Annotated in this window: 83 protein-coding genes and 1 pseudogene (1 of these 84 running past the window's edge); 70 read left to right on the top strand and 14 right to left on the bottom strand. The window is 49.3% G+C overall.

Going from position 1 to position 95,996, the window contains the following annotated elements; genetic code table 11:
• Positions 1–293: 293 nt before the first annotated feature.
• The 5 genes from CFI03_RS10155 (at position 294) to CFI03_RS10135 (ending at position 4,817) form a co-directional block, all read left to right on the top strand.
• On the top strand, positions 294–653 hold the full coding sequence (locus CFI03_RS10155; RefSeq protein WP_248757291.1) for a hypothetical protein: 360 nt from the start codon (positions 294–296) through the stop codon (positions 651–653).
• 57 nt (positions 654–710) lie between these two features.
• A complete protein-coding gene (locus CFI03_RS10150) occupies positions 711–1,109 on the top strand; it encodes an Imm41 family immunity protein (RefSeq protein ID WP_248757290.1) in 399 nt (132 codons plus the stop codon).
• A 545-nt stretch (positions 1,110–1,654) separates the two neighbouring features.
• Positions 1,655–3,061 (top strand): protoporphyrinogen oxidase, encoded by a 1,407-nt coding sequence (gene hemG, locus CFI03_RS10145; protein ID WP_248757289.1) that lies wholly within the window; start codon positions 1,655–1,657, stop codon positions 3,059–3,061.
• A gap of 180 nt (positions 3,062–3,241) precedes the next feature.
• On the top strand, positions 3,242–4,036 hold the full coding sequence (locus tag CFI03_RS10140; RefSeq protein WP_248757288.1) for a Cof-type HAD-IIB family hydrolase: 795 nt from the start codon (positions 3,242–3,244) through the stop codon (positions 4,034–4,036).
• Between the two features lie 139 nt (positions 4,037–4,175).
• Positions 4,176–4,817: an HAD family hydrolase gene (locus CFI03_RS10135; protein WP_248757287.1), complete on the top strand. Its 642-nt coding sequence runs from the start codon at positions 4,176–4,178 to the stop codon at positions 4,815–4,817.
• A 101-nt stretch (positions 4,818–4,918) separates the two neighbouring features.
• On the opposite strand, the gene CFI03_RS10130 is transcribed toward CFI03_RS10135, so the two are convergent.
• Positions 4,919–5,140, bottom strand: a complete 222-nt coding sequence (locus tag CFI03_RS10130; RefSeq protein ID WP_248757286.1) for a hypothetical protein — start codon at positions 5,138–5,140, stop codon at positions 4,919–4,921.
• A 376-nt stretch (positions 5,141–5,516) separates the two neighbouring features.
• Here CFI03_RS10130 and CFI03_RS10125 point away from each other — a divergent pair, with 376 nt between their 5' ends.
• From CFI03_RS10125 to CFI03_RS10110, 4 genes are all read left to right on the top strand, one after another.
• Positions 5,517–5,981 carry a hypothetical protein gene (locus tag CFI03_RS10125; RefSeq protein WP_248757285.1) on the top strand — a complete coding sequence of 155 codons (465 nt, stop codon included), beginning with the start codon at positions 5,517–5,519 and terminating at the stop codon, positions 5,979–5,981.
• Between the two features lie 47 nt (positions 5,982–6,028).
• The gene (locus tag CFI03_RS10120) at positions 6,029–6,847 is read left to right on the top strand and encodes an AraC family transcriptional regulator (RefSeq protein ID WP_248757284.1); all 819 of its coding nucleotides are present in this window, start codon (positions 6,029–6,031) and stop codon (positions 6,845–6,847) included.
• A gap of 104 nt (positions 6,848–6,951) precedes the next feature.
• Entirely contained in the window at positions 6,952–7,941 is a 990-nt protein-coding gene (locus CFI03_RS10115; RefSeq protein ID WP_248757283.1) for an aldo/keto reductase, read from the top strand.
• Positions 7,942–8,052: 111 nt separating this feature from the next.
• The gene (locus CFI03_RS10110; RefSeq protein ID WP_248757282.1) at positions 8,053–8,328 is read left to right on the top strand and encodes a recombinase family protein; all 276 of its coding nucleotides are present in this window, start codon (positions 8,053–8,055) and stop codon (positions 8,326–8,328) included.
• 121 nt (positions 8,329–8,449) lie between these two features.
• Here the strand turns inward: CFI03_RS10110 and CFI03_RS10105 are convergent, their stop codons facing one another.
• Positions 8,450–9,781, bottom strand: coding sequence for an LLM class flavin-dependent oxidoreductase (locus tag CFI03_RS10105; protein ID WP_127496746.1), 1,332 nt, complete (start codon positions 9,779–9,781; stop codon positions 8,450–8,452).
• A 234-nt stretch (positions 9,782–10,015) separates the two neighbouring features.
• Here CFI03_RS10105 and CFI03_RS10100 point away from each other — a divergent pair, with 234 nt between their 5' ends.
• The 5 genes and pseudogenes from CFI03_RS10100 to CFI03_RS10080 form a co-directional block, all read left to right on the top strand.
• A complete protein-coding gene (locus CFI03_RS10100) occupies positions 10,016–10,801 on the top strand; it encodes a methionine ABC transporter ATP-binding protein (protein WP_248757281.1) in 786 nt (261 codons plus the stop codon).
• Positions 10,798–11,466: a methionine ABC transporter permease gene (locus tag CFI03_RS10095; protein WP_283094475.1), complete on the top strand. Its 669-nt coding sequence runs from the start codon at positions 10,798–10,800 to the stop codon at positions 11,464–11,466. The genes CFI03_RS10100 and CFI03_RS10095 overlap by 4 nt, the downstream gene beginning before the upstream one ends.
• Positions 11,467–11,543: 77 nt before the next feature.
• Positions 11,544–12,434, top strand: coding sequence for a MetQ/NlpA family ABC transporter substrate-binding protein (locus tag CFI03_RS10090; protein WP_248757280.1), 891 nt, complete (start codon positions 11,544–11,546; stop codon positions 12,432–12,434).
• Positions 12,435–12,791: 357 nt separating this feature from the next.
• Positions 12,792–13,337: an OsmC family protein gene (locus tag CFI03_RS10085; protein ID WP_127496742.1), complete on the top strand. Its 546-nt coding sequence runs from the start codon at positions 12,792–12,794 to the stop codon at positions 13,335–13,337.
• Between the two features lie 24 nt (positions 13,338–13,361).
• Positions 13,362–13,647, top strand: a pseudogene (locus CFI03_RS10080) (LLM class flavin-dependent oxidoreductase); the annotation flags it as partial.
• A gap of 338 nt (positions 13,648–13,985) precedes the next feature.
• Here CFI03_RS10080 and CFI03_RS10075 read toward each other — a convergent pair.
• Entirely contained in the window at positions 13,986–14,858 is an 873-nt protein-coding gene (locus tag CFI03_RS10075; RefSeq protein WP_248757279.1) for an AraC family transcriptional regulator, read from the bottom strand.
• A 116-nt stretch (positions 14,859–14,974) separates the two neighbouring features.
• Between CFI03_RS10075 and CFI03_RS10070 the strand changes: the two genes are divergently transcribed.
• Positions 14,975–16,960 (top strand): beta-galactosidase, encoded by a 1,986-nt coding sequence (locus CFI03_RS10070; RefSeq protein WP_248757278.1) that lies wholly within the window; start codon positions 14,975–14,977, stop codon positions 16,958–16,960.
• A 16-nt stretch (positions 16,961–16,976) separates the two neighbouring features.
• On the opposite strand, the gene CFI03_RS10065 is transcribed toward CFI03_RS10070, so the two are convergent.
• Both CFI03_RS10065 and CFI03_RS10060 read right to left on the bottom strand, forming a co-directional pair.
• Positions 16,977–17,684 carry a response regulator gene (locus tag CFI03_RS10065; protein WP_248757304.1) on the bottom strand — a complete coding sequence of 236 codons (708 nt, stop codon included), beginning with the start codon at positions 17,682–17,684 and terminating at the stop codon, positions 16,977–16,979.
• Entirely contained in the window at positions 17,684–19,300 is a 1,617-nt protein-coding gene (locus CFI03_RS10060) for an ATP-binding protein (protein ID WP_248757277.1), read from the bottom strand. Before CFI03_RS10060 ends, CFI03_RS10065 begins: the two co-directional genes overlap by 1 nt.
• 211 nt (positions 19,301–19,511) lie before the next feature.
• Here CFI03_RS10060 and CFI03_RS10055 point away from each other — a divergent pair, with 211 nt between their 5' ends.
• The 6 genes from CFI03_RS10055 (at position 19,512) to CFI03_RS10030 (ending at position 25,040) form a co-directional block, all read left to right on the top strand.
• On the top strand, positions 19,512–20,537 hold the full coding sequence (locus tag CFI03_RS10055; RefSeq protein ID WP_481857666.1) for a tripartite tricarboxylate transporter substrate binding protein: 1,026 nt from the start codon (positions 19,512–19,514) through the stop codon (positions 20,535–20,537).
• Positions 20,538–20,600: 63 nt separating this feature from the next.
• Positions 20,601–21,062, top strand: coding sequence for a tripartite tricarboxylate transporter TctB family protein (locus CFI03_RS10050; RefSeq protein ID WP_248757276.1), 462 nt, complete (start codon positions 20,601–20,603; stop codon positions 21,060–21,062).
• Positions 21,063–21,073: 11 nt separating this feature from the next.
• A complete protein-coding gene (locus CFI03_RS10045; RefSeq protein ID WP_201004179.1) occupies positions 21,074–22,600 on the top strand; it encodes a tripartite tricarboxylate transporter permease in 1,527 nt (508 codons plus the stop codon).
• A 60-nt stretch (positions 22,601–22,660) separates the two neighbouring features.
• Positions 22,661–23,311, top strand: a complete 651-nt coding sequence (locus CFI03_RS10040; RefSeq protein WP_127496799.1) for a TerC family protein — start codon at positions 22,661–22,663, stop codon at positions 23,309–23,311.
• 20 nt (positions 23,312–23,331) lie between these two features.
• On the top strand, positions 23,332–23,577 hold the full coding sequence (locus CFI03_RS10035; protein WP_127496734.1) for an HPr family phosphocarrier protein: 246 nt from the start codon (positions 23,332–23,334) through the stop codon (positions 23,575–23,577).
• 38 nt (positions 23,578–23,615) lie between these two features.
• Complete coding sequence (locus tag CFI03_RS10030; protein ID WP_248757275.1) at positions 23,616–25,040, top strand: NAD-dependent malic enzyme; 1,425 nt, start codon at positions 23,616–23,618, stop codon at positions 25,038–25,040.
• 111 nt (positions 25,041–25,151) lie between these two features.
• Here the strand turns inward: CFI03_RS10030 and CFI03_RS10025 are convergent, their stop codons facing one another.
• Together CFI03_RS10025 and CFI03_RS10020 are read right to left on the bottom strand one after the other, a co-directional pair.
• Positions 25,152–25,607, bottom strand: a complete 456-nt coding sequence (locus CFI03_RS10025; RefSeq protein ID WP_248757274.1) for a hypothetical protein — start codon at positions 25,605–25,607, stop codon at positions 25,152–25,154.
• A 229-nt stretch (positions 25,608–25,836) separates the two neighbouring features.
• The gene (locus CFI03_RS10020; protein WP_248757273.1) at positions 25,837–27,465 is read right to left on the bottom strand and encodes a GMC family oxidoreductase; all 1,629 of its coding nucleotides are present in this window, start codon (positions 27,463–27,465) and stop codon (positions 25,837–25,839) included.
• 182 nt (positions 27,466–27,647) lie between these two features.
• Between CFI03_RS10020 and CFI03_RS10015 the strand changes: the two genes are divergently transcribed.
• The 4 genes from CFI03_RS10015 to CFI03_RS10000 all read left to right on the top strand — a co-directional run bounded on the left by CFI03_RS10015 (position 27,648) and on the right by CFI03_RS10000 (position 33,007).
• Positions 27,648–28,130: a DUF2975 domain-containing protein gene (locus CFI03_RS10015; RefSeq protein ID WP_248757272.1), complete on the top strand. Its 483-nt coding sequence runs from the start codon at positions 27,648–27,650 to the stop codon at positions 28,128–28,130.
• 123 nt (positions 28,131–28,253) lie between these two features.
• Positions 28,254–28,787 (top strand): hypothetical protein, encoded by a 534-nt coding sequence (locus tag CFI03_RS10010; protein ID WP_248757271.1) that lies wholly within the window; start codon positions 28,254–28,256, stop codon positions 28,785–28,787.
• A gap of 163 nt (positions 28,788–28,950) precedes the next feature.
• Entirely contained in the window at positions 28,951–29,829 is an 879-nt protein-coding gene (gene rarD, locus CFI03_RS10005; RefSeq protein ID WP_248757270.1) for an EamA family transporter RarD, read from the top strand.
• A 577-nt stretch (positions 29,830–30,406) separates the two neighbouring features.
• On the top strand, positions 30,407–33,007 hold the full coding sequence (locus CFI03_RS10000; RefSeq protein WP_248757269.1) for a winged helix-turn-helix domain-containing protein: 2,601 nt from the start codon (positions 30,407–30,409) through the stop codon (positions 33,005–33,007).
• Between the two features lie 216 nt (positions 33,008–33,223).
• On the opposite strand, the gene CFI03_RS09995 is transcribed toward CFI03_RS10000, so the two are convergent.
• Complete coding sequence (locus CFI03_RS09995) at positions 33,224–33,433, bottom strand: H-type small acid-soluble spore protein (protein WP_201004197.1); 210 nt, start codon at positions 33,431–33,433, stop codon at positions 33,224–33,226.
• A gap of 223 nt (positions 33,434–33,656) precedes the next feature.
• Between CFI03_RS09995 and CFI03_RS09990 the strand changes: the two genes are divergently transcribed.
• The 18 genes from CFI03_RS09990 (at position 33,657) to CFI03_RS09905 (ending at position 59,944) form a co-directional block, all read left to right on the top strand.
• Positions 33,657–35,360: an amylo-alpha-1,6-glucosidase gene (locus tag CFI03_RS09990; protein ID WP_248757302.1), complete on the top strand. Its 1,704-nt coding sequence runs from the start codon at positions 33,657–33,659 to the stop codon at positions 35,358–35,360.
• 144 nt (positions 35,361–35,504) lie between these two features.
• Positions 35,505–37,250, top strand: a complete 1,746-nt coding sequence (locus tag CFI03_RS09985; protein WP_248757268.1) for a sensor histidine kinase — start codon at positions 35,505–35,507, stop codon at positions 37,248–37,250.
• Positions 37,228–38,475, top strand: coding sequence for a response regulator transcription factor (locus CFI03_RS09980; protein WP_248757267.1), 1,248 nt, complete (start codon positions 37,228–37,230; stop codon positions 38,473–38,475). Before CFI03_RS09985 ends, CFI03_RS09980 begins: the two co-directional genes overlap by 23 nt.
• 89 nt (positions 38,476–38,564) lie before the next feature.
• On the top strand, positions 38,565–39,845 hold the full coding sequence (locus CFI03_RS09975; RefSeq protein ID WP_248757266.1) for an ABC transporter substrate-binding protein: 1,281 nt from the start codon (positions 38,565–38,567) through the stop codon (positions 39,843–39,845).
• A gap of 29 nt (positions 39,846–39,874) precedes the next feature.
• Positions 39,875–40,864 (top strand): carbohydrate ABC transporter permease, encoded by a 990-nt coding sequence (locus tag CFI03_RS09970; protein WP_201004207.1) that lies wholly within the window; start codon positions 39,875–39,877, stop codon positions 40,862–40,864.
• Complete coding sequence (locus CFI03_RS09965; protein WP_127496098.1) at positions 40,861–41,670, top strand: carbohydrate ABC transporter permease; 810 nt, start codon at positions 40,861–40,863, stop codon at positions 41,668–41,670. Before CFI03_RS09970 ends, CFI03_RS09965 begins: the two co-directional genes overlap by 4 nt.
• A 34-nt stretch (positions 41,671–41,704) precedes the next feature.
• On the top strand, positions 41,705–44,836 hold the full coding sequence (lacZ, locus tag CFI03_RS09960) for a beta-galactosidase, LacZ type (RefSeq protein ID WP_248757265.1): 3,132 nt from the start codon (positions 41,705–41,707) through the stop codon (positions 44,834–44,836).
• A gap of 3 nt (positions 44,837–44,839) precedes the next feature.
• Positions 44,840–46,066 (top strand): MFS transporter, encoded by a 1,227-nt coding sequence (locus CFI03_RS09955; protein ID WP_248757264.1) that lies wholly within the window; start codon positions 44,840–44,842, stop codon positions 46,064–46,066.
• A gap of 169 nt (positions 46,067–46,235) precedes the next feature.
• Positions 46,236–48,935 (top strand): S-layer homology domain-containing protein, encoded by a 2,700-nt coding sequence (locus CFI03_RS09950; protein ID WP_248757263.1) that lies wholly within the window; start codon positions 46,236–46,238, stop codon positions 48,933–48,935.
• A gap of 222 nt (positions 48,936–49,157) precedes the next feature.
• On the top strand, positions 49,158–49,874 hold the full coding sequence (locus CFI03_RS09945; RefSeq protein ID WP_248757262.1) for a 3-ketoacyl-ACP reductase: 717 nt from the start codon (positions 49,158–49,160) through the stop codon (positions 49,872–49,874).
• A gap of 117 nt (positions 49,875–49,991) precedes the next feature.
• On the top strand, positions 49,992–50,942 hold the full coding sequence (locus tag CFI03_RS09940; RefSeq protein ID WP_248757261.1) for a LacI family DNA-binding transcriptional regulator: 951 nt from the start codon (positions 49,992–49,994) through the stop codon (positions 50,940–50,942).
• Between the two features lie 77 nt (positions 50,943–51,019).
• On the top strand, positions 51,020–51,646 hold the full coding sequence (locus CFI03_RS09935; protein ID WP_248757260.1) for an HAD family hydrolase: 627 nt from the start codon (positions 51,020–51,022) through the stop codon (positions 51,644–51,646).
• Positions 51,647–51,748: 102 nt separating this feature from the next.
• Positions 51,749–53,224 (top strand): sensor histidine kinase, encoded by a 1,476-nt coding sequence (locus CFI03_RS09930; RefSeq protein WP_248757259.1) that lies wholly within the window; start codon positions 51,749–51,751, stop codon positions 53,222–53,224.
• A complete protein-coding gene (locus CFI03_RS09925) occupies positions 53,221–53,910 on the top strand; it encodes a response regulator transcription factor (RefSeq protein WP_127496090.1) in 690 nt (229 codons plus the stop codon). The genes CFI03_RS09930 and CFI03_RS09925 overlap by 4 nt, the downstream gene beginning before the upstream one ends.
• 153 nt (positions 53,911–54,063) lie before the next feature.
• Positions 54,064–54,900, top strand: a complete 837-nt coding sequence (locus CFI03_RS09920; protein ID WP_248757258.1) for an undecaprenyl-diphosphate phosphatase — start codon at positions 54,064–54,066, stop codon at positions 54,898–54,900.
• A gap of 161 nt (positions 54,901–55,061) precedes the next feature.
• A complete protein-coding gene (locus CFI03_RS09915; RefSeq protein ID WP_248757257.1) occupies positions 55,062–58,154 on the top strand; it encodes an efflux RND transporter permease subunit in 3,093 nt (1,030 codons plus the stop codon).
• A gap of 66 nt (positions 58,155–58,220) precedes the next feature.
• Complete coding sequence (locus tag CFI03_RS09910; RefSeq protein ID WP_349292468.1) at positions 58,221–59,513, top strand: VTT domain-containing protein; 1,293 nt, start codon at positions 58,221–58,223, stop codon at positions 59,511–59,513.
• A gap of 119 nt (positions 59,514–59,632) precedes the next feature.
• On the top strand, positions 59,633–59,944 hold the full coding sequence (locus CFI03_RS09905) for a hypothetical protein (RefSeq protein WP_248757255.1): 312 nt from the start codon (positions 59,633–59,635) through the stop codon (positions 59,942–59,944).
• 443 nt (positions 59,945–60,387) lie between these two features.
• Here the strand turns inward: CFI03_RS09905 and CFI03_RS31315 are convergent, their stop codons facing one another.
• Positions 60,388–60,618: a response regulator gene (locus tag CFI03_RS31315; RefSeq protein ID WP_349292466.1), complete on the bottom strand. Its 231-nt coding sequence runs from the start codon at positions 60,616–60,618 to the stop codon at positions 60,388–60,390.
• Between the two features lie 204 nt (positions 60,619–60,822).
• Here CFI03_RS31315 and CFI03_RS09895 point away from each other — a divergent pair, with 204 nt between their 5' ends.
• The 4 genes from CFI03_RS09895 to desA are packed head-to-tail and all read left to right on the top strand — an operon-like array spanning position 60,823 to position 63,256.
• Positions 60,823–61,152, top strand: a complete 330-nt coding sequence (locus CFI03_RS09895) for a PadR family transcriptional regulator (RefSeq protein ID WP_127496115.1) — start codon at positions 60,823–60,825, stop codon at positions 61,150–61,152.
• Entirely contained in the window at positions 61,149–61,547 is a 399-nt protein-coding gene (locus tag CFI03_RS09890; protein ID WP_127496082.1) for a permease prefix domain 1-containing protein, read from the top strand. The genes CFI03_RS09895 and CFI03_RS09890 overlap by 4 nt, the downstream gene beginning before the upstream one ends.
• Before the next feature lie 13 nt (positions 61,548–61,560).
• Positions 61,561–62,199: a hypothetical protein gene (locus CFI03_RS09885; protein ID WP_248757254.1), complete on the top strand. Its 639-nt coding sequence runs from the start codon at positions 61,561–61,563 to the stop codon at positions 62,197–62,199.
• A gap of 46 nt (positions 62,200–62,245) precedes the next feature.
• Positions 62,246–63,256: a Delta(5) desaturase DesA gene (gene desA, locus CFI03_RS09880; RefSeq protein ID WP_248757253.1), complete on the top strand. Its 1,011-nt coding sequence runs from the start codon at positions 62,246–62,248 to the stop codon at positions 63,254–63,256.
• A gap of 79 nt (positions 63,257–63,335) precedes the next feature.
• On the opposite strand, the gene gdhA is transcribed toward desA, so the two are convergent.
• Complete coding sequence (gene gdhA / locus CFI03_RS09875) at positions 63,336–64,715, bottom strand: NADP-specific glutamate dehydrogenase (RefSeq protein ID WP_127496079.1); 1,380 nt, start codon at positions 64,713–64,715, stop codon at positions 63,336–63,338.
• Between the two features lie 152 nt (positions 64,716–64,867).
• On the opposite strand from gdhA, the gene gltC reads away from it, so the two are divergent.
• The 15 genes from gltC to CFI03_RS09800 all read left to right on the top strand — a co-directional run bounded on the left by gltC (position 64,868) and on the right by CFI03_RS09800 (position 79,981).
• Entirely contained in the window at positions 64,868–65,767 is a 900-nt protein-coding gene (gltC, locus tag CFI03_RS09870) for a glutamate biosynthesis transcriptional regulator GltC (RefSeq protein ID WP_248757252.1), read from the top strand.
• 129 nt (positions 65,768–65,896) lie between these two features.
• Complete coding sequence (locus CFI03_RS09865; RefSeq protein ID WP_248757251.1) at positions 65,897–67,390, top strand: spore germination protein; 1,494 nt, start codon at positions 65,897–65,899, stop codon at positions 67,388–67,390.
• Between the two features lie 14 nt (positions 67,391–67,404).
• The gene (locus CFI03_RS09860; RefSeq protein WP_248757250.1) at positions 67,405–68,496 is read left to right on the top strand and encodes a Ger(x)C family spore germination protein; all 1,092 of its coding nucleotides are present in this window, start codon (positions 67,405–67,407) and stop codon (positions 68,494–68,496) included.
• 7 nt (positions 68,497–68,503) lie between these two features.
• Complete coding sequence (locus tag CFI03_RS09855) at positions 68,504–69,613, top strand: GerAB/ArcD/ProY family transporter (protein WP_248757249.1); 1,110 nt, start codon at positions 68,504–68,506, stop codon at positions 69,611–69,613.
• Positions 69,614–69,695: 82 nt separating this feature from the next.
• Positions 69,696–70,256, top strand: coding sequence for a TetR/AcrR family transcriptional regulator (locus tag CFI03_RS09850; RefSeq protein WP_248757248.1), 561 nt, complete (start codon positions 69,696–69,698; stop codon positions 70,254–70,256).
• A gap of 76 nt (positions 70,257–70,332) precedes the next feature.
• Positions 70,333–71,079 (top strand): 3-oxoacyl-ACP reductase family protein, encoded by a 747-nt coding sequence (locus CFI03_RS09845; protein WP_248757247.1) that lies wholly within the window; start codon positions 70,333–70,335, stop codon positions 71,077–71,079.
• Between the two features lie 83 nt (positions 71,080–71,162).
• Positions 71,163–71,339: a YjfB family protein gene (locus CFI03_RS09840; RefSeq protein ID WP_132305236.1), complete on the top strand. Its 177-nt coding sequence runs from the start codon at positions 71,163–71,165 to the stop codon at positions 71,337–71,339.
• 187 nt (positions 71,340–71,526) lie between these two features.
• On the top strand, positions 71,527–71,895 hold the full coding sequence (locus CFI03_RS09835; protein WP_248757246.1) for a DoxX family protein: 369 nt from the start codon (positions 71,527–71,529) through the stop codon (positions 71,893–71,895).
• A 265-nt stretch (positions 71,896–72,160) separates the two neighbouring features.
• The gene (locus CFI03_RS09830) at positions 72,161–73,117 is read left to right on the top strand and encodes an alpha/beta hydrolase (RefSeq protein ID WP_248757245.1); all 957 of its coding nucleotides are present in this window, start codon (positions 72,161–72,163) and stop codon (positions 73,115–73,117) included.
• Between the two features lie 62 nt (positions 73,118–73,179).
• Positions 73,180–74,178, top strand: coding sequence for a type I glyceraldehyde-3-phosphate dehydrogenase (locus CFI03_RS09825; protein WP_127496072.1), 999 nt, complete (start codon positions 73,180–73,182; stop codon positions 74,176–74,178).
• Between the two features lie 304 nt (positions 74,179–74,482).
• Complete coding sequence (locus tag CFI03_RS09820) at positions 74,483–75,292, top strand: ABC transporter ATP-binding protein (RefSeq protein ID WP_248757244.1); 810 nt, start codon at positions 74,483–74,485, stop codon at positions 75,290–75,292.
• A 26-nt stretch (positions 75,293–75,318) separates the two neighbouring features.
• Positions 75,319–76,137 carry an ABC transporter permease gene (locus CFI03_RS09815; RefSeq protein WP_127496070.1) on the top strand — a complete coding sequence of 273 codons (819 nt, stop codon included), beginning with the start codon at positions 75,319–75,321 and terminating at the stop codon, positions 76,135–76,137.
• A 64-nt stretch (positions 76,138–76,201) separates the two neighbouring features.
• Positions 76,202–77,545, top strand: a complete 1,344-nt coding sequence (locus tag CFI03_RS09810; protein WP_248757243.1) for an LLM class flavin-dependent oxidoreductase — start codon at positions 76,202–76,204, stop codon at positions 77,543–77,545.
• Positions 77,546–77,574: 29 nt separating this feature from the next.
• A complete protein-coding gene (locus tag CFI03_RS09805) occupies positions 77,575–78,594 on the top strand; it encodes an ABC transporter substrate-binding protein (protein ID WP_248757242.1) in 1,020 nt (339 codons plus the stop codon).
• Between the two features lie 40 nt (positions 78,595–78,634).
• Entirely contained in the window at positions 78,635–79,981 is a 1,347-nt protein-coding gene (locus CFI03_RS09800) for an LLM class flavin-dependent oxidoreductase (protein WP_248757241.1), read from the top strand.
• A 246-nt stretch (positions 79,982–80,227) separates the two neighbouring features.
• Here CFI03_RS09800 and CFI03_RS09795 read toward each other — a convergent pair whose 3' ends face one another.
• Positions 80,228–81,139 carry an SDR family oxidoreductase gene (locus CFI03_RS09795; RefSeq protein ID WP_248757240.1) on the bottom strand — a complete coding sequence of 304 codons (912 nt, stop codon included), beginning with the start codon at positions 81,137–81,139 and terminating at the stop codon, positions 80,228–80,230.
• 110 nt (positions 81,140–81,249) lie between these two features.
• Between CFI03_RS09795 and CFI03_RS09790 the strand changes: the two genes are divergently transcribed.
• Complete coding sequence (locus CFI03_RS09790) at positions 81,250–82,209, top strand: helix-turn-helix transcriptional regulator (protein WP_248757239.1); 960 nt, start codon at positions 81,250–81,252, stop codon at positions 82,207–82,209.
• A gap of 44 nt (positions 82,210–82,253) precedes the next feature.
• Here the strand turns inward: CFI03_RS09790 and CFI03_RS09785 are convergent, their stop codons facing one another.
• The 3 genes from CFI03_RS09785 to katG form a co-directional block, all read right to left on the bottom strand.
• Positions 82,254–82,361 carry an RICIN domain-containing protein gene (locus CFI03_RS09785; RefSeq protein WP_248757238.1) on the bottom strand — a complete coding sequence of 36 codons (108 nt, stop codon included), beginning with the start codon at positions 82,359–82,361 and terminating at the stop codon, positions 82,254–82,256.
• Positions 82,348–83,877 (bottom strand): family 43 glycosylhydrolase, encoded by a 1,530-nt coding sequence (locus CFI03_RS09780; protein WP_248757237.1) that lies wholly within the window; start codon positions 83,875–83,877, stop codon positions 82,348–82,350. Before CFI03_RS09780 ends, CFI03_RS09785 begins: the two co-directional genes overlap by 14 nt.
• 233 nt (positions 83,878–84,110) lie before the next feature.
• Positions 84,111–86,297 carry a catalase/peroxidase HPI gene (gene katG / locus CFI03_RS09775; protein WP_283094471.1) on the bottom strand — a complete coding sequence of 729 codons (2,187 nt, stop codon included), beginning with the start codon at positions 86,295–86,297 and terminating at the stop codon, positions 84,111–84,113.
• Positions 86,298–86,650: 353 nt separating this feature from the next.
• Here katG and CFI03_RS09770 point away from each other — a divergent pair, with 353 nt between their 5' ends.
• From CFI03_RS09770 to CFI03_RS09740, 7 genes are all read left to right on the top strand, one after another.
• Positions 86,651–88,942, top strand: coding sequence for a helix-turn-helix domain-containing protein (locus tag CFI03_RS09770; RefSeq protein ID WP_248757236.1), 2,292 nt, complete (start codon positions 86,651–86,653; stop codon positions 88,940–88,942).
• Positions 88,943–89,289: 347 nt separating this feature from the next.
• The gene (locus CFI03_RS09765) at positions 89,290–90,906 is read left to right on the top strand and encodes an extracellular solute-binding protein (RefSeq protein WP_248757235.1); all 1,617 of its coding nucleotides are present in this window, start codon (positions 89,290–89,292) and stop codon (positions 90,904–90,906) included.
• Between the two features lie 92 nt (positions 90,907–90,998).
• Positions 90,999–91,901: an ABC transporter permease gene (locus CFI03_RS09760; protein ID WP_132305242.1), complete on the top strand. Its 903-nt coding sequence runs from the start codon at positions 90,999–91,001 to the stop codon at positions 91,899–91,901.
• 36 nt (positions 91,902–91,937) lie between these two features.
• Positions 91,938–92,813: a carbohydrate ABC transporter permease gene (locus tag CFI03_RS09755; protein ID WP_201004275.1), complete on the top strand. Its 876-nt coding sequence runs from the start codon at positions 91,938–91,940 to the stop codon at positions 92,811–92,813.
• A gap of 45 nt (positions 92,814–92,858) precedes the next feature.
• On the top strand, positions 92,859–93,809 hold the full coding sequence (locus CFI03_RS09750) for a sugar phosphate isomerase/epimerase family protein (RefSeq protein WP_248757234.1): 951 nt from the start codon (positions 92,859–92,861) through the stop codon (positions 93,807–93,809).
• Positions 93,810–94,505, top strand: a complete 696-nt coding sequence (locus CFI03_RS09745; RefSeq protein ID WP_248757233.1) for a hypothetical protein — start codon at positions 93,810–93,812, stop codon at positions 94,503–94,505.
• Positions 94,502–95,996, top strand: partial view of a hypothetical protein gene (locus CFI03_RS09740; protein WP_248757232.1) — the 5' portion only. The gene runs 272 nt beyond the window's last position; only the first 1,495 of its 1,767 coding nucleotides appear in the window; it begins with the start codon at positions 94,502–94,504; its stop codon lies beyond the right edge, outside the window. The genes CFI03_RS09745 and CFI03_RS09740 overlap by 4 nt, the downstream gene beginning before the upstream one ends.

Genomic DNA, 95,996 nt, shown 5'->3' with positions numbered 1-95,996 from the left:
AACGAAGTGTCTACTTTTTAGTTTAAGTCCAACAGATAGCGGAATTAAGTTAAACTTCCACGAATTTCAATTCTGCAGCTTTGTTGATGAACGGGATATAGGGAAACTTGGGGTCTGCGGGTCTTTTTAGGAAGAACTCATAAGGGATTTAGTTAAACTATCGTGACATATAGTTCAATGATCCAGAGCAGTTTGCCGCCGCGGCAGCTGCTCTTTATATCGTTGAGCTATTGGGCAGTTATATGCAACTTCTGGTAACTGGAAGCGTATTTCACTTTTAGTTCAGCGAGGGGATGGTTGTTCTGAAAAAGGTTGGTTATTCAATCATTTTGTTAATTGCAGTACTAATTTTATTTGGGTTATATCGCTTTCAAGAACCTATCCTTACTGAACATGAGGCTACGTCTAAAGCAAGAATGTATCTTGAAACAGTAAACCGAAATTTAGATTTAACTTATGACACAAATATTGTTGAGATGAGTGTATTGAATAAAGATACGTTTTGGAATAAAGTCACTGGTAATAGAACTTGGTATATACATATCGACGGTGTAGCTATCAGTCTAGAAGCAGATTCTGGCGAATTTATTGACATGGTATTCCCTTATGATGGTGTACTCACCAAGGAAGAGCATCCTGACTGGTTTCATTAAACATTTATTGAATTAACGGGAAACATTACTTCGAAATCTGCTCTAAGGTGGGATGATATGGAATGTGATATACAGATCTTGATGGATAACTATCAGCTCAAAGAGGGGACATTTCTCTATGGATTAGTTGAAGAAGCAACTTTCCATGAAGCATATTTTTGGAATTATTATAATGCACAGATTGAAATTAATAAGCAGACAATTAACAAATCATTAGATAGAGAATTAACCAAAATTGTTCACTGGGTACATAAAAGAATTCATGATTTACTACTTTGCCATTTTATCGAAACGAATGTTTACTCAATAGCTAAATTGCCAGAAAGTAAATTAATATATTTTACTGAAAGATTAGACTTTATGATGGAAGGGTACTTTGGCAACTTTGTAATGAGTGAAAAACAATTTGGTGACGATATTAAGAATCCTAACTATCCAGAGTTATACAAAAATTAATATTTACTTACTTTTTGAGTTCGGCATGATTCTTTAGGCTAAATATTAGTGAGTAGCGAGGTCATCGGCAAATGAGGATAGTTGTAACTGGCGGAGCGATAATAAGAGATAGCAAAGGTAGAATTTGAACGCTAGTTTAATAATACAGCAGCATTCTAGGACATTTGTGTCCAAGAATGCCGCTATTTTTTTAAGCTAAAAGGTTTGGGAGAGGACTTATCACTGCGCCGTGCTTCACAATAATTGCAATTGCCTTCCTCCGGGGCACAAGCAAGGTCGTGGCGCGGCGGAAGGGGCTAAACAAAGAAGATACGAAAAACTTGCAGACAGATCTCTCGGAAACTCCGGTGGCAGCGAATACGACGAAGATTGATTCTCTCTTGTGGAAGATGCTTGCGATTCATCCATTAGTCCATAACGATTTCTACCGTAAGGTTAACCCGTTAGCACTCACCCATTAAACTCGGGTTATAGTGACGGCAATCATACCAGAAACCTGCGTGGATATGTTAAACTAATGGGAACTAAACCATGAGGTGTTGAATTTGAAAACAATTATTGTGATTGGTGGCGGCATTACTGGGCTGTCGGCCATGCATGAATTTCGCAAATGGAGGAAGGCAACCGGAGCTGCGGTCAGGCTTTTATTAATTGAAGCGTCTGCACAGTTAGGCGGTAAAATTCAAACCGTCAGGCATCAACAATTCGTGATGGAGACCGGGGCAGATTCTATTGTAGCGCGAAAAATAGACGACATGAGCGTGATTGAAGAACTGGGCTTGAAGGATGACGTGGTCTATAACGCGACTGGTCGCTCCTTCATATACGCTGGTGGACATCTGAAGCCGATTCCGGACGACGCGGTGTTCGGTATTCCGACAAGCATCGAGTCTCTCGCCAAGAGTACGCTCGTCTCGGCAGAAGGCAAAGTTGCGGCGCTAAAAGATTTGTATACGAAAAATGAGACGTTTACGAAGGACGATTCTGTCGGCGCGTTTCTGGAGTATTTTCTCGGGAGCGAACTTGTCGAAAAGCAAATTGCTCCCGTCCTTTCCGGGGTCTATTCAGGGAATTTGAGCGAATTGACAATTGCCTCAACACTACCTTACTTGATCGACTACAAGGAGCAATACGGAAGTATTATTAAAGGGCTAGAGACAAACAAGCAGAAGTTTAGGATTGGTGAGAAAAAGTTTTTCTCGCTAAAAAACGGTCTGGGCTCACTAATTGACGCCTTTCAAGCTGGTCTGACCGAAGAATTGCTGTTAAACACTAAAGTCTGCAGAATTGATAAGGACAATGGCCGGTATCACGTGCACTTAGACAATCAGGACATGATCGAAGCGGATTATGTTGTACTAAGCATTCCGCATACCGCAGCAGAACCGATTCTTGACGATTCGAGCCTTACGGAGCAATTCTCGGGATTGAAAAGCAGCTCGCTCATCAGCATATATGTCGGCTTTGACGTGCCCGATTCAGTGCTCCCCGCCGATGGAACGGGATTTATTACCGCGACAACCGATGAATTGTTCTGCAACGCTTGCACGTGGACAAGTCGCAAATGGGAGCATACGTCCAAATCCGGAAATTTGCTCGTCCGGTTATTTTATAAAAGCAGCCATCCCTCGTACGCTTTAATAAAGGATCTGGATCACGATGGACTGCTAAAGGTGGCGCTTAGCGATATTGAGAAGGGGCTTGGAATTACCGCCGAACCTGTCGTTAACGAGATCACCGACTGGTCCGGGCAAATGCCAATTTATTCGATTACCCATCCGCGAAGCGTCCATGCACTTGAAAGCATCATGGCAGATGTATTCCCAGGCATTATCCTTGCTGGATGCTCTTATTATGGCGCGGGGATCTCGGACTGCATGAAGAACGGGGCCGATTCGGCAAGAAAAATCATTGATTTGTTGAAGGAAAGCTATTCCCCAACCAATAAGTAAGGGCATCAGATAATAGTTGATCAAGCTAACTGGGAACATTAGTTCAATCATAAAAGCTGCAGCAGATCGAAGGATCAGCTGCAGCTTTATTACGTTAACCGACAGGCTAAACAACAATAGTCTAGTATCTTTTCTGGTATTAGCTTATTATTAGTAAAATTAATTTGAGGAGAGATGCAGATGTCGGACATACAGGCAGTTGTATTAGACCTGGACGGAACACTGCTCGGCAGCGACAAATCCATATCGCCTAGAAATTACGAAGCTGTTAAACGGTGTTATGATTCTGGAATCCATATTATCGTTGCCACGGCACGACCGCCTAGAGCGGCCAATCAATTTGTGAAGAAATTTTCTTTTGTAGACTACTTGGTTTATTACAATGGTGCTCAAACAATATGCAAGTCTAAGCAAACTCTACGGCACATTAGTATCCCTATGGAGATTAGCCATCAGATTAACCATTTCATCAAGTTACATGCAGCTCAATCGATAATTAATTACGAGGTCAATGACTCATGCTATACATGTACACCAATTTCTGACTCAGAACTTAGTCATTTCGGTATCCGTTCAAGTGATCCTAAACCTTTGGTTGTTGATAAGGATTTTTTAAGTTCACTTTCCCCAACAAAAATATTGGTTCATGGTTACAGCGCATGGATAGATATTATCGAGCAATTCGGCGACCATGTGAATGTAATCGCAACCGACGGAGGTGTACTGGTTCAAATCATGCACAAATCAGCCTCAAAGGAAGATGCCGTGCAATGGGTGCTTAATGAAATTGGGGTGAAGGCAGAAAATGTAATGGTATTCGGGGATGACTTTAACGATTTAGGTTTATTCCATAACTGTGGATTTCCGGTTGCTATGGAAAACGCAATAATGGAGTTGAAAAATTGTGCAAAACACATTACTGAATCAAATGATAATGATGGTGTTGCTGTTGCTCTCGAGAAATTGGTGCTGTGACAAGCTAATAATGACTGGACTAACGGAAAGTTTTAGTTGATGATTCAAAGAGAATGATTTGAACAGAGAGTTGGCACGCTGGAGGATCATATAAATATTTGGTCACCAAGGTTGCCGCATGACAAAGGAGAACGAAGCAATGAAAAAGTTCATACTCTTCGATCATGATGGTGTTCTGGTTGATACGGAATTCTGGTATTACAAAGCGGGAGCACGCGCTCTAGCTGATATAGGATTTACTTTGGATAAAGACCAATACCTTCGCGATATGACTCAGTCATTGGGCACTTGGTCCCAAGCTAGGGCGGCAGGTATCGATGAACATATCATCAGTAAACAGCGTGAGGTTCGCAACGTCTATTATCAGGAATATCTAAGAACTGAAGCTATAGAGATTGAAGGTGTAGCTGAAACTCTGGCTGAGCTGTCAAAGTACGTTCGCATGGCGATCGTGACAACTTCAAAACGTGCTGATTTTCAACTTATTCATGAAAATCGTCAGATTACACAATTTATGGAATTCGTCCTTATTCGCGAAGACTACGAGCGCACCAAGCCTCACCCGGAGCCTTACTTGACCGGACTAAAGCGTTTCGGAGCTACCAAAGAAGAGACCTTGGTTGTGGAGGATTCAAACAGAGGGTTGAACTCAGCCGTGGCAGCTGGTATCGACTGTGCTATTGTACATAACGACTTCACAAAAACACATGACTTCACAAAAGCCAGTTATCGAATCAGAACTCTGATTGAACTAAAGGATATCATCTTGAGTTGGCAATAACACAAGAGGCTTAAGCTAAGGGAAACTTTAGTTCAAAACACCAAGAAGAAGTATGTGATGGCTGCTTTGCAACATAAGTTCTAAAAACTAAACGAACCTCGTTACTCAATCACCGTGATCCGGCTCGGAATATTGGCCAGATTCGTGCTCACGATCTCTACTCTATAGTCAGCTCGGAGAGCATCCAGCACCTCAGGTACGTTTATTCTGAAGCGCTTTAGCTTACCGTCATCCCGAAGCACGTTAATAATGCTGCCTTCCTTGTTTATGATACGGCCTTGAATCGTTCGCCGTGCCTTTATCAGAAGATCGATTAGCATCACAGCGAGGAGCCCAAGAAATACTAGGCTCACGAGAAAATACGTAAAGCCAATAAAAGTGGGCACCACTTGATGGTCAGTTGTGAATAATCTCACGACTGACAACGATAGCGTTCTATCATCACTGAGAGCCATGTAAGATCAGTATGGAAAAACATCTAATTAACCAACTTTGATTTGTTTAATTTGGATACTAGTATACACGATTGAGGGAAGGAGAGAACAACTTTATGCATTTATACCGCTGCCATCATAATGGCCACGGGACCTTTATGTGCGCACCTGTATTAAGATCGGTTCACTCGGTTAGTCCATTCAACTATCGGAGAACGTTAGTTCAAGAACAAAATGGTAAATTGAAAGTGGTGATAACAGCCTAATGATTGAATTTCTAAAAAATAAAGGAATTAAAGCGTACAACGAAATTGTTGAGATAGCAGAACAACCAAACCTCTTGTTCTCTAATGACAGTGGTCAGTATTATGCGGAAGCTAATTATAATCTTTACACCATTCAGAAGCTAAACAAATTAATTATTGAAAACTCATGGTCGGTGTATTTAAATAAGTACTTTAGGGGAAAGTCATTTGTTTTTTACGTCTGGGGAGATTTTCAAATACCTGCCATAAGGTTATCAGTTGTTTCCTATTATGAGGGGTTAGAGTTACCATTTGGATGTACATTGAACAAGGGTAGTAACATACAGAACGTACTGTTTCAATACAAAGAGGAAGCACAGTTTCATGGTTTTACGATTGCTGAAACGGAAGATTCAAACTTAAATGATGATGAAACAGAAAGAGATCACATACTAACTGTATACTCAAAAATCATAAACTGTTAGATACATTACCGGTGAGCTGTGCCATAGCAAGGGAAGGAGACAACTTTTTGAAGGCTTTTCATTATAATTCGTATCGTTCATCCCGAGATAACCCGGATTTTTATTTATCTTATTGGGGGAAAGAAGACTGTTCTCCTAACCATGCATTCGGTCCTGGCATACGTGACCATTATAAGGTGCATTTTGTACACCGGGGAACCGGAACTGTGCAGGTTGGCGGTTCTACGTTTAAGTTGACTTCAGGCCAAGCTTTTCTGGCTTACCCCGGTAAAGTGATTTCCTATCAGGCTGATGCTATCGATCCATGGAGTTATTCTTGGATCGGCTTTCGCGGCGAACAGGTGGGCGAGGTTCTGGAGCGAACCAAGCTGACATCAGAGGAGCCGGTGTTCCCTATGGATAAGCAGCTCATGCCCAATTTGTACGAACTGCTTTTGGAAGCGGCGAACCATCCCAGGAATCATGACTTGAGATTGACTTCGCTCCTGATTGAGTTTCTTACGGTGTTGATTGATTCGCAGCCTTCATCGGCTGATGGCAGTGTTCAGCCTCGCAAGCAAGATACATACATCCATCGCAGCTTGGATTTTATCCATAGTCATTTCAGCGAGCCGATAACGGTTCAGCAGATGGCCGCCTCGCTTGGGTTGGATCGCAAGTACTTGTCATTCCTCTTTAAGGAGGCAATGGGACTGCCCCCGCAGCAATACTTGCTTAATTACCGGATGGATCGGGCGGGGGATCTGTTGCGTAAAGGTGAATATTCGATAGGCGAGGTTGCCCGTTCGGTAGGTTATCAGGATGCACTGCTGTTCTCCAAAATGTTTAAAAAGCTAAAAGGAGTCCCTCCAAAGCTGTATCGATAGCAGATAAATTCAGACATTATGCCATATTTACCTTCCATGCGGACATAGGCCGTCCCAATCAGGCGTACTATAATGAGCCTATACGTTAAGAGGAGGTTGTAAGAATGTTATATACGGCAAGACAAGAAAGATACGAATCCATGACATATAATCGCTGCGGAAAGAGCGGATTGAAGCTCTCTGCGATCTCGCTTGGACTATGGCACAATTTTGGCGGAATCGATAAGTATGAGAATGGCAGGGCGATGGTTAGAAGGGCATTTGATCTGGGCATTACGCATTTTGACCTGGCGAACAATTACGGGCCGCCTCCCGGATCCGCAGAAGAATCATTCGGCCGTATGTTGAAGGATGATTTGAGTCCCTACCGGGACGAGTTGATTATCTCGACGAAAGCGGGATATTACATGTGGCCTGGACCTTATGGGGAATGGGGCTCCAAGAAAAGCCTCGTATCGAGTCTGGATCAGAGCTTGAAGCGGATGGGGGTTGATTATGTTGATATTTTCTATCATCACCGTCCTGATCCGGATACACCTCTAGAGGAAACGATGGCTGCGCTGGATATGATCGTCCGTCAAGGTAAGGCGCTGTATGTGGGGATCTCCAACTATCGACCGGAACAAACGCGAGAAGCGTCCCGCATCTTGAAGCAATTGGGTACTCCCTGCGTGATCCATCAGCCGAATTACTCCATGATGTCAAGGTGGATAGAGGATGGCCTGCAAGAAGTTCTCGAGGAGGAGGGAATCGGATCGATCGTATTCTCGCCGCTCGAGAAAGGAATTCTTACCGACCGGTATTTGAATGGCATTACTTCTGACTCTCGTGCTGCGGGACCAAGCGTATTCTTACGCCCCGAGGATATTAGCGAGACGCGTCTTGCAAAAGTCAAAGAATTGAACAAATTAGCATTGGAAAGAGGCCAGAAACTGTCCCAGATGGCATTAGCCTGGGTTCTACGCGGCGGCCGGGTCACTTCTGCGTTAATAGGCGCCAGCAAAGTAGAACAGATAGAAGATGCCGTTGGCGCACTCGCGAATGCATCGTTTTCTCAAGACGAGTTGGATCGGATCGAGTACATTTTAAAATAAGCGAAAGACTCTAAAGCAGCGATATTTAATAGGCTGCTTTTTTTATTGGGAATTTCTCGAATATTGCCGATAATAGTAACAAACATAGATTTGAAAAGGAGTATTATCCATATGAAAGCTATGGCTATACTAAGAGATTCTAGCTTTGAAAGCGCCGAAGAACAAAGACTTAGCATTACTTCTTTTGCTCAATCCGAGAATATTAAGGTTGCCTATTGGCATCAGATTTTTGAGGATAATTACGCAGGTATTTATGATAAACTTCCCAAATTAGACGCAGTAATTGTAACTAAGGTATCACGAATTTCAAAAGAGGTAAAAATGCTTGATGAATTTAAGAAGACGCTATATAAAAATGGTGTTAAATTAATATCGATGTTTAGTTAAATTAGAGGAGAATTCCATAAAGCTATAGAGAACTTAGTTCAGAAAAGCAAGACGGTAGCTAATCTACAGATCAGCTGCGTCTTGCTTTAAGTACAGGAGAAACAGCGCCAATAATTAGAGATCAAGTATAACGGTTAGCCGGAAACGGCAGGTCAAGATGCTCCCTCAAGGTAGCGCCGGTGTAATCCAACCGGAACAAGCCTCGCTTCTGCAAAATAGGCACGACTTGCTCGACGAAATCCTCTAATCCGTCAGGTAACGAAGGCGCCATCAGCATAAAGCCATCAGCAGCGCGGTTTCGGAACCAATACTCTAAAGTGTCGGCAATCTTCTCCGGGGTACCAACCAGATGGTCGCTGCTGAACGATCCGGTGAGCAGGGAGTAAACCTCGCGAAGCGTCGGATTTATCCGGGAGATAATCGGCTGATGCTTCAAATAGTCGGTTTTGGTCATCGGGAGGCGATCCAGTCCGGCATCCTTGGCCCGGTCTTCTAGGGTAAAGCCGGTGAAATCGACGAAGCCTTGGAAATAATCGGATAGAAAACCGATACCGGTCTCTTCGGGAATGAGGGACTCTAGCCGGCTTCTCTTCTCTCTCGCTTCTTCTTCCGTTGAACCGATAATAGGAGAGATGCCTTGTAGAATATGAACTTGATCCGGGTTCCGTCCGGCGGCAGCCACTTTGTTCTTGAAGGTATCATAATACGACTTCGCATCATCGAAATCGTACTTGATGGAGAAGATGACTTCGCCTACCCGGGAAGAGAGCTCTTGCCCGGAATCGGAGACACCGGCTTGAACGAGTACGGGGCGTCCTTGGGGGGAACGGCCAATATTCAGAGGACCTTCTACCGAGAAGAACTCTCCCTTGTGCTGGAGCCGATGAAGCTTGTTGCGATCAAAGAAAACTCCGCCCTCCTTGTCGTGAATAAAAGCATTATCCTCCCAGCTATCCCACAGACCTAGCACCACGTCCAGGAACTCACTGGCCCTTCGATAGCGGAATCCATGCTCAAGATGATCCTCGGCACCGAAATTTCTCGCAGTGTTCCCTGATAAATCGCGGGTCGTGACGATATTCCAGCCAGCCCGGCCCTTGCTAATATGATCTACGGACATCAACAGGCGAGCGAGGTTGAACGGCTCGATGTAGGAGGTAGATGCTGTGGCGACAATGCCGATTTGCTCCGTACTGGCCGCCAAAGCGGCGATAAGGGTAATAGGCTCGTAACGGTTAAGAATGTTGGGATGAGAGACTTCGTTGATCGCTAGGCTGTCTGCAAGAAATGCGATATCGAATTTCCCTTTTTCGGCAGTTCTTACAAGCTTCTTGTAGTAGTCGATGTCAATGCTGGCACCGGCGTGTGCTTGCGGTAGTCTCCATGAGGCGACATGCATTCCGGTGCCGACCAGATAAGCCGACAGTTTCATTTGGCGTGTTGCACTACTCATGATATGCCCCCTAAATATAAGTATTTTCATGTGAATAGTATAATTAAAGGTTTCCTTTTTGGGAAGATATTGACACCTTGTGAAAAATGAATTAAATTAGTTGAAGCGTATCGGAATAATAAGAATTTAATAGGGGATCATTAAGTTGACCAGATGTCTGGAAACTAAGTACTCGTCCTTCAAATGAAGGGGGAAGGGCTTAGTTTTTTTTTATTTGTATGAGGAGGTGACGATTTGATTCTCGTGGAGCAACTGAGCAAAACCTATCTGACGACAAAAGGAAGTGTCTCAGCGCTGGACCGCATCGATTTACGGATAGCCACTGGGGAAATCTTCGGCGTTATCGGGGTTAGCGGAGCCGGCAAATCCACGCTGATCCGGTGTATGAACCGACTGGAGGAACCGGATTCGGGGCGTATCTGGATCGGAGGCGACGATATTACGCAATTGAAGGGCCGTAAACTACGCCAGGCACGGCAGAAGATCGGCATGATTTTTCAACATTTTAATCTGCTGGACGGTAAAACCGTGTATCAGAATGTTGCGTTTCCGCTCGTGGTCGCAGGTCATCCGAGGGAACGAATTCGGCAGCGTGTCCGGGAGATTCTTGACTTGGTTAAGCTGTCCGACAAGGAAGGGACATACCCGGCACAACTTAGCGGGGGGCAGAAGCAGAGGGTTGGCATTGCCCGCGCGCTCGCGAATGATCCGGATGTACTTCTAAGCGATGAAGCGACTTCGGCTCTCGATCCGGAAACGACCTATTCCATTCTGGAACTGCTAAAGGACATTAATCGCCAGTTGAAGCTGACGATCGTGCTCATTACTCACGAGTTGGAAGTCCTCCAGCATATATGCGATAGCATGGCCGTTATCGAGAATGGGAGAATCGTGGAGACCGGTCCAGTCGCCAAATTGTTCCTGAATCCGGAGAGCGATACCGCACGGAAATTCGTAAGCGTTCTGGAGCAGTATCGTAATAGAAGAGGGCTGATTGAAGGATTGGGGGAGGGAATTTGAAAAACGATTTATTCGAGCTCCTGTGGAAAGCTCTTCGAGAGACTCTCTATATGGTGGCTTGGTCATCCTTCTTTGCTCTTCTACTGGGAATGGCCCTTGGTATTCTGCTTGTTGTAACAGATAAAGGACATGTCTTACAGTCCGTGCATGTCAATAAGGTGATAAGCTTCCTCATCAACGGCATCCGATCGATTCCGTTTATTATCCTGATCGTGCTGTTGCTTCCCCTAGCGCGCCTAATCGTAGGAACGTCGCTTGGTCCAACCGCGGCTATCGTTGCGTTATCGATCGGTGCTGCTCCTTTCCTGGGACGAATTGTGGAAAATTCGTTAAAGGAAGTAGGCGCGGGGAAGATTGAAGCGGCGATCGCAGTCGGTGCTTCGCCCATTACGATCATCTTACGGGTCCTCATTCCCGAAGCGCTGCCAGCGCTTGTGCGTGGCGTAACGATTGCCATCATCGGAATCACCGAATTAACGGCGGTTGCCGGAGCTATTGGAGCTGGCGGACTAGGAAGTCTAGCGATTCGCTTCGGCTACCAACGATTCCGAGAGGATATTATGTTCGCAACCGTTTTGGTTATCATACTCCTGATTCAAACCATTCAGTGGACCGGCGATGGGATAGCGAAGTCCATTCACAACAGGCGTTATAAGCTCGAATAATCCTGGTTTGCCGGGGAAGAGCGACCTGAGAGTTCAATACTATTACAAATATAAAAATGGAAAGTAGGAGAGAGAAAATGTCTAAGAAAAGAATGGCCGTCCTTGTTGCCTTCCTGTTTGTTGTGAGTCTGATTGCCGCTGCTTGCGGTTCGAATAACAACGGGTCCTCCGGCAATAGTTCTCCGCAAGCCTCCGCGAATCAGATTCCGAGCGACAGTCCGTCTTCGTCCGCCTCCGAGCCGGTTAAAGAAGTCACGTTAAAAGTGGGAGCGGCAGCCGTGCCTCATGCCGAAATATTGGAGTTCATCAAGCCTAAGCTTAAAGAGGAAGGCGTTAATTTGGAGATCGAAATACTCGACGATGAAGGGCAGTTGAATCCGGCCTTGCAGGAAAAGCAGATCGACGCCAATTACTTCCAACACGTTCCTTATCTGGATTCCGTCAAAGACGAGAAGGGCTACGACTTCGTCGTAACGACGAAAGTGCATGTGGAGCCGATCGGCTTCTACTCGAGCAAGCTCAAATCCAAGGACGAAATCAAAGAGGGAGCAACAATCGGCATTCCTAACAATCCGTCCAATGAATATCGTGCTCTCGTTCTCCTGCAGCAGCAGGGTCTGATCAAGCTCAAAGACGGACTGACGACTTACGAGGCAACACCGAAAGATATCATCGACAATCCGAAGAAACTCAAGTTCGTAGAAGCGGATTCCGCTACATTGCCAAGATCTCTTCCGGATCTGGACGGAGCGATTATTAATACAAACTTGGTTCTGGAGGCCAAGATCGATCCGCAGAGCGCATTGTTCAGGGAAGACGCAAATTCGCCGTACGCGAATGTCATCGTTGTAAGAAGCGGTGACGAGAACCGGGATGAGATTAAGAAGTTAAACGCCGCGTTAACAACACCGGAAGTGAAGAAGTTTATTGAAGACAAATACGGAGTAGCGGTTGTTCCTGCGTTCTAAGCAAATAATAGTAATATCGTAAGAATAAAGATGACTGTCGAGACTTTTCTCGACAGTCTGTAACGCAACCTGATAAGGGCTGCGTTTTTTTGTGTCTGTTTCAAGTAGGGTACGGCGTTTGAATCCAAGAAGGATAGGTGAGCTTCTTTGTGATCAATTATAGAAATGTAAAATGAGCGTATTGATCTTTTATATTAGACGTGGCTGTTTGAGTTGTTCTATATTATTTAAAACCAACTATTTTTAGGTGATTTATCTGTTTAAGTTTGCTTTCAGTACATGGGCCGGACTGAACCTTCATCAGTCTAAGCTTCTATTCAAAGTGGATCGTTATATAGGAAAGGGGATAGTAGAAGCATGGGAACCTTAAATGAATACTTGAAACAGAAAAGGGAAGCACTTCTAACCCGTAGAGTTCAAGCCGAGAAACAGCCGGATCAAGTTAATTCTATCAGTGCTAAGGTAAGAGCGTCAGGAAGAAGCGGTGTTCGGGAAATCCGAATTCGGGACTTCCAAGTCATAAGCGACAGTCCGCCGGATTTCGCGGGCTATAATCTTGGTCCCTCTTCTCCTGAGCTTCAGCTTGGGGTGCTCGGAAGCTGCTTGACGCACATCGCATTAATCCAAGCTGCTGAAAGACAAGTCTCTCTTCACTCGCTTGAAGTAGAAGTAACAGGGGAGATGCACCCGCTAGCCGGTCGTCCGGGCTACGAGCATATCCCGATTTACCCTCATAACATTCACTACAAATTGATAATAGGATCCGAAGAGTCAGAGGAAACATTGCAGGCGCTCCATCAAGCGATCGAACAGGTTTGCCCGATCTTCAACCTGCTTCGCAACCCTCAGCAAATTGAAGGGCAATTGGAAATCAGTCGTCTAAGCTCAGCAACAGTGTTGTAGAGTCCATTTCCAGGGAGCCTTCATTTTTCAGTACGGGGTCCATTAAATGTAGCGCGATCCAAGCAAGGATATCCCATTGTGTTTCAAGCTGGGGCTTCGCAGTCAGGAAGAGATCTAGCTGCTAAGTCTGCAGATGCTGTTTATACGCGCCTATGGAACATTTGAAGAAGCGAAAGCTTACTACCGGGACGTAAAAACAAGAGCTGAGACGTATGAACGGGAGATCTTGATTTTCCCGGGTATAAGTCCGATTGTCGGTAGAACAGAAGAAGAGGCAGAACGAAAGTATCAGGAGATTGTCGAATTGGTTGAAACCTAGGACTCTCGGTTCCGCGTAATCATAATACACTTTCTCATACCATTTCATAGACCTGCAACGATACATGAATTCGTTAAGTTAATAAGATGAGTAAGCATCGTCAGCCACTCAATAAAAGATTCGGGCATCCCATGATGAGTAGACGAGCGAAACGAGGTCGGAATCCCCCTTGGCTCCACCATAATAAAAACAAAGAAAAACCTTTGTGTATCAAGGGTTTTTCTTTGTTTTATTATGGTGCTCAATTGGCTTTAGTTCAACAAAGTGGAAACGACCGGACATGAAGCAACAAAAAAAGACCGGGGAAATCAATGCTCTACTCGGTCTTTTCAGTTAATTTGTTGGTTGTTTCCGGCACCTCGTAGTATTCGGAATTGTTCCGGGGTCATCCCCTCTGACTTTCGAAACCGCTGAATGAAGTATGTACTGTTTGCAAAACCGACAAGCTCAGCAATATTCTTTATGGTCATGCTCGTCGATACCAGCAGGTTTTTGGATTGGAGAATACGGCATTCCGTTAAATACTCAATCGGAGTCTTCCCAATTAAGCTGTGGAACTGCCTACTGAAATGCGAAGGACTGCAGCTTGCTTGCGATGACATCTGTTCGAGCGTGAGCGGCTCACGGCAGTGTGAGCGTATCCACTCCGCTACCTCAGTTAGCCTGTCCCGCATTCCAGGTTTAGGGATGCCTTCAATAGTCTCAGCATGCTGGACGATTAAAGCGATCATTTCATAAGTAATGGCAGATAATCTAGCTGCTCCTTCCTGCATTGGAGGCATGCGGAAATCTAACAATTCTGACCACAACTGGTCAAGCCGTTCTACTCCTTCCCACGAGAAGAGCCAAGGCTCTCGATCCCCCCGTCCTTGCAGTAGTGTACCTAAACCGCGAGCCGTAAAATGAATCCACCTGATATCCCATGGCTCAAAGCTGTCAGCGTAGTATTGCTGTGGCACACCTGGACCGTAAAGAAAACCGGTACCACTGTTCAGCTCCACGGTTTTTTCTCCGATCCGAACATATCCCTTGCCAGCCCGAACGATATGCCAGTTGTATGTGGTGAGTCCATTAGGTCGGTTCTCGTAATGCTCTGTCTCGTTTGCGTAGTGGCCAAATGATTCTGGGTAACAGAGAAAGCGTTCGAATCGTGGCTCAGGAACAAAGTGATTTATGCGCAATGATCTCACTCCAAATAGCATAATTGTGATATGCATAACAAAAAAATGTGATTTAACGCTCTTTTTATAAATAATATAATTAGCCTATTGGATAAATTGCAAGCAAAATAATGATATTGGAAACGGAGAATTATTAGATGAGAATGGGAATGGATTACTACCCGGAGCATTGGGATCGCTCTATGTGGGAGAAAGATGCGAAGCTCATGCAAGATACGGGCGTCAGCCTGATTCGTGTTGCTGAATTCGCTTGGTCTAGATTAGAGCCCACGGAAGGCACTTACGATTTTACGTGGCTTGATGATGCAATCGATACATTTGCAAAACACGGTATCCAGGTTGTCATCGGAACACCGACCTGTACACCTCCGAATTGGCTTGTCCATGAGTATCCAGATGTACTGCCGCGTGACGCACAGCTGCATCCGCACTATCCCGGAGTTCGGGGACACCGATGCTATAATAGCCTTTCAATGAGACACTACTCGGCCTTAATCGTGGAAAAGCTTGCGCTTCACTATGCGGCTAACCCGGCTGTCGTAGGATGGCAGATTGATAATGAGTTCGGTCTGCATGAGTGCAACTGCGATCATTGCAATTCGCGGTTCCGGGATTGGTTGCAAAATAAGTATGGTTCTATCGAGGCAGTCAACTCAGAATGGGGGACTGTCGTTTGGAGCGGGGAATACAGCAATTGGTCACAAATCACTACCCCGCTAGGAGGCACCAAGCATAAAAATCCATCGTATTTGCTGGATTACAAACGTTTTGAAACCGATTCGGTAGTCGAGTTCCAACAACTGCAATTGAACATCTTGAAGAAGCATTGTCCGAATCATTTCGTTACACACAACATCTGGAGCTATCCGATGAGCCTGGATTACTACAAACTTTGTGAGAATCTGGACTTTGTCTCCCTTGATTATTATCCGAGCACGAGTCCGGAAAAGGATGTTTCAAGTGGATATAGTGGAGCATTGACCTTGGATTTGACGCGCGGAATCAAACGGCAGAATTTCTGGATCATGGAGACGATTAGCGGTCCCCCAGGCTGCTGGATGCCAATGTGGCGTACGCCGCATCCTGGATTTATACGAGCCTTTGCTTGGCAATGCATTGCACGTGGAGCGGATACGCTTGTGCATTTCCGGTGGCGGAGCGCTCCGTCGGGAGCAGAACAATTCTGGCACGGGCTGATTGACCATAGTAATGTACCCGGGAGGCGGTTTGAAGAGTACCGTGGACTCTGCCAAGAAGTACAGAAACTTGCTCCTCTCTTAGAAAGGACAAAAGTACAGAGCGAAGCGGTCATCCTTCATTCGCACGATCAATTTAACGCCTTTCAGATGCAGCCGCAAGTAGAAGGAATGGATTATTTCGATAATATAAAAACAATTCATCGCGCCTTCACTAAACTAGGCATTATGACAGATGTACTGAGCGAGAATGAAGACCTGAGCGGATATAAGCTCATTGTGGCTCCTTCGCTGTTCTTGCTCGACCCGGATCTAGCGTCACGTTTGGAGGAATGCGTCAAGAATGGGGCGACGCTTGTATTGATGCCTCGAACAGGCGTGAAGAATCATAATAACATATGTTGGATTCGACCTTTGCCCGGACCGCTTTCCGATGCTGCGGGGGTCACTGTAGCGGAGTACGATCCAATAGGCAGAGATGCTCACACTATTCGTTGGCAAAACAAGTCTTACTCCTGCAGTCAATGGTGTGACATCTTATCACCTCAAAGTGCGGAACCGGTAGCATGGTACGAAGATGATTTCTTCGCCGGCCAGACCGCTGCAACCGTTCACGCTTTGTGTGAAGGCAAAGTGTACTACTTGGGAACGATTCCTGAGGAAGCTTTTTATATAGATTTTTTTAAAGAGGCTGCAGACGAATCAGGCCTGCACTTATTCCCTGGATTACCAGAAGGTGTCCAAATCTCATTGCGTGCAAATGAGTCAACACGATATTTGTTCCTAATGAACCTTACGCGTAAGCCACAGACCGTACAGCTTGATGGGATATATAGAAGTATCTTCAACGATTGTGATATGGACCAATCCTTAACAATGGAGCCATATGCGGTCGAAATCGTGGAGCTTCCACAGAAAAACGTATAGCTTTGTGTCAGCCATTCTATTTCTTCGTTCGGTAGACACGCTCCGGCCGGCCGACGACACCGTAGGACAGATCGGCATAGACGTTGCCTAGTCCGACAAGGTGCTCCAAATACCGCCTGCTCGTCGAGCGACTCGTGCCGATCAGCTTCGCAACCTGCTCAGCCGACAAGCCCTTGCTCTCGGAGGCGAGCGTTTGCACGACCTTCTCCAGCGTGAGCTTGTCAATTCCTTTGGGCAGCAGCATGGAATCTGCAGCAATCTCAACCTTGCTCGAACCGGCAAGCACGCGGTCGATATCGTTCTGGTTAACGGTATGCGAATGCGCTAAACGGTGCAGCTCTGTCTGAAAGGCAACATAGCGAAGGAGTGTTTCCCTGAGCCGGTTAAAGACGAGCGGTTTCATAATATAATCGAATGCACCGCCACGGATTGCTTCACGCACCGCTTCGCTTTCTCTTGCGGCGGTAATCATTATGACGTCCGTATCCCGATAATGCTGACGGATGTAGTGCAGCATGCTTAATCCGTTCGTATCGGGAAAGTAGATGTCGAGCAGCACGAGCTGGGGATTTAACACTTCCAGTTGCGTCCGGGCTTGCGTTTCGTCGGTAGCAATGCCGACGACATGAAAACCTTCGATTTGTTCCACAAAGCGTCTGTTGATTTCAGCGATTTTGACATCGTCCTCCACAATCAGCACTTCTATAGTTGGCGCCTCCGTCATCATTTCGATTGCTCCTTCTGGCTTAAATCCGCATATTTTGGTATGGCTACCGTAAAAATCGTACCTCCCTGAGAGCTGCGGCTGAAGGTCAAGTAGCCGTTCAGTTTATGAATGGCATGCTCAACTAGAGATAGCCCTATGCCTCGATGTTCACCTTGCTTGGTGGAGAAGCCCTTCTTGAATATAGCCTCGCTGAAATCCTCAGGTATGCCAACACCGTTATCCTCGCATTCAATAATTAAATCATCGCCTAGATCGGTCAGAAACAAGGAGGTAAGCTTGTTATCCTCGTCCAGCTCTCTGCGGGCAAGCACCGCTTCCATCGCATTATCAACCAGATTGCCGATAATAGTGACCAGCAGACTTCGGTCTATATGAGGCGGTATGTCGCGGAAGGAGCTTTCCTCGTCAAGAAAGAAGGTGATCTTCAGCTCCTTGGCGTGATTGTATTTGCCAATGAGCAGCCCGGCGATTACCGGGTCGGGAACTTCGCGCATGATGAATTGGACGAGATTTTGATGAACGCTAGCTTCTCTTGAAATAAGCTCGATCGCTTCCTGATAAGACTCGAGCTGGATAAGTCCCGAGATCACGTACAGCTTGTTGGAAAACTCATGGGTCTGGGCGCGAAGCGAATCCGCGAACCGCTTGACCTGCGATAGTTCCTCGGCAAGCCGGTACAGCTCGGATTTGCTGCGGAAGCTGGATACGGCGCCGCTCACCCGATTCTGGAAATCTTTGATCGGTACGCGATTCACAATGACCTCTTCCTCGCCAATCAGCATCTCCCGATCCGATTGGGCAAGTCCGGAACGAACAACATCCATTAGACCCGTATTCGGAATGATCTCCTCCACCTGCTTGCCGATAATGCTCTCGTGCTCGGGTATGGCAAGAAGCTGGTGCGCATAGCGGTTGGCCAGTGTTATGCGTCCGGCTCGGTTAATCGCGATGATGCCTTCGCGGATCGATTCCAGAATCGCTTGTTTCTCCATATAAAGTTCGCCTATCTCCTTCGGTTCAAGGCCGTGGATGGACCGCCTTACGCTGCGGGCAATGAGGATGGAGCCAATCGTGCCTACCACAAGGACGACGAAGGAAACGAGCATCACTTCAATTTGATACGCATCGGTGATGGAATTGACATTGCCGGTTAAAAATCCGACGGAAACGATGCCGATAACGCGGCCGCTTTTATCAAAGATCGGAGCTTTGCCGCGCAGGGAAGGGCCCATTGAGCCGGTAGCCCTGGAAATAATGGGTTTTCCTTCAAGAACAGGACCGTTGTCCCCGCCGACCATGAGCCCGCCAATTCGTTCCGGAATCGGATGGGAGTACCGTAGGCCTTCTCGATTCCCAACGACGATGTATTGCGCGCCGGTTTCGAGCCGAACCGATTCGGCCAGAGGCTGTATGACGAGCGCAGGGTTCTTGTCGTCGAAGGCGCTGCGGATTTCGGGCATGACTGCAAGCGTCTCCGCAACCTTGAGCGCCTGCTCCCCGATTTGCTTCTCCAGCAGGGTAGTAATGACAACGTAGAAAATGCCGCCCAAACTAATAATGACGAAAGCGAGCAGGGAACAGATAATAAGAATGAGCTTCGTTTGCAGCCGCATGCAGGACGCCTCCGATTTTTCCTCCTATTGTAGCACAACTTGTAACCGCTATCTTAAATGACGTCCGTGAACAAAATGAACAAAATGGCCACAATCGCTTTATTATCGTTTATGTCCTTAACATTCTCATTTGATAAAACGGATGTTATTCTGAAAGCGCTTCAAAGAAAGCGCATACAAAAAACAAATTTCATGCGGGAGGTCTTCATACATGAAAAAAATACTTATGAAATCCTGGAAAGCCGCTCCAATCGCCTTGCTCGCCCTCAGCCTTGCTGCATGCGGCAGCGCAGCAAACCAATCGGGCTCCGGCTCCTCGAACTATCCTAGCAAATCGCTGACGCTCGTAGCGCCATCGGGCGCAGGCGGCGGCTGGGACATGACGGCGCGCACGATTACGAAGGTGCTGACGGAAACGAAAGCGACCGATAAGGCCATCACCGTCGAGAACAAGCCGGGCGGCGGCGGCGCTGTATTCATGGCCGAGTATGCGACGAAAGACGTTAAGGACAACCATAAGCTGTTCGTCAGCTCTCCTCCGATTCTGATCAACCATTTGAAGAAGGAAGGGAACTCGCCTTACGGCTACAACGATACGACGCCGCTGGCGCAATTGACGAAGGATTACGGCGCCATCGCCGTTGCTGCGGATTCCAAATACAACGACCTGAAATCGCTTTTGGACGACATGAAGGCAGATCCGTCGAAGTTTACGGTAGCTGGCGGGTCCGCGCCAGGCTCGATGGATCATCTGGTCTCGATTCTGCCTGCATTCAAATACGGAATTGATCCGAAGAGCGTCAAGTATGTTTCCTATGACGGCGGCGGCGAAGCGATTACCGCCCTGCTTGGCGGCAACGCTGATGTGCTGGGCACGGATGCGTCCTCGCTTGACCAATACTTAAAGGCCGGTAAGATTAAGGTTCTCGCGGTTGAGTCCCCGGAGCGGCTGACCGGCGGCAGTCTGGCGGATGTGCCAACGCTGAAGGAGCAGGGCATTGACGCAGAGTTTCTCATCTGGCGCGGCATCTTCGGTCCGAAGGAGATGAGTGCGGATGCTAAGTCCTTCTGGGATACGAAGCTCAAGGCGATGGTAGAATCGGAGCAATGGAAATCGGAAATGACGGCCAATAACTGGCAGACCGATTACAAAAACGCGGAAGATTTCAAAGCATTCCTGGGACAGCAAGAAACGCAGCTTAACGAAATGCTGACGGCGCTTAGCATGCAAAAATAGAGAAACCATGCAGCAATAGGGGGGAATCTTCTCCCCTATTGCTTACAGAGGAGAGTGACCTGGATGAACCTTTCTTTCGACCGCTATGCAGGCATCGTTTTCTGTGCGATCGGAATCGCATTTATGATCGGCAGCAGATCCATTACGGCAAGCTCCTACGGCAGCAATGTTGGGGCGAACATTTTCCCTATGTTTCTGGGCGGTTTTCTGTCCTTGATGAGCGTAAGACTCATCTACGAGACATTTCGCAAACAGCAGCAGCACAAAAGCAAATCCAACCTTGACTACAAACGGTTCGGCATTATTTTCGCCGCAGCCGTCTTATATGCCTTCTTCCTGGAGGACATTGGCTTTGTCATCTCGACGTTTCTGTTCCTAATGATCGGCTTTCAGACGATGGAAAGAGGCAAGCTTTGGAAATCGGTTCTTATTGCGGCTTGCTTCTCGTATGGCGTTTATTATCTTTTTGTCAACGTGCTGGACGGCTCTCTGCCAGGTTTCCCAGCTTGGCTTGGCATCTCCTAGGAGGTTACTCGATGAGCACAATTGATTATTTGGCGCATGGACTGGCCACGGCCATGCAGTGGCATAACGTTGTTTTCGTCTTCCTGGGTGTGCTGATCGGCACCGTCGTTGGCGTGCTGCCCGGCATCGGCCCGATGAGCGGTGTTGCACTCCTTATCCCCATTACGGCTACCATGACCGGAGGGCTCGGACCCGAGGAAGCAGCCACCAGCTCGATCATATTGCTTGCAGGGGTTTATTACGGGGCGATGTATGGCGGTTCTACCACCTCAATCCTGCTAAATACGCCAGGCGAATCCTCATCGGTCGTCACTACGCTCGACGGTTATCAAATGGCGAAGCAGGGCAGGGCTGGCGCCGCGCTCGCGATTTCGGCAATCGGCTCGTTCGCTGCAGGCATTATTTCGCTCATCGGTCTCATTTTTCTTGCACAGCCGCTGTCGGCTGTCGCAATCAAGTTCGGCCCTGCCGAATATTTCTCCCTGATGGTGCTCGGCTTGTTGGCGATCAGCGGCCTGGCGGGCAAATCGATGGTGAAGGCGCTGATGATGACGGCGTTCGGCCTGCTGCTGGCGACGATCGGCATCGACAGCGTATCGGGCGTCGAGCGTTTTACTTTCGGAATGCCGGAGCTTTATCAAGGACTTGAGTTTTTGACCATCGCAGTCGGCATGTTCGCCGTCGGCGAAGTGTTCAAGACGATTTTGGAGCGTGAGAATAGCGATGGCGAAATTGCCAAGATCAATCGTATCCTCCCGACCAAGCAGGATATGAAAGACAGCGCAGGGCCGATCGCCCGCGGCTCCGTGCTTGGCTTCTTCATCGGCCTGCTTCCCGGCGCCGGCGCGATTCTGGCCTCCTTCTTTTCCTATGTGATGGAGAAGAAGCTTAGCAAAAACCCGGAGAAGTTCGGCAAAGGCGCTATCGCTGGCGTAGCCGCACCGGAATCGGCGAACAACGCGGCTTCCGGCGGCGCGATGATTCCGCTTCTTACAATGGGTATTCCTTCGTCGGGCACGACGGCCATTCTTATGGGCGCGTTCATTATGTACAACGTTCAGCCGGGTCCTTTGCTATTCCAGGATCACCCGCAGCTCGCGTGGGGCGTTATCGCCAGCATGTTCGTCGGCAACCTGATGCTCCTTATTCTGAACATGCCGCTCGTCAAGCTGTTCGCCAAGGTCATCGAGACGCCGGCCAAATATTTAATTCCGCTTATTATTGTTTTTTCTGTATTCGGGGTATACGCGGTGCAGTATTCAACCTTCGATTTGCTGCTCATTATGGCTTGCGGCGTCATCGGCTATGTATTGTCCAAGAATGATTTTCCGCTCGCTCCGCTCGTTCTTGGCCTTATTCTCGGCCCGATGATGGAGAACAATATGCGGCGGGCTTTGACGATTTCGAACGGCGACTTCATGATTTTCCTGCAAAAGCCGGTATCCCTCGCCTTCCTTATTATCGGAGTGTTGTGGATTAGCATTCCGCTTCTACTGAAGCTGCGCGGCAAGAAGGTCATCATTAACGAAGAAGGCTAAACGGATAGGAGGTTTTTTAAGGTGGATCTGCAGTGGCTTCTTCTCGGCCTGCTCAAAATTATGCTGATCAATATCGTGCTCAGCGGCGATAATGCTGTCGTTATTGCCCTGGCTTGCCGCAATTTACCCGAGGAGCAGCAGAAGAAAGCGATCTTCTTTGGAAGCTTTGGCGCTATTGCGCTGCGAATCGTACTAACGTTTGCCGCTGTTTGGCTGCTGCATATCCCTTTCGTCCAGCTGGCCGGAGGGCTGCTGCTCATATGGATCGCTTTGAAGCTGATGAAGGGGGGCGACGAAGAGGGGGAGCTGGCATCCAGCAGCGAACTCGGCGCGGCTATTAAAACGATTCTAATCGCCGACCTGGTTATGAGTCTGGATAACGTTCTGGCCGTTGCCGGCGCGGCGGATGGCAACTATGCGCTCATCGGCCTGGCACTTGCGATAAGCATTCCATTGATTATTTGGGGAAGCACGCTAATCATGCGATTAATGAAGAAATTTCCGATCATTATCGTGCTGGGCGTCGCATTGCTTGGATATACCGCTGGCGAAATGATCATTGGCGATGAGAGAGTCGCGCATGCAGTGGATACATGGCCGCCAATCGTTCACAGCTTGCTTCCGGTGCTGCTTGCCGTTGCCATCGTGACAGCTGGCAAGCTGATGCAGCGCAAACTGCACACGGTTATAAGGCAGGATGTGCAATCCTAGAAACAAATGGAGGCGCTCTTATGGATGGCTTAGGCACTAGAACGATTGTTGAAATCAATCAAACGGCCAACACGTTTCAATCGAGCATCGTGATGAAGGTAGACAACCGGGTGATCGATGTGAAGAGCATTCTTGGACTCAGTCTGTCTCTGCTGCATGATTCGCAATATGAACTGGAAATTCACGGTCCGGACGAGCTGGAAGCGAAGGCGGTTATGGCCCGGTTGTTCGAAAAGCACGGCCTGCCGGTTACGTTGACACGTTAGCGGATACCAAAGTTGAACTGGAAGGGAAGCTGAGAAGAATGGCTATGCCGAAAACAGGGAGCAGCAACATCGTCATCCGGCTGGAGATGGACAAGGAGGCGGCAACTTTTGGCTTGATTGCTACGGCAATCGGCAAAGCGGGCGGCGATATTGTCGCCATCGACGTAAGCGGCAACGGCAGAACGTCGACCGTTCGGGATTTGACGATTAATATTGTGGATGCGGCGAGCAAGGATGTCATCGTCCGTATGCTGGACCATCTGCCAGGAGTAACGGTGCTGCAAGTGTCCGATCAGACCTTCCTGATGCATCTGGGCGGTAAGATCGAGGTAACACCCAAAATGACCATCAAAACAAGGGACGATCTCTCCCGTGTCTATACCCCCGGTGTCGCCAACATCTGCATGGCTATTCACGACAATCCAAGCAGTGCCCACAAGCTGACCATTAAACGCAATACGGTTGCGGTCGTATCGGACGGAAGTGCCGTTCTGGGTCTTGGCAACATCGGCCCGCTCGCTGCGATGCCGGTCATGGAAGGCAAGGCAATGCTGTTCAAGCAGCTGGCTGGCGTTGACGCTTTCCCAATCTGTCTGGATACGCAGGATACGGAAGAAATCATCGCTACGATCAAACGGATCGCCCCGGCCTTCGGCGGCATTAATTTGGAGGATATTTCGTCCCCGCGCTGCTTCGAGATCGAAGAGCGGCTGATTGAGGAACTGGATATTCCGGTTTTTCATGACGATCAGCACGGAACTGCCGTTGTTCTACTGGCTGGATTGTATAATGCCGTGAAGCTAGTCGGCAAGCAGCTCACAGATTGCAAGATCGTACTGTGCGGTATCGGCGCGGCAGGCATTGCATGCACGAAAATATTGCAGGCAGCGGGAGTAACGCGGATTGTAGGCGTTGACCGGGAAGGAGCGCTTGTACGAGGCAACAGCTATGCGCACGAAGCATGGCGCTGGTATGCGGAGCATACGAATCCGGAGATGGAGAGCGGAGCGTTGTCCGATGTTATCGAAGGCGCGGATATTTTCATCGGTGTTTCGGGCCCGGGCGTACTAAAGCGCACGGATATTGAACGGATGGCTGCCGATCCGATTGTGTTCGCGATGGCTAATCCGACTCCGGAGATTTTGCCGGAGGAAGCCGAGGGCCTTGTCCGCGTTATGGCAACCGGGCGCTCGGATTATCCGAACCAGATTAACAACGTGCTGTGCTTCCCGGGTCTATTCCGGGGCGTGCTGGATTGCCGGGCTTCCCACGTTACGGAAGCGATGAAGCTGGCTGCGGCCCAGGCAATCGCAGACGTCGTGAGCGAAGAGGAATTAGGCGAGCATTACATCATCCCGGGCGTATTTAATCCGCATGTTGCAGAACGGGTGAAGGAGGCAGTTATTCAAGCTGCTTATGCCTCCGGCGTAGCGCGCAGGAGAGTGCGAAGCACAACCAGCTAACCTGCAGACGTCGGCAGGCATATCAGAGGATGGGGGATAACAAGTTTTAAGCCCTCGCATCACCAATCATGGTCGATGCGAGGGCTTTTCAGTTACTTTCGGACTTTGCTATTAGATACTGATTCTAACCAAGTCATTATTCAATACCGTACTGCCTTCCTGCGGTACAAAGGCGGCGTTGGTACCGAAGTTGTTGATAATGACGTTTGAAGTTCTTGAAGTTAAAACGACAACCTCGTAATGAAATTGGATACCGCCTACATTGGTCGAAAAGCTGCTGAACGTGTTAGCCGGAATTACGCGGTTCGTGGTACTCAGCACGACAGGTGAACCGGAATCCCAGTTGATAACGATGACCCTTACGGCAATGGCTGAATTTCGGCGATTCAAGATTTCGGTATGGGCAATAGTGACAGCCGTACTTTTATTAATGACACCGGTACTCAAGGCGGCGACAAAGTTATTTATACTAGCTTGATTCTGCAGCATCGTAACCAATTGCGATTTCATTTTGCTGCTTCTGGTCACTCTTTTTGCCGTTGTTTTTTTGAATTTTTTCATTTTCAATCTTATCACTCCTTCTAGCTGTAAAGTAATATATTGTATTCACGATTTAATAGATTCACCTGTGCTAGTGCTTATTTAATAGATTCATAGTTTCATAGAATTCGTTCACTAAAGAGATAAGGAAAATCCTAGGCGGGGCATTCTCTTTTTGGCAACGACAGAAAAAACGGTAAAAAGCACTCTGAACATAGAGTGCCCTTATGAATAACTGAAAGTATGAGATTTTAGGTTATTCTTCGCTATTTTCGAATCTTCCTCGAATCCTCCTCTTTTTCCTTTTATCCATCCTTTTGATTTGTTCAGCGATCGTGTATCCGATTAGGTAGGCCGCAGCCGAGGTGTTTCCATCCACGGTAAATGGGATAATGGAAGCATCCGCAACAATTAAATTTTTCACCCCATGAACGTGTCCCCTCCGGTCAACGACCCCGCCCTTGCTTAAGGGGGCCATGCGAAGCGAGCTTTGCTGATGATGATTGTGGTCGAAATTTTCTCTAATAAATTGCTCGAGTTCGCTATCGTCATCTATCGTTTCAAGCGTTGGTGAAATGAGGCGATATGTTGGATCTATGGAGTTTAGTTCAGCAGCTATATCTTTTACATAGATCTTGTAAATGTTTTTTATGGCTTCCATATCACTCGGATTATCGAGAAAGCCTTCATCTGCGAGCACGATTTTAAGAGGGTCTTTGTTTTGGATTCGAATGGAACCGCGACTTTTCGGGTGCAGATAAATTAAACCTAACGTTAACGTATCGTCTTCGGAACCAATACCCAGAATCTGAACCGCCCGACGGCGCCTGCCGTCTATTTCCAAAGGGGCAGGCAGGAAAGCGCCTCCGGTATAAAGGGCATTAGGATCATTGGAAGGTAAAGGCCTGTCGTGCGGATTTGATTGAAATACCGCAAAGTTCAGTGTGTGATTTCTTAAGCTTTTACCCACGTTCGAATTATGGAAGACGCAGCGAATTCCAGCATCCTTCAGTGTTTTTGAGGATCCGATTCCGGATAGCATTAAGAGCTGGGCGCTGTTAATACCCGCTGCAATAATGACTTTTTTCCTTGCGCGCGCGATTATACGCTTACCGCTTTTTAGGAATTCGACTCCGCTAGCTCGCTTATTGGAAAAAATCACGCGTAACGCAGTCGAATCGGAAAGTAATGTTAATTTACGGCCATTTACTCCCCGACCATTCAGCGCTAATATATCGGAAGATAAAAAGGCAGTGGAGGAGCTTTCTCTTCTGCCATTCGGATTCTGATACAATTGCCATCGGGTAAAGGGGCCAATTGGGGTTCTCGGGTCATTATAATCGAGAATTTCAGAGAATCCGGTAGCTCGCTCAATTGCGGTAACTACTTTTTTTGCCATGGATGTCGGATTTACGGGAGCCTGACGAATGTCAATGCGCCCATGATAACCGTGCGCCAAGGTATTATTTGTTTTCCCGTTATATCTTTCAAGTCTTTTAAACCGCTGAACCGCTCGATTTGGAGACCAGAGAGGCCCGAGCAGCCTTTCCCATTCTTTGAATACCTTGCTTGTTGGGCGTACGTATTGTTCCCCGTTTATCGATGAACCGCCTCCCAAGAGACGTCCTGTCGTCCATTCAAACGTTCGATCGTCTAGCCCCGCTTGCGGAACACCTTCTCCTTGCCAGAAATACTGAGGGAAGTATTGTTCCTCCAACTCGGAAGCCATCGTCGAGTCGCTAATCGGTTTATCTTTATCATTGTTTCCGCCTGCTTCCAGAACAAGGACGGATGTTCTTTTATCGTCGGACAAGGTTTTGGCGATGACCGCTCCTGCAGGTCCTGTACCCACTACGATGTAGTCATAGATGAAGTCGCTTCCCATAAAAACTCTCCTTTTACATTAAGGGGCTAATGTAGGATATTAAGTTGAGTTGTCTCATGTGTCGAAAAAAGCAGCTACCTTATATTCACAATCAGAATATAATGAAAAACAATTCTAATTTATTGTAAAACAATAAATTTTATGTTAAGGTCATTTTGTGATTAAATTAGCGAGGTGCTTTTATGAAACGGGGAACAACACTTTTTTTGAAGATGGCCGTTATTCTTATTGGAATTCCGGTTCTTGCTTTGTGCATTTTTTTAGTGCCCAAAATCGGGGATTTTGCTGGAGAATCTTATCCGGATCTTGCTTATATAAAGCCTCTCGTTCTAATCGATATGTACGCGGCAGCGATACCTTTTTACTTTGCTTTGTATCAAGCCTTTAAACTTTTAAGCTATATCGATAACAATCAAGCGTTCTCGGAATTATCCGTTAAGGCTTTAAAGAATATAAAATATTGTGGCATCACCATCAGTATCTTGTACCTGCTAGGTATGCCGCTCTACTATCTCATGGCGCAAAAAGTTGATCCTCCAAGCTTCATGCCAATGGGAACAGCCATTATTTTCGCCTCAATGGTGATCGCCGTTTTTGCAGCCGTTCTCCAAAGGCTGTTACAAGAAGCCATTCGAATAAAATCGGAAAATGATTTAACGGTGTAAGTTTGAAACTTTATCCTTATTCTTATAAGCAGCCAGCGTTCATTTTACGCTGGCTGCTTATTTGTTGAACTATTGGGCAGGGCAGCGTAATAAATATAGTTGAAGGAAAGGGTGATCGCTAATATGGATAAAATATTAGAAGCGCTTCTTGAAGGATTTAAGAAGCAGTATTCCAAATCAAAAGCCATTATTCCGCCAAAGGTATATGATGTATCCCCTCAAAGTAAGGAGGAAATATTCGATATGAATTTCCCCGGACTTTACATTTTTTATGGCCAGACGAGCTATTGCTCCAAAAAAAAGGTGCTTTACTTAGGGGGATCCGGAGCGCAAGGGGGCGTTGGGAAAAAGGTTCAAACTCAACTCGACAAGCTTAAATCGGATTCCGGTTTTCAGAAAAACATGAAAGAGTTGGGGTATGATGGAGCTATTCATTATGACATGGCTAGTTTTTTAGACAGCGCGAAGGCGACAGTTCTACTGGAGGAGATACATATCGTTGAATTTGAAGGGAAAGAAAACCTGAAGCTTGTTGAGAGGTTTCTTAGCATCGAAGAAGAACCTCTTTTTTGCAAAGAGCATATTACGGAGCCCATGAAAGATCGGCATAAACGTTATATAGATGAGTGCCGGGATGAGGTACTCCAAACCGATTAATCAGGAATGGGAAAGATGTCAGGGACAATACAGATATCGTTAGCCGGATTGGGATATACACGAATGCGGCTTGTTGCCAATCTACTAATTTTTTCCTTTGTATAAGCACAGATCTAGGTGTATAATCCGTTCAGACATCGGAGCGAGAAGTGGGGAAATGGTTATGAACAGCGGATTGGTAAACGCCATTATTGCGTATATCATGTGGGGAGTTCTCCCCCTATATTGGAAATTGTTTAACGACGTGCCTGCGGGAGAGATTCTGTCCCATCGGGTCGTCTGGTCGTTCGTCTTCATGGGTATTCTTGTTGCCGTCCAGCGCCGCTGGGGCGACATGAAGCGGATTGCGTCCAGCCGCACGCTTCTGCTTCCACTCGCCGCGAGCGGACTGCTGATCGCGGCGAATTGGCTGATCTTCATCTGGGCGGTCAACAACGGTCATGTCGTAGAGACAAGTCTCGGTTATTATTTGAACCCGTTGCTGAACGTTCTGCTGGCGGTTGTCTTCCTTCGCGAGAAGCCCAACCGTGGCCAATGGCTCGCGATTGCCATCGCTGGATTGGCAGTGCTCATCATTGCCATCGACTACGGGCGGTTCCCGTGGGTCGCGATATCGCTGGCCGCGTCGTTCGGCTTGTACGGCTTAGCGAAGAAAAAGATCGCGCAAGACGCCTCTGTTGGCTTGCTGTCGGAAACGGCAGTCGTCCTGCCCGTCGCGCTTGGTTACTGGATTTACTTGGCTGCCGCGGGGAAAACGACGGCATGGACGCTGCCCGCGTCCACGTTCATCGAACTGCTTTTGTCAGGCGTGGTTACGGCATTGCCGCTGCTCTTCTTTGCGCGGGCTGCCGCTCGCATGGCGTTGTCCACACTTGGATTCGTACAATACATTGGGCCGACGATTATGTTGTTGTTAAGCATATTCATATTCAAGGAATCGGTCTCTCCGGTGCTGCTTGTCGGGTTCGCGCTCATCTGGACATCGCTCATCGTATATGCCGTGGCATCCGTTCGCGGTACGAGACTCGCGAAGGCGAGTTGAGCTTAAGCTAAAAGGCTAGACAGACAACATCAATTAATTTAAAACAAACCGGCAGCAGATCAGAGATCCGATGCCGGTTTTTGTTATGCATAGTATGTAAGTGGCCTCTGAATTAAATAGGTAGAATAGGCCCTTGTTCATATATTTATTTAATAGTAAAAAGTAAATAAGCAACTGAAGTGGAGGAAATTTACTATGCACATAGTATGGTCGACTTTGTTAATACAAGTTTTGGTATTAGCCGTTATTTTAACTTTTGTTATATGGGGGATAGTTAGAATAATAAAGATTATAAAGAAGTAGTCGCAATCCGTTGATGAAGAGAAAAGAGCACCCGCCATTCATCGTCGAATGGAGCGGGTGCTCTTTATTTACAAGGTCTGATTGCTCTGACCGCTCTCGAGATCGAGGTCATTCTTTTTTACCATTATTATCAAATTGTGTGTCATGTTCATAGCTACATAATAAAATAATCAAATTTATTCTATTATTTTCAAGTAGGCGGGTTCCAAAAAGTGTATAATTCTTGTTAGTTTATGTCGAATTACCGCGCTTTTATGGGGAGGGAAATCAAGGAATGGAATTAAATGCGATCCCCGGTTCCGAACGGGGGCCAATTGCCGTATCCAAGCTGCTTGTTCCAAATGCGGCATCCAATTATGTCGAGCGGCCGAGACTGTCGAGTATTATGGACCGGTCGAACACCTGCCGGCTGACGGTGGTAGCGGCGCCTGCCGGATTCGGCAAAACAACGCTGGTCAGCGGCTGGATCAGCAGGCGGGCGGCTCGCGCAGCCTGGCTGTCGCTTGAACCGGCCGATAATACGTTCGTGCGGTTTTGGAGCTGTGCGGCCGCGGCGATTAACCGGACGATTCCGGGCTTCTACGAAGCGGCGATGCCGATCTTCCTCTCATTCGGCGAGACGTCCGCGGAGTCGGCGATGTCCTTTTTCCTGAACGAGTTAACGGGTCGGATTGCCGAGGAGACGATACTTGTGGTGGACGACTTTCATTTCATCGATAATCCGTCTATTCATAACGGCCTCGCTTATTTGCTTGACCATCTGCCCCCGGCTCTTCATCTCGTCATCGTCAGCCGCACGGTTCCGCCGCTTCCGCTGTCACGGATGCGGGCGCGGAGACAGGTGCTGGAGCTGGACGGACGTCATCTGCGGTTCACGGCGGATGAAGCGATGGAGCTTCAAAACAAGACGTCGGAGACAAGGCTTACGCCTGAAGAAATGACGGAGCTTGACGCCAAAACCGAAGGCTGGGCGGTAGGACTGATTCTGGCCTTTCATTCCTTGGCCGCAACAGGCGGCAACGAGAATTTTCTTCGTTCCTTCGACGGTCATAACCGGTACGTATTTGATTACCTGATCGACGAGGTTATCCATCGGCAGCCGCAGAATGTGCAGAGCTTTTTGCTGCGCACAAGCATTCTGGAGCGCTTTTCCGTATCGCTATGCGATGCGGTGACCGATTCGACGAACTCCGCTTCCGCGATTGCCTATTTGGAAAAATCTAATCTGTTTGTCAGCCCGCTCGACGATACGCGTACCTGGTATAAATATCATCATCTTTTTGCGGAGGCGCTCCGGAATCGATTGGACGAAACCTGTGACCAGGCAACAAGAAGCGAGCTTCACCGGAAAGCTCATCGATGGTTCGGAGAACGCGGCTTGTATCGGGAAGCGATCAAGCATGCGCTGGCTGCGGAGGATTTCGATTCGGCCGGCCAATACATGGAACGGCATTTGCCTGAAATAATCGGAAGCGGAGAAGAGGCTGATCTGCTTCGATGGCTTAGCGAGATGCCGCTCAGAAGCATCGTAAGGTTTACGAATCTGTTCTTTTTCCAGGAAAGCGTACAAGCCGCGAAAGGGCGGGCGGCTGAAGCCCGCCGGTATTTGGATCAAGTTACAGCCTTATTGGATACGGAGCCCGGGCTGATTGAAAGCGAACGGGTAAAGGAAATGCAAGTGCATATCCGGATGTACGGCAACTCGCTTTCCTATTATGAAGGGGATATTGACGGGTTCATCGGACAGCTGAAAAGCAATCTGGATTTATTGGTGCGGCATGGATCGATTGCGAATGTCGTGAACATGGGCGAGGCTCTGCTGTACCGCGGTCCAGTCGGATTTGGCGGCAGACTGCGCAAAATCGCTTATTTGTCTTCACACGTTTCGGCCGATGAGAAGCTCTCGCTTGTGCTGCATCGGAGCCTGGAGGGCTTGGGCGTGATTTTGCTTGCGGATTTGTTATACGAACTCAATCGCATTGCAGAATCGCGGCTAACTCTTGAAAAGGCGCTATATGGCGGGTCGTTTCCGCGCAATCCCGCGGCTTTAGCGCCTGGATACATCCTGCTGTCCAAAATTTTGCAAGCGGAAGGGCAATTGGATCAGGCCAGGGACGTCATCCTTCGCGCGATTGAAGAGATGAGGGAATGCCGTTCTCCACGCTGGCAGATGATCGTGGAAGCAAGACTGGCGAGACTGCAGCTTGCCGCGGGAGAAACCGAGGCAGCTGCCGCATGGATTAATGCCCGCCGTATTCGAATCATGGAGCGCGCGGATGTGAGCCGCGAATACGAGAACTTTACTTTGGCGCGCGTCTTGATGTCGCAGGGCGAGCTGCGCAAGGCTTTGGGATGGCTCTCGCGAATTAGCCTGGAAGCGAAACAGGCGGACCGGATTGCAAGCCGAATTGAAGCGCTGCTGCTTCAGGCCTTATGCCACAAGGAGCTGGCGGATTACGCCAGTGCCGCCTTTGCGTTGGCACAAGCCTGCGAATTAGCGCACCCGGAAGGTTTTATCCGCATTTTCATGGACGAGGGACAAGCATTAACTCCTCTATTCGAGCGGTGGTTAAGCGAAGCTAAGCTGGATGGAGAAATGGCTGCATACGCGAATCTGTTACGTGAGAGGATTTACGAAGGCGGTTGGACTGCTTCCTATACCCGGGCGAAAGAAATCCCAGCCATCAAGTTGACCGAGCGGGAACGGGAAGTATTGCGGAAAATCGGCGAGGGTCTTTCGAACGAAGAAATCGGCCGGCAGCTTTTTCTCTCCACGGGGACGGTCAAGAAGTACGCTTATAACATTTACGAGAAGCTGCAGGTCAAGAATCGGGTGCAGGCCATCTCGAGAGCAAAGGGAATGGGATTGTTGTAAATACCAACTTTAGTTGGTTGAGAGAGCGAAGCCAAGTTCCCTATAATTCTTTTTTAGAAGAAAGATAGGGAGGGATTGCCGAAGCCGAGGCGACAAGAGCGGAAGCTGTTGCGGTGATTCTGAAGCTAAACCGGTTAAGAACATTGGATGAATAAAAAAGGAGGGGATAAGGTTCCCGTCATTAGCGGATGACAAGAACCTTATCCCCTTCCTCGCTCACACAAACGATACATCGGATTCGTCGTTGAATTCTTCCTCCAGCACCTCGACCGGTACCGTCTGCTCTTCTTCCGGCGTGGCCATCGGATGAATTCTCGCCGTACCTGCCCCTACATTAACATGCTCGATAAAAACGGGGACGCCGAAATAAGATACGGTTATCGCATCCGGTGAATCGGCGATCTCCTTTGCTCTGAACGCTTCCACAGTCCATCACCTCTTGCAAAGTATTTACATAGTTACGGATGTTTATCCGCCGGTTCGCATCGAACAAAAACACGATATTCTCCGAACAAATTGCCTCTTTTCATTCGAAAAAATCCCGCTGCGAAACAATTACCCTCCCCTCTGAAAACAACTGTCGGTTACGGCCGAACTCCCCTTTCGATAAAATGAAAGCGTATACGACGAAGTCGAGAGGGAGATTATGATGAACTTTGACTTAAATATCGTTCCGTTCAGTCGGAGAGACTCGTTCCTGGCGGTCTCGATTCTGCCTGAAGCCCAAGATAGAGAACAAGGTCTGTACCTGCGTACCGTTCGCGGCGGCGATGATAAATTCGGCGAGGCTTTTCATGTCGTCATGCTGGATGAAGGCGGCCAAGCCGTACCGTTCAACTCGGCAGCCTCGCCTGAGCGGGTGAAGCTGGCATCGGAATGCGGCTTAACGGCCGAGATCTGCATTTCCGACAGCCGGACGTTCCGCGTCCGGACAAGCGGCTGCGGAATCCGATTAACGTTCCGTACATCCGCCTATGATTACGCGTTTCAAGAGTCACCCGGCAGATGGGAGGTCAACAGCTTCACCCACGAATGCCGGTTCAGGCTTACGGCGCTTGTCGGAGACCTGCGGATGGAGGTGCCATGGGATAAAATCAAAAGCACTTACGTGATCGCCGACTTCCTGCCGGACCGGGCAACAGGGCAATCCGAATTCGCCATCGAAGAATTCCGGACCGTACTGGAGCCGCGGGCTGCCTGGAAGCCGTTCGATGATATCGTAAATGAAGTGAAGGAAGAGTTTAGCCAGTGGCTGAATAACAGCTTGCCGATGCCCGAACGCTGGGAAGATAGCCGTGCTCTTGCTTCCTATATTACCTGGTCCTGCCTTGTTCCGGCGGAAGGATGCCTGACGCGTCCCGCTATGTATATGTCGAAGAACTGGATGACGAATATTTGGAGCTGGGATCACTGCTTTAACGCCATGGCGCTCGTACGCCACGATCCGAAGCTGGCTTGGGATCAGTTCATGATCTTCTTCGACCGCCAGGACGAGAGCGGGCTTATCCCGGATTTCATCAACGATAAGTATGCGTTATGGAATTGCAACAAACCGCCTATTCACGGATGGACGCTTGCTTGGATGATGGCGAGAACGGATTTTATCCAAGAGGAGCAGCTTGCTGAGGTATACGGGCCTTTATCCAAATGGACAAATTGGTGGTTCCGGTACCGCGATAATGATGGCGACGGCATACCGCAATACAATCACGGCAATGACTCCGGATGGGATAACAGTACGGCGTTTAACAACGGCATTCCCGTCGAAAGCCCGGATTTGGCGGCTTTTCTAATTATTCAATCGGAAGTATTGGCCGGCATCGCGGAGCGGCTTGGAAAAGCGGAAGAGGCGGTCGGATGGCGGAAGCTTGCCGAGGACACACTAGAAAAAATGATTGCCCATTTCTGGGACAACGGACGGTTTGCATCCTGCCGCTCCGGCACTCACGAGAAATCGGAAGGAGACAGTCTGCTCCTGTTCGTACCGATTCTATTGGGCAGTCGTCTGCCTGAAGATATCCGTGCTGCTCTGCTGCGGGGATTGAGAGAAGAGGGCAGATTTTTGACGGCTAACGGCTGGGCGACGGAAAGTCTCAATAGTCCCTTCTATCTTTCCGATGGTTACTGGCGGGGTCCGATCTGGGCGCCATCAACCATGCTTTTAGTTGAAGGCGCTGCCGCGGCAGGAGACAGAGAGCTTGCGGAAACCGTCTCGAGGCGGTTCTGCGCGATGCTTGACCGGAGCGGGATGGCCGAGAATTTCGACGCGGTTACGGGGGAAGGCTTGCGGGATCGCGCATTCACTTGGACGTCCAGCGTATTTCTGATTTTGGCGAATGAATATACAACTTAATGGCTTGATCGCACTTCTTCACCGTCTTAAAAAGACTGGCGAGGAAGTGCTTTTGACGTTTGGGGACCTATGACATTGTCTGTCGGAATGGTCCATGCTACAATTCAGTTGATTTTTGCAAGCAGCAGCACGGAGGGCATCCCTATGAACGATTTACTGAAACGGCTTCGCATTCGCCTTCAGCCAAGCGCTTACCGGAGCATTCGCACCAAATTTCTCGTCAGTTTTCTTATTGTTACGATTATCCCGCTGCTTTCGCTTGGCGCCATGTCCTACTATCAATCGGCGAAGGTTATTAATTCCCAGTTCGGCAAATACGGCGAGAACGCCGTAGCGCAGCTGGAACAGCAGACGAGCTCCTATTTGAACCGGATGAATCAGACGACGGAGACGATTTATACGTATTTGCTTGATCCCGCGTGGGCTGACTTAGGAGATCAGCCTCCTTCAACCTATAGCGATATCATGGATAAAAATGATTTGGAGTCGCTTTTGAAAGCGCTTAAAGCCGATCGGACGACCGGCATTTATATCATTACTCGTACCGGCTATTATTATGGGGAAAATAATCTGGACGTATCCAAGCTGACGGCCATTCCCGCATGGCATACGATGTCGGATTCCCAATCGGGCAAATATTGGCTTGGTTTCTACCCTCAGAGCCACGGAATGAACGATACGGCTGATGCCGGCATGCCGGTTCTGGGCTTGGCCGTATCGATTAATAATCCCTATGGAGCCCTGAAAGGAAGCAAAATTTTAATCGAAGAGAATGCCGAAGAGCTGCTTCACATGTTCAAGCTGTTCGAGAACGATACGAAGGCGCATCTTCGAATCAATGACTCAAGCGGAAGGGTTATCTATGAAACGGCGGGGGCTTTTGCTTCGCAGTCAAGCGATATTGTCTGGAACAAAACCATAGCCGTAAACGGGTGGAACATAGAATCAAGGCTGCCTGCCGCGTCGTTCTATCGTTCCTCCGGCATTATCAGGTCGAACACGATAATCGTGGCAACCGCTTCTTGTCTTTTGGCATTTGGACTCGCTTATTTGTTCTCATCCCGTTTCACCGTGCGGATCCGCCGGCTCAAAGACGCAATGCAGAAGGTCAGCTTCGGCAAGCTGCATACGAGAACGCAGGTGGAAGCGAAGGACGAGCTGGGCGTTCTCGATATCAGCTTTAACAATATGGTAAGCGGCATACAGACGTTAGTCGGCGAGATTGAACAAAGCGAGAGGCTTAAGAAGGAAGCGGAGCTCAAAGCCTTTCACTATCAGATCAATCCCCATCTGCTGTTCAATACGCTGAACTCGATTCAATGGAAAGCAAGGCTGCAGGGAGCGGAGGACATTCGCCAGATGCTATACCATCTGACCAAGGTGCTGGAGGGCAATCTGGATATCTCGCAGGAGATGATTCCCCTCGGGAGCGAGCTGAAGATTATCGAGCATTATCTCAAAGTCCAGGAAATACGTTATGGCTCCGTGTTTACGTACAAGCTGGAATGCGAAGAGCAGCTTAAGCGCTATTTGATTCCCCGAATGACGCTGCAGCCGCTATTCGAAAATATTTTTTTCCATGGGTTCGAGGATGGTCAAGGCGAGATTGGGTTAACCATTCGCGAAGCAGGCAATCATCTGCGGCTTATCCTGTCCGATAACGGAGCGGGCATTCCCGCAGCGAAGCTGGAACGTCTTCTCTTGCCGAGTACGGAGAAGCGCAAGGGTAGGGGGGGGCTTGGCGTGCAGAACGCGAATCAGAAGTTCAAGCTGCATTTTGGACCGCAGTTCGGGTTAAACATACAATCGATTCATGGAGAAGGAACAACCATCGTCATCGAATGGCCCAAGAAGGAGGAGAATCCGCATGGAAACGGAAACAGCGATTAAAGTATTGATTGCAGACGACGAGAGTATTGTCCGCAAAGGACTCCGTTCGACCGTACCTTGGGAGAAATACGGAATGGAAGTGGTCTCGGATGCCCCGAACGGGCGCAAAGCTTGGGAAGCTTTTCTGGAACACCGGCCCCAGGTCGTCATCACGGATATCGTGATGCCCGAGATGGACGGCATAGAATTATCTCGGAAAGTGAAAGAAACAGCTCCCGATACAAAAATCATTCTGCTCAGCTGCCATCGGGACTTCGAATACGCGCAGCAGGGCATGAAGCTTGGCGCATCCGGTTATTTGCTAAAAACGGCATTCGAGGATGAAGAGCTGGAGGAAATGCTCGCGAAGTTCCAAAGAGAGTTCGCGGCAGCTTCGGAATCGGCGGCTGTGAAAGACAAGGAAACCGATCAAGGAGAGCGACTGAGCACTCTTCTATATGCTTGGCTGAACGGACACAATGATAAGTTTATCGGCGAAATGGAGAAGCGTTCCGGCGAGGACCGGTCCTTTAACGATGAGCCCGTCTATATCTATTTTATTAAAACCGTGGGCTGCGAATGCTCATGGCCGGATCTGCTGAGGCAAGGCACCTCTCATGATCAGCAGCTTTGTACCGGTATGCTAATTCCGTATGGGGAAGAGCGCTGTTATTGCATGCTGCCCAAATCTAAGGCAAATGCTATGGAGAGCTTGCTGGTGGAGCATAAAAGCAAGCTTGCGAAGCTGCAATGGTCGAGAAGAGGTCCGCTCTCGGATACGGAAGAAAGATTGGAAGCCTTGCAGTCGCTTCATAAAGAGGCCGAAATGGAGAAGGCTTATAATGTATCCAAATCGGATTGGCCGGAAGCCATTTGGCGCGCCGTCAAGCTGCTTCACGACAATCCGTCCGCCGAATGGTCCGTCAGCGACGTGGCAAGGCAGGTCGGTCTCAGCCGCAGCCATTTCTCGATTCTGTTCAAGAAAGCGGTCGGGGACAGCTTTGTCGCTTTTCAATACAAGCGGAAGCTTAAGCTGGCTACGGGATTATTAAGAGATACCCATCTAACGATGCAGGAAATTGCCGAGCGCACGGGGCTTGGCGACAGCAAATATTTCAGCAAGTGGTTCAAGCGGTGCACGGGGGAGACGCCAAGCCGTTACCGCGCCGAACAAAAAGACAACAGGCATCTAACAGAAGACCACCCGCCTTCGCAATCGAACAAAAACACGGAAACAATCGAATAGTTATCGGTTTTGAACCGCTTTCATTTTCGTTATGATGAAAGCGGTTCAATTATTATATATCTCATTTTTCAAAAGGGGAGCTGCCAGAAATGAAAAAGAAACTAACCTTTATTCTTCTGACAACTGTAGTGTCGATGGCTGCGCTGACGGCATGCGGCGGCAATAATGAAAGCTCGGGCGGCAATTCGGCGCAGTCCGCGGGCGGCAAAGGTTCCGCCGATGTGAAGAAGCTTCGGTTCGCGACATGGGATACAGGCGACGCGCTTAAGATCGAGCAGGATATCGCGAAGAAATTCGAAGCCGATCATCCCGGAACGCAGGTGCAGGTAGAAGCCTACGCGGATGGCTTTGACCAGAAGCTCGCTGCGGGCTTTGGCGCTACGAATCCTCCGGATGTGATGTACATGTGGGACTTCCCAACGTATCACCGGTCGCTTGAGCCTCTTAACAGCTACGCGGACGGCGACAAGGATCTGAATAAGGATGATTTCTACAGCGGTTTGTTCAATTATGCGACTATAGATAACAATCTCTATGGCATTCCGGCAGGCTTTACGACTCGCGTGGTCTACTACAACAAAAAGATGTTTGACGATGCGGGCATCGCGTATCCGAAGGATGGCTGGACATGGGATGATTTTCAGTCCGCCGCACAGAAGCTGACGGATAAATCGAAGAAGCAATACGGCTTTGGCGTACGCGCGGAGAACGATACGTATGATCTGCAAGGCTTTGTATGGAGCAACGGCGGTTCTTATATTTCGGAGGACGGCAAAACAATCGACGGTTATATGAACAGCAAGGAAACAGCCGGCGCCATCCAAATGTTTGGCGATATGCTGAAGAACGGCTCGGCTGTATTGACGGGCGGCAAAGGGCAGCAAAGCGGAGAGGATATTTTCAAAGGCGGAAAAATCGCCATGTGGGAAAGCGGCATCTGGCCGCTCGAATCCTTCAAGCAAGCAGGCATTGACGTAGGCACGGTAGAGATGCCGGCCTTCCCGGGCAAGCCGGTAAAAGGCGTCGTCGCCGAATCTGCCCTGTCCATTGCCAAGGATTCCAAGCAGAAGGAGCTGGCTTGGGAATTTATCAAATATTACGTGTCGAGCGAAGCCATCAAGATGCGCGTAGCCGACCTGCCGGTACGGGTAAGCGTAGTAAGCGAGCTGAAGAAGGACCAGGATCCTCTGTACAAGCCTTACTATACAATGCTGGAGCGCTCGGACAATACGCCTGCCTTCCTTCTTAACGACAAGTGGAATGAAGTGAACCGCCAGCTGTCCGCCGCGGTTGAAGCGGTCGTGCACGGCAGCAATGCGCAGGATGCGCTTAATCAAGCCGTAAAGGATAGCGAACGGTATTTGAAATAACATTACAGCTTTGGAAAGAAGGTTAGGAGATGGCTCAGACCTACTCGCAGACAGCAGGGAACAACGCGGCCAGCTTCACGCCTAGAAGAAAACGCAGATGGGGTGGGGCTGCGCCCTACCTCTTCATCTTCCCGTGGATCTTCGGATTCCTCGTTTTCACGCTAGGCCCGTTATTGTTCTCGCTTATTATTTCTTTTTTTGATTGGCCTATCGTAGGCCAAGTGCATTTCATTGGTCTTGGAAACTACAAATCCATGTTTACGGATGATCCGTTATTCTGGAAGTCGCTAGGCGTAACGCTTAAGTTTGCCGCGCTGTTTGTTCCTTTCAACATTATCGTCGCGCTGGGGCTTGCCATTCTGCTCAATCAGAACACGCGCGGCACGGCTATTTTCCGAACCGCCTTTTATCTGCCTTCCGTTATTTCCGGCGTTGCTCTAGCGATGATCTGGTCCTGGGTGTACAGCGGCGATTACGGTATCTTGAATTATTTTCTCTCGATTCTTGGCGTGCAAGGTCCGGACTGGCTGAACGATACCAAATGGTCCATGGTTGCGATGGTTGTCGCAAGCCTATGGGGACAAGGCTCCATGATGCTCGTCTTTCTCGCCGGGCTTAAGGGAATTCCGAAGGATCTATATGAATCTGCTTCACTGGATGGAGCGGGGAAAATCAGGCAGTTCTTCAGCGTGACGGTTCCCATGCTTAGCCCAACCATTCTGTTCAACCTGATTACTTCCATTATCGCGGCCTTCCAGCAGCTCACTCTCGCGTTACTCTTGACGGGCGGCGGGCCGATGAAAGCCACTTACTTCTACGCGATGTACATGTACGAGAATGCGTTCAAATATTACAAAATGGGTTATTCCGCAGCTAACGCATGGTTTATGTTCCTTATCGTGCTTACGTTAACCTTCCTGGTATTCAAGTCTTCCGAAGCCTGGGTGTTCTATGAAGGCGAGATGAAGCGCAAGCCTCAGAAGAAAACGAAAGCTGGCGGAAAGGGGAAAACCGCATGAAAAAGCTATTTATCTATGCGTTATTGATCTGCTGCTCGCTGCTGTTCGCCGCGCCGTTGTTCTGGGCAGTGACCACGGCGCTTAAGTCACAAGCCGAGCTGTACCTTTTTCCGCCGAAATGGATTCCTTCCGCACTCCAATTCAGTAACTTTTCGGATGCATGGACGATACAGCCCTTCAACTTATTCCTGAAAAACACGGTTATCGTGACGCTGTTGTCAACGATTGGCCAACTGGTATCCTGTACGCTTGTAGCTTACGGCTTCGCAAGATTCGAATTCAAGGGACGCAATCTGTTGTTTCTTGTCGTGCTGGCGACGATGATGATTCCTTGGGAAGTGACGATGATTCCGCAATACATGGAGTTTAACTACCTGGGCTGGATCAATACGCTTAAGCCGCTTATTGTTCCATCGTGGTTCGGGTCGGCCTATTTCATCTTCCTGCTCAGACAATTTATTCTTACGCTTCCGCGCGAGCTGGATGAAGCGGCGACGATTGACGGAGCGAACAAGTTCGGCATTCTTGCGCGAATCATCGTGCCGCTTATGGGGCCACCGCTTATTCTGGTCGGAGTGTTTCAAGTGATGAACTGCTGGAACGATTACCTGGGACCGCTCATTTTCCTTAATGATCAGTCGAAATACACGCTTACGCTTGGCTTGTCGCAGTTCAAGGGGATGTTTGGCGTCGATATGCAGTCCATTATGGCGATTACCTGTCTGATCTCGATTCCGCCGCTTGCCGTATTTTTCTTCGCGCAGCGTTATATTGTAGGCGGAATCGCCAATACGGGGATTAAATAAACAGAGAGCTTTGCGATTCGGGAGGAGAAGCATCATGACAAACAAGACAATCGAACGGGATTGGGACAATCTGGCGGTGCTGGAGCGCAACCGGGCGAAAAGCCGGGCGTATTTCATCCCTTTTTCTGATATAGAAGGCGCTTTAAGCTATGACAGGGGAAGCTCCCCTTGGTTCAAATCCTTAAACGGCAACTGGAAGTTTCACTATGCGCAAGGGCCTGAGTGGGCGCCGGAAGCCTTTTTTGAAGAGAGCTATGACGTTTCCGGCTGGGACGAGGTTCAGGTTCCGGGTCACTGGCAGTTGAAGGGCTACGGTCATCCGCATTACACGGATCTGTATTATCCGTTTCCGGTCGATCCTCCCCATGTGCCTAACGATAATCCGACGGGCAGCTATGTGCGGGAGTTTGAGCTTCCTCCGTATTGGAACGGAAGAAAGCTGGCGGTCAAGTTTGACGGCGTAGACAGCGCCTTCCATGTCTGGGTGAACGGTGAGTTCGTAGGCTACAGCCAAGGAAGCCGCTTAACGTCGGAGTTTGATTTAACTCCTTATGCGAAAGCCGGAATGAACCGCATGGCCGTCCGGGTTTATCAATGGTCGGACGGCTCCTACCTGGAAGATCAGGATATGTGGTATATGAGCGGTATTTTCCGGGACGTGTATTTGATCTCCGAGCCACCCTCCATCCGTATTGCAGACTACCGGATCGTGACCGAGCTGGACTCGCAGTATTGCGATGCAAACCTGTCCGTAAAAATAGAGTTAAGCGGAGACAATCTGCAAGGGGAAGTCAGATTGAACCTGCTGGATCAGGAAGGCCAGCCGGTTGCTTCCGCGGTTAATGCGATCGGTCAGGCAAGCTATGATCAAGCTTTTACCGAATTCGCGATGCCGGTTACAAAGCCTGCGCTGTGGAGCGCCGAATCGCCGGCACTGTATCATTTAGCGATCAGCATTGTCGATCAGCATGACCATGTGGTGGAGACGGTTGCCCAGCGGGTAGGCTTCCGCAAGATTGAAGTGAAGGACGGCCAGTTTTTGGTGAATGGCAAAGCCATCCTGCTTAAAGGCGTGAACCGGCATGACCATCATCCGGATACGGGACGTACGGTTACGCTGTCCACGATGATCCAAGATGTCATGATGATGAAGCAGCATAATATTAATGCGGTGAGAACCGCGCATTATCCGAATGATCCCCGGTTCTATGACGTTTGCGATGAATACGGGCTGTATGTGATGGAAGAGGCGGATTTGGAGACTCACGGATTCGAGCCGCTCGGCAATATCTCTCGTTTAAGCGATGATCCCGCCTGGCAGGACGCGTATGTTGACCGGATCCGCCGCATGGTCGAACGCGATAAGAACCATCCATCCGTCTTGTTCTGGTCGCTTGGCAACGAATCCGGCTTTGGCTGCAATTTCAGGGCGATGTCGGAATGGTGCAAGCAGGCTGATCCGACCCGTCTCATTCATTATGAAGAAGACCGGGATGCGGAAGTATGCGACGTTGTGAGCACGATGTATTCCTCCGTGGAGAAAATGGAAGGCTTCGGACAGCTGGTTGATCATCCCAAACCGCATATCCTATGCGAATTCGCTCATGCGATGGGGAACGGACCGGGAGGGCTCAAGACGTATTTCGATACCTTTGATGCTTACCGAAGATTGCAGGGCGGCTTCGTATGGGAGTGGATTGACCACGGCATCTCCCGGAAGACGGCTGACGGAAAAGACGATTACGCCTATGGCGGAGACTACGGCGATGAACCGAATAACGGCAACTTTGTCATCGACGGCCTTGTTCGTCCCGACCGAACGCCTTCACCGGGACTTATCGAATACAAGAAGATAATCGAGCCTGTAAGGGTTGAATATCTGTCGAATCATCGTATACGCGTCGTTAACCGGTACGATTTTATTACGCTGGATCACCTCCACGCAGATTGGAGCGTGATTGCAGACGGACGTAAGGTTCAAAGCGGCGTTCTGACGCTGCCTTCGATTGGACCGGGCGAAAGCGCGGAGCTGGACGTTCCTGTTCGGACGGATGCGCAGCTTGCCCATTTAGATCCTGGTGCCGAGCGGTGGTTGAACATCGGTTTCTCGCTTGCGGCGGATTGCAGCTGGGGAGAGCGGGGACATGAGCTCGCCTGGGCGCAGCTTGCGCTTGAAGCTGTGAAGAGGAACGCCTCGGCGGCAGCCGTAAATCTGCCTATTCGAAGCTTATCCTGCTCGGAGGAAGGACGAGAAATTATTCTTGAAAACGATTTGTTCCAGATGGCCTTCGACTCCCGTCAATCGGGCATCCGCTCGCTTCGAATGAACGGACAAGTGCTTGTGAACAAAGGGCCGCGCCTTAACTTCTGGAGGGCGCCGATTGATAACGACATGTATGTCCTGCCCGATTGGCGCAAGGCGCATCTGGATAAGCTGTCGGAGCGTATCGATGGATGCCAGTGGGAACGGCTTGATGAAGGGACTGTTCGGATCAGCTGGATCTCCCGCATAGCGCCGCCGGTGCATGATTGGGGCTTCCGCTGCGAAACCGTCTATACCGTAACGGGCTCCGGATTAATAATGATTGATATTCACGGGGTTCCGGAAGGCAAGCCGCCAGCTATGCTGCCTAAGATTGGACTCCAAATGGAGCTCCCTCCGTCTATGGAGAACGTCAAATGGTATGGCCGCGGACCGGGAGAAAGTTATTCCGACAGCAAGGAAGCGGGACGTTTCGGCGTGTATAGCAAAACGGTAGACGAGCTGTTTACTCCTTATATTTATCCGCAGGAAAACGGCAACCGCACGGATGTCCGCTGGGTGTCGGTGACGGACGGCGGCGGTATCGGGCTGCTTGCCGTAGGCGAGCCAACGCTTGAATTCAGCGCCCGAAGATATGCGGATGCCGATCTGGAAGCGGCAAGGCATGCCGGCGATCTTGTTCCGCGGGATTTCATTACGCTGAACCTGGATTATCGGCAGAATGGTCTTGGCAGCAATAGCTGCGGGCCGGCGCAAGCACCGGATTGCATGGTTACGCCTGACGAATTCCGTTTCCGGGTGCTATTAAAGCCTTACCTTTCCGAGGATTCCGCTCCGGAGCGAATCAGTCATCAGATGAGATTGGAAGCGAAGCGCGGCCTCTCCGCTCTCGGAAAGGAGTAGGAGATGTCGGACTATTTCCGGGGATTATTGCGTCTGCCCTCAGGCGTTCGCCGTTTCCTGATGACCGAGTCTTTGTACGGTATCGGGATCGGATTGTATTCGCTTGTCCTTAATTTGCATTTATTGTCCAAAGGATTAAAGGAAGATCAGGTTGGCGCTTTAGTATCCGTTGGCATCCTGATTATGGGGATACTGGCTATCCCCGTATCCTTGCTCGCCAATCGGTACGGCCGCAAAAAGCTGCTCGTTACCGGCATCTTGTTTATTGCGGCAGGCAATGTCCTGTATGCCTTTACCGGCGAACTTGCTTACTTCTACCTGGCTCAAATCCTTGTTTCTATCGGATTAACGCTGGTAGAGACGACGGAGGTACAGCTTCTGTTCCATTATTGCACGTCCCGCAGGGATGAGATGCGAGCGTTCTCCCTGATGTTTGCGGTCTTTACGGCCTTCACGGGAGCGGGTACTTTAATCGCGGGTTATTTGCCTAGCGAAGCAACAAGCGGAGAAGGCTATCGGACAGCGCTGCTTCTTGCCGGCCTGGTGTTTGTCATTCATGGAATTGTCCGCGGCTTGATTCTTCCGGCAGAGAGCGGCGCCACTCTTCCTAAGGAGAATAGATGGGATGATAGTAGAAACCATGAGATGATGTCCGGTTGGAAAAAGAAGCTTCCTAGCTCCAAGCTATGGCTGTTCGCCGTCTTTATGGCTTTGCTAGGAGGAGCGCTTGCGATAACGGGATCATTCCTCAATGTGATCGTCAAATACCGGCTGGACTGGATGGACGATAAGGTCTCTCTGCTGCTGGCAATAGCGGGAGTTGTTCTCTTCGTAAGCTCTTTGCTTACTCCTTATATCATGGAGCGGTTTGGCCCGCATACGGCAATTATTTCTGTTTTCGTTATGAATATAGTTATTTTCGCGGCTCTTTTCTGGTCCATGCCGGTATGGCTGTTTATGGTCTTGTTCCTTATCCGCGGAGGCGGGGTGACCATGCTTTCCAATCTGGTAGACAGTAAATTAATGTCCGCGCTTAAGGAAAAGGAGAGAAACCTCTTCGCCGGGATGCGTTCCGTCTTCCGCAGCGTAGGTTCTTCCATTGCCGCTTATTTGGCAGGATTGATTTTGGCCGGTGCAGACTACGAGATGCCCTTCCTGATAACGGCTGTTGTGCTCGCTGCCGGGTTGTTATGTTATATAAAGTGGATTCGTCCGCTTCTGGATGAATGAATGAAAGAATAAAGAAAAACCTTTGATAGAATCGAAGGTTTTTCTTTGTTTTTTATAAGAGTGATATTTTGGTTCCAACATATTACCAATTTAAACAATGGGAGTTATAATAAATAGAGCTAATTAATAGAGTTAATTTAAACTATTACAGAAATGGACAGAGGCCGTTATGAAAAACTTATCACGAAAATCGATGTTATTGGTTATTCTCGCGTTGATCTTTCAACTGGGGCTGGGGAATTATTTGACGCCCAGCACATTCGCCGCCGCGGATCCCGTCATAACCGCAACTCCGGGTTCGGCTTCATTCGCGGCAGGAGACAACACGGCCTCTACACCGGTTATTATCGACTCCGGTCTAACGGTCACTGATGGGGTTAGCGCTACGCTAGAAATTGCAACGGTTGCCATTACGGGCAACTTCCATGCCGGAGAAGATGTTCTGGGGTTCATCAACGACGGGGCGACCATGGGTAATATTTCAGCCAGTTATAATGCAGCAACAGGTTTGCTGACGCTGGCGTCCGCGGGCGCAACAGCAACGTTAGCGCAATGGCAAAGCGCTTTGCGTTCAGTATCTTATACCAATACCGCCATTTGGCCAAATACGGCAACGCGTACAATCAGCTTCAGTGCCATTGACGGGGCAAGCAATACCAGCAACACAACAACAAGGACTGTTACGGTAACAGCGACGGACCAGACTCCTATTGTGACCACGTCCGGCGGGACAACCGCTTACATTTCCGGAACATCTGCCGTTACTATTGACTCTGGTGTAACGGTAACCGACCTGGATAACACGACGTTGTCCAGCGCGACAGTATCCATTGGGGCTGGTTACAAATCAGAAGATACGATTCTTTTTACCAACACGAGCTCAGTCCTATACGGCAATATTGTTGCAAGTTATAATACAGCCACAGGCGTGCTCACGCTGGTGTCCGCAGGCGCAACGGCGACTTTGGCGCAGTGGTCCAATGCCTTAAGTTCGGTTACGTTTGCGACAGTGAGTATGGCGACAGGGAACCGTACGATCAGCTACATGGTAAGTGATGGTACAAAAACCAGTGCTGCTTCTACGAATACCGTCAATGTGATTGGGCTCCCAAACTTGACCGCGAGCAGCGGTTCGGCTTCGTTCGTAGCCGGTGATAACACGCCCTCTACACCGGTTGTTATCGATTCCGGTCTCACGGTAACCGATGGAATAAGTGCTACGCTTGCAAGCGCATCAGTGGCTATAACGGGTAATTTCCAACCTGGGGAAGATGTATTGGCTTTTACCAACGACGGAGCGACCATGGGGAACATTACGGCTTCTTATAATGCAGCAACGGGAGTGCTGAAACTGACGTCTGCGGGCGAAACAGCAACGTTGGCACAATGGCAAAGCGCATTGCGTTCCGTTGCTTATACGGATACCGCCATAACGCCAAATACGGCAACGCGAACAATCAGCTTCAGCGCAGTCGATGGGGCAGGAAATACCAGCAATACAACAACGAGGACCGTTACCGTAGCGGCAACGAACCAGACGCCTGTCGTATCGTTGAGCAGCGGTCCGGCCATTTTCAGGACCGGTGATCTATTAACTTCTACTCCGGTCGCTATCGACAACGGTCTTACGATAAACGATTTGGACAACGCAACGCTAGCAAGCGCAACGGTTAACGTCTCGAGCCATTACAGTGACCAAGAGGATGTACTGGCATTCGCGAACGATAATGCGTCGGCATACGGCAATATTACGGCCAGTTATTCCAGCGCAAGCGGCGAGTTGACGATGACTTCCGCGGGAGCTGCAGCAACCTTGTCCCAATGGCAGAACGCTTTACGCGCGGTGACCTACAATAACATAGCGGCGACACCGGATACCGCGGCTCGCACGATTAGCTTCACCGTAAACGATGGAACAAGCAACAGTAACAGGGTAACGAAGAGCATGACTTTGATCGCATTAAGCAGCTTAAGCGCCAGCACGAATGCAATAAGCGTTCTGGCGGGGCAAACGGCGACTACAGCCATTACAGCCAAGTATTCGGATCTGACTCAGGCGGATGTAACTTCAAACGTATCTTGGTCTGTTCGGAATCCCGCAATCGCCAGCGTTTCAAACGGGACAATAACAGGTCTTCTGGCAGGCAGCACGGTAATCACCGCCGTCTACGGAACCCGATCCATAGACATTAACGTGACCGTAAGCAGTGTCTCCGTCTCGGGCCCTGTAACGAACCCGGCTCCAAAGATCTTCTACGATTTCGTGTCTATGGACCGGCTTAAAGCTTCCATACAAGATGCCTTAAATGCCGGGAACCCTGCATCGTTCCTGGATACGGCGTCCCATTGGGCTTCCAAAGATCTCTCGCTTGGCGCTAAGCTGGGCATCATTAACGGTTATCCGGACGGCAGCTTTAGACCGGATGCCTCCGTTACGAGAGCCGAATTTAGTACGCTTGTCGTTAAAGCATTTGCTTTGCGTTTGGAAAACGGCGGGAAAGAGTTCGAAGATACCCGGAATTCCTGGGCACGAGAGTCTATTGGAATTCTCGCCAATTACGGAGTGATCAGCGGCTATCCGGATGGAACCTTCCACCCTGACCAAAAGATTACGCGTGCCGAGATGGTTGCTATTCTTTCGAGAATACTAATCCTGCCAAGCAATTCCGGTAAAGCCAATACCTTCATTGATGTTGCTCCGCAGCATTGGGCTAAAATGATGATTGAAGAAGCTGCGGCAGCTGGAATTATTCAAGGCAAAGGCGAGAACCGGTTTGCGCCGGACGATAACCTTACAAGGGCGGAAGCTTTAACGGTTATCCTACGCGTGTTGAAAAAAGATCCGGTTATTTCCGATCTCCTTGTTTAAGACGATGAAAAGGGCAGCTCTCGGATTAACGACCCGGTGTCTCCGTTACGATCTCACCTTCCGGGCCGATGATATTCACGACTTCTTGTAGGACATGCCGTTGGTTCCATTCAGTCCTTGCGCATGGAATTTCTCTTGACCATCGCCTTGCCCCGGGGGATCAAGAACTGTACAATGTTTTTGATCAGAACTTGACTACAAACTAAAGGAGAGAGATCAAATATGCAATCCGTAGCAGGGAAAGTAGCGTTAATTACTGGAGCAGGGCGAGGGATCGGACGCGCGGTAGCCATTGCGTTCGCGCAAGAGGGTATTCATGTCGGCCTTGTTGGACGAACGCTTGAGAACTTACATAAAGTAGCGGAAGAGCTTAAGCCGTATGGCGTGAAGGTAGCCCTTGCATCAGCCGACGTGGCCGATCTGGCTTCGATTACCGCAGCGGTTGAGAGCATTCGCTCCGAGTTAGGCGCCATCGATATTCTAATTAACAACGCCGGCATTGGCAAATTCGGCGGCTTCATGGATCTGACGCCGGAAGATTGGACGAACATCATTGATGTTAACGTCAAAGGCGTGTATTACACGACACGCGCGGTATTGCCCGAGATGATTGAACGCAATACGGGCGATATCGTAAACATTGCGTCCACGGCCGGCCAGAGAGGAGCGCCTCTCACAAGCGCCTATACGGCTTCGAAGGCTGCCGTTATCGGTCTCAGCGAATCCTTAATGCTTGAGGTTCGCAAGAATAATATTCGGGTAATCACCTTGACCCCAAGCACGGTGGCAACGGATATGGCTGTGGAGTTAAAGTTAACCGACGGCAACCCTGACAAGGTTATGCAGCCTGAAGATTTGGCGGACCTGATTGTAGCGCAGCTGAAGCTGCACCGCCGTGTCGTATTGAAGCAGGCGGGACTTTGGTCGACCAACCCATAAGGGCGTAATACGAAATAAGCAACAAGCAAAAGACTGCCGATTTATCGTCAGTCTTTTGTTTGTTGCATAGGGAATAGTGTTATATATTCGATATTATTTATAACTCATGAGGTGACAATGGCAAATATTAACGACATTGCAAAGCGGGCAGGCGTATCGGTATCAACGGTATCCAGGGTGCTAAATCATAATCCGTATGTGTCGGAGGAGAAGCGGGCGGCTGTTCAGCGCGTGATCGACGAATTGGATTACACGCCAAACCGCCTGGCCGTTGATTTAATCCGCCAAGAAACAAGAACCATCGGTGTCATTATGCCCTACAACAACAATCAGGCTTTTGATCAGCTGCTTCACGGCGTCCTTAACCGCTCGGTGGAACGCGATTATTCCGTTATGGTGCTGCCTACCAAATACGATCCGGCTAAAGAGCTCCGTTCCTTGGACAGGCTGAAAAATAAACAGCTGGACGGAATTATCCTTACGTCCCGCTCGAATGCATGGGACGCCATTGTCCCTTATTCCAAATACGGGGCCATTGTGGCTTGCGAATATACGGATCATCCGGAGATTGGCTGCGCCTACATGGACCGGTATGCCTCTTTCGTAGACGCCTTCCGATTATTAAAGGACAAGGGTCATACCCGTGTCGCGTTTACGACGGCAAGAGGCGAAGAGAGCAATAGTACCCGATTGACTTTCAAAGCGTATGAGCATATTTTTGGCGAACTTTCGCCTGCCTATCATATCAGCGATTGCTACAGCATGGAGGATGGGGTAAGAGCGGCCAAGCAGCTGCTTCATGCCAAGTTGAGACCAACGGCTATTTACGCGAACGGCGATGAGGTTGCAACAGGGATTTTCCAGTATGCAAGGAGCATCCAGCTGGAGGTGCCGGAAGACTTGGCGATCATCGGCCAAGAAAATCAGCCGGTCGGAATTGGATTAGGATTATCTACGGTTGATCATCAATTGGTGAAGGTCGGAGAGCAAGCCTTTGATCTCATCGTTGAAAAATCCAGGGATAAGATCGAGATCCCGTATCGCATCCTTGTAAGGCAATCGATTTAGCTATTGACCTGAAAAGGATTTCATACTTTAGCCTACAGACAAGAGATTCATTCTAAAGCTGTAGGAGGAAGATAGTTATGTATACATGCCTTATTTTTGACATTGACGGCACTTTAATCAATACGGAGCAAGCGGTATTAGGATCTTTGCAGAAGATGCTGAAAGCGAGCTATAACCGGGAGATGGACCTGGATGCTCTCGCTTTTGCGCTGGGGATTCCCGGGGCGGCTTCGTTGCGCCAACTCGGTATTGAAGACGTGGAGCATGCGAATAAACGCTGGAATGACCTCATGAGGGACTACCGGCAGACGATTCATGTTTTTGACGGGATTGGGGAGCTGCTCGCTGAACTTAGGGAGTATCCGGTTCTAAAAGGAGTGGTTACCTCGAAGACGAGTCAAGAGTATCTGGATGACTTTGTCCCTTTTGGTCTCGTTCGCGATTTGCCCTTTGCTTTATGCGCGGATGATACGAACCGGCATAAGCCTCATCCGGAGCCTTTGCTTACCTTTCTTGAGATCTCGGGCGCACGGCCGGACTCAACCATTTATATCGGCGACACCGTCTACGACTACGAATGCGCCAGAGATGCCGGAGTAGATTTTGGATTAGCGTTATGGGGATGCAGGCAGCCTGAACTTATACCCGCGAAGTATAAATTCGAACATCCGAAAGAGATACTGACTCTTATGAATCGTCCTTAATGGCAAGGGAGATTGACCTTTCCAATCCCATTGCCAATAATAGAGAAGCAACCTTAACGCAAGCTGCACCTTATTTTGTTTCCCTAAGGAGATTTACCTTGCATGTCCATACGTTTTAAATTGCTATTATCTTATGCGGCCATGCTGGTCATACCGCTTATCTCGATCCTGGTTATCAGTCTGCTACTGGTTATCTTCTATCAGGGGGATGTGAAGAATCTAAAGGGCGTTTACGAAACGACGGAAAACAGGTTTGGCCACGAAGCCGTCGAGCATGCGGTCAAAGAAATCAAACGCACCTCGGTTCGGCATCCCGATTTATTGCTGGACTCGACGTATTTGAATGATATGTCCGCCGATTTGGAGAAGAACGATTCCGGTATCATCGTCAGAAGAGGCGATGCCATCTATTACCGCTCGGAAAATATGGCGCAAAGCCCTCGGCTGGCAGCGGATTTACCGGAATATGCACGGCCGAATTCTTCAAACGGTTATACGGAGAAAAAAGAAGGAAATACGAATTATGTATTTCTGCAGTTTGACGTCATGTTTAAGGATGAACCGGTAAGCTTGTTTATTATATCGAAGGAAGATCCGCTTACCTACTTCATCCGCAAGTATTTCCCCACCTTATTTGTGTGTTCTTTGTTGATTCTGATTATTACCCATGTCCTGCTGACGACTTATATGTCCAAAAACATTATTCGCCGCCTGCAGACCTTGCGGACAGCCGCGCGGGAGATGAAGAACGGAAACCTGGACTTCAAGCTTCAGGTTGAGGGCAAAGACGAGATTGGCCAATTAAGCATGGCATTTGAGGATATGCGTTCGCGCATGCAGGAGTCTATTCAGATCCAAGCGCAATACGAGGTGAACCGCAAAGAGTTGATCGCAAGCATATCGCATGATCTGAGAACGCCGCTTACCGCCATCCGGGGTTATATTGACGGGGTAATGGAGGGTGTGGCGGACACGCCCGAGAAAAGCGCCAGGTACATGAAAACCATCGATGCGAAGGCGGCGGAGCTGGAGCATCTGATCAACGAACTCTTTTTGTACTCCAAGCTTGATCTTAACCGTCAGCCATTCCAATTTGAAGCGGTAGAGCTCTTGCCTTTTCTAAACGATTTGTCGGAGGAGCTTCAATTCGAGCTTGAGAAAAAATCAATTGCGTTCGAGCCGGATATTGACGTGCCCGCCGGATATTTCGTACGCATGGACAGGGATCAATTCAAACGCGTGCTGAACAATATTATCTCCAATAGCGTCAGGTATATGGACAAACCATTGCCGGTTATTCATATGAAGGCCTATCTAGAGGGGAATCAGGCAGTCATGAAGATTTCGGATAACGGGATCGGGATGAAAGACAAGGATCTGGAACACATATTCGAACGCTTCTATCGCGCCGACGAATCGCGGAGCAATAAGACGGGCGGCAGCGGGCTAGGGCTTGCCATTGCAAAGCAAATTATGGAGAGCCATAACGGAGAGATAACGGCGGCCAGCAAGTGGACTGCCGGTACAACCATCAGCTTGAGTCTGCCTATTCATTCAAGGGAAGGGGGAGGGAAATGATAAAATCGGTTTTGCTGATTGAAGACGATACAACGATTGCGGAGCTTCAGCGGGATTACCTGGAGATTAACGGGTATGAAGTGCAGGTTGCCGGGGATGGAGAAGCGGGTCTGGCCATGAGCTTGTCCGGTCTTTACGATCTGGTCATTCTGGACCTGATGATTCCCAAGATGAACGGATTTGAGGTCTGCAAGAAAATAAGGGAGAAGCAGGACATTCCGATTCTTATCGTCACTTCTCTCCATGACGATATTGACGTGATTCGGGGTTTAGGCCTTGGCGCTGACGATTATATTACCAAGCCGTTTAAGCCAGCGGAGCTGGTTGCTAGAGTGAAGGCCCATCTGGCCAGGTATGAGCGGCTGGTCGGCAAAAAGGATATCAAAAACATCATTCAAATTCGCGATCTGTATATCGATCCGGATACGCGCAAGGTGTATGTGAATGACGAGGAAGCCGTATTAACAACGAAAGAATTTGATCTGCTGTACTTCCTGGCGAGCCACCCCAATAAAGTATTCAGCAAAGAGCATCTTTTTGAGCGGATTTGGGGAGTTGACGCGCTTGGGGATATGCAGACGGTTACCGTGCATATCCGGAAAATTCGCGAAAAAATTGAAAAGGACTCTGCTAATCCCGACTATATCGAAACGGTATGGGGGGCCGGCTATCGCTGCAGAGGGTAAAGAGAAGTCTGATCAGAGGATCAGGCTTCTTTATTTTTCTTCATAATAGTTAATAAAAATTTAATTGAATATTCACAGCTCGTTGAGATCTTCACCTTACATTAGGAGAAGTTTAATTTAGGCGAGATTTACGAGAGGAGTCGTTATTCCGTTATGCAAAACATTCTTACAGCCGTCGTTCAGGGCATCATAGAAGGATTAACCGAATTCCTTCCGGTGTCTTCAACGGGGCATTTGATTTTGTCGGGAAAGCTGTTGAACTTTACCGGCGACAAGGCGGATACCTTTGAAATTATTATACAGCTTGGAGCTATTCTGGCGGTTGCCGTTATTTATTGGCGGAGAATATTAAACCTTCTGGGGATAGGGAGACTATCGCCGGACATGGCTGAAAATCAGCAAGATAAGCAGCCAGGCAGACTTAATCTTCTTCATATTATCCTTGCCTGCTTGCCTGCGATGGTGCTGGGGCTAGTTCTGCACTCGATTATTACTTCGTATTTATTCTCCGCGTACACCGTGCTTGTAGGCTTGGTTCTTGGAGGGATCTTTATGCTGTTTGGCGAGAGCAGCAGCAAGTCTTCCGTCCAATCGGCCGGAGTGGATCAGATTACTTATAAGCAGGCCATTTATATTGGATTATTTCAATGTCTGGCGCTTTGGCCCGGCTTCTCGCGCTCGGGGGCGACAATTGCGGGAGGATTGTTGGCTGGCGTTGGCTATAGAGCGGCAACCAACTTCTCGTTCCTGATTGCGATTCCGATGATGGTAGCCGCCAGCGGATTCGAATTATTAAAAAGCTATGACACCTTAACAGCGTCGGATGCGGTATTTTTTATTACCGGCTTCCTGGTCGCTTTTGTGGTGGCCCTAGTTGCGGTTATTACGTTCTTGAAGCTCCTTGAACGCTTTAAGCTTGCGCCTTTTGCTTATTACCGCTTTGCGCTTGCAGCCGTATTTCTGGCATATCTGCTGGTTACGGGCAATTAGTAGAAAAATCACAACGGCTGCCGGGCATCACGTATGACGGCAGCCGTTGTTATTAGCCACTGAATAACCCGGATATTGGAAGCGAAAATATTTTTTCGCGAATGAACAATTTCGCCCAGACCGGAGTCTTTCCCTATATAGACAGGAGAGGGGAGTTCATAATGAAGCGACTTATAGAAGTTGTTATGCAAAGATCAGCCATTATTTTAATTAGCGTTGTATTAATCTTGGCTTGGGGGGCCGTATCGGCGCTGCAAATGCAGCGGGATTACCTTCCCGGCATCAATAACACCACCTTAATGGTGTCCCTGCGCGCGTCTTCTTATCAAGCAGACCAAATCAAGCGGGACATTACGGCACCGCTTGAGGATGCGATCCGCAAGACGAACGGAATAACGAACTTGGAGACAACCTCGTATGACGGCGGGGTATTAATGAATATTTACTATCCCATGGACTATGATATGGGCAAAGCCGAGAATGCTATCAAGCAAGCGTTAAACGATGCGGCGCTGCCCGACGGCGTAAACAAACCCGCTGTAACCAGGCTGACGTCCAGCACTTTTCCGATCTTGAGTTACAGCCTTACGTCAAACAGCGGTAAAATCGATGATTTAACTTTGCAGTCCGCTACCCAGACCGAAATCGTTAACCAATTAAAATCCGTTCCGGGCGTTTCCGACGTTCAGACGGTAGGGGGAGCAAACAAAGGTTATGTCGTCGTGCTACGCATGAAGGATCTTGTGGCGAATAATCTGACTCTCGATGATTTCAATAAATCCATTACGGCAGATGTTCCGAGTCTGCAAGGCAATATCGCGAATATCAAAGCGTCGTTCCCGATCAAGGTTGAGGGCTGGGATCTGACCGAAGATCAGTTGAGCAAGCTTATGATTAAAAATAAAGACGGAAACAGCGTTCCCTTATCCGCTATTGCTGCCGTCTATCCGTCTCTGACGGATGTGAAAACCGTTTCCCGCACGAACGGGAAAGCCAATGTCATGCTTAATGTCATAAAAACGCCAACCGCAACCATCACGGATGTGGCCAAGCAGGTCAAGCATCGCGTGAACAAGATCCCGGTTGTTCAGAGCGGGGACGTCAAGATGGAATTGCTCACCGACCGCGCACATGATCTGAACAGTTCGCTGTTAGGACTTGTCCGGGAAGGATTACTAGGCTGCGTGTTCTCCATGCTTTGCGTCTTATTCTTCTTCCGGAATGTGCGTTCTACCTTGTTGATTGCCGTTACGCTGCCAATCTCCCTGCTCGCAACAACGGCCGTATTGAAAGCAATGGGCATTACGCTGAACATTTTGACGGTGTCCGGACTTATCGTTGCGATGGGCCGGATTGTGGATGATGCCATTGTCATTCTGGATAATATGTACCGGAGAATTCAAGAGAACAAAGACAAGCCGGTTCTTGGCGTTCTGTCCGCTGCGGTTGTTGAGATGCTGCCGGCGATTTTTGCATCAACCGCAACAACGATAGCCGTATATGTTCCTATCGCTTTGGTAGGCGGCATTATCGGGGCCTCTTATTCCGGTTTTGCCTGGTCGGTAGTTATTGCCCTGACCGTCTCGTTCCTTGTTGCCATGATTGTCATCCCAACCTTTGCGATGATGGGCTTTAGCAAACCGAAGTCGGAAGCGGTAACGCTGGAGCCGCTTATGAAGCCATTGCTTCTGTCGGCACTGAAGCGCAAAAAAACCGTGGTAAGCCTCTCGCTCATTCTGTTTGTGGCTGCAGCAATCTTTGGATCGCAGCTTCCATTCAGCCTGCTCCCAAGCACCGCAAGCGGGCAGGTGGCCGTTAAGGTGGAGCTTCCGAAAGGGACGCCTTTGTCGGAGGTCGATAAAGAAGTCAAAGTCGTCGAAAACGAACTTCAACATAATGCCGGTATTGCTTCTTATACCGCTGCTTTTGGCTCCAGCTTTACGCCTACGGCAGACGATGTATTTGACCAAGGCGGAGGATTTATCCAGCAGCCAAACGTTGCCAATCTTTCCATTCAGCTGAAAGACAAAAAGAGCGTCAAGGCATTTATTCTTTCTTTGCAGTCGGATTTGAATAAGGTGTCGGGCCAAGGGGCGATCACGGTCACTAATCAGAATATTGCCGGCGATGATTCGACGATCAAGATTATGTTAACGGGCTCGGACCAGCTGACGTTAGAAAAAACAGCCGGGCAAGTACGCGCGAAGCTGGTTCAAATTCCGGGACTTAGCGTGACCGGCCAGACGGATTTGACGAACGGTAATCCTAAGTACGAGCTTTTGATAGATAAAGAAAAAGCCCTTGCTGACGGCATTGATCCGGATGAGGTCAATAAGCTATTGCTCAGATATACCTCCAAAGCAAAGGATTTTGACATCTCGACATCAACGGGAACGGGTACGATTCCGGTGGATGTGTATATCGATTCGGTCAAAGAGGGAGCGGCGACCGGCTCATCCGTGCCGGTGTATTCGCCGGAACAGGTGCTTGCCTCCTTATCGGCAGAGACCGTTAAAGGCAGCGGCGGGAAAGCTTACCGGCTCGATTCCTTTGTAACGATGCAAAAAAGCAATGCATTATCTTCCATTCAGGAGCGGGACGGCGAGCCGGTTTCAGTCGTTCAGGCTCAGATTACTTCGAGCAATATGAGCAAGGTTTCCAAAGACGTGGATAAAACCTTAAAGGATCTGCAGCTTCCGGAAGGAGTAAGCTATTCGCTTGGCGGAATTACCCAGCAGGTCACGCAGATGATTATCGAGATTGTCATTGCGGTTGCCGTATCCATCTTGCTTGTGCTACTTATTACAAGCATGGTATTCAAAGGCTGGAAGGCGCCGCTTGCCGTATTGTTAAGCATTCCGCTTGCTTTGTCCGGCATCGTCATCTCTTTGTACGCGATTCATGGCCAGTGGAATCTCGCGGCGTTTATCGGCGTGTTGATGCTCACGGGGATTGTTGTTACGAACGGTATCGTGCTTATCGATAAGATCGAGCTTAACCGAAAAGAAGGAATGGAGCTTCGCGACGCGGTTATTCAGGGCAGCTTGTCCAGAGTTCGTCCAATCTTTATGACAGCCGGCACCACGATCTTGACCCTGATTCCTCTAGCGCTCTCGCACAGCGCGGATACGGTTATTTCTCAGGTGCTTGGCATTGTGGTTATTGGAGGTATGATTACCTCCACATTAAACAGCTTCTTCATGATTCCGATTATTTACGAATGGATGCAGGGCAGAGCCGCACGAAAATCCTAATCCTTCATCAGGATGAATAGCCGATAGCCGGTTCACAATAATGGAAGAAGCAAGGGGGTATACGTCATCGATATCGCAGCTTGGCTTGAACAGTATGGTTACGGAATTATTTTTCTCTCGTTATGCCTCGAAATGCTGGCCTTGCCTCTTCCTGGAGAGATTATGATGAGTTATGCGGGAATGCTCGTATTCGAGAAGAAATTGAGCTGGCTTCTTAGCATTCTGACGGCATCAGCCGGTGTTACAACCGGAATAACGCTTTCCTATTGGATCGGTTATTGGTTAGGCAAACCGTTTATAACGAAATACGGGCATCGGTTCCATATGGGCGAGGAGCAAATGGAGCGCCTAACGGTCTGGTTTGAGAAATACGGCGATAAGCTGTTGTTTATCGCGTATTTCATACCGGGCGTCAGGCATATTACGGGTTACTTCTGCGGAGTAACCCGTATGCCGTTTCGGCGGTATGCGATTTATGCTTATTCCGGGGCTGTCTTTTGGGTCAGCTTATTTATCTCGCTCGGAAAAGTGTTAGGTCCTAAATGGGAAGTGTACCACTCCACGGTGAACCGTTATTTGATTATCTTTGCGATTGCCTCGGGTCTGCTGTTTTTATTATACAATCTCTTGAAAAAGTACAAGTACCGTATCATTTCGTTCCTTTTGGATCTAGTTGGCGGAGGAGTCCGCCATGTACGCTCATTGGGGAAAGCGAAATATTTGGTGCTCGCTGCCTTTGCCGCGTTCGTATTGTCTCTCTCGCTTATGTTCGGAATGATTCAAGATTATGTTGCCCAGGAGTTCGGGAAGTTTGATGAAGTGACTTATTATTTGATCCTGATGATTATCGGCTCAGGCCGGCATGACCTGATGGCGAATTTCCTGCGGATAGGCAGCATTTATCTGTATGCCCCGGTGATTGCCCTTACCCTGATCGTTATTCGATTCAAGGGCGATAACAAGCTGCTGGAAATCGTATTTGTATGCTGGACGATTGCTGGTGGTGTCGTTCTAAATGAAGGGCTTCGCATGGTCTTTCATCGGACGGGGCCTGGTTCTTCCGGTATTCCAATCACCAACACCTTTCCAAGCGAGGATACCTTTGCGGCGGTTACTGTATTGGGATTTTGCGTCTTTCTAATTTTGCGGCATTACAGCCAGGAAATCGTTCATGTCGTCCTGATTGCAGCCGCGGCGCTTCTATGCCTCTTGTTAGGGATAAGCCTCATCTATTTCAACTTGCAATATCCAAGCGATGTAGCCGCAGGTTACGTATTCGGCGGCGTTTGGGCAAGTCTAAACGTTCTTATGCTGGAAGTGAGGCGGAGATTGCAGCGAAGCAGAGTAAGTATTGCATAAGTTCAACAGTTACGGCAGTCGGTCGCTATTTGACCGGCTGCCGTATTTTCTTGCAAAAAAAAGCATTGATCTTACCAGTGAGTTCTAGGTAAAATATGGATATTATAGGAGGAGGGATTTTGTTGTCCATTTTGATCGTCATCGTTATTGTAGCGGCCGCCTTCATGATCATTTCGAACGTGATGGGAACCTCCTATCAAAGAGGAAACCGCTCCAATGGGGGATATAGAAGAGCGGGACATTCCTCGGCAGATCCGAATTTGCATTCTCCCGTCATAAATAACAATTCGGAGGATGATCATATCCACCGCCATCATCACGGCCACCATCACGATCATCATCACCATCACGATCATGGAAGCAGCCACTCCCCTTCCGGCGATTACTCTTCAGGCTCGGATTCGGGGGGCGGAGGATCAAGCTCCGATTAATCAAAGAAGCCCCCCCAAGGACTAACAGGCGAATCCGCCTGTTCCCGCGCGGGGAGCTTTTTTTGTTTCCAGCTTCTTCTTAAGAAAAACTTAAGGTTTTTCCTCAGGTTTTATTAAATAGTTTTTTTTATGCTATTGCATAGATTGCACAGGAAGAGAAGGGAGAACATTTCTCTATGGACCGTCATGTAAAAATCGGTATCTTGCGGCGGTATGAGTCCTATTGTTATCAAATCTGCCATTATCTTATCCAGCGGGAGCCAGATGCTTCCCAGGCAGCGAAAGAGGCCTTGCTCAGCATTGCCGTCGACGCTTGCTTTTTTACGGATTCCGACGAGACGCGTAAGGATAAGATCCGTCGCACCAGCATCCGTATGTCCTTATTATGGCAAGGGAACGGACTTAAGAATAAAACACAACCTTTAACATAGCCGTCGCTTTAATTATATCCCCATCGTTCTCGAGCGTCGGAACTCGCCCCTGATAAAATGCCTGAGGCAGCGCATCTTGAACGAGGAGCTCGTATTCGTCCCGGATGGCATTAAGCTGTTCGGTATTGCTTCCAGTCTGTCCCTCCCCTTTAATACGGCGATGCCTTCCTTCTTCAAGTAAATTTCAATGGCATCGCGTATTTCTTTATCGTCATTAACACAAACCACCACGCGTTGCTCCATAGCAACCCCCCCTGTATGTACACTTTTCACTCATTCTAAATGGAAAATCTTAATATCCGGTGTTCAAATTTCTGAAGAACTTCTTAATTTCTCGGTCAGCACAGATAGTCCAAGTTCTATAATCCTTAATTACTTTGACACATAGAGTAATTTCGGTTAGTATTACTCTATCAGACAGAATAGTTAGGTCAAGGAGGGCTTTGTATCATTAGGAGCGACATTATTCGCGGGCATTTGGATCCCATCATCCTGCGCCTGATCCTGGAGAAGGATCGGTACGGATATGAAATTTCTAAAGAGATCAGCCTGCGGACGAAGGACAGATTCCAGATTAAAGAAGCGACCTTGTATGCGGTATTTCAAAGACTGGAGAACAAAGACCTTATCGAATCTTATTACGGTGATGTTTCTCACGGAGGACAGAGGAAATATTACCGAATAACAACGCTTGGCAAGGCTTACTTACGGGAAATGGTTAAAGAATGGGAAGAAATCAAGGGAATTATCGACGTGTTCATGGAGGGATTGAATTGAAATCGATAAAGCAGCATGTAGACGAATTGTTTAAGGGAATTCCGGAGAGCGAGAAGAAGAAAGTGATCAAACAGGAAATTGTGGCCAATCTCCAGGAGAAGGTATTCGATCTGATGGAGCAGGGGAAGGAAGAAGAGGATGCCATCAATAAAGCGATTGTCGAGTTCGGAGACATCGAGGAGATTAAGCAGCAGCTTGGACACAAGCTTCCTACTAGAAGGAACAATGCCAAATTAAATCTTGGCTTCTCGATCTGGGGCAGCCTTCTCATTATCGCGCTTGTTGTATTCGTGAATTTCTATTACACGCCGGATGTGATCTGGTTCGTATACCCGACATTTGCCGTTCTCTGGTGGCCGTTGTCTATGGTGTTTAATTGGTTGCGCTTAAGGTGAGGAGGTCGACCTAATGATAGATAGGCAGCAAGTTGGATTTGCCGCAGTTGGCAGCTTGATGAGCATCTTGTTTTTTATGATCGTCAATTTTTTAACATCTCCAAGTGAAATTTGGTTTATTTACCCGGCCTTTGTGTTATTATTCTGGCCGCTAAGTTTGGCTTCCGTTAGAAAGGGCTATTATAGGCTGTACTCCGTGCTCGGAAGTCTGCTTGTCATCGTCTTTCTGCTTACGCTCAATTACATGGAATCTCCCGAGTTTCCTTGGTTTGTTTACGCCATATTTCCATTCGTCTGGTGGCCGGTAACGATATGGAGCGGATCCAAAGCAAAGACGGTTACCTTCGCCGTCATTTCGAGTATAAGCGCGACGGTGTATTATGCGGTCTTGAACGCCGTAATGTCACCCGAATATCCTTGGGCGATCTATCCGGCCTTTGCCGTAATCTGGTGGCCGCTCGCTTTGCATTATGTCCGGAAGAAGCAGTATTACCCGTTTTCCATTTCCGCCAGCGCGCTGATGATTGCCTTCTTTATTACGGTTAACCTGGTTTCTTCGCCGGATACCATCTGGGCGATTTATCCGATCTTCGCCATATTATGGTGGCCGCTTAGCATGTACTATTTCGGGGTCAAAAGAATAAAGAGTTGATGTGCCAACAAATAAACGAAGTCCATGGGGACAGAGGGGAACAACTATGCCTACTCCAACTGTACGTCAACTAAAAAAGGACATGGCTCCTTATGAAAAATCGCATGCGAGGACCAGCATACTGCAGATCTTGAATACCGTTTTGCCGTTTGTGCTGCTTTGGTATTTAGCTTATTGGGCGCTTGATATATCCTATTGGCTTACGCTTGCTCTTTCCGTTGTGGCAGCCGGTTTCGTCATTCGGATCTTTATCCTTTTTCACGATTGCTGTCATCAGTCGCTGTTCAAAAGCAAGAGGCTAAACGAAATCGTTGGAACCATTACGGGCATTCTTACCTTTCATCCTTATCATCAGTGGAAGCATGCGCACTCGATTCATCATGCTACGAGCAGCAATCTAAATAAAAGAGGAACCGGGGATGTATGGATCCTGACGGTAGAGGAGTATTTAACTTCTTCCTTCTGGAAGCGTTTAGGGTACAGACTCTACAGGAATCCTTTCGTCATGTTTGTTCTTGGGCCTTTCTACACGATGCTCATCGAGAACAGGTTCAACCGGAAAAATGCCAAAACAAAAGAACGACTCAATACGTATTTGACGAATCTGGGTCTTGTGGGATTAGCCGTGCTGCTGTGCTCTACGATTGGATGGCAAGCTTTCCTGCTGGTTCAAATTCCGATCTTCTATCTCTCTGGCGCAGCCGGGATCTGGTTGTTTTATGTCCAGCACCAATTCGAAGATAGCTACTTCGAAAAGGAAGAGGATTGGGACTATGTGAAGGCAGCGGTAGACGGAAGCTCTTATTACAAGCTGCCCAAGCTGCTTCAATGGCTGACAGGGAATATCGGTTTTCATCATGTTCATCACCTCAGTCCAAGAGTACCGAATTATTACTTGGAAAAAGCGCATGAGAAGACACCTGCCTTGCATAAGGTGACTACGATAACGATAGCCTCCAGCCTGCAAGCGATACGTTTTCGCCTATGGGATGAGGCCAACAAGAGATTTGTGGGATTCAAGGAGATTCGTCTAATGAAACAAGTCGTCAAACAATAGCTCGAATGATAAATAAAACCTCTTCCCACAACAAGGAGAAGAGGTTTTTTTGTTGTTATTATTCTTGATCTTCTAAATCCTACACGCCTTGAGCGATCATCGCGTCGGCAACTTTTACAAAGCCGGCGATGTTAGCGCCGATAACAAGGTTGCCAGGAACCCCGTATGTTTCGGATGCTTTCATGCTCGCGGAATAAATGTTGTGCATGATTTGCTGGAGCTTGGTATCTACTTCCTCAAGCGTCCAGGACAGTCTTGCGCTATTTTGCGCCATTTCCAGAGCGGATACGGACACGCCGCCTGCATTTGCCGCTTTCGCAGGAGCGAACAGTACTTTGTTGTCCAGGAAGACATCGATAGCTTCCAGCGTGGAAGGCATGTTGGCTCCTTCGCCCACCGCTTTTACGCCATTATTGACAAGCAGCTCAGCAGAAGCCTTGTCGATCTCGTTTTGCGTTGCGCATGGAAGCGCGATATCGCAGGCAATCGACCAGATGCCGGAACAGCCTTCAACGTAGATCGCGTCCGGATGCTCAAGAACGTAATCCTTGCATCTGCGGTTTTCGACTTCTTTCAGGCGTTTAAGCGTATCTAGGTTAATGCCGGCTTCGTGATAGATATAACCGCTGGAATCGCTGCAGGCTACAACTTTCGCGCCGAGCTGAATGGCTTTTTCGATGGCATAGATGGATACGTTGCCCGAGCCGGAAACAACTACCGTGCTGCCGTTAAAGCCGAGGCCTACGCTCTTCATCATTTCTTCAACGAAGTATACGGCTCCGTAGCCTGTTGCTTCTTTGCGGCCAAGGCTGCCGCCGTAACCGATCCCTTTGCCTGTCAGAACGCCGGCTTCGTAAGCGCCGACCAGCTTTTTGTATTGGCCGAACATATAGCCGATTTCTCTGGCGCCAACACCGATATCGCCTGCCGGTACGTCCGTATCCGGACCGATATGCTTGCTAAGCTCCATCATGAAGCTTTGGCAGAAGCGCATGATTTCCAGATCCGATTTACCTTTAGGATCGAAGTCGGAGCCGCCTTTACCGCCGCCGATGGCTTGGCCGGTCAAGGAGTTTTTGAAGATTTGCTCAAACCCGAGGAACTTGATAATGCTTGCGTTTACGGATGGATGAAAGCGCAAGCCGCCTTTGTAAGGACCGATGGCGTTGCTGAATTGAACGCGGAACCCGCGGTTAACCTGCACTTTGCCCTTGTCATCCGTCCAAGGTACGCGGAAAGAGATAATCCGGTCCGGCTCAACCAGGCGGTCGAGGACGGCATGCTCGATATATTTCGGCTGCTGAGCGAGCACGGGAATCAGGGACAGGAACACTTCTTTCACAGCCTGATGGAATTCGACTTCACCCGGATTGCGTTTTTGCACGGTTTCAAACAGATCATCAATATAGCTGTGGGCAGCTTCTGTGTTCGCTTGTTCGACTTCTTTTACGATACTCATCGCGGTAACACTCCCTCAAGGTTTGTAGGAAAACTTATTCATTTCTCTTTTTTAATTTAGTAGTTTAATATTAATATCAAATATTTAATCGCAACAATATTCAGATAGGATAAAGTTGATGCGTTTTGCGCATGAAGGATAGGGTGAGTGTAGTGGAAGTTAGACAAATGCGATATTTTATGGAAGTTGCAAAGAGAGAGCATGTGACTGAAGCCGCCAATGTCCTGCATGTTGCGCAATCCTCGGTCAGCAGGCAGCTGGCTCAATTGGAAAGCGAATTAGGGGTCGATTTATTTATCCGGAATGGACGGAGAGTTAAACTGACGCCGATAGGGAAGATTCTGCTGCAGCGAGTGGAACAAATGCTTCACATGATGAACGAGGCCGAGCGGGAAGTAAAGGAATATTTGGATCCGGAAAAAGGGGTTGTTCGTATTGCCTTCCCGATCAGCTTGGCGGCGCATGTTCTGCCAAAGGCGATTTACGCCTTTCGCAAAAAGTATCCGGAAGCTAAGTTTCAGATGAGACAAGCCCTTTACGGCGATTTGATTGACGGTGTTGTCAACGGCGAGTTTAATTTGGCCATGATTGCCCCGCTGCCGGAAGAGGATAAACATATTCAGCAAAAGCTTTTGTTTACGGAACGGATTGTTGCGCTGCTGCCCATCCATCATCCGCTTGCCAATAGGTCCAGCATACAGCTGTCGGAGATCAAGGATGAGTCCTTCGTCACGCTCCCGGAAGGGACGATTTTCCGTAAAATCGTACTGAGTGCCTGTCAAGAAATCGGCTTCACGCCCCATATCGCGTTTGAAGGAGATGATATCGATGCGCTGAAAGGACTGGTGTCGGCGGGCCTCGGGATTGCCCTTATGCCGGAGGTTACCTTGGTGGAGACCATTCCGCAATCGACGGTGAAAATTCCGCTGGCGGATCCCGCGGTTACGCGGAGCATAGGGGTCATCTGTCCGACCCAGCGCAAGCTGCTTCCGACGGAGCAATTGTTTTACCGCTTTCTTACCGAGTTTTATACGCCGGACTACAAGCTGTAACATCGGCTGAAGCATGGAGACTCCTTGATATTCAAGGAGTTTTTTTGTTCCTGTTCGTCTAGCTGGAGAATGAATAAGGGTTGTTTTGGTAAAAATACCTTTACCAAAAACGGAGATTCGAGGTTGGTAATGGCTAATGATTTGAAAACCGATATTCGGGATATTGCCCAGTTAAAAAAGATAATAAGCCAATCCAGCGATTATAAATCGATTCTGGTTTCCGCGGGCAGCAAACAGCTGAACATCTGCTATTTCAGTACATTGATTGACGAAAAGTCCCTGCAGACGAATATCATCCACCCTTTGCAAAACCGCGCTCTGGACTCGGAGCTTGAACGCCTGGAGGATATAAAAAACTGGATTCCGATTGAAGACGTAGCCATATCGGAAGAGGTAGAAGTCATTCAAGCCAAGCTGTTAAAAGGGTGCGTGATTGCTTCATTCGACCAAGAAGCCGGCAAACATGCGATCATCTCTATCGCGACTGTTCAGGGAGTACGCCAAAACAACGATACCGAAAATGAATTTAGCGTGGTTGGACCCAAGGTAGGATTCGTCGAGAGTCTGGATACGAATATCGGATTATTGCGGTCTCAGGTCAATCTTCCTAACCTCGTTGTGAAAGAAATCTTGATTGGAACAACTTCCAAAACAAGAGTCGCCATTGTGTATATCGACGGGGTAACCAACAAGGAATATGTGCATACCGTCGAGCAAAGGCTGGAAGCTATTGATTATGACGTTATTTTCGATACCTCCCAGCTGGACCAGTTTATCTCGGACAATTCCTTGACACCATTTCCGTTATTCCTGTCCACCGAACGGAGAGACCGCGTCGTCTATGCGCTCATTACGGGGCAAGTGGCGGTGATTAGCGACGGATCGCCTTATTTCATTACGGGCCCTTCTACCTTATTTGATTTTTTCATCTCTCCGGAAGATTACTATCTGCCTTGGATTTTGGGATCTTTCTTCCGGCTTATCCGTATTTTGGGCATCATTTTTTCGTTGTTCGCAACCTCCATGTATATCGCGATCACTACTTTTCATTACGAGGTAATCCCTAGGGATTTGCTCGAGCCGCTCATATTCTCCAGGAGGAACGTCCCGTTTCCCCCGCTGCTTGAAGTAATGTTCCTGGAGATCACGATCGAATTTCTCCGGGAGGCCGGCGCCCGGCTTCCGACAAAGATCGGTCAGACGTTAGGTATCGTTGGCGGTATCGTAATCGGTCAGGCGACGGTTTTGGCTGGGTTGACAAGCAATATTCTGGTTATTATCGTGGCCTTCTCGGCGCTTGCTTCGTTCGCCACGCCGATCTATAAGATGTCGAACGCAATCCGCTTTTTGCGCTTTCCCATGATTCTTGCGTCCTCGATGTGGGGAGCACTGGGAATGTTTATCGGGATTGGGTTCCTGCTTGTCCACTTAACCCGTCTGACCTCTCTTGGCGTCCCGTATATCGTACCGATCAATCCCTTGCGGATCCAGGATTTGAAGGACAGCTTTATACGCCCGTCTTACCAATTCAGCAACAAAAGACCGGGTTACTTAAGAACGGAGTCTACGGTCAAGTACAAGCCGGACAAGGTGAAAAGGCGGAACGATCTGGATCGAGAATGACTTAGAAGGCGGGAATGATGAAGTTGAGAAGCAAGGCTTTCCTGAACATTGTCCTCTGCGCGCTGCTGACCGCATGCGGCGACACGAACGTTGTCAATAGCATTAAATTCGTTCAAACGATTGGGTACGACGCCGTCGAGAACGGGGTAACCAGCAGCGCTATTATTGCCAATTACGAGGAACAGGGGAAATCAAAGCTGGAATTTTACGTGACGGAGTCCAAATCCATCTACGACAGCATGCCAAAGCTCAATATGAAGCTTGATTTTCCGATAGAATACGGGCAGTTGAGAATGGCGTTATTCGGAGAGCGTTTTGCGCGCAAGGGCATAAAAACGGCGATCGAAAGCTTGATCCGCGATCCTAAAATATCCTCGAGAACCCATCTTGGCGTTGCGGACAGAGAGGCTCTGAAGATACTTAACATAAAGGAAAACCGCAATGATCCCTATTTCATGTCCGATATGATCGAGCAGAATATAAGATACGGAAATTTACCCAGAATCAATCTTCACTTGACGTTTTTTGATTTCTACGGAAGCGGCAGAGATTTCTTTCTTCCTCATTTCACCGTGGAACGGGATGAACTCAAGCTCGATGGCATTGCTTTGTTTAAAGAGGACAAATTCAAGACCAAAATCGGGATAAAGGATTCCTTCCTGATGAAGCTGTTGATGGAAAATTCGTTAAACGGGAGCATTATGGTTCCCGTGACAGGTTCGGACCAGGCCGGCGACGAGTATTTCTTGATGAACAGCATCCATTCGAAAACAAGGTATAAAGTGATTCAGACGGGTCCTCCTGCCTCCATTGACATTAAGGTAAAGCTTGAGGCTCAAGTCAAGGATGTCCCTCAATGGATTGATCTGACCTCGAAGGAACAAATCGCTTTGCTGGAGAGTTGCATAGAGACCTACTGCCAGAACGAGATTCGGAAGTTTATCGCTTTATTGCAAAGCAATGACGTGGATCCTCTGGGCCTGGGGGATTTGATAAGAAGCAGGACGAAAGACTGGGACCCGCAGGCGTTTCAGAGACATTACAAGGAGCTGTCCACGACAGTAAGCGTTACGGCTCGTATTATCCGAACGGGCGCGGGAGGTTAGAGCGGACTTGAGCAATGAGATCAGCGAGAAATACAAGATATCTCCCTATTTAATCATCTTCCCTCTGTATGTTGGCATGGTGGGAATCGGCATTCTTTCTTACCAAAGGTCTCTCATTAAGCATGCCGGTTATAACGCGTGGATCTCGGTTATTTTAACGGGGATCAGCATTCATATTCTTCTATGGATGATCTATAAGCTATTGTCAACGACCGAAGGGGTACATGATATAGCCGCCATTAATAACAAGCTGTTCGGCAAATTTTTGGGCGGCTTTTTTAATGCGGCGATTGTCATTTATTTTGTTCTGGGCGGTTTCGTCAAGTTCAAAGTGTATATCGAATTAATTCAAGTCTGGCTGTTTCCCAGCATGAATTTTTTATACGTCAGCATCGTTATTTTATTGCTTGTTTACTATGCGGTCTCGGGCGGTATCCGTACCGTAACGGGCATTGCGGTGTGGGCGACGATCATTTCGTGCGTGTCGATCATTCCGCAGGTTTTGCTTGCCTTTCCGTATTTGCATCCTTTAAACCTGCTGCCGTTATGGGATCACTCCGTATCCGACATTTTGCTGTCTTCCGAAGATATGGCTTTTAATTTTCTCGGCTTCGAAATCCTGCTTTTGTTTTATCCGTTTATAAAAACTCCGGAAAAGTCGCAGAAATGGGCGCATCTGATCCTCTTTTTGGTCATCTTGTTGTATGGGGTCATTTTGGTTCTGGCCTTTATGTTTTTCACCGAGGAACAGCTGCGCCATACGATCTGGCCGACCTTGAATATGATCGGGATCTTTGAAGTGCCGCTGCTTCAACGGCTTGAATATATAGCAATCTCCTTATGGTTTATCAAAATTATAGCGGGCATTTCCATCTATATTTGGGCGGCTTGCCGCGCAACCAAGATTGCCTTTCGCATAAGGCCGCGATTGTTTTTGGTCTTGAGTCTTATCGCGATGGCGATACTCTGCGAAGCCATTAGAGACCACAGAACCGTTGAGAAGCTGTCGGAGATTTATTCCAAGGTGGGGCTCTATTTTATATACGTCTATATCCCGTTTGCATTCCTTTGCGTTCTGCTCCGGAAGAAGGTCAGACAGCTTCGCGGGAAAAGTTAACTTATTTGAAACGATCATTCCTGAAAGTGTTGACACGGTATTCATATTCGGCTAGCATACTGAGCAGGGGATGATTAAAAAAATGTCCAGAGTAAAAACATTTCAGATTGAAGAGACAATTGATAAGGCGATTGATGTATTCCGGGAAAAAGGCTACCAGGGAACATCGATGCAGGACTTGGTCAGCGCATTGTCCCTGAACCGGAGCAGTATTTATCAGACGTTCCGCAGCAAGGAAGAGTTGTATTTGGTATCGCTGGACCGTTACGGAGATCAGACGAGCGACATCACGGCGATTCTATACGAGCCGGGTACCTGCAGGGAAGTGCTGATGCGTTTTTTTGCTAAATTGATTGAACATAACAGCGTCAGAACGTGTTTGCTGGTCTATGCTTCTTTAGAGATGGGCGAGCATCAGGAGGTCCGCGAAAGAGTCAGCACCAACAACAACTTAAGAGAAAGAGCGTTTTTTCAATTGCTGTCACGCGGGATTGCCAACGGTGAAATCAAGGGTAACCCTAATTTGCGTGTTCTTTCGCAATACCTTGTAAATGTGGCGAACGGGATAACGGTCACTTCCGCATCTGCTGGCAGGAATACGTTAGATAACATATTAGAGATGTCTCTTTTTTTCCTGCGCTAATTTTTTTTGCTCTAAATTGGAATGATCGTTCCCTTAAAATATATCTTAACCTTATTCAAAAAGGAGAGTAAATAAGATGAATTCAAATAAATTGCAAGGCAAAACGGCATTTGTGACAGGCGGATCCCGCGGCATAGGAACATCCATTGTTAGGCGGCTGGTTCAAGAGGGAGCGGCTGTAGCGTTTACGTACGCGAATTCCGTTGAAAAAGCCAATGAACTAGTTAAAGAAATTCAAGCGGCAGGCGGGAGAGCTTTAGCGCTTCAAGCAAAAGGCGAAGATATCGCTTCCGTGAAATCCGCTGTTGGAGAGACCATCAATGAATTTGGCCATCTGAATATATTGGTTAACAATGCCGGTATTCTGGATGTAAAGCCGTATGATCAATTCACCATGGAGGATTTCGACAGAACCGTTACCGTCAATATCAAAGCGGTGTTTGCCGCCATTCAGGCAGCCGGTCCGCAAATGCGGCACGGCGACAGAATTATTAATATCGGCAGCGTAAATGCCGATGTGACCGGATTTCCCGGCATGAGCCTGTACAGCATGTCCAAAGCGGCGGTTGCCGCGATGACCCGCGGTCTGGCCAGAGATCTGGCTCCGCAAGGCGTAACCGTCAATAATATCCAGCCGGGCCCGGTGGATACGGACATGAATCCCGCTGAAGGAGAGATGGCCGCTATTTTGAAAAATGTCATTGCGCTCGGCCGTTATGGAACGGTAAACGATATTGCCAGCTTAGTAGCCTTCTTATCGAGCCCGGAAGCCGGCTATATTACCGGAGCATCGCTGGATATTAATGGAGGATTTATGATCTAAACCCTTCCGCGAAGACCCTCTAACGAATAAGGGATCATGTTCCGATACAAAAGGTGAGGTCAAATCTGGAATGGAGGGAAATGATGGATATTCCTGCTATGTCCGTTGCTTTGTCCCAAAGCAAGCTTATGAACGAGGTTGGAATCAGCGTGCTCAAGATGGCGAAGGACCATTCGACGGAGCAGTCGCAGCAGCTGATCCAAATGATGGCGCAAAGCGTGCAGCCCCATCTGGGCGGCAATATCGATTTGAAAGTGTAAGAGCAAGAGGAAAGGCCGCCTTGAGCGTCGACTAGACGAGAAGGCGGCTTTTTATTTTCCGCTGATTTAATAAAAATAGTCCTTTACAGGACACCAAAAGGTGTTATATTATAAAACCAGAAAAGGACACCAAAAGGTGTCTTGTTGGTGAGAAACATCCAAACAAAACAAGGGAGAGATTTCAAACATGCATATTTTAGCCATTATTATTCAAAGCTGGCTGCTGTTCTCGATGGTTTTCTTCGGAATTACAAAACTTACGGGAGCTAAACATCAGGTAGAGCTGTTTGATTCGATCAAGCTGCCGCAATGGTTCCGCGTGGTTACGGGACTTGTTCAGCTGCTTGGGGTTGTTGGACTCCTTTTTGGCTACTGGTATCCCGGCATGGTAGGCTGGTCGGGGGTTTGGATTGGAATTACCATGTTATTTGCGATTCTGTCGCATCTGAGAGTAAAGCACCCGTTTGGAAAAATGTTCCCGGCTGTTCTGAACCTCGTTATAGCTGCCGCGGTTGTTGTTCTGTTTGCAGGAGATTTGGCTCATCCCTTTGGCTAAGTCCAAGTACAATAAATGAAGCCGGTACGCGCGGTTCTTTCGTCGTACCGGTTTTTATTTATATAGAATTTACAAACCATAGGACTCTTTCTAACAATAAAATAGTAAAATTATCACTATATTCCGACGACATCTTATCCTAGACTATAGATTGATATTCCTTTCCCTCTAGGAGGACATCGCCGGATTCAATTCCTGGCATAACGGTGATTAAGTATAGGAAGTCCATATCGGATGCAATCCAATCATGTGAGGAGAGGTAGAGATGACAGAAAAAAACGCTGGCAAGAAAATCGTGCTGGAGCCGGAGGCTTTGAAATTCGCGCAGGATACGGCAAATCCGCCGTATTTGTTCGATCTTGGTCCGGAAAAGGGCCGCGAAACGGTAGATAACGTTCAGGCCGGAGATATTGCGAAGCCGTCTGTCGACATCACCGATCTGACGATTGAGGGCGGACCAAGCGGGCAGGTATCGATCCGCATTCTCCGCGTTCCCGATGCCCCAAAGAAGCTCCCGGCTATTCTCTATATTCATGGTGCCGGATGGGTGTTTGGCAACGCCCATACGCATGACCGTCTTATCCGCGAGCTGGCGGTTGGAGCGGAGGCTGCCGTTGTGTTCCCGAATTACAGCTTGTCGCCGGAGGCTAAATACCCGGCAGCGATCGAAGAAATTTATGCTGCCCTGCAATGGATAGCGGAGAACGGCGAAGAGCATGGCCTGGATACAAGCCGGCTTTACGTGGCGGGGGACAGCGTTGGCGGCAACATGACGGCTGCGATAACGCTTATGGCAAAAGAACGCAAAGGACCTCAGATTCATAAACAGCTGCTTTTCTATCCGGTTACGGATGCAGGGAATGAGACCGAATCCTACAAGGAATTCGCGACGGGTTACTTCCTTCGCCGGGACGCTATGGCCTGGTTCTGGGATCAATATACGACAAACCGCGAGGAACGGGAGGAAATCTATGCCTCGCCGCTGCGCGCGACAACCGAGCAGCTTGCCGGCTTGCCGCAGGCTCTGATCATTACGGGCGAAGCGGACGTTCTTCGCGATGAAGGCGAGGCATACGCCAATAAGCTTCGCGAGGCTGGCGTGCGGGTTACGCAGGTGCGCTTCCAAGGAACGATTCACGATTTTGTCATGCTGAATGCCCTGGCAGACACGGCTGCCGCCCGCGGAGCGATGCTGCTGGCGAACGCTTGGCTGAAGGAATAACCTTTAACTTTTTATTAGGTAAAAATTCGATTGCGCCAACGATGCGCAGGCAGGAGCGGAACATGAACAATATTGCTATTTTCGGCTTTGGACGGATCGGCAGACAACTTCTTCGGGTAGCTTTGCAGGACCAGTTGTTTGTGCCGGTATCCATCTCCGATATAAAAGACGAAGCCACGCTTGCAGCTCTTTTTGAAGTCGATACGAACTACAAGCGTTGGCCGGAGCCCGTTGCTGGCACAGAGGGAACGATCAAAATCGGCGATCGTTCCATTCTGTATTTGAACTCGTCGCAGGAAATTCCGAATTGGAGCGAGCTTGGCGTTGGGCTCGTCATCGACTGTACGGGGCGCGCGGTGACGAGACAGGTAGCGGAGCTTCACCTGGAGCGCGGCGCGAAGCGCGTTCTCGTCAGCGGACCAAGCAAAACCCTTGACGATTGCGATGCGGTATTGCTGAAAGGGATCAATCTCGACAGCTTTGATCCGGAGAAGCACAAAATCATCAGCATGGCGAGCTGCACGACCAACGCGCTTGCTCCCGTTGTTAAGCTGGTCCGGGAAAACTTCGGCATTCAATACGGCTTATTCTCGACGGTGCATTCCTATACGAATACGCAATCGCTGACCGATCAGCCGATGAGAGACCGCAGGGATTCCTGGGCTGCCGCTGAAAATATTATTCCATCCTCTTCGGGGGCGGCAAAGGCGCTTAAGTTTATTTGGCCGGATCTGCAAATTACGGGCAAAGCTTATCGGATTCCGACGCGTACCGGAAGCATCGCGGAGCTGAATCTGGTTACGGAGAAGCCGTGTACCGCTCAGGAAATTAACGATATGTTCCGTAAAGCCGCGCAGGAAGGCCCGCTTAACGGAGTTCTTGATGTGCTGGAAGGGGAGTGGGCTTCCTCGCGTATCGTAGGCGATTCCCATTCTTCGATTATCGATCTGCCGTTGACCCATGTACAAGGCGGACTTTTATCCGTTGCAGCCTGGTACGATAACGAGTGGGGTTATGCTTCCCGCCTCGCCGAAGTAGCGGCATTTTTAGGCCGGCAATAATTGCGAATAGGAACCCGCTTTCTCCAAGGAGAAGGCGGTTTTTTGCGATTTCGGACATTGTTGACGAGGTCGCGCAATCGTTGCTTGGGACTTTAAAATTGGCCTAAATGGCCTATATTGACAACCAAAAAGTTTATGCTATATTAATCTCATGGTTTTACTTGGTATTAATTGGCACCTATTGGATGAACCATCCATACAAACGAACCGCTGACCGGGCAACTGGAAGCGCAGAAGACCAACTCACGTTGTGGTCGGCTGCGTTTTTTTGTTCTTTCCGGGTAAAAGAGAAAGGGTGAGAGAGATGCCGGCACTAGAAAAGCTTCGATTCGAGAATGTGGCAAAAAGCTTTATCGTGCGCGATCCGAAACAAAAAGGAGCGACACAACAATTTACGGCGGTTAAGGATTTGAGCTTTACCGTCAAGGAAGGCGAGTTTATTACCTTGGTAGGACCAAGCGGCTGCGGAAAATCAACCCTGCTTGATCTCATTAGCGGTCTGTCGCTTCCAACTAGCGGACGTATCTACATGGACGGGAAAGAAATTACCGGTCCCGGCCTCGACAGAGGGATTGTTTTTCAGCAATATGCTTTATTTCCTTGGAAGACGGCAAGAGGGAATATCGAGTTCGGACTGGAGGCAAAAGGCATCCCGAAGCATGAGCGGAGGGAATTGGCGGAGCATTTTCTGGCGTTGGTTGGACTAAGTGCCTTCGCTAACCGGTATCCCCATGAATTGTCCGGAGGCATGAAGCAGCGCGTAGCGATTGCCAGAAGCCTTGCTTTTAACCCGGATGTTCTGTTAATGGATGAACCGTTCGCGGCGCTTGACGCGCAGACCCGGGAAACCTTGCAAAGCGAGCTGCTTCGGATCTGGCAGAAAACGAAAAAAACGATTATTTTCATCACGCATGGCATTGACGAAGCGGTATACCTGGGAGAACGCGTTGTTGTTCTGACTCCCGGTCCGGGTACGGTGAAGAAGATCGTCGATATTCCCTTGAAGCACCGGCTGGATGATGCGGACATCCGCTCCAATCCGGAGTTTGTAAAAGCGCGGCACGAGGTATGGAGCTTATTGCATGAGCTGGAGTACCAAGGCGCGTACATCTAAGGGATTAACGAAAGGAGCGTATCGAAATGGAAAATGTAAAAGCGGTTCCTAGACCCTTGCAGACTAGAAAGATCAAGCTGGGCATTTCGCTTAATATCCGCAAGCTGTTCAAGCAGTCTATCGTCCTGATTCTACTGGCGCTGGTCTGGCAGTTTGCTCCCCTCGCGGGCTTCGCTGATCCGGCTTTCCTGCCCCCGTTCTCCGATGTCATTCAGGCGTTGTGGCATTTGATAGTGTCCGGCGAGCTGTTCCATCATTTTGCGGCGAGCATGATTCGTTCGTTAAGCGGATTTGCTCTGGCTCTTGTTATCGCCATTCCGTTAGGGCTTGCGATTGGCTGGTATCCACTTGCGAGGGAGCTGCTTAATCCGGTTATGGAATTGTTCCGCAACACGGCGGCGCTTGCTTTGCTTCCCGTGTTTATGCTCATCCTCGGCATCGGAGAGACATCCAAAATCGCCATCGTTTTGTTCGCCTGCACATGGCCGATTCTTCTGAACACGATCGCCGCCGTCGGCAACGTTGATCCGCTGCTGATCAAATCAGCCCGGTCCATGAATCTCTCGTCTTATAAGCTGTTCCTCAAAGTTATACTTCCGGCGTCGGTGCCTACGATCTTTACCGGAATCCGGATGGCGGGAACCGGAGCGATTCTCGTCCTTATCGCCGCCGAGATGGTAGGCGCCAAGGAAGGACTCGGCTACCTTATCACGTATTCCCAATATAACTTTCAAATCCCCGAAATGTTTGCCGGTATCCTCACGATCGCTTTGCTTGGCTTGTTGATTAATCAGGGACTAAGCGTGCTGGAACGTAAATTGTCCAAATGGAAGCAGCAAGTATAAACGAAGCGGATATTTTTTTACTTTAAAGTTGATTAAAAATATAGGAATACTAGGAGTGGTGAGTGTGACCAAAAAACAAATGAAGCTTGGAGCCTTCTTTAACCTGCCGGGCCATCATGTGGCCAGCTGGCGTTATCCGTCCACGGATCCTCGCCGGACCTTGGATCTGGAGTACTTAAAGGAGCTGGCGCAGACGGCGGAACGGGGCAAGTTCGATATGATTTTTTTCGCGGATATCCTTGGCCTCAAGCGCCTAGGCAACTTTGCTACCTCAACCATTAAGCTTGATCCGCTGATCATTATCTCGGCCCTTGCGGCAGTCACCCGGAATATCGGTCTGACGGCGACTCTTACGACCACTTATAACGAGCCGTTCCAGGTAGCGCGCAAGTTCGCGGCTATCGACCATTTATCCGGGGGACGCGCCGGCTGGAATGTAGTGACTTCGGGCAACGAGAAGGAGGCGCAGCTGTTCGGCAAGGAAAAGCATCTCGAACATGCTCGTCGCTACGAAAGGGCGGAAGAATTCGTTGAATTAACGAAGAAGCTCTGGTTCTCCATCGAAGAGGAAGCGCTTGTTATCGACAAGGAGAATGGCCGGTTCCTGGACGTTGACAAGGTGCACCCCGTTGATCACCAAGGGGGATGGTTTAAAGTACAAGGTCTGCTGGATGCTCCGTCGACGCCGCAAGGTTATCCCGTTATTGTGCAGGCGGGATCCTCGGAGGCGGGGAAAGAGCTTGCCGCGAAGACGGCCGAGGTCATATTTACCGCCTGGCAGACGCTGGAGGAAGCGCAGGCCTTCTACCGGGACGTAAAGGGACGCCTCGCCAAATACGGACGCCAGCCGGATGATCTGAAAATTATGCCGGGCGTGTTTATTACGGTCGCGCACACCGAAGCCGAAGCGATTGCGAAACGCAAGGAGTTAAACAGCTATATTTCGCCTGAGGTTGGTCTGGAGTACTTATCGAATTTTATCGGCGTCGACTTGAGCGGTTACGATGTGGATGCGCCGCTTCCGGAAAGCGGGGAGGACGAGGATAAGACAAACCCGCGAACCCGCACGAATATCATACGCGCACTTGCCGAGCGGGAAGGCTTAAGCACGCTGCGCGAGGTGTACGAATTTATCGCGGGTGCAAGGGGTCACCGGGAAATAGTAGGCACGCCCGCTCAGATTGCGGATCAGCTGGAGGAATGGTTCTTGAATGACGGAGCCGACGGGTTCAATATCATGCCGCCTACGTTCCCCGAAGGTTTAAACGACATTGTGGAGCTAGTTATTCCGGAGCTGCAGCGCCGAGGATTGTTCCGCACGGAATACGAAAGCCATACGTTGCGGGGGAATCTGGGCTTATCCGTTCCGGTTCATCCATACAGCAAGCAGCCGCAGCAATCGCATTAATAAATATGAAGAGGTCGGGAGAGGGTCTTATGAAGAAACGATTTACTCACGTTCATGCTTTTTTGTTAACGATGGGCTTAGTTAGCGCGCTGCTTGCAGGCTGCTCCGAGAGCAAAGCGAAGTCGGGGGAAGAAGACAAGGTGCTCCAGTACAATTCGGCGCCGGGAAGCGTATCGTTCCCTGAGCTGGCGAAGGATTTGGGGTATCTCGGCGATTTGGAGCTGGAATCGATCGGGAGCACGACGGGCGGACCGGAAAGCATTCAATTGACGGCAACGAAACAGATTGATTTCGGTTCGGCTTTTAACGGGGCGATAATCAAATCCATCTCGCAAAACGTAAAGATCAAATCCGTTATCGGCTCATACGGAAGCGATAAGAATACTTACATCGGCGCTTACGTGCGGGCAGACAGCCCGATTAAATCGCCGAAAGATTTTATAGGTAAGAAGGTTGGCGTCAATACGCTGGGAGCCCATTTGGAATTCGTAACGAAGGATTATTTAAGGAGAGGCGGCTTGACCGAAAAGGAAATCGAACAAGTGACGCTTGTGACGATTCCGTCCGCCAATGCCGAACAAATTTTGCGCAGCAAACAGATTGACGTTGTGCTTATGAGCGGTATCGCAAGAGACCGCGCCCTGGACAAAGGGGGCATTGTTGAGCTCTTTAAGGATACGGACGTCTACAAGACGGAGTTTACGGCAGGCGATTATTTCTTCCGGGAGGATTATATCAAGAAGAACACGGACACGGTGAGGCAGTTTGTTGAAGGCGTGGCCAAGGCGATCGAATGGGCGCGCACGACTCCGCGGGAAGAGGTCATTCAGCGGTTCGAAGCCATAATCAAAAAGCGCGATCCCAACGAGCCAACCGAAAATCTGAAATATTGGAAGAGCACCGGAATTGCGAAGGCCGGAGGCGTTATAACGCCGGGCGAATATCAGGTCTGGATTGATTGGCTCGTAGCTAACGGCGATTTGAAGAAAGGCCAGGTTAAGGCGGAAGACTTGTACACCAACGAGTTTAATTCCTACGCGAAGAAGTAAAGGAAAGCTTATTATATAAAGAAGAGATGGAGTGGTGAAGATGACGGTAAGACAAATGAAGCTTGGGGCTTTTATCATGCTGCCTGGACATCATGTGGCGAGCTGGAGACATCCGGATTCCGGAGCAGACCGCACCTTTGATCTGGCCTATTTGACGGAGATCGCCAAGACGGCGGAGCGGGCCAAGTTCGACATGATCTTTTTCGCGGACGGCTTTGGCTCCAATCTGAATGAGCATTCCAGCTCCGCGCTTAAGCTGGATCCGGTTGTTCTAATCTCGGCGCTAGCAGCCGTTACGGAGAAAATCGGGTTAGCCGCTACCTTAACGACCACTTATAACGAACCTTTCCATGTCGCTCGCAAGTTTGGTTCGATCAACCATTTGTCTGGCGGCCGCGCAGCCTGGAATGTCGTAACCTCCGCCAATGACAATGAATCCTACCTGTTTGGCAAGGATAAGCATCTGGAGCATGCAAGCCGGTACGAGCGGGCCGAGGAATTTGTTGAGCTTGTCCAGAAGCTGTGGCAATCCATCGGCGCCGATGCGCTTGTTATTGACAAGGAACAAGGACGTTTTCTTGATGTTGATAAAGTGCATCCCGTCGACCATGACGGAAAATGGTTCAAAGTAACGGGCACGCTTGATAATCCGGCCAGCCCGCATGGCAACCCGGTTATCGTGCAAGCCGGCTCATCCGAGTCCGGCAAGGAACTGGCAGCCAAGACGGCCGAGGTTATATTTACGGCCTGGCAGACGCTGGAGGAGGCGCAGGCTTTCTATCGGGACGTGAAAGGGCGGCTCGCCAAATACGGACGGGAAAAGGATGAGCTGAAAATTATGCCGGGCGTCTTCATTACGGTCGCCAGGACCGAAGAGGAAGCGCTGGCGAAGCAGAAGGAGCTGAACGGCTACATTCTTCCGGAGGTAGGTCTGGCATATCTGTCGGGCTTCACCAATATCGATTTGTCCGGTTACGATGTGGATGAGCCGCTGCCGGATATCAGCTCGATTGAAGACAAGACCAATCCGCGCATACGGTACAATATTATCCGGGATATTGCAAAGCGCGAGAATTTAACTTCGATCCGCGCCGTGTACGAACGGATTGCCGGCGCCCGCGGACACCGCGAGATCGTCGGAACGCCTTCGCAGATTGCCGATCAGCTGGAGGAATGGTTCCTGAATGAGGGAGCGGACGGCTTCAATATTATGTCGCCGTATTTCCCCGGCGGATTCGAAGATATTATCGAGCTCGTCGTTCCCGAGCTGCAGCGGCGGGGACTGTTCCGTACCGAATACGAGAGCGGCACGCTGCGCGGGAATCTAGGGCTGCCTCTTTCCGTGGCAAAGGCAGAGAAGGATGAAGCGGCAGTAGGGCCGGTTTAACAGCAACCTGCGCATTTGAATGTTCTTCCGATCGCCATTACTCCGGGATTCCTTTATCTATATTATTTAAGGTAGGAATCCCGAGAGTAAAAGCGAACGCTAGCGCTTCTCCAGAAACATTCAAAATGCTCCGGTTGTGTTTAACCTTGATTGGGAATAAAAAGAAGCCAATGCTTGTTAAACTGTTTGTATCATTTGAACGGATGAAATATATTGAGGCATTTTTTTTGCGTAAATATAAAAATGTTATCTATAACCAGTAGTATCCGCCGGCTTGCCAGCCTCGATAACTTCAACCAGATAAGGCATGCAGTTGGGCTGTGAACCATCCACGTCCGTGAAGCCGTACACCTGCGCAAGCTGGCCGCTTGACAGGGATTGTCCATTCCAGCGGCTTACTTCCGAATCTCCCGCAAGAGCAGCGACGGCACGTCCCACGTAGCGGGGCGATTCGGAAATAATAAAATGAGGATCCTCGGAAGCACCTTCCCTCCAGTTCTCCTCCGTCACCTTGAAAATTTCCAGCATGAGTTCGGAACGAAGCCAGCCGGGCGTCAAGGAAACAGCCGTGCATTCGTGGGGCTTCACTTCTTGAGCCAGCGCCCAAGCCATGCGATTGATGGAGTTTTTGACCAAATCGTAATACATCGACAATCTGTAATGATCCCGATTGTACTCGGCAGTTCCGTCCGTCATCTCGACAATCAGCCCGTTCTTGTTCTTAATGAGGAGAGGAAGAACGAAATGGCTCGTAATCAGATGAGTATCAATGGCGAGTCTCAGCATGCGCAGCCCCTTATCCAGCGAATGCTCCCATACCGGAGTATTCCATTCCACGAGATTTTCGCCGCCCCATATATCATTGACCAGAATATCAAGCCGTCCATGCTCCTGCTCAATGCGGTTCGCCAAAGCCTGCACCTGTTCGGGAATCAGATGATCCACCTGTACGGCAATTCCGTGTCCGCCCGCATTCGTAACTAGCTCCGCTGTTTCCTCAATGGTTTCCGGCCGGTTGTACTCGGATACTTGCGCCCGAGTCGTGCGCCCCGTGACATACACCGTTGCGCCTGCCGCTCCCAATTCAATGGCAATGCCACGCCCGGCTCCGCGCGTTCCTCCTGCTACCAGCGCGATTTTTCCATGCAAAGGTTTCATTTTGGTTGCCTCCTAAAAAGAATGGTGTTGCAATGGGTTGATTCTCTTTTCATTGTAAACTATAATGACGACATCTTTTGTCATATATAAATAAGCAAAGGTGAATGGATATGAGGGCAGACCGTCTGCTTAGTATTATGATTTTGCTCCAGAATAATGAAATATTAACGACCAAGGAGCTTGCCAAAAGACTTGAGGTGTCGGACAGGACTATTCTCCGCGACATGGATGCGCTTAGCCTTTCCGGCGTACCTGTTATAGCGGACCGGGGGAAAACAGGCGGTTGGAGATTGATGGATCATTTCCGGAGCTACTTAAGCGGTCTGAAGCTGGAGGATACAAAGGCTTTGTTTATTCTTCCCGCCGAACAAATGCTGAAGGATCTAGGCGTGGAGATAAAGGGACTCGATATCCGTCAGAAGCTGCTGGCTTCCTTGCCCGACTCCTCCAAAAGCGAAGCATTGCATTATATGGAGAAAATTTATATGGATACGGGAACGTGGAAGCCCGCCGAGGATAAGAATAAAGCTTTGCTAACGATTCAAAAAGCATTATGGGAGGACACCCGGCTCAAAATAACTTATCGGAAAGCCGATGGGACCAGTTCGGAAAGGACGGTAAGTCCTTTGGGGCTTGTGGCAAAAGGCAGCTCCTGGTATTTGGTAGCCATGAATGAAGACGGAGATTTCCGGAGCTTCAGGGTATCGAGAATTGCGAGGGCGGAAGCTACGGAAGAGTTGTTTTCCCGGCCTGACGATTTCGATCTTGGTGTATACTGGAAGCAGAGCAAGCTGGATTTTGCCGGTTCGCTTCCTTCCATAGAAATAAAGGTTCTTGCGGATCCGTCCATACTAGGCCGAATGGCCTTCACGGATCGGTTTGCAGAGAAGCTGGGCACGGCTACACCGGCTGTGGACGGTAAGGTCCCGGTAACGCTTCGCTTTAATACGGAGCAGGAAGTCGTGGAATATGTCCTTGGCTTTGGCGGCGCCATGATGCTGGAACAGCCGGACCATTTGATCGAAAAAATCGTACAGCAAGCAAAGGCCGTCCTTGCCATGTACGAATAGGAAAACGCAACCGGGAACGGTTGCGTTTTTTCTAATTTGACAACTTACTTGCGTATCAGCTGCCACGTTTGAGCGGCATTATTGTAGTCCTGCCAGATTTGAACGTTGGTGCCCGCCGCAGTTGCGCCGCCGGAGACGTCATGCCAAATCATCCCATATCTGCACATTCGCCCCGTCAGCCGTGCTTCCGCCCGCAACATCCAACGCCTTGCCGCTAATCGGATTAATCAGCTTGTATACAGCGCCGGAGATAACGGCCGGGCTAGCCGGGAACAGGTCGAAGCAATCAAGCTCGCCATAGCCGTCCCCTTTGGAGAAGCGGATTTTGTTCCAGCCTGCATTCAGCGTAAGGCGTGCGACCGAAGCTCCCCAGTTTTCCCAGCCTTTGTTCGCAATATATAGATTGCTGGAGCTTGTGTTATTAACCGTAAGAACCAAATAGGACCAATCCAGTCCCGTCGTCCCGTTACCTGTCCGGGCCGACATCACATAATCTCCCGCAGCCGCGGCGTAAACGTCGAATTCCACGTAACTGCTCGCCGTATCGATATGGCCGGCTTTGTTTCCGCCAGAACCGTTCTGGCTCGAGGAAGCGTAAGCGGCGCCTCCGAATACGCCTGCTTCGCCTTCATAACGGACGCGGCCCGTGTCTCCCGAAGGAATGGCGATTGGAGTATTCGGAGCTGCGGGCGCCCCGAGATTTGGCGTGTTGTCCGCGTTCCAGGTAAACTTTTGTGCCCGGATTTCCCTATTCCAGCCCGCGCCGGAGTACTTCGCCGTATGATAGACGATCCAGTCCTCCGTACCGTCGGGTGATGTCGTGAAGGAATGGTGGCCGGGGCCGTACAGACCGTTGCCTGATTGGAAGATCGGCTGGTTCCGTTTGGTCCAGGAGGAAGCTTGCAGCAGGTTGCTGCTCGTATTAGCCGTAACAAGGCCTAAGCAATAACCATCTGTCCAGCTTCCGCTTGCCGAATAGACAAGACTGATGACGCCGTTGCGGACGATGACTTGAGGTCCTTCGTTAACGGAAGGAGAGGTATTGGTTTCCCAGGAATAGGTCGGATGCGCAATTTCAACCCGGGCCGAGTCGATCGTCCACGGATTGCTCATATGGGCGATGTACAGTTTTTGCGAGACATTTGCTGTGCCTTCCCAGCCAGACCATATGAAATACAGATTGTTATTTACTTGCAGAACGGTTCCGTCGATTGCCCAACGGTTTGTAGAGTCGGTAATTTGTCCCTTGTTTAACCAAGTACCCGTCATTGGATCGGCGGAGGTATTCTCCAGAACGTACATCCGGTGATTATCGTTGTTGCCGTCATCCTTGGCGTAATAGATATACCAGGCTCCGTTGATGTAGTGAATTTCGGGAGCCCAGACATTGCAGCAGCCGGTAGAGATCACTCTTTTGGCGCCGGCGTCAACTCCGGTAAGCGAGCTGGATTTCCAGATCGTCACGTCGCCTCCCGTTGTTTTGGTGAAGTAATAGAAGCCGTCGGTATGCTTGTAGATCCACGGATCAGCGCCGTCTTGGAAAATCACGTTGTAAAAGTTGCTGCTTTGCGTTGAGGCAGTTGCGTTTGCCGCCACAGGCAGGACAAGCAGCAATACAAGGAACAGCATCAAGCTTTTGATACCGCTTACAAAAAACTTCGATTTCATTCATACACCAACCCTTCGATTTGAATGTGTTTTCACGTATAGTTAATCATTTCCAGTCATTGAGAAACAGGACGGGATTATAGATCATAGGGACATTTTTTTAGCCGGTGAGGCAAGGAAAGGGTGCATAGCAGGCAAAAAGCCTGCTGCATAGCGGCATGAGGCCCACGGCGGGCAAGCAAATGAAACAGCCTGCCCGAGATTCTCAGGCAGGCTGTTTATATTAGAAAGAATTAGTTCACCCGAAGATCGTAACGGTCCGCGTTCATGACCTTTACCCAAGCGGCAACAAAGTCGCGCACAAATTTTTCTTGGTTGTCGTCTTGCGCATACAATTCGGCAATCGCGCGAAGGATGGAGTTCGAGCCAAACACGAGATCCACTCTCGTTGCGGTACGGTCAACCCGGCCAGTCGTCCGGTTGCGGCCGTAATATACGCCGCCATCCCGAGGCTCCCAAGCAATGTTCATGTCGAGCAGCTTCACGAAGAAGTCGTTGGTAAGGGTGCCAACGCGATCGGTGAATACGCCATGCTGGGTGCCGCCGTGGTTGGTGCCCAGAACGCGAAGGCCGCCAACAAGGACTGTCATCTCCGGTGCAGTCAGGTTCAGCAGCTGAGCTTTGTCTACCAGAAGCTCTTCGGCGGATACGCTGTACGTCTTCTTCAGATAGTTGCGGAAGCCGTCGGCAACTGGCTCGAGCACCGCGAAGCTCTCTTCATCGGTTTGCTCCTGCGTGGCATCGCCGCGGCCAGGGGAGAATGGAACCGTAACGTTAAAGCCTGCCTCCTGCGCGGCTTTTTCGACTGCGGCACTGCCGCCAAGCACGATCAGGTCGGCGATGCTGACCTTCTTATCCAAGTCCTCTTGAATCCCTTCGAGGATCGTTATGACCTTAGTAAGCTGCTGCGGCTGATTGACTTCCCAATCCTGCTGCGGAGCAAGACGGATACGGGCTCCGTTGGCGCCGCCGCGCATATCCGAAATACGGAAGGTGCTGGCCGATGCCCAAGCCGTCGTCACCAGCTCGCTGATGGTGAGCCCCGAGTCGAGGATTTTCGTTTTCAGCTCGGCAATCTCTTCATCGGACAAGGTATAGTCAACGGCCGGTACAACATCCTGCCAGATCAGCTCTTCAGCCGGAACTTCAGGTCCGAGATACCTGTCGCGAGGTCCCATGTCGCGGTGAGTCAGCTTGAACCAAGCGCGGGCGAAAGCGTCCGCGAACTCTTCCGGATTCTGATGGTAACGGCGGGCGATTTTTTCGTATTCGGGATCAACGCGCAAAGCCATGTCGGCCGTAGTCATCATGGTTCGAACGCGGACGGATGCGTCTTCGGCGTCCGGCGCAAGATGATTCTCGTCAGGGTTGATAGCGACCCAAATATGCGCGCCCGCGGGGCTCTTCGACAGCTCCCATTCGTAACCGAACAGCATATCGAAAAAGCCGTTATCCCATTGTGTCGGATTTGGCGTCCAAGCGCCTTCAACGCCGCTTGTGATGGCATCGCGGCCTTTGCCTGAGCCATGCGTGCTCAGCCAGCCAAGACCTTGCGCTTCGAGAGGAGCCGCCTCAGGATCGGGACCAACTAGAGAAGCGTCGCCTGCTCCATGTGCCTTGCCGAAGGTATGTCCGCCGGCGACAAGCGCGACGGTTTCTTCATCGTTCATGCCCATGCGGCCGAACGTTTCCCGAATGTCGCGGGCGCTTCCGGCAGGATCCGGATTTCCGTTAGGACCTTCGGGATTCACGTAGATGAGGCCCATTTGCACGGCGGCAAGCGGATTTTCCAGATCGCGTTCGCCGGTGTAACGATTATCGCCCAGCCATTCTTTTTCATTACCCCAGTAAATATCTTCTTCCGGATGCCAGACGTCCGCTCGTCCGCCGCCAAATCCAAACGTTTTGCCGCCCATGGATTCAATCGCGACATTGCCTGTCAGAATCATCAGGTCTGCCCAGGATATTTTATTGCCGTACTTTTGCTTGATTGGCCAGAGCAGACGGCGGGCTTTATCCAGGTTACCGTTGTCCGGCCAGCTGTTGAGCGGAGCAAAGCGCTGCGTACCGCTGCCGGCACCGCCGCGTCCGTCGCCTGTCCGGTATGTACCCGCGGAGTGCCAAGCCATGCGGATAAAGAACGGGCCGTAATGTCCGTAATCGGCAGGCCACCATTCTTGGCTGTCCGTCATCAAATTGCGAAGATCCTGTTTAAGAGCCTGGTAGTCAAGCTTCTTGAATTCTTCGGCATAATCAAAGTCTTCACCCATAGGATTCGATTTTCTGTCATGCTGGTGCAGAATGTTAAGGTTCAGCTGATTGGGCCACCAATCTCTATTTGAAGTACCACTAGATTTGAAGCTTGTAGCGCTTCCATGCATCACCGGGCATTTACCTGCGTTAGGAACTGTAGCGTCCATCCAATCATCTCCTATTAGCTTAATTAAAGTAGCAAATGATAGAAAAAAATTTGCACTTATCCTCTTTATAAAACGTTATGAAACCGAAATCAATCCAAGTTATAAAAATTCATCCAATCTTCACGCAAATCTGATAATTTAAATGGATGAACGGAAAAAGAGGGACAAATAGAGGATATGAACGCCACATGAAAATTAGAATATCGAAATGAAATCTTAAACTTTTGCTGTCGAAACGGTTTCGAATCAAGGTGAGCCATGCTACAATGTAGGCAAGTAAACCGCTTTACTCATTTAGGCTAATGATTGTGACAACGCTTACATGCAGAGTCGGGCGCGGCAGGAGGAAAAACATGCTCAAGCTGAACAATTGGTATATACGACTGCTCGTTTCTTATTTTCCGATCCTGGTGCTGACCGTATCCATGATCATTTTCTTGTCTTTTATCGCAGTTAATGAGATATCCCGGTCAGAGACGGCCAAGGCAGACCGCATTACGACCGGCTATGTCGTAGACAGCGTGGAACGGTCCATTCATGAAGTGGAATTTAATGTGCTGGGGGAAGTCGAGTCGAACAAGAGCTATGCGGCTTATTTGAACGGTTCTTCCGAATCCACAACGATCAAATATAATGTGGTTCATAGCCTGCGGTCGCTGATTGAGGATAACGACCTGGTCGAATCGATTTATTTGTACAGGAAGTCGGATAATGTTGTCCTGACGTCCAGCGGCGAGACCGATTTGTCCGAGTTTGGCGACAGGGATTTCCTGAGCAAGGCGGAGGAATCCCGCGATTACAAGGGCTGGTCGGCAAGCCGCGAATTCAAGGAATACGACGGCTTGAAGCCGGTAAAGGTCATTTCGATGTACAAGGAGACGCCGCTGCCATTCGGCAAGGACGGCATCCTCGTGATTAACATCAATCTTTATAATGTCGGGCAGATGATCGGAAGCATGACGAACCACCAAGTATCGTTCATGCGGATTACCGATTCGGCCAAGCAGCCCGTGTATCCGGGAGATAACGGTACGGCTTCCGGCGGCAACGTGCTGACAACGATTGCCTCGCAGCCGCTTGGCTGGACCTTCGAGAGCGGTCTTCAAGCCGGGCATTTGATGAGTTGGGTTTCGGTTGTCTCTTATGTATGGGTTATTATCGCTGTCCTGACCTTTGGGGTTGCCATTGTTTATATTATTTGGGTAACCCGGCGGAATTATAAGCCGATCAGGCTAATGATGAACCGGATTCAAGCGCTGCACCTGCGGGGGAGCGACGGCACGGCGGTTAATCTCGATGATCTGACGATGATTGACCGCGCGCTCGAGAATCTCATCGTCCAATCCCGCGATCATGAGAAGGAGCAGCGCGAAAGCGTTGTGCTCCAGCGCAGGCAGCTGTTCAACGAGCTTATTAGCGGACAGCGCAGCGATCAGATGGTGGAACGGCTTCGCAGGCTGAATCTTTTGCCGGATAAAGGACGATTCGCGGTTATGGTCGCAAGGCTGAACAAGTACGAGGAATTCCAGGCGGATAATACGCTTCATGAGCAGAATGTATTAAAGTTCGCGCTTGGCAACGTGATGCAGGAGCTGGCGAATAACGAAGGCCTGCAAGGCTGGGGAGAATGGTCGGCATCCGACCGGATTACGTTCGTATTCGCTTCCGGCGACGGAGCTGTCGATTCCGACATGCTGACTCAGCTTCGCAAGACGGCTGCAGTGGCCAGGGAATGGGTAGAGGGACATTTGCGTTTTAACCTAGCTTTGGGCATTGGCTCCATCGTGAAAGACTGGAACGGAATAGACGGCTCCTATCGCGATGCGTTGAACGGCATGGAATACCAATTCGCGATAGGCCAAGAGGCGATTACGTTCAGCGGCGATATTCCTCGGGAGCAACCGCGCGGCATGTTCAATTACACGCAGCAATGTACCAATTGCGTGCAAGAATTCCGGCTGACCAATGAAAGCTGGCGGGATACGATCGAGCAGCTGTTCAAGCATTTCGAGACGGACGTCATGAAAGACGAAGATATTTTATCGTTAGTCCAGCTTTTCCTGCAGATGCTAAGCCGGGAGCTGAAGGAGCTGTCGGACACGCTGAACGAATGCTTGGACGAGGCCCGTATTTCGGAAGTGCTGGCAGGATTAAGAGGCGCGACAACGCTTAGCGAGATGAAAGAACAGCTTTCGGATTATTTGATACAAGTATATGATACGTATGTCGCGATGAGCCAGACCAAAGGCTATAAGACGATGATTACCGAGATTAGAGCTTATATCCAAGAGAACTTTGCCGATCCGGATTTGTCTCTCAAGCATTTAAGCGACAAGTTCGAAATATCCGGCAAATACGCCAGCCATTTGTTCAAGCTGGAGTACGATATGAAATTTGTTGATTTTCTCGTACAGCTGCGGATGCAGCAGGCGGAGCGTCTGCTCGCGGAAACGGACGAGACGGTGCAAAATATTGCCCTTCAGGTTGGTTATGCTAACTCTATAACGTTCGGACGGGTGTTCAAACGGTTGACGGGCGTAACGCCGGGCGAATTCCGCAAGCTGAAGATGCGTCCTTCAACAACTCTTATTGGCGCACAGGGCAATCGCGATGAGACCATTACGGATGATAAAGCTAACGATTAAATGATGAGGACAGCGGCGTTCCGGATAAAGCAATCTATTCGGACAGCCGTTGTTTTCTTTTTACAACGCAAAGTTTATCACGGGAAACGGCTTTATTACGGGCTTTTCGCGATACGGTTTATGTCGGGAAAATGATTTATTCTAAGCGTCAAAATCCTTATGGGGCAAGGCATTGGCGGAATGGTTTGCATCGTCGAAACTGGTTTATTGTCACTTTCCCGCAGTCCATGCCATACTGAGGGCACTTCCCAAACACGGGGCAGCAGCGATGCATGTAAGCGTGTTCAATAAATATCGCCCGGTGCAGGAAGCAAATCGAAAAGGGATGAAAGAGGGGTTGGATTCGAATGAAGCAAAGCAGAAAAGGTAGAAAGACAGCCAGCACTCTATTAACGGCTACGCTCGTAGGCACGGTGCTGCTCAGCGCATGCAGCAACAGCGGCGGTAACGAGAAAGCCAATGAATCTAACGGAGGCGACAAAGCTACGAGCGGCAAAGCCTCGACATTAAAGGTTGAAGTATTCGACCGAGGCAATTCTCCTGCAGGCTCTACCATTACGAACAACTACTTGACGAAGCTTGTACAGGACAAATTCGGTACTCCAAACAACATCAATGTGCAATTCGTACCGATTCCACGCTCGGAAGAGGTTCAGAAGCTGAACGTTCTGATGGCTAGCGGCAGCGACGTTCCGGATATCGTATTTACTTACGACTCGGGCACATTCTACCGGTACGCGCAGCAAGGCGGTCTGACGGATCTTGGCGAACTGCTTGATCAATACGGTCCTAACCTGAAGAAATTCCTTGGCGATGAAACCCTTGCTTACGGACAATATCAAGGGAAACAGTTTGCTCTGCCGGCGAAACGCTCGCATCTTGGCAAATACTCGTCGTTTATCCGTCAGGATTGGCTCGATAAGCTGAACCTTCCGGTTCCAACAACAACCGACGAGCTTTACAATACCTTGAAGGCGTTTAAGGAAAAAGACCCGGGTCAAACCGGCGGCAAGGTCATTCCGCTTGGCATGGCGCTTGCACCGGCCCAATTCGAGCCCTTGATCTGGTCCTTCATCCAGCCTGTGACAGAGGAACAAAGATACACCTTAACGCAGCAGCTTGGTTCCAATGATTATCCGGTGCTGCTGCCAGGCTTCAAGGATGCGCTGCAATTCATGAACAAGCTCTACAACGAAGGGCTTATGAGCGCCGATTTCAGTCTTGACGAGGATAAGAAAAAGCTCGGAGAGGATGTCGCAAAAGGTTTAATCGGTTTCTACAGCGAGGATGACATGAATCCTTTCTATGCGGACGGCACGTACGCAACGCTTCAGAAAAATATTCCTGCTGCAAAGCTGTCGGCAATTGATGTTTATACCAACTCGGAAGGCAAGCATCCGAAACCGGAATATGCGCCAATCGGCATGTATTTAATGATTCCTAAGAGCAGCAAGAATGCGGTGGAAGCCGTTAAATACCTCGATTGGATGGCATCGGAGAATAACCTGTTCGACATGCAGAATGGCGTCGAAGGCGAGAATTATACTCTTCAGAACGGCGTTCCCATTGTAAAGACAGATGCTTCGGATGATGTGAAAAACCGCATTTACAACTGGGGAGATATGGCGATTATCTCGAACGGGAAGCAGCTTGGCGATGCGGACAAGAACGTAGAGGCTTACGTATACGGTATGCCAGAGGCTTACCAGGATGAGACACGCAAAGCGCTCAGCATCTCAAGATCCGACACAATCAAGCCTGTTCTGTTCGATCATCCGATTGAAGCGCAAGCGAAATACGGCACGGCTTTGCGAGATAAGCTCAATGAAATCATTGTAAAAACAACAATGGCGAAGCCGGACCAATTCGAGAGCACTTATGAGTCCGTAATGAAGGATTACATGGCAAACGGCGGTCAAGCGATTTTGGATGAACGCACAAAAGCTTACGAGGCAATGAAATAGAGGCAGATCCTACAATATAAAAGCCTGGGGACGATGAGCGAGATAAGGCTCCCGTCTCCCGGCACATCGTAAGCGGACAGGGGTGGATGGCATTGAAAGGACTCTCGTATTTACGCAGATATTGGCAATTATATGCTCTACTGATACTACCGGTAAGTTATTTTATTATTTTCAAATACGGTCCGATGTACGGCATTCTGATCGCGTTTAAAGACTTCAACTTCTTCCAGGGCATTAACGGCAGCGAATGGATCGGCTTAGACGGATTCAGGGAAGTGTTCGCGATGCCGGACTTTTACAAGGTACTGCGCAATACGTTGATGCTTAACTTCTTGGACCTCATCGTATCATTCCCGGCTCCACTCTTTCTGGCCATTATGCTCTATGAGCTGAAAATAGGTTGGTTCAAAAAGCTGTCGCAAACGATTTTGTACATTCCGCATTTTATTTCCTGGGTCATAATCGGCGGTATCGTATTGCAGGTATTCGGTACGCAGTCCGGCATGATCAACAACATCATTACATCGCTTGGCTTTGATGCCATTCCGTTTCTGACGGATAAGAAGGATTGGCTTATTACCTACTTGGCCGTTGGCGTCTGGCAGAGTGCCGGATGGGGTACGATTATTTACTTGGCTGCTCTTACGGGTATTAACAGGGAATTGTTCGAAGCAGCAGACGTGGATGGCGCGGGCCGTCTCAGAAAGATCTGGAACATTACGCTCCCATCGCTGAAACCTACAATCGTAACTCTCCTCATTATCAACCTGGGGCATATGATTGCAATCGGTTTTGAACGTCCTTACATTATCGGCAATACCGCCGTTCGTGATTACGCGGATGTGCTAAGCACGTTCGTATACCGTATCGGCATTGAATCCGGGCAATATACGATTGCTACCGTAGTTGGTTTATTCCAGGCTCTTGTTGGACTCGTCTTCGTGCTTGGCGCGAACTATGCCTCCAAAAAATTGGCGGATCAAAGTATTTTGTAATCTATGCTATCGAAAACGGGAAAGGAGCGGTAAGACATGAGAGATCGAAACGCCAGCCGGTCATTTGACGTAATTAACACTCTTGCGATACTTCTATTCGTGCTGATATGTCTGGCTCCGTTTATTCATATAATTGCGATTTCCTTAAGCTCGTCGCGCGCTATTATGTCAGGCGATGTCAGTATTTATCCGGTGGAAATCAATTGGGGCGCTTACAAGCAGGTAGTCACGGACATGTCGATGATCCGTTCACTCGGCTTTACGATTTTGCTGACGGTTCTGTTCACCGTGTTCTGCATGGTGATGTCGATTGCGGCAGCGTACCCGCTGGCCAAAACCAAATTAAAAGGCCGCAAGGTTGTCATGTTTATTATCATTATCACGATGTTTTTCAGCGGCGGCATTATTCCGGAATATATGCTCGTGCGTAATCTGCACCTGCTCGACTCGATTTGGGCGCTTGTGCTGCCGGGACTAATCAGCCCATTTTATCTGATTATTCTGATTACGTTTATTCAAAATATTCCCGATTCGCTTGAAGAATCGGCGGAGATCGACGGCAGCTCTTATTTCCGTACGTTAACGAGCATTATCGTGCCGCTGTCGATGCCGGTTATCGCTACGCTAAGCTTGTTCTATGCGGTAGGCCGTTGGAACGGCTTTACCGATACGCTGATGTACATTACAAGCCCGGAGTTGTATCCGCTCCAATTAAAACTGTACCAGCTTGTTCAGAACAACATGGTCACCGATTTGATCGCGGCGGAAGGCGCAAGCGGACGCCAAATGCTGCAGCCGGAAAGCCTGAAGGCGGCAAGCGTTATTTTCGCAACAGTACCAATCCTGATCGTGTACCCGTGGCTGCAGCGCTATTTCGTAAACGGCGTTATGCTTGGCGCGGTAAAAGGTTAACCAAAGAGGCGGCAAACGCCGCTACGCATCTGGAGGATGAAAGTCATGGGGAAGGACAAAGGACAATATTCGTTCTCAACCTGCTGGAATATTAAAAGGCATCAAACGGGCAGCGGCATGATCGAAGAGATTCGGGAGCTTGGCTTCCGTTACGTCGAGCTGAACTACAATGTGACGAGCGAGCTGCTGTCAACGATTGAACCGATGATTGAACGGGGAGAAATCGGGGTGTCGAGCGTACATAATACGTTCCCGCATGTGGCGGATCCCGATTACGGAACCGATTCGGTTCTGCTTGGCTTCGACGACGAAGAGAAGCGTCAGCGTTCAATTGAGCTGCTGCTCCGCTCTGCCGAATACGCGAATCGTTATGGCGCGAAGGCGGTTGTTGTCCATCCGGGAGAGGTTCCGTTCGACTACAACATCGATCAGGAGCTCAAAAAGATCTATAGCGAGCAAGGCCCCGAATCGGCTGCTTATCTGAATCTGTGGAGCGAAATGCTCGAGCGCAGGGAAACGTTCGCCGGCCGTTATCTTGACCGGATTGGGGACAGTCTCGAGGAAGTATGCGACCGGCTCGAGGCCAAAGGCTTAGACGTATCCATCGGCATCGAAACGCGCTCGCGCTGCTATCAAATGCCGACGTTAAGAGAAGCGAAGACGGTCTTCGACCGGCTGAAAGGCGCACGCGTCGGGTTATGGTACGATTTTGGCCATGGCATGATGATGGAACGGATGGGGCTGTACGATAACGCCCGCGATATGGAAGCGATTAAGGATCATGTCGTCGGCATTCATATTCACGAGACGGTTAGCCTGTCGGATCATTGGTGCCCTTACGTGCATAGCGGCGACATGAATTATTTTGACCGCTTCCTTCCGATTATCGCTGCCGCTCCCGTCAAGGTGTACGAGCTGAAAGCGGCATGCACGCCGGAGGAAATCGAGCTTAGCCATGACCGGCTGCTCGGGAAGCTAGCGGCAATCGGAGGCTAGATGATGGATATCCGCCAATTGGCAGCATACGCTCCGCGGTTATATTTCGATAAACAGGAACCCTTTTACCCGGTACGGGTTGGGGTTTCTGTTCTTCATCGGGGAGAGAAATCCCCTTCCTTTCCGCGCAGGTTCGAGCATCTCGCTGACGGTATTGATTATGTGATTGAATTCGCTATTTATTGGGATTATGACATTCAGCATTTGTATGAGCTCGAGCATGTGTGGGTTTACGTCGATAGGAACGGTGGGGTAGCGGATGCCGAAGCCAGCTTTCACGGCAAATACTTGAAGGCTTTGCTGCCGGACCGCTCGAACCTCGCAGGAAAGATGATAAGCGTCTATTCCCAGCCGGGGAAGCATGCTTTCTCGCCGCTGCCCGTCTTATTCGAACTGCTGCCCCATGCAAGAACGGCAACGCAGCAAGGGGCGGGTTCGGACGGCTTGACGCTGCCGGCATGGTATAAGGCCAAGGGGCAATACGATGACAAGACGAATGAGCTGGTCCGCGCGTATCAGCAGAGGCATCACCGGTTTACGCCGTCCTTCGAATTTGTCCCTTACGAGCTTGCGGAGCAGGAAAACCTGTTTGTTCCATGGAAATCGCTGTACGAGGAAATACCGGATAGGATCGAAGCGGAATTGGCAACGATCAGACATACACTTGCCGGCTTGAAGGAGCCATTGGAAGGATGATTACGATGTACGAGAAGCTTGTGGCCGTTAACGATGATTGGGTTACGCGAGGCTTGGATAATCAAATAAACGATAGTCAAAGCCGCTTTGATGGCGGGGTTGCGGATCCGGACAGCGGAATTCCGTTTGCTACCCATACCGGCACGTTAGCCGTAATGGCTATTTGGGGCTGTGCGCTGGTGAATGAGGATTCCCGTTACTATCATGACGAGAAGCTGCTTGCCAGCCTGGATCGGGCGGCGGCATTTATTGTCCGCCAGCAGCATGCCGACGGCACGATCTCCCCGGGCTGGACGAATATGCATTCGCCGCCGGATACGGCGTTTGCCGTTGTTGGGCTTGCGCAGCTTTACGAGCTGCTCGACATGCATGATTGGGCGGGTTTGGAGCCCGTATGCCGGAATATTAGGCGATTCCTGGAACAATCGGTTCCGGCAATGCTTACCGGTGGCTGCCATACTCCTAATCACCGCTGGGTGCTGACGGCTGCTCTTGGCTTCCTGTACACGATTACCGGCAATGAGGCATTGATTGCCCGCGCCGAAGCATGGCTCGCGGAAGGGATCGATTGTACGGAGGATGGCGAGTGGACGGAACGAAGCAACGGGATCTACAACGGCGTAAGCGACGTGATGCTGTACCATACCGCCGAGCTGCTTGGCCATCCCGAGCTGCTGGAGCCGGTTCGCCGCAATTTGCGGATGATGGCTTACCTGATTCATCCGGACGGGGAAGTCGTAACGGATTATTCCGGCAGGCAGGACTTTGGCCATAAATACGATATGTCGGGTTATTTGTTCGTATCCTGCCTGATGGCCGAATACGACAAGGATCCGTTGTTCGCCGCGCTTGCCAAGCTGGGCGCGGAGTCTTCCACCCATCCGGGCGCGATTCCCAACAACGCTTTGCTCGGCCTTTTGCTGCATCCGGAGCTGCGCAGCTCAACGGTTGAGGCTGGCCATTTGCCGGAGTCCTACAAGGTTGTCATTAACGGGCAATTCGACAGGAAGCATTATTTAGGCCGGATGGACGCTGCCGGACATGGCGGGAAAATCTATCACAGCCGGCTCCATCCGGAATTTGGCGCACCGGTCGCCCGGCAGCGGGAGGGGCAAACAAGCTTGACGGTTATGGCGGAGACCAATTCCATCTTTGCGCTGCGCCACGGAAAAGCTCAGCTGCTTGGGGTGCAAGTGAGCAGCTCGTTTGAGCCGGGCTTTATCAAGATGAACGAGCTGGAGCAGCTCGAGAACGGATATAAGCTAACAGGCTCGGAGTCAAAGGGCTATTATGGACCGATTGCCGCCGACAGATTGCCTGGATCAGCCGCAGAGCAGGTGAGCCCTTGGTATCTTTTGCCGCATCAGCTGCGCGAGGTCACTCATCTGCAGCAGCATCAGGTGCAGGTGGAGCTGACTGAAACCGTTGATGGCTGGCGACTCCGCGTACGCTGCGACAAGCCGGATGTGCTGTTGACCCAGATTTCCTTTA

This window comes from Paenibacillus sp. ATY16 (genome assembly GCF_003399985.2).
Classification (GTDB): Bacteria; Bacillota; Bacilli; order Paenibacillales; family Paenibacillaceae; genus Pristimantibacillus; species Pristimantibacillus glycanilyticus.
The sequence above is the reverse complement of the archived record's forward strand: the minus strand, read 5'-3'. Positions and strand labels throughout refer to the sequence as shown.

Excerpts from the sequence above, each read along its gene's own strand:
- CFI03_RS09825 (WP_127496072.1), top strand. The coding sequence starts at position 73,180 with ATGAACAATATTGCTATTTTCGGCTTTGGACGGATCGGCAGACAACTT.
- CFI03_RS10030 (WP_248757275.1), top strand. The coding sequence starts at position 23,616 with ATGGCTATGCCGAAAACAGGGAGCAGCAACATCGTCATCCGGCTGGAG.
- CFI03_RS10155 (WP_248757291.1), top strand. The coding sequence starts at position 294 with ATGGTTGTTCTGAAAAAGGTTGGTTATTCAATCATTTTGTTAATTGCA.
- CFI03_RS09835 (WP_248757246.1), top strand. The coding sequence starts at position 71,527 with ATGCATATTTTAGCCATTATTATTCAAAGCTGGCTGCTGTTCTCGATG.
- CFI03_RS10015 (WP_248757272.1), top strand. The coding sequence starts at position 27,648 with ATGAAACGGGGAACAACACTTTTTTTGAAGATGGCCGTTATTCTTATT.
- CFI03_RS09930 (WP_248757259.1), top strand. The coding sequence starts at position 51,749 with ATGTCCATACGTTTTAAATTGCTATTATCTTATGCGGCCATGCTGGTC.
- CFI03_RS09800 (WP_248757241.1), top strand. The coding sequence starts at position 78,635 with ATGACGGTAAGACAAATGAAGCTTGGGGCTTTTATCATGCTGCCTGGA.
- CFI03_RS10110 (WP_248757282.1), top strand. The coding sequence starts at position 8,053 with ATGAAAGCTATGGCTATACTAAGAGATTCTAGCTTTGAAAGCGCCGAA.
- CFI03_RS10075 (WP_248757279.1), bottom strand. The coding sequence starts at position 14,858 with ATGCTATTTGGAGTGAGATCATTGCGCATAAATCACTTTGTTCCTGAG.
- CFI03_RS09990 (WP_248757302.1), top strand. The coding sequence starts at position 33,657 with ATGAACTTTGACTTAAATATCGTTCCGTTCAGTCGGAGAGACTCGTTC.
- CFI03_RS09975 (WP_248757266.1), top strand. The coding sequence starts at position 38,565 with ATGAAAAAGAAACTAACCTTTATTCTTCTGACAACTGTAGTGTCGATG.
- CFI03_RS09850 (WP_248757248.1), top strand. The coding sequence starts at position 69,696 with ATGTCCAGAGTAAAAACATTTCAGATTGAAGAGACAATTGATAAGGCG.
- rarD (WP_248757270.1), top strand. The coding sequence starts at position 28,951 with ATGAACAGCGGATTGGTAAACGCCATTATTGCGTATATCATGTGGGGA.
- CFI03_RS10035 (WP_127496734.1), top strand. The coding sequence starts at position 23,332 with ATGGATGGCTTAGGCACTAGAACGATTGTTGAAATCAATCAAACGGCC.
- CFI03_RS10040 (WP_127496799.1), top strand. The coding sequence starts at position 22,661 with ATGCTGATCAATATCGTGCTCAGCGGCGATAATGCTGTCGTTATTGCC.
- CFI03_RS09940 (WP_248757261.1), top strand. The coding sequence starts at position 49,992 with ATGGCAAATATTAACGACATTGCAAAGCGGGCAGGCGTATCGGTATCA.
- CFI03_RS10010 (WP_248757271.1), top strand. The coding sequence starts at position 28,254 with ATGGATAAAATATTAGAAGCGCTTCTTGAAGGATTTAAGAAGCAGTAT.
- CFI03_RS10060 (WP_248757277.1), bottom strand. The coding sequence starts at position 19,300 with ATGCGGCTGCAAACGAAGCTCATTCTTATTATCTGTTCCCTGCTCGCT.
- CFI03_RS09805 (WP_248757242.1), top strand. The coding sequence starts at position 77,575 with ATGAAGAAACGATTTACTCACGTTCATGCTTTTTTGTTAACGATGGGC.
- CFI03_RS09950 (WP_248757263.1), top strand. The coding sequence starts at position 46,236 with ATGAAAAACTTATCACGAAAATCGATGTTATTGGTTATTCTCGCGTTG.
- CFI03_RS09945 (WP_248757262.1), top strand. The coding sequence starts at position 49,158 with ATGCAATCCGTAGCAGGGAAAGTAGCGTTAATTACTGGAGCAGGGCGA.
- CFI03_RS10090 (WP_248757280.1), top strand. The coding sequence starts at position 11,544 with ATGTCTAAGAAAAGAATGGCCGTCCTTGTTGCCTTCCTGTTTGTTGTG.
- CFI03_RS09755 (WP_201004275.1), top strand. The coding sequence starts at position 91,938 with ATGAGAGATCGAAACGCCAGCCGGTCATTTGACGTAATTAACACTCTT.
- CFI03_RS09885 (WP_248757254.1), top strand. The coding sequence starts at position 61,561 with ATGATAGATAGGCAGCAAGTTGGATTTGCCGCAGTTGGCAGCTTGATG.
- CFI03_RS10150 (WP_248757290.1), top strand. The coding sequence starts at position 711 with ATGGAATGTGATATACAGATCTTGATGGATAACTATCAGCTCAAAGAG.
- CFI03_RS10045 (WP_201004179.1), top strand. The coding sequence starts at position 21,074 with ATGAGCACAATTGATTATTTGGCGCATGGACTGGCCACGGCCATGCAG.
- CFI03_RS10085 (WP_127496742.1), top strand. The coding sequence starts at position 12,792 with ATGGGAACCTTAAATGAATACTTGAAACAGAAAAGGGAAGCACTTCTA.
- gdhA (WP_127496079.1), bottom strand. The coding sequence starts at position 64,715 with ATGAGTATCGTAAAAGAAGTCGAACAAGCGAACACAGAAGCTGCCCAC.
- CFI03_RS10000 (WP_248757269.1), top strand. The coding sequence starts at position 30,407 with ATGGAATTAAATGCGATCCCCGGTTCCGAACGGGGGCCAATTGCCGTA.
- CFI03_RS09780 (WP_248757237.1), bottom strand. The coding sequence starts at position 83,877 with ATGAAATCGAAGTTTTTTGTAAGCGGTATCAAAAGCTTGATGCTGTTC.
- desA (WP_248757253.1), top strand. The coding sequence starts at position 62,246 with ATGCCTACTCCAACTGTACGTCAACTAAAAAAGGACATGGCTCCTTAT.
- CFI03_RS31315 (WP_349292466.1), bottom strand. The coding sequence starts at position 60,618 with ATGGAGCAACGCGTGGTGGTTTGTGTTAATGACGATAAAGAAATACGC.
- CFI03_RS09770 (WP_248757236.1), top strand. The coding sequence starts at position 86,651 with ATGCTCAAGCTGAACAATTGGTATATACGACTGCTCGTTTCTTATTTT.
- CFI03_RS09750 (WP_248757234.1), top strand. The coding sequence starts at position 92,859 with ATGGGGAAGGACAAAGGACAATATTCGTTCTCAACCTGCTGGAATATT.
- katG (WP_283094471.1), bottom strand. The coding sequence starts at position 86,297 with ATGGACGCTACAGTTCCTAACGCAGGTAAATGCCCGGTGATGCATGGA.
- CFI03_RS09860 (WP_248757250.1), top strand. The coding sequence starts at position 67,405 with ATGATGAAGTTGAGAAGCAAGGCTTTCCTGAACATTGTCCTCTGCGCG.
- CFI03_RS09865 (WP_248757251.1), top strand. The coding sequence starts at position 65,897 with ATGGCTAATGATTTGAAAACCGATATTCGGGATATTGCCCAGTTAAAA.
- CFI03_RS09985 (WP_248757268.1), top strand. The coding sequence starts at position 35,505 with ATGAACGATTTACTGAAACGGCTTCGCATTCGCCTTCAGCCAAGCGCT.
- CFI03_RS09845 (WP_248757247.1), top strand. The coding sequence starts at position 70,333 with ATGAATTCAAATAAATTGCAAGGCAAAACGGCATTTGTGACAGGCGGA.
- CFI03_RS10105 (WP_127496746.1), bottom strand. The coding sequence starts at position 9,781 with ATGAGTAGTGCAACACGCCAAATGAAACTGTCGGCTTATCTGGTCGGC.
- CFI03_RS09915 (WP_248757257.1), top strand. The coding sequence starts at position 55,062 with ATGAAGCGACTTATAGAAGTTGTTATGCAAAGATCAGCCATTATTTTA.
- CFI03_RS09920 (WP_248757258.1), top strand. The coding sequence starts at position 54,064 with ATGCAAAACATTCTTACAGCCGTCGTTCAGGGCATCATAGAAGGATTA.
- CFI03_RS09785 (WP_248757238.1), bottom strand. The coding sequence starts at position 82,361 with ATGATTTGGCATGACGTCTCCGGCGGCGCAACTGCGGCGGGCACCAAC.
- CFI03_RS09830 (WP_248757245.1), top strand. The coding sequence starts at position 72,161 with ATGACAGAAAAAAACGCTGGCAAGAAAATCGTGCTGGAGCCGGAGGCT.
- CFI03_RS09795 (WP_248757240.1), bottom strand. The coding sequence starts at position 81,139 with ATGAAACCTTTGCATGGAAAAATCGCGCTGGTAGCAGGAGGAACGCGC.
- CFI03_RS09790 (WP_248757239.1), top strand. The coding sequence starts at position 81,250 with ATGAGGGCAGACCGTCTGCTTAGTATTATGATTTTGCTCCAGAATAAT.
- CFI03_RS09765 (WP_248757235.1), top strand. The coding sequence starts at position 89,290 with ATGAAGCAAAGCAGAAAAGGTAGAAAGACAGCCAGCACTCTATTAACG.
- CFI03_RS09970 (WP_201004207.1), top strand. The coding sequence starts at position 39,875 with ATGGCTCAGACCTACTCGCAGACAGCAGGGAACAACGCGGCCAGCTTC.
- CFI03_RS10135 (WP_248757287.1), top strand. The coding sequence starts at position 4,176 with ATGAAAAAGTTCATACTCTTCGATCATGATGGTGTTCTGGTTGATACG.
- CFI03_RS09965 (WP_127496098.1), top strand. The coding sequence starts at position 40,861 with ATGAAAAAGCTATTTATCTATGCGTTATTGATCTGCTGCTCGCTGCTG.
- CFI03_RS10065 (WP_248757304.1), bottom strand. The coding sequence starts at position 17,684 with ATGACGGAGGCGCCAACTATAGAAGTGCTGATTGTGGAGGACGATGTC.
- CFI03_RS09745 (WP_248757233.1), top strand. The coding sequence starts at position 93,810 with ATGATGGATATCCGCCAATTGGCAGCATACGCTCCGCGGTTATATTTC.
- CFI03_RS09935 (WP_248757260.1), top strand. The coding sequence starts at position 51,020 with ATGTATACATGCCTTATTTTTGACATTGACGGCACTTTAATCAATACG.
- CFI03_RS09955 (WP_248757264.1), top strand. The coding sequence starts at position 44,840 with ATGTCGGACTATTTCCGGGGATTATTGCGTCTGCCCTCAGGCGTTCGC.
- CFI03_RS10115 (WP_248757283.1), top strand. The coding sequence starts at position 6,952 with ATGTTATATACGGCAAGACAAGAAAGATACGAATCCATGACATATAAT.
- lacZ (WP_248757265.1), top strand. The coding sequence starts at position 41,705 with ATGACAAACAAGACAATCGAACGGGATTGGGACAATCTGGCGGTGCTG.
- CFI03_RS09925 (WP_127496090.1), top strand. The coding sequence starts at position 53,221 with ATGATAAAATCGGTTTTGCTGATTGAAGACGATACAACGATTGCGGAG.
- CFI03_RS09815 (WP_127496070.1), top strand. The coding sequence starts at position 75,319 with ATGGAAAATGTAAAAGCGGTTCCTAGACCCTTGCAGACTAGAAAGATC.
- CFI03_RS10020 (WP_248757273.1), bottom strand. The coding sequence starts at position 27,465 with ATGGGAAGCGACTTCATCTATGACTACATCGTAGTGGGTACAGGACCT.
- CFI03_RS09980 (WP_248757267.1), top strand. The coding sequence starts at position 37,228 with ATGGAAACGGAAACAGCGATTAAAGTATTGATTGCAGACGACGAGAGT.
- CFI03_RS10140 (WP_248757288.1), top strand. The coding sequence starts at position 3,242 with ATGTCGGACATACAGGCAGTTGTATTAGACCTGGACGGAACACTGCTC.
- CFI03_RS10050 (WP_248757276.1), top strand. The coding sequence starts at position 20,601 with ATGAACCTTTCTTTCGACCGCTATGCAGGCATCGTTTTCTGTGCGATC.
- CFI03_RS09820 (WP_248757244.1), top strand. The coding sequence starts at position 74,483 with ATGCCGGCACTAGAAAAGCTTCGATTCGAGAATGTGGCAAAAAGCTTT.
- CFI03_RS10055 (WP_481857666.1), top strand. The coding sequence starts at position 19,512 with ATGAAAAAAATACTTATGAAATCCTGGAAAGCCGCTCCAATCGCCTTG.
- CFI03_RS09840 (WP_132305236.1), top strand. The coding sequence starts at position 71,163 with ATGGATATTCCTGCTATGTCCGTTGCTTTGTCCCAAAGCAAGCTTATG.
- CFI03_RS10070 (WP_248757278.1), top strand. The coding sequence starts at position 14,975 with ATGAGAATGGGAATGGATTACTACCCGGAGCATTGGGATCGCTCTATG.
- CFI03_RS10125 (WP_248757285.1), top strand. The coding sequence starts at position 5,517 with ATGATTGAATTTCTAAAAAATAAAGGAATTAAAGCGTACAACGAAATT.